Genomic DNA, 112,846 nt, shown 5'->3' on the forward strand with positions numbered 1-112,846 from the left:
TCCAAACACAGCCCGTGCGGACTACAATTGATCAACCCGATCAATTGCTTAACGATCAAACCTCGTCAGGCTCATAACATGAAGGTCGTAGGTTCAATTCCTACTCCCGCAAATAAAAATACACCGTGCAACATCAGATGTTTACGCACCGCCCTAGGGCGGTGTTTCTATTTGCACCAATACTTCTAGAAGCACTGTGGAAGCAACGATAGGAAACTTCTTTTCGTAACTAGCCACTTACCCCCTCAGCTCTTTTTTGCCAACTTCTGTGCTTCGCCCACGGTGACCTTGCCGTGACGACCGATGGAAATCCTCTCCTTAGAGCGTGTTGAAGCATTCAGGGAACGAACAACTGGTTCGGCGAACTGCTGTCTTTGGTATCAACTATTTTGGTAATAAAACGATAGCCTGCGGCTTGACCCGCTTGGTGGGCGGGGAAATGGAGCGGCGCGCATGACTTGATCTCTGGCGGCGCGTTCGATTTCAGGTGAGCCAGAGCTATCGACGATATCAACCCAAGCCAGTGATCCATCAGGGTTAATTTCGAAGAATACCTGCGCAAACCCGCGGACCGGGACATAGACGACGGGCGTTTGATTGAGGTGGACCAGGACTTGTCCGGCATAGTTAGTGGTATCGGAGTTTCCAACGCCGCGACCCGAGGATTGATTTCGGCCACTGCTGGCTCGGAACGGGTCAGCCCCTTCCTTTTGATAAAGGCTAAGCGGCGACTCCAATGTCTGCGTAGGGTTGCGCAAATTGTCGAAGTTACTGAACCCATCAAGTGATTTTGGCGTATCCGTTGCGGGCCTTCTGTCCGGGAGGCGGGGGCGTTTGGAAACAGATACGGCCTGATCGGAAGGCGCGGCTTGTTCTTCTGGTGGCTCGTTTGTTGGCTCATCGACCGAACTTGGGATTTCTGGTTCGACTGCCGTGCTCTCGAGTGGGGGGACCGGCGCTGTTGAGCCGTCTGTGGGCGGTAAAGCTGCCAAGCGCTCGGGTTCCGGGTCGACCGCTGGCGTTACGGCGGTATCTGCGTCTGTGGCTGGTTCTGGATTGGACGGGGCGACCGGTTCGGTCGGCACCTCTTCCTGTAGCTCTGATCGTGGGGCGACGGGCGCTCCGACATCGGGTGAAGATACCTGCTGAGGATTGGGGGAAGCGACGAGTGTATCGCTGATCGGGATGTCGGCAGTATCGAGCTTAACAGTGTCTTCAACCGGAGGCTCGGGGGCTTCAGCAGAGTCCGGCTGCACCGGGTCCGTCGTGTCGTCGGTGAATTCCTCGAATGTGTTGCCAAGCTCGATCAAACTGACCGATTCCTCATTGGCCCGCAGTTCTGGCAGACTGGAACCGTAGAAACTGATCCCAAAGATATGCAGGACAAGCGAAAGCACACCCGCCAACGCAGCGATGGCTGCTGACTTCCGGATCATTTTAAAGCCTGCTGGGTCACGAGGTACACAGATGGCGCCCCATGCCGTCGAAGGGCACCGGTTACCTCCATCAATCGTTGGCCTGAAACATTGCGGTCGGGGACAATCCTAACGGGTCCGTCATCATGGCTGGCCATAAAAGCCTCAGGGTCGGTTTGCACCCCACGAAAACTGAGGATGCCATCAGCGTTCAAGACAAGCGCATCGGGAGGGTCGCGGCCTTCGAGTTCCGATGTGTCGACAAGCTGAAGCTCGGGATCAAGCGGTGGTGCCAGGGTGCCTGCAATCAGAAAGAAGATCAGCATCAGAAAGACGACGTTGATCAGAGGGATGGTCGAGTCTCGTTTGCGGCTTGGGCGACCAAAGCGGATCATCGGTCTACTCCAACACCGTGACGGTCAAGCCATCGCGGCCACGCAAAACAACCAGCAAATCCACAAGTCGTTGGGCGGATGTATCCGCATCAAGGCTTACCAGTGCCTGACCGGCCCCGATCCGCGTAGACAGTTCATCCAGCGCCAGTGTTTCGCCATTCAAAGTCACGCGCTCGGTACCGATCTGGATGAATATTCGCTCGACGGGTTCAGCCGATTCTGATGCGCCTGAGGTTGCGCTGCTGATTTCGATCTCCGCGAACTTTGAGAAAGTTGAAGACAACATGAAAAACAGCAACAGCAAAAAGATGACATCGATGAGCGGGGTCATCGACATCGGTCGTCTGACAAAGGGCGCCGTGTTACGCATGTTCAGCGTTCAGAATCTCGGTCCTGCCTGAGGCGGGCTGGTTCGAGCTGTTCGGGACCAGAACCGTGCGCAGTGCTTTGTCCGCAAACACCCGTTCCCGGGCAGTTCGGCTTTCAAACCAAGACAAGACCATTGAAGTCGGCATTGCCACCGCAAGGCCAACGGCTGTTGTTACCAGAGCAACCCAGATGCCACCTGCCAACAATGAGGGATCGACAGAAGACCCGGCAGACTGAAGGCTTTGGAATGCATTGATCATTCCCAAAACTGTTCCGAACAATCCAAGCAGGGGTGCAAGCTGGGCGACCGTATCCAAAAGCCGAAATCCGCGCTCCAGCCCGGCCAGTGCCAATCCAGCTTCGGCATCCAGTCGAGCGTCCAGATCAGGAGTGTCCGGCGCGTCCATCGCGGCTTCGACAAGCGGTGCAAGATAGCTGCTGCTCCGAGCGAGGCGCGCGCGTGCAGTGGCTCGATCTCCAGCATCCCAGGCTTGCAGCGCTTGTGACAGAACCTTGTGCCGCCCTACGCCACAGGCAGCGAACTGCCAAAGCTTGTAAAGAGTAACTGCTAAGGTCAGGACCGACATGACAATAAGGATAGCCACAACGGGCCCGCCAAGGGTCAGGATCTCTCGAAGAGAAGAGAGAATATTCATCCAAGCAACTCCACTTCAATCCGGCTGCTGAGCGTTAGGGTCGATTGACAGATGTCGCTCTGAGAGCCTTTTACCACGCATGAACTCGCGCCATTGATCAATGCGCGCCCAACAGTCGTGCAAGACATCTCTGGCAGATCGAACTGACGGACACGTGGGCGATCCAAAGGTAAGTCGCGAAAATCAAAAAGCGAGAGGGTAACGACACTGCCTTCGGTGTCAAATATCACCGTCTCGAATACGGCTTCATCGATAGTGGCTCCGGATTGGTTGGTCACCAGAAAGGTCAATCTGCAGGCACTACCAACGTCTTCCAACGCATTGAGCTCTAACGAAATCTCAGCGACAGGCGCCTCAGCGGATTGGGCCAGAGCTGCAAAAGGAAGCAGGCATGCGAAACAGGTAAGCAGGACACGGAGAGATCTCATTGAAGGCACCTATATGCTTGGGCGAACCGCGATTGCCCGCGTTGTATAGCCGACAATGGTCCTCTCATACCTGATAGTACAATCACTTCAAAGGAGCGCTGAAACGATTGTGAATTCGACCATGTTCGAAGTCATATTCGAGTAAGTTATTTAGCAAAGTGACGTATAATATGGCAAAATGACGGAATATTACCTCATTTCGTCAAGATACGATCTGCAATCCGAACAAGTCGCCCTTCATAATCAAAAGAAACACAGAATGGAGGCGCGTTTTGAGCTGGAATATTTGCGTAGTCGGGGCGGGGAAGATCGGTCAGATGATCGCGACTTTGCTGAAAACCTCGGCACATTACACGGTGACTGTTGCCGATCACGATCTTGCGGCCCTGTCAGCATTCAAGAAACGGGGCATTTCTACGCGGCAGATTGATGCCAGCGATAGCGCGGGCTTGGAGAAAGGCCTTAAAGGGTTTGATGCGGTGATCTCTGCTGCGCCGTTCTTTCTGACACCGGCGATTGCGAGCGCGGCCAAAACTGTTGGGGCGCATTACTTTGACCTGACCGAAGATGTCGCCGCCACCAACGCGGTGCGCGAGCTGGCGCAGAACAGCGAGACGGCATTTATGCCGCAATGCGGGTTGGCCCCCGGGTTTGTCGGGATTGCAGGCGCTGCGCTGGCGGCGGAGTTCGATGAAATCGACAGCCTGCATATGCGGGTCGGGGCGTTACCGCTCTATCCGACCAACGCGTTGAAATATAACCTGACTTGGTCAACCGATGGGCTAATCAACGAATACTGCAACCTCTGCGATGCCATTGTGAATGGCGAGAGGGTTAAGACAGCCCCCCTCGAAGATTATGAGCTGATCGGCCATGACGGAGTCGAGTACGAGTGCTTCAATACATCGGGCGGGCTGGGCACCTTGCCCGAGACGCTAGACGGTAAGGCGAAGGCGGTATCCTATCGCTCGATCCGCTATCCGGGCCATCGGGATATCTTGCGCTTGTTGCTCAGTGACCTGGGACTAGAGCGTCGCCGCGATCTGCTGAAAGAGATTTTTGAAACGGCCTTGCCGCGTACGGATCAAGACGTCGTGTTGGTCTATTGCACTGCAAAGGGCATCGTTGACGGCACGTTGCGTGAGAAATCCCTGATCAACAAGTCCTTTGCGCGCACCATCGATGGACAAGTCTGGAGTGCGATCCAAGTAACCACTGCGGCAGGCGTATTGGGTGTCGTCGATCTGATGCGGACAGGGGTTCTGCCCTCGAAAGGCTTTGTTCGGCAAGAGCAGGTAAAGCTTGCCGATTTCCTGAACACCGAATTTGGCCGGCTTTATCGCGCCGGTGACGTTACCGAACAAAACAAGGCGGCTTGAGATATGAAAGACATTATAATGACTGCTGAAACCACGCTTGCGAATTTGGACCTGACTGCAGCTGAGCTTAGCGGCGGGTCGCTGCGGGTGACCTCTCCGATAGATGGCAGCCTGTTGGCCGAGGTTCACGAAACTCCGGTTTCCGAGATGGGGGCCATCTTTGCCCGCTCGAAAGCGGCGTTCAAGGAATGGCGCGTTGTGCCGGCTCCGCGCCGGGGTGAGTTGATCCGACTGCTGGGCGAAGAGCTGCGGGCCGCCAAGGACGACCTTGGCGCGCTTGTCAGTTGGGAGGCAGGCAAGATCACCTCGGAAGGTCTGGGCGAAGTGCAGGAGATGATCGACATCTGTGATTTTGCTGTTGGTCTGTCGCGGCAGCTTTATGGTCTGACCATTGCTTCGGAACGCCCGGGTCATCGGATGATGGAAACGTGGCATCCGGCGGGACCGGTCGGAGTGATCTCGGCCTTTAATTTCCCGGTGGCGGTATGGTCGTGGAATGCTGCGCTGGCCCTGGTCTGTGGTGATCCGGTAGTTTGGAAACCGTCCGAGAAAACGCCTCTGACCGCGTTGGCTTGCCAGAAAATCTTTGAGCGGGCGTTGGCCCGGTTTGGTGACGCCCCCGAGGGGCTTTTGCAGACCCTGATCGGTGGTGCCGATCTGGGTGAGGCGCTGGTTGCAAGCGAGGATGTGCCGATCATTTCAGCCACCGGCTCGACCCGGATGGGCCGCGCGGTTGCGCCGATCGTGGCGCAGCGCTTTGGCAAGTGTATTCTTGAGCTCGGCGGAAATAACGCGATGATCGTTGGGCCGTCGGCTGATCTGGAAATGGCGGTGCGCGCGATCGTATTCTCGGCTGTCGGGACAGCGGGGCAGCGCTGTACGACACTGCGGCGGTTGATTGTACACAACTCGATCCGCGAGGAACTGGTTGGGCGTCTGAAGAAAGCCTATGCAGGTCTGCCCATCGGTAATCCGTTGACCGAGGGTACGTTGATTGGGCCGTTGGTGGATGAAGCTTCGGGCAATGCGATGACCGCAGCGCTTGAATCAGCAAAGGCCGAGGGTGGTGCCGTGTTCGGAGGTCAGCGCGTGACCGAAGGTGTGCCGGGCGGTGTTTATATGCAACCGGCCATCGTTGAGATGCCGGGCCAGACCGCGACTGTGAAGGCCGAGACCTTTGCTCCGATCCTTTACGTCATGGGCTATGACGATTTTGCCGAGGCGATCGAGATTCAGAACGACGTGCCACAGGGCTTGTCGTCCTGCGTTTTTACACTGAACATGCGCGAAGCCGAGCAATTCCTGACAGCGGCCGGGTCGGATTGCGGGATTGCCAATGTGAACATCGGCCCGTCCGGGGCCGAGATCGGTGGCGCATTTGGTGGCGAGAAGGAGACCGGAGGCGGGCGCGAAAGCGGATCAGATGCCTGGAAAGCCTACATGCGCCGTCAGACCAACACGGTAAACTATTCGGCCGAGTTGCCATTGGCGCAAGGTGTCAAATTCGACATCTGAACTCGAATGTCCGGCGGCACCTGATCGTGCCGCCGGATTCAATCAGCGAACAGGTAATCCAGTTGCATGATCGCTTTGGCCTGATCGGCACTGATCCCCAGAAATTCCGCGATAATCACCTCATTCTCCGAACGATCCGCCGCCTCACGCAAATGGAACAGCCCATCATTCTGGGTGCTGCGGATCAATTCGGATTCGTAAGACAGCGCGTTGCGAAGGGTCGGTAGCAGACGTGCAAGAGAATCCTGTGAGCTGTTCTGGCCCGCAAGACCGACACGATGGGCATGGCCCGTCAGATATTCATCTGAATAGGCACATTCGATTTCCAGAACTCGTGTTTGGGCCTGATCTGCACAGAAATCCTGAATGACGTCCAGATTGGCCGGATCTATGCAGAGTACCAGCCTGTCGCTTTGGAAATAATCGAACAACATACGTGCAACGGCCCGCCGATGGCGCGACCGCTTAATCAGGGTCGTCTCGATTCCACCCAAATCGGGCAATGGCGTATCCTGCTCATCATAGATGTATTCGATGCAGGGAATGGGGGTTTCCGACGCGATCTGGTCAACAAGCCGTTTGGCGACATGCCACTTCTTGCAAACAATCAGAAACGCCTGACGCTCGGGGCCTAACGTATTGCCGACCTCCCAAAAGCGCTGAGCGAAACGTCGTCCTACCCGACCGCGACCGGCAAGGAAGTGATACAGATTACGCCCTTCGTCCGAGATGTGGAACGTGACCCCTTCGCTGGCATAAAGCTGACCCAACCGTTCCTTCAACTCATGAGCCTCGGGGCTGATCTTGCGAGCGAATAGGTAGTTCTGCCCCAACAGCATGTCATAGTGATCATTGTAGAAGGTGACAGGCATGCCATAGTCGGAAAACATCAAAAATGTCAGTGTACGGTTTTCGATTTCCTGCTTCGGGACGAGGTGGCGAACAAGCGTCTGAAAGAACGTCTCGTCCGGAATCCAGGTGGTCGAGAAAAACCGGACCACATCGCGGCGTTGGCGCAGGAAGTCCAGAATCATCTCGACTGTGCGACGGCGCAGGCACCACCACTGGCTGCCGATCTTGACCTGCAGGTCTGCAGGTATGCCGCGGGTCAGACCGAAACGCTTTTGCATTTCGTATGCGGCATAGAACAGGCGCGGCTGATTGCGTTCGTTGAAATAGTGACGATAGATCAGCCGGTCTTCTTTCATTCCGGTCTTAATCCAATTGCTTTCGAAGAAGTCATGGCTTTCGATGAAATCCATGTCGCGTTCATCAAGGAAGCTGTGCACATACTCGGCGGTTTTAATTGCCATGCAATCGCCGGACAGCATGTAAAAATGGGTGACCCTCGGGAACTGATCCACCGCCGCCTGTAATGCATGGAGCGTGGCCTGAACCAGTGACCATTCGCCCCATCCGCATTTGATCCGCTTCGTCGCAAATGCGACGCTGCGGTTATCTTTCAGGGCGTCGCGTATCTGCGCATAATCCGTATCGTTGGCGCGAGCGTCAAAATGGATCGCCATACAATCGCCGGCAGCCGTTAGCTGACTGGCCTGCGCAATGATCGCGTCAGGATCTTTGTGGCACAGCAAGATATAGGCAATCTTTGCCATTTGCGTCTCGTAATTCCCCGTTTCTGCCCAATTGCAACCGTGATACTGAGGATGAGCGATTGAATAAACAGAATATTTTTGGTTCTTTGGGTCAAAATGCCGGAGTATCAATGCGATAACTGGCTAAGGAGGCGCAGTAGATGGGTTTTCCAGGAACATGGATGACCGAAAGTCAAAGCATGGTCTACCGTGTTGTGCCGAAATGCGCCTGCTCGACGATCGGGCAAATCATGTATTTCTCGGATCATGGCAGCTTCTTTGATGGTGACATTCACGACGCCAAGGACGGAATGCACAAGTGGGCCTTTGGTGCCAGTCAGGATCCGATTGCCAGAAATGTTCAATCGCACCAGTCCTATACGTTTACCTGCGTGCGTAATCCCTACACACGCATTCTCAGTTCCTTTTTTGACAAGATCTGTGGCATTCAGCGCAACGGCAAACGCTATCGCGGCAATCTGGTGCCAACGCTGATCTACAATTATGGGATCGAGGTTGGCGGTGACGATGGCAAAGGCGAGTTCGATCAGATCGCCAGTTTCCGCCGGTTTCTGTTATTTGCACGTGACACGATCCGTTGGCGGCGGCCGATGGACCCCGACATTCACTGGTCGGCGATGTCTGGCCATGTCTCGACGCTGATCGCTAATGGCGGGCGATATGATCGGATTTTTTGGACCGAGAAGTTCAACGATGGGATGCAGGGTGTGTTGGACAATCTTGAAACCTCGCATCCCGTGACTCTGTCCGAAATCCCGCGCTTCAACGAATCCGAAGGCCATGGGCCAAAACGCGTGCATCCGGTCGAGGATTACTTTGACGATTTGTCGATGCATCTGGTCTACGAGATCTACAAACAGGATTTTGAACTGTTCAAGTATGATTTCGAAAATCCCGCCAACAAAATGCCGACGGGTGAGATCGATCTGGATGAGATTCACGCCAAGCTGGGTGATTAAGACGCTCGAAGTGTGACGCTCCCGCCCATCGTCAATGTCTCTTGTGAGACATCTCCTCTGGTTGGGCCCGGCGCCGCGCAAAGCGCGGCGCCGGGCCCAAATTCCGAAAGTGGAATCGGCGCAGCCGATTCCATGTATCGGGTGCGGGAGTGTTCGCTCACCCGCAGTGCTTAGACCTGACGGACGGCACCTTTTGCGGCACTGGTCGTCAATTTGGCATAGGCTTTTAGCGCGGTGGACACTTTACGCTTACGTGGTGCAACGGGCTGCCAGCCCTTCTCGTCCTGCTCTTCGCGCCGCGCGGCCAGGTCTTCGTCGGAGACCACCAGATGGATGCTGCGGTTGGGAATGTCGATTTCGATCGTGTCGCCGGTTTTCACCAAACCGATCTCACCACCTTCCGCTGCTTCGGGCGAGACGTGGCCGATTGATAAGCCCGAGGTGCCACCCGAGAAACGACCGTCAGTCAGCAGCGCGCAGGCTTTGCCCAGTCCCTTGGATTTCAGATACGAAGTCGGATACAGCATTTCCTGCATTCCCGGCCCACCACGCGGGCCTTCGTAGCGGATCACCACCACGTCACCTTCCTTGACCTTGCCGGTCAGGATGTCATTGACAGCCTGGTCCTGGCTTTCGCAGACATAAGCTGAGCCCGTGAATTTCAGGATGTTCTCATCCACACCCGCAGTTTTCACGATACAGCCGTCGCGCGCGATATTGCCGAACAATACTGCCAGACCGCCATCCTGGCTGAATGCGTGCTCTTTCGAGCGGATCACGCCGCCTTCGCGGTCAGTGTCCAGCTCCTTGTAGCGGTTCGACTGGCTGAAGGCTTGTGTAGTACGCACGCCGCCGGGCGCCGCTTTGAACAGGTCCTGAGCCTTCGGGTTGTTGGCGACTTTGATGTCCCAGTTGGCAATTGCTTCGCCCATGGTGCCCGAATGCACTGTATGGCAATCCTCATGCAGCAAGCCTGCGCGGCTGAGTTCACCGAGGATCGAGAAGATGCCACCAGCGCGGTGGACGTCTTCCATGTGCACGTTTTCGATGTTGGGCGCGACTTTGCACAAACAGGGCACTTGGCGGCTCAGGCGGTCCATGTCGGACATGGTGAAATGCACTTCACCTTCGTGCGCGATGGCCAGCAAATGAAGCACCGTATTGGTCGATCCACCCATTGCGATATCCAAGCTCATGGCATTTTCGAACGCGTCGAACGTGGCGATTTCACGCGGCAGGAAGCCTTTCTCGTCCAGATCATAGTGGCGCTTGGTGATCTCGACGATGCGGCGACCAGCTTCCAAGAACAACTCTTTACGGTCGGCATGTGTGGCCAGGGTCGAGCCATTGCCCGGCAGCGCCAGACCCAGTGCCTCGGCCAGACAATTCATCGAGTTCGCGGTGAACATGCCCGAGCATGAACCACAGGTTGGACAGGCGTTTTCTTCAATGTGTTGCACCTGCTCATCGGTAAATCGATCATCCGCTGCGGCAACCATGGCGTCGACAAGGTCGATCTTCTTGGCGTCCAGATCGGCGATGTCGATCTTGCCCGCCTCCATAGGTCCACCCGAGACAAAGATCGCAGGGATGTTCAGACGCATGGCCGCCATCAACATGCCGGGCGTGATCTTGTCGCAGTTCGAGATACAGACCATAGCGTCCGCGCAGTGGGCGTTAACCATGTATTCAACAGAATCCGCAATCACCTCACGCGAGGGCAGCGAATACAGCATCCCGTCATGGCCCATGGCGATGCCGTCATCGACCGCAATGGTGTTGAACTCTTTGGCGACACCGCCAGCGGCCTCAACCTCACGCGCAACCATCTGTCCCAGGTCCTTCAGGTGGACGTGACCGGGTACAAACTGGGTGAACGAGTTGACGATGGCGATGATCGGTTTGCCGAAATCGTCGTCTCCCATACCGGTGGCGCGCCACAGGCCGCGAGCACCGGCCATGTTGCGGCCATGGGTGGAGGTTCTGGATCGGTACATTGGCATGATGCTGTATCCCTATTGCCCAAACTGCGATATTGGGTGTGTACGTTATAGCGCACGTATCATATGTACGTTATAACGCACAAGACAAATCGCAGGGCGCGGCTATGGAATCGGACGAACTAACGCTGAAACTAAGGGATGTGCGGGCGGCATCCGGGCTGAGCCTGTCAAAAGTCGCGGAACTCACCGGGGTCAGCAAAGCTATGCTGGGCCAGATCGAGCGTGGCGAATCAAGCCCGACCATCGCGACCCTGTGGAAGATCGCGAAGGGTTTCCAGCTCCCGCTGAGTGCTTTGATTGGTACTGCTGCAATGCGTGACACGACAGATGCCGATGTGTTCAGTACCGTGAGATTTCCAGGAAGCATCGAAGTCAAGATTGTCTTTCCCTTTGATCCCGCATTGGGGGCCGAAACATTTCATGTCGAGTTGTCACCCAATCAAAGCCACGAATCTCCGGCCCATGCAGCAGGCGTAACCGAAGAGGTTTTTGTTCTGAGCGGAGCTTTGGACGTGCTGCGAAATGGAAACTGGGTTCCGCTGCAATCCGGTCAAGGATTGCGATTTTCTGCGGATGTGCCGCATGGATACCGCGCTGGTGATCAGGGAGCTGCTTTTCTAAATATGCACCACTATTCGCAACCAGCGGAAGTTTCAGAATAGGAAAGCCCCATACAATGACCGCACTACTGGACAGTTTGACCGTCGTCGATGCCATCGGCTCATTCGGGGCTTTGATCGTTGTTGCGGCATATTTTGCGACCCAGATGCGAGTGATGAACTCGGAGGATCTGGCCTTTCCGCTGGTGAATCTTATCGGTTCGGTGCTGATCGTGTTCTCACTGCTGCAGAACTTCAATCTTGCGTCCATGCTGATCGAAGGCTTCTGGATCATCATCAGCGTTATTGGGATCATCCAGTATTATCGCCTGCGTCGTTTGCGATAAATCCAGTGTGGTCGGGACGCTAGCGCTATCCAGCCTTGAACCTGCATCCTGCCAAGTATAGGGAAAACCCAAGCTCGCTTAGGGGAGGCATAGATGCAGGACGATCCAAAAACCCTCGTTTCTACCGAATGGCTTGCCGCACATCTCAAGGATCCGGATCTAAGGATTCTGGATGGGTCGTGGTACCTGCCGCAGCAAGCGCGAGACGCCAAGGCAGAGTATGACGCTGCCCACATCCCTGGTGCGCGGTTCTTTGATATTGATGAGATATCCGACCATCGTTCCGACTTGCCGCATATGGCACCTCCGGTCGAGAAGTTCATGTCGCGCCTGCGCGCGATGGGCGTTGGCGATGGCCATCAGGTCGTGGTCTATGACGGTGCGGGGCTGATGTCGGCGGCGCGGGTCTGGTGGTTGTTCCGTCTGATGGGACAGGACAATATTGCCGTTCTGGATGGTGGACTGCCAAAATGGCAGTCCGAAGGGCGCGAGATCGAAGACCTGCCCCCCATTATTCGCGACCGTCACATGACGGTGCGGGTTCAGAACCACCTTGTCCGCGATGTGACGCAAGTTTCATCAGCCGCGAAGCTTGCGGATCACGAGATCATCGATGCCCGCTCGGCGGCCCGTTTCGTCGGGACCGAAGCTGAACCGCGCGAGGGGTTGCGCTCGGGTCATATCCCAGGCTCGCGCAACGTGCCTTTTGGAATGCTGTTGAACAAGAATGGCACGATGAAGTCGCCCGAGGACTGCCGCGCGGTTTTCGAAGATGCCAGCGTCGACTTATCGAAACCCGCGATCACATCCTGTGGCTCTGGTGTGACTGCCGCAATTCTCAGCCTTGCCTTGGAACGCATGGGCAAGAAAGACCACGCGCTATATGACGGCTCCTGGGCTGAATGGGGTGCCTTCCCAACCCTGCCCGTCGCAACCGGAGAGAACTGATGTTCGAGAACCTTAAACCGCAGCCAGCAGACAAGATTCTGGCGTTGATGCAGATGTACCGCGACGACCCACGTGATCAGAAGATCGATCTGGGCGTTGGTGTCTACAAGAACGCCGAGGGGGTCACTCCGGTGATGCGCGCGGTGAAAGCAGCTGAAAAGCGTATTCTCGAAGAGCAGGAGAGCAAGGCTTATACCGGTCTGGCTGGTGATCCAGCCTTTGCGGACGCGATGATCGACTTGATCCTCGGAACTTCTGTCCCGCGTGGCAACATTGCAGCCGTAGCCACCCCCGGTGGTACCGGAGCCTGTCGTCAGGCGTTTGAGATGATCCGTATGGCCAACCCCACCGCGCGTGTTTTCGTGTCGAACCCCACATGGCCAAACCATTTGTCGATCCTGAACTATCTAGGGATCGAGACAGTCCAATACCGTTATTTCGACGGAGAATCGCGTGGCGTCGATTTCGACGGTATGATCGAGGACCTGAAAACTGCCAATGCAGGCGACGTGGTTCTTCTGCACGGCTGTTGCCACAACCCAACGGGTGCCAACTTAAATATGGTGCAATGGCAAGAGGTCGTGAACCTGATCAACACGCGTGGCCTCGTCGCAATGATCGACATCGCCTATCAGGGCTTTGGCGACGGTCTGGAAGAAGATGCGCAGGCAACCCGTCTGGTAGCATCGTCAGTGAAGCGCTGCCTGATCGCGGCGTCTTGTTCGAAGAACTTCGGCGTCTACCGTGAACGCACCGGCCTGCTGATGGCGATCAGTGACGATCCGGCACAGACTGCACTGAACCAGTCTACGCTGGCATTTCTGAACCGCCAGAACTACTCATTCCCGCCTGATCACGGCGCGCGGGTGGTGACGACGATCCTGAATGACGATGCTCTGCGGGCAGATTGGGCGACCGAATTGGAAGATGTCCGCCTTTCCATGCTGGGCCTGCGTCAGCAACTGGCTGATGAGTTGCAGAGCCTTAGTGGATCGGATCGATTTGGATTTATCGCCCAGCATCGCGGCATGTTTTCGCGACTGGGTGCCGCGCCAGAACTGGTTGAAAAGCTGCGTGCCGATCACGGCATTTACATGGTCGGTGACAGCCGCCTGAACATCGCTGGTTTGAACGCCAATACTGTGCCCATTCTGGCGCAGGCGATTGTAGATGTCGGCGTCTGAGCGATATCTTTGAATGAAGGAAAACCCGGGCGCGAACGCCCGGGTTTTTTTTTGTTTTTACTTGGTTGGCTATTAGCCCTTGGAGAATTCCGGATACGCTTCCATACCCAGTTCAGCCATGTCGAGGCCGTTGATCTCGTCCTCTTCGCTAACACGGATACCTACGGTGGCCTTCAGGATCGACCATAGGATAAGAGCAGCACCAAAGGTGAAGACACCATAAGCAATGATCCCGGTCAGCTGAGTGATCAGGCTGGCTTCGCCATAGAAGATCACGGCGATGGTGCCCCAGATGCCAGCGAACAGGTGGACCGGGATGGCGCCGACTACGTCGTCGATCTTGAACTTGTCCAGCATCGGAACCGCGAAGACCACGATGATACCGCCCACAGCACCGATCCACAGAGCGCCGAACAGGGTTGGGGCCAGCGGCTCAGCAGTGATCGACACCAATCCCGCCAGCGCGCCGTTCAGCACCATGGTCAGGTCGGGCTTTTTGTACAGCAGCTGTGTCATGATAAGGGCGGCAACGGCACCGGATGCAGCAGCCATGTTGGTGTTGGCAAAGATGCGCGATACGTCCGAGACATCTCCTACAGTGCCCATCGCCAGCTGCGAACCACCGTTGAAGCCGAACCAACCCAGCCACAGGATAAAGGTACCCAGAGTGGCCAGAGCCAGGTTTGAACCAGGCATCGGGTGCACTTTACCGTCCTTGTACTTACCGATGCGCGGCCCAAGGATGAGGGCACCTGCCAGAGCCGCCCAGCCACCGACCGAGTGCACGATGGTCGAACCAGCGAAGTCCGAGAAGCCTGCTTCGGACAGCCAACCACCACCCCACTGCCACGAGCCCGAGATCGGGTACATGATGCCGGTTAGGACAACAACGAAGGCAAGGAAGGGCCACAATTTGATCCGTTCAGCCACCGCACCGGACACGATCGAGGCGGTCGCTGCGACAAAGACCAGTTGGAAGAAGAAATCCGAACCGATTGAGGCGTAGTCAAGCGCCGCAGCATCTGCACCGACACCCACTGGGTCAAGCACGGTAGTCGAGAAGAACGGGCCCAGCCAGCCAGAAATGGTCCAACCATCACCGGGGTACATCAGGTTGAAGCCGATCAGCCAGTACATGATCGCGGCGATTGAAAACAGCGCGATGTTTTTGGTCATCTGCATCGCGACGTTCTTTGAGCGCACCAGCCCGCCTTCGAGCATGGCAAAGCCTGCAGCCATGAAGAACACCAGGAAACCGCCCATCAGGAACAGCAGCGTGGTGAATATATATTGGGTGTGTTGCGCGGGCTCTCCGGTAGCGGCCTCTTGCGCAAGACCCATCTGCGGCAGTGCGACGATCGCAGCGGCAGGGATGAGAGATTTCATCAGGTTCATTGTTAGTCCTCGAGTGATTGTGAGTAAGCGCGCTTAAAGCGCCTCTTCGTTGGTTTCCCCGGTCCGCACGCGCAGGGCTTGCTCGACATCGAGGACGAAAATCTTGCCGTCACCGATCTTGCCGGTCTTGGCGGTTGTGGTGATGGTTTCGACGATCTGGTCGGCCATGGTGGCGGGCACCACGATCTCAAGCTTGATCTTGGGAACGAAATTCACGGCGTATTCGGCACCGCGATAAATCTCGGTGTGACCCGATTGCGAGCCAAACCCTTTGATCTCAGTCACCATCATGCCGCGCACGCCTGCATTGGTCAGTGCTTCGCGCACCTCCTCAAGCTTGAACGGTTTGATTGTCGCAATGATCAGTTTCACGTCTTTCCCCTCTACTACTCCGGGCGGCCCGGCATTTTGCACCTGCAGAAAAATGCGCGACAGAGGTTCAGATGGAACGTTTTCGGAGGGTAAATGAGGGTAAAAAATCAGCAATTATGCACAATTTTTGCACAAAACACGCTACTTGGTGAAAATATAGGCAAACTTGTGAGGGGAAATACGGGTATTTCACACCTCTACATGGCCGTTCCGGCGGGGTATGGTGCCCCAAAAGCATAACCGGGCAGAGTTTGAGCATGACTGAGTCCAACCGTCGCAAATCGCGCCTTGTCGCGGATAAAAGGTACCCGACCAAAGGCCGAAAGCCTGCGGCGACCAAGCGGGCTGCAAAACCCGCTGGTAAGAAGTCGACGGCCCGAAAAGCCGCTCCGCGCAAAACGGCGCGGAAGAAAACGCGGCGCAGTTCTGGTGGGAAGGGCGGTGGCATTTTCCGCCGGCTGTTCCGCTGGCTCTGGCGCATAATTTGGGGGATCACTTGGAGGGTCGGCGCAGTGGCGGGGTTGCTGTTGGCGCTGGCGGTGGGTGTTGTTTACACCTCATTGCCGGATGTCGATGCCCTGCTTGATGGGCGGGCACGTGGTTCGGTGACCTTACTGGATCGCGACGGCAAGGTCTTTGCCTGGCGCGGCGATCAGTTTGGCGGCGTGATTACGGCGGATACAGTTTCGCCGCATCTCAAGAACGCCGTGATTGCAACCGAGGATAAACGGTTCTACCGCCATTTCGGCGTCAGCCCGCGCGGTGTCGCCAGCGCGGTACGCATCAACCTGAGCGAAGGACGTGGACCGCTGTCTGGTCACGGTGGTTCAACGATCACCCAGCAAACCGCGAAACTTCTATGCCTGGGTGTGCCTTATGAGCCCAGCGAATGGGAGTCTGAGGCTGCATATGAAGCCGATTGCCGTCAGGGTTCGCTATGGCGCAAGGCGAAAGAGGCAGTTTATGCCATTGCGATGGAGGTCAAATACTCCAAGGATGAAATTCTGACGATCTATCTGAACCGCGCCTTCCTCGGTGCGGGAGCCCGCGGCTTCGAGGCCGCCAGCCAGCGGTATTTCGGTATTTCAGCAGCCGAAGTGTCTCCGGCCGAGGCGGCAATGCTGGCAGGTCTATTGGTGGCCCCGACACGCTATGCGCCAACGAACAACCTGCAACGTTCACAAGATCGGGCACGTTTGGTGGTTGGGCTAATGGAGACTCAGGGCTATCTGAGCAGCGCGCAGGCCAGCGAGGCCCGCAGCCGTCCGGCGCAGTTGTCCGAGGCCGCTGCCGCGCGTGCTGGTGGTTACTTTGCCGATTGGGTCATGGCCAGCGGGCCAGAGTTTTTCACACGTAACACAACCGAGGACGTGGTGATCCGAACCACACTGGATCAGCGCATTCAAACGTCGGCGGAAGAGGCGCTTAAATTCATCTTCCAGGAGAAAGTGCGCGAAGGGTCCAAAGCGCAGGCCGCTATTGTGGTGATGTCAGCGGATGGCGCGGTTCGAGGTATGGTCGGTGGGCGCAAGACCCGTGTTTCGGGGGCGTTCAACCGGGCTACGCAGGCTCTGCGTCAAACGGGTTCGTCGTTCAAACCGTTTGTCTATGCGACGGCCTTGGAGTTGGGATATTCACCGCTGGACACGGTGATGGATGAACCAACGTGCTGGAACATCGCAGGTTCAGGACAGTGGTGTCCGAAGAACTACACCAATAAGTTCTATGGCCGGGTGACATTAGCAGATGCGTTGAAGAATTCGTTGAATATTCCCGCAGTCAAAGTGGCGGATATCTCGGGGCTGGATAACGTGCGCACGGTTGCCAGTGGTTTCGGCCTTTCAAGTGATCTGGCCGAGGGACTCGCGCTGGCGCTCGGCGCATCGGAAAGCACGCTGATAGAGATGACGGGCGCTTACGCCGGTATCCTGAACGGCGGTTCAGCGGTGGAACCCTATGGTCTGACCGAGTTGAAGCTGCTTGGTGAGACCGATCCAGTTATGATCACGACAACCGGTATCGGTGAACGCGTCATCAACGACAAGGCCGCCAAACAACTGACCTGGATGATGGAGCGTGTGGTCTCTGAAGGTACGGGTGGGCGCGCGAAGCTGCCGGGCTGGCAGGTGGCGGGCAAGACCGGCACGACCCAGGCCGCGCGGGATGCCTGGTTTATCGGATTTACCGCGGACTACGTTACGGGCGTTTGGATGGGGTATGATGATAATACGCCGTTGTCAGGTGTCACGGGTGGAGGCTTGCCGGCGGAGATATGGAAAGAGACCATGCTGCGCGTGACAGAAGGGATGACGCCCACGCCGTTGCCCATGCTGGCGCCGGACCCACCGGTCAGAACCGCGCAGCCGCAGCAACAGCGCCGTAAGAATCAAACTGGTTTGGACCGTGCGATCAACAACCTGCTGAACAACATCTTCGGAAACTGACCAACAAAAAAAGGCGGTGCGCTGAGCACCGCCTTTGATGTCTGAATGATCGTAAGATCAGACGCTTTCGTCTAGCGCTGCCAGAATTGCATCACCCATTTCGCTGGTTGAAACCGGCTCAACACCATCTTCGGCCAGCAGATCAGCCGTGCGAACGCCGTCGGCCAGAACCTTCTCGATCGCGGTTTCCAGACGATCCGCTTCGTCGCCCTGGTCAAAGCTGTAGCGCAGTGCCATGGCGAAGCTGAGGATACACGCAATTGGGTTGGCCTTGCCTTGACCTGTAATGTCCGGGGCCGAGCCATGAACGGGTTCATACATGGCCTTAGGGCGGCCATTCGCCATCGGTGCGCCCAGCGAGGCAGACGGCAGCATGCCCAAAGACCCGGTCAGCATCGCTGCGCAATCGGATAGTACATCGCCAAACAGGTTGTCGGTGACGATCACGTCAAACTGTTTGGGCGCGCGCACAAGCTGCATCGCGCCGTTGTCTGCATACATGTGTGACAGCTCGACCTCGGGGTATTCCTGACCGACACGTGTCACGACCTCGCGCCACAGGATGCCCGATTCCATCACATTGGCTTTTTCCATCGAGCACAGTTTCTTATTCCGGCGCATCGCCAACTCAAACGCGGAACGTGCGGCGCGTTCGATCTCGGATTCGGTGTAGCGCTGGGTGTTGATGCCCACGCGCTCATTGCCTTCTTCAAAGATGCCGCGCGGTTCACCGAAGTACACGCCAGATGTCAGCTCGCGCACAATCATGATGTCGAGGCCAGCGACCACATCCTTCTTCAGCGACGAGAAATCCGCCAGCGCGTCGAAGCACTGAGCTGGGCGCAGGTTGGAATACAGGTCCATTTCCTTGCGCAAACGCAGCAGTCCGCGTTCGGGTTTCAGGCTGAAATCCAGATCGTCATACTTAGGGCCGCCAACAGCCCCCAGCAGCACAGCGTCGACCTCTTGTGCCCTGGCCATGGTCTCATCCGATAGGGGCTTCCCGTGCGCATCATAGGCAGCGCCGCCGACCAGATCCTCGCTCACGTCAAATTGAAGACCGCGATTGGCGCCGAACCAATCGATGATTTTGCGCACTTCGGCCATAACTTCCGGGCCAATTCCGTCTCCGGGCAGGATGAGGAGCGAGGGGTTGGACATCGACAGTCTCCTTGCGTTTTGTCGCACAGGCCCTAGCGTTTGCGGCGCATCGGGTCAATGAGACGAACCCATCAAATCACGAGGAAACCACATGCTGACACCCGGAAATCGGGCCCCATCGCTAAAAATCGAAACAGTAAGCCATGGCACCTTTGATCTTGAGCGCGACACGGGCGAAAACGGAACGCTGGTGATTCAGTATCGCGGCCTGCATTGCCCGATCTGCGTTCGCCAAATGGGTGAGGTCGAGGCTGCGCTGGATGAATTCGCCGAGCTGGGGATTGAGGTGATCATGATCACCACGGATACCGGCGAACGTGCGGCCGAGACGGTTGAGAAGGCCGGAGTGTCGAAGCTGCGCGTAGGATACGGCCTGTCCATGGCTGACGCGCGGGATGTCTGGGGCCTGAACATCTCGGTGGCTCGTGAAGGTAGTGCCGAGCCAGCGTTGTTCGCTGAGCCAGGACATTTCTATATCAAACCTGATCAGACCCTCTATTACGTCTGGCAGCAGACATCGCCTTTTGCGCGGCCGCCGATGTCGGACATCGTCGGCGGTTTGAAATTCACCTTGGCCAATAACTATCCTGCGCGCGGCACCTATACTGGTGCGCTGTAGGCGGTTTTAAAGCCGGGCCTTCAACCCGTCGGCCAGCAGATCCCAGACTCTGCGAATGCGCGGGGTCTGTCGCATCGCCTGAGGGGCAGCCAGCCAGACCGGTAGCACCGGTATCTCGACATCAATATCTAGCACTTCGACCAGAGGATCGGACTGCGCGATGCTGAGTTGGCTGAAGCCCACCCCACACCCTGCGCGGATCAATTCCCAATAGGCGGTCTGGTTGTCGCATCGCGTGGCAAAGCTGTCCCGGCTGGCAGGCCAGCCCTTGTTCCGCATAGCGGTGATAATGTTTTCATTGGTGTCAAATCCCACAAGGTCGTGCTGCATCAACTCTGTCGGCGTTGTTGGTCGCCCTGCACGATCCAGATAGCTTTGGGCGGCGCAGAAACATAACGGAACCTCACCGATATGCTTTGCCACGATGTCGACCTGTTCGGGCCGATACATGCGCACGGCAATATCGGCCTCGCGGAACAGCAAGTTTTCGCTGGCATCCGAGGCGACCAGATCAAGCTGAATCGCCGGTTCTGCCTCACGGATTGCGGCAAGTATCGGCGGCAACAGGTGATGCGATACAAATACCGAAGCGGTGATCCTGACCGACCCTTCCAGCTGTTGCGCCTGACCCGCTGCCGTCAGCCCCAGGGCATTGACTGCGCTGTACATCTGCTGCGCCATTGGCAGCACTTGCTGCCCCACCTCGCTGAGCGTCAGTCCACGCGCGTGACGATCAAACAGCGAAACCCCCAATTCTTCTTCCAGCGCATGCACCTGACGTCCAAGCGTCGGCTGGCTGCGACCCAGTTGCTTTGCGGCTGCGGATAGTGAGCCGGTTTCGGCGACCGCCAGAAAGCTTTGAACTAAGGACCAGTCGGATAGTTGGAGTGTTTTAGCCATTCAAAAACGAATACATAATCTGCGATTTTTCGCAATTTCCAAAACATCGTGAATGAATAGATTGATCCGGAACGGAGGGATCAATGCCACAAACGGTACTTATTCTCGGGGCCACCGGTCGATTTGGGCGCAACGCTGCAAGAGCCTTTTCGGATGCGGGATGGATTGTGCAAAGGTTTGATCGACGCAGGGAGAAATTGCGCACGGCGGTACATGGAGTAGACGTCATCGTGAACGCCTGGAACCCGCTTTACCCCGACTGGGCGGAGCAGGTGCCAGAGTTGCATCGTCAGGTAATCGCCGCTGCATCAGAGCGTGACTTGACGGTCATTGTCCCGGGGAACGTTTATGTTTTCGGTGCGGATACGCCCGGCGCCTGGTCGAGCAGGACACCGCATCTTGCGCGAAATCCGTTGGGACGCATTCGGATCGAGATGGAAGAGGCTTATCGTGCCTCGTCGGTTCGGACCATCATGTTGCGGGCAGGTGATTTCATAGATACCACGGCCTCTGGCAATTGGTTCGATCAGATTCTCATCAAACACTTGCGGCGCGGGCGCTTTGTGTATCCCGGCAATCCGGATATCGAGCATGCTTGGGCCTATCTGCCCGATTTAACTCGCGCTGCTGTGGAATTGGCAGAAATGCGCAACCTGCTACCGCGTTTCTGCGATGTCCCCTATGCTGGATACACCTTGACCGGCAATGAAATGGCATTGGCGCTTTCGCAGGTTGTGGGGCGTGAGCTTACCCTTAAACAGATGGCGTGGTGGCCCCTGCAACTGGCCCGCCCGTTCTGGCGGATGGCACCGCATTTGCTTGAGATGAGGTATCTATGGAATACTTCTCACCGGCTGGACGGACGCCTCTTTGATGCTCTGCTACCGGAATTTGCGCAGACTGACCTAAATGATGCGTTGACGAACGCCGTGTCTGAACCTGTGCAATATGAACCCCGCCAGCGACTCGGCACAGTCATACGGTCATGATCGAAGCCTATTCGTCGAACAGATCGACCCAGACAAGCCGGTGACGGCTTGCGGCGACGGCCGCGTCACGGGATGTGGGCTCCGGCCAGTAAATGCCCGCATCGTGCACACGCCAATCCGCCGAAGGTAGGACATAATCAACTCTCATCTCGCCAACGCCCTTCCACAAAACTGTTGAAGTTGACCCCGCAGGGTCAACAGGCATCGGATCCTGCAGATGCGGATTGGCCAGAAGATCACGGATTGCCGATTTGCGACCCTCGCCTTTGTAAGGATCCTGGTTCGCATCACCTGTGATGACAAAACGGCCTGTAGGTTTCTCACCCAGATCACCGTTCAGCAAAAGCGACCAGAGCCGAATTTCATCCCGGTTGCGCAGTCCGTTCCGATCTTCAGGTCCATCAAAGACAGGCGGGCTGGCGTGAAACGTCATCAGGTTTAGGCGACCACTCGGGGTGTCGACCGGAACGACCCAATGCGATGTAGAAGACAGCCGCTGAACAGCCTGCGCTTGTGGTGATGGGAAGGGCTCTCCATCCTCGGCTGGCAGCTGGGCATCCGGCAAGTCGCGCCACCGCATCTGGGTGAATGACCGCACTTGATCGGTAGCGATAGGATAGCGGGACAGCACTGCCAGCCCATTCTGGCCGGTGAACCGCCCCCAGCCTTGTGCATCGCCCGGGCCGCCCGTCTCGCTGTCCCCATCCAGATCCAACGCGGTTTCGATCCCGGAATTGGGTTGCTCGGCGTAACTGTATCGATAATCCAAGCCGTTGCTTTTCAGCGCCTCGACCAGCGCAGCAAGGGCAAGCCCGTCTAAATCCCAATCGATGCCTTGCAGCGCGACGATATCGGGACGGGTTGTCATCAGCACCTCGATCACCGCAGCGACCTGAGGGTCGTTCCGCCGAATATCACGCAGCAACAGGCCGGGACCTTCGCGACTGAGTTCTGTATTGAAACTTGCGATGCGCAATGTCTCTGCCTGTGCCGTAAACGGCAACAGCAACAGAACCAGCAGTCGGATCATGCGATCTGAGTTGACTCGGAAGTTGAGTATGCGCGGCGCTTCTCAACGATCAGGCCGGCAATGCGCAGTGTCGCCATGCCTCGCATGATCATGCTGGCAGGCAGGAATGCCCATGCGCAAAGCGTCCAGATCAATGTCTGCGGATTGCTGAGCGCGATCGGCGTGATGAAAGCAGCCATCAGCTTGATCAGGGCGGGAATCAGGAAAGGCAGCAAAGCCCCAATTGCGATGTTGAGCCGCCCGTCACGCTGCAGACGGGTGACCACATCACCACCCTTGGTTGGGTCAAACAGCGGTAGATTGGTCCAGACGTTGAACGCGCCGTTGCCTGTTGGCCATCCCCGAAGCTTCACTGCATAGGCAAAGCTGGCGATGGTAACCAAGGCCGCGACATAAGCGACGCTGGCGGAGATACGCACCAAATCTACAAGGGGCTGGCTGGCATCGGCGGGCAGCATCAGAACCACAAGACGAACGGGGGAGTAGGGGAAATCCACCACATTCGCGACCATCAGGCCAACTGAATAAAACAGGCCAGTAAGTTCCGAGGGGGCATAGGCGTTTTTGCAGATTAGCGTCAGGAAGGTAACCATCGACATCAAACCGACAAAGCGCAGCCTGTTCACAGGTGGTGCGTCACGAAATTCGATAAAGCTTGGAAAGGCCGAGTTGTATTCCGAGAAAGTCAGGATAAACGCAAGGATCGCCAGAAAGACGACAATCTCAGTCCCATTCGACGTCGATGTAGGCAGGTACAACGCAGGGGTAAGCACCATAAGTGCTACCAATAATCCACGTATCGCCGCCCCCGTTGTGCGTGCAATCACAATCCGAACCCTTTTCCAAACCGGCGTAGTCGATTCTGTGCCGACTTATCGTCCAACTTGTGCTCACCGCTCGTTCGTTGGCGGCTACCTCATGGGTGCCAACTTTGCCGATAAGCGGTATTTCGCTCAAGCCAATGAGCAAATAACACGCAATTTCGGGCAAAATGATGGCGCAACTGGTGCGGGATTGCATCAATTTCGACGCAAATCCGACGTGTATCTCAAATTGATACCTATATGTTGTGGTGCACTGGGTTTTTGCCCCAAGAATGCGAACAGGGCCGCGCTTGCGACCCTGTTAGGTTGAGTATCAACAGATTCGTCCCCAGAATCATACCCAGGGGCGGGCCTGACTCGCATGATCTTCGAACTTGTCGATGTGATGGTCTTTTTCCATCGTCAGGCCAATATCGTCCAGACCGTTCAGCAGGCAGTGCTTGCGGTGTGGGTCAATGTCGAACTCGATGACCATGCCATCCGAAGTGGTAATCTGCTGATCTTCCAGATGCACCGTCATGCGGGCGTTTTCACCCTTGTGCGCGTCATCCATAAGAATCGCGTGATGCTCTTCTTCGACTACGATGGGCAGGATGCCGTTCTTGAAGCAGTTGTTGAAAAAGATGTCGGCGAAGCTGGTCGAGATCACCACCTTGATACCGAAATCCTTGATCGCCCATGGCGCATGTTCCCGCGACGAGCCGCAACCGAAATTGTCGCCGGCCACCAGAATCTCGGTGTTGCGATAAGCGGGTTTGTTCAGAACGAAATCTTCGTTCTCGCCACCATGATCGTGATAGCGCATCTCATCAAACAGCACGACACCCAGGCCAGAGCGTTTGATGGTTTTCAGGTGCACTTTGGGAATGATCATATCGGTGTCGATATTGATCAGTGGCATTGGGGCGGCCACCCCGTGGACTTTTTCGAACTTTTCCATTTCTACACTCCTGCGGGGTAGGGCCGCGCCCGTGCTCCGCGTTTAAGCTTCTTTCGCTTCTGTTGTTTCGTCCTTGGGTGCGTTCTTGACGAAGAACGCCATGAAGACCAATCCGAACCCGTTGAACAGCATCTCAATGCCCAGGAAGATCCCCAGTATACTCAGCAGAGCAGCCGGTTCCTTGCCCACATAGGTCCAGATGATGCCGGCGAGGATGATCGACAAGATGCCCGAGATCATCGTGGGCCAGAAAAACTGCGTTCCTTTCATCTGGAACGACAGAATGACCCGTGCGATGCCGCCTGCCATGAACAGGATGAGCATCACAGTTGCCAGCGTCAGCGTGCCCTGCAGCGGGTGATCCAGAAAGGACCAGCCCAGAAACAGCATGACCGCACCCATGATGAGTGACAGGATCTTGTTGCCAGTGCCTTCAACCGTGAAGCCACCAACGATCTGCATTCCGCCCGCAATCAATAGCAACACACCAGTTACTACTGTTACGGCAACGGACGCCACGACCGGTGCGCCCAATACGAACACCCCGAATGCTATGGACAAAAGTCCAAGCAGTAGCCATTTGACCCAATCACTCATGTTAGTCTCTCCATCAAATATCTAGATATGAGAGACTCTTACATCAATTCACGGACGTCTGTCAGCCGTCCTGTGATTGCCGCAGCGGCAGCCATTGCGGGGCTCAGCAGATGGGTACGCCCACCGCGACCCTGACGGCCTTCGAAGTTTCGGTTCGAAGTCGCGGCACAGCGCTCGCCCGGTTGCAGCTGGTCGGGGTTCATCGCCAGACACATTGAACAGCCCGCAAGACGCCACTCGAAACCGGCATCTTTGAAGATCTCGGCCAAACCTTCTTCTTCGGCCTGTGCACGCACCAAGCCCGAGCCTGGTACGACCATGGCGCGCATGCCGTCCTTGATCTTCTTGCCCTTCAGGATTTCCGCCGCAGCGCGCAGGTCTTCGATCCGACCGTTGGTGCAAGAACCGATGAAAACAGTGTCGATTTCAACATCGCTCAGCTTTTGACCGGCTTCCAAGCCCATATACTCGATCGAACGGCGGGCCGCGTCGACTTTACCGCCTTCGAAATCTTCGGGATGCGGTACGGATGCGGTGATCGGCAGCACATCTTCGGGACTGGTGCCCCAAGTGACGACCGGCGCGATATCTTCACCACGCAGCGTGATGACTTTATCGAAATGCGCATCTTCGTCGGTGTAAAGCGTCTTCCACCAGTCCATCGCGGCTTCCCACTGCGCGCCTTTGGGGGCATGCGGGCGGCCTTTGACATATTCAAAGGTGGTCTCATCCGGCGCGATCAGGCCAGCGCGGGCACCGCCTTCGATGGCCATGTTACAGACGGTCATGCGCCCTTCCATCGAAAGATCGCGGATCGCTTCGCCGCAATACTCGATGACATAACCTGTACCGCCAGCAGTACCGGTCTCGCCGATCACAGCCAGAGTGATATCTTTGGCGGTCACACCCGGCTGCAGTTTGCCGGTGATTTCGACCTTCATATTCTTGGACTTCTTCTGGATCAGAGTCTGGGTGGCCAGAACGTGTTCAACCTCGGATGTGCCGATGCCGTGCGCCAGAGCGCCGAATGCACCATGAGTCGCCGTGTGGCTGTCGCCGCAAACAACGGTCATGCCGGGCAGGGTCCAGCCCTGTTCGGGGCCGACGATATGCACAATGCCCTGACGGACGTCGTGCACAGGGTAATAGTGAATGCCGAAATCTTTGGCGTTCTTGTCCAGTGCCTCGACCTGAATGCGTGATTCCGGGTTTTCGATACCATTCACACGGTCCGGCGTGGTCGGAACGTTGTGATCCGGCACGGCGATGGTTTTTTCTGGCGCGCGCACCTTGCGGCCCGCCATGCGCAGGCCTTCGAATGCCTGTGGGCTGGTCACTTCGTGCACCAGATGGCGGTCGATATACAGCAGGCAGGTGCCATCATCGGCCTCGTGGGCGACATGGGCATCCCAGATCTTGTCATAGAGTGTTTTGGGGGACATCGGTCCTCTCCCGTATGTAATGAGAAATAGCTGGCGAGTTGGCTTAGGCCGCCGATAGGCGGGCCAAGACCGTGCGGGCAGCCCCAAAGAACCGTTCACGCAGACGCGCGCGATCTTCCAGATTCTGTTCTTGGGCCACATTGAGTCTCATACGCACCAGATATAACGGGCATTCGTGTCAATCAAGGTTCAATCCCAACCGTCTCACTGCGGGCTTGCATCATCCAGCATCGCTGTCCAAGCTGACCTGCAGGAGAGGTGAATGAACCAGGATTTACTACCGGAGACGCTCTCGGAGCTTTACGCCAACATGACGGCGGCGTTTTCCTCGCAAATTGAAGGTCTGGTCGAGTTGATCGTCACCCCGGGATGGCGGCAGTATCAACTCATCATCATCCTATTCCTCTGGGCAATTTCATTTTTACTGAAACTGCTGACGCAGGGCCGATGGGAAACCTGGGCGAGGGCCCGGGTGGGATGGCCGAAATGGCGCTTGCGGATATTGATACAACTGATGCGCCGTCTGACGCTGGTGTATTTTGTGTTGCTGTCTGGTGGGCTTTATCTGGTGATGCAACAGGTCACATGGCCGTCGCGGAGCTATATACTTGGTGTCTTCGCAACACTGGCTGTTGCATGGCTGGCCATCGCGTTGGTTTCGCGATTGGTGAGAAACCGAACGCTGCGACAAATATTTAAATGGTCTATGTGGGTCTATGCCACGTTGATTGCGTTGAACCTGACGGATGATGTAGCCGGTTTCCTTGATGGCGTCGCCATTTCTATCGGTGATCTTCATATCTCGGCGCTGGGCATCATCAAGGCTGTACTGCTGATTGGCGTCCTGCTGACTTTGGCGCGTGTCGGCACACGCGCGGCTGAGCGCGGCCTTACGAACAATCAAGACATAACACCATCGATGCAGGTTCTTCTGGCCAAGGGTATTCAGGTGCTGCTCTACGGGGCGGTGTTCATGGCGGCGATCCGCACCCTCGGGTTTGATCTGACTGGCATAGCGTTGCTGTCCGGGGCCATTGGCGTCGGGATCGGGTTTGGCCTGCAAAAAGTGGTTTCGAACCTGATCTCAGGCATTATCATCCTGATGGACCGGTCGATCAAACCGGGCGACGTGATTTCACTCGGGGACACATTTGGTTGGATTAACGCGCTGGGCGCGCGCTATGTCTCGGTGGTTACGCGGGATGGTCGGGAATATCTGATTCCGAACGAAGATCTGATTACCAATCAGGTGGTGAACTGGTCGCATTCCGACCGTTTCGTGCGGTTGGATCTTGATTTCGGCACCAGCTACGACGACGACCCGCACAAAGTCCGCGCGACAGCGATCCGTGCCGTCAAGACGGTTGGTCGAGTGCTGAGTGGAGGCAAACATGAACCTGTCTGCCATATCACTGGTTTCGGTGACAGCAGCGTGGACTATGTGTTGCGCTTCTGGATCAGTGATCCGAACAAGGGTCTGACAAACATTCGGGGCAATGTCTTCCTGGCGCTGTGGGATGCGTTCAAGGTCGAAGACATCTCGCTTCCGTTCCCGCAGCGTGAAATCCGCGTATTGGGCGGCCCGGAGGCCGACGCCGAGGTGCAACATCTCGCCAAAGAGTGACTGGATGTGGGGCGCAGCGTCGGCCCTTTCATTGAAATGTTGCAATCCCCTTGTTACCCTATTAGTACCCCGGCGCCGGGGTTTGGCGGCGCGCAGCAAAGGAGGACTATGTCCTGTCTCTACATACACAGGCGGGTTTGCCCGCCGATGATGGGGCCGGTGTAATGGCCCACTCTCAGTCAATCAGCGACAAGCTGCTTGAACGTATCCTTTCCTCACTTTCCGATGACAAGGCCGAAGACGTCGTGCAGATCAACCTGCAAGGTAAGTCTTCTGTTGCGGATCACATGGTGATTGCCTCGGGTCGGTCGACCCGTCAGGTCTCGGCCATGGCGGAAAAGCTGACGGATCGCATCAAGCAGGAATTCGGTTTCACCTCGAAGGTCGAAGGCAAGGATGCCGGTGACTGGGTGCTGATCGATACGGGCGACGTGGTCGTTCATATCTTCCGCCCCGAAGTGCGTGAATTCTATCAGCTGGAAAAGATGTGGCTGCCTCAGGGCGGCAGCGCCTCGGCGAATTGAGGCGCTATCCCGGCCTGTATTGAGGGGTCGGAGGCGAGAGAGACATGCGTATCAGCATCGTTGCGGTCGGGCGATTGCGCGCCGGACCGGAGAAATCCCTGCTTGACGACTACCTGACCCGATTTGACAGGACCGGCCGCGCGCTGGGCCTTGGTCCTGCGAAGGTGATCGAGGTCGAAGACAAGAAAAACGCAGGCATGGGGGCCGAGGCGGCCCTGCTGCGCAAGGCGCTGCCTAAAGGTGTGGTGATCTGTACGCTAGATGAGCGCGGACGGGTGTTGTCCTCGCCTGATTTTGCAAAAAAGCTGGGTGGATGGCGCGACGCGGGCCGACAGGATCTGGCGCTGATCATCGGCGGAGCGGACGGAATAGACCCAAATCTGCGGGCGGAGGCTGATTTTTCCCTATCCTTTGGGTCAATGGTCTGGCCCCATATGTTGGTCCGTGTGATGCTGGCCGAGCAACTTTACCGGGCCGCGACCATCCTTTCAGGCGGCCCTTATCACCGGGTCTGACATGGCGCAGCTATTGATCGTCTACCACTCGCGCACCGGCGGCACCCGGCAAATGGCTGAAGCCGCAGCCGAAGCAGCGCGGGATGAAGCGAACACCATCCTGAAAACCGCCGATCAGGCCGGTCCGAACGACTTGCTGGCCTCCGATGGCTATATCTTCTGCGCGCCCGAGAACCTGGCCGCGATCTCTGGGCTGATGAAAGAGTTCTTTGACCGCTGCTATTATCCGGTGCTGGGTCAGATCGAAGGTCGACCCTATGCGCAGATGGTCTGCGCCGGATCAGATGGTGAGAATGCCGCGCGACAGATGGCACGGATCGCAACGGGGTGGCGGTTGAAAGAGGTGCAACCGCCCCTGATCATCTGCACTCATGCGCAAACACCCAAAGCGATCTTGGCCGAAAAGATCATTCCCGAAGAACAACTTGAAAACTGTCGTGAGGTTGGAGCGGCCTTGGCCGCAGGTCTCAGCCTCGGGGTGTTCTGAGGGTCAGTTCAGATCGACCACGGTCGTGTCTTCGCTCCAACCACCGACATTGTCGCGCGCCTGAATTTGCACCTGCGTGGTCCCGTCCGGAATCACCACCCCGCCAAGTGACCGTGTAAAGGGCTGCTCATCGACATGAGGGTGATGCAGCACACGCATCCCCAGCTCGTTCCCCTGCATATCCAGAACACGCCAGCCGTCGGCATAGTCATCCCATCCGGTGTCGGAGTGGCGGATCGTGACGTCGAACCGCCAGGTATCCCCATTTGATTGGGCTGAAACCTGTTCGACCGTCGGAGGGTCGGCGAATGCGGGGCTGGCCAGTAAGGCGCTGAGAATCAGATATCGCATGGGGTCAAACTATGCGCTCGCGCATCGCATTGCGATCACGACTCTGTGTTTGGTGGCGCAGTCATGATTACGGTGCGTGAATGCGAGGCGAATTCGCGACGATAGAGCACACCGAATGTGACGATTGAGCTTAGGATCAGGGCTACCGGTCCAAGTATCCATGCGATTGAAGCCAACGCAAAATATGTCGCCCGCAACGCGCGATTGAAACTACGAGCCGCCGTGATGCAGATATCAGCGGATTGTGTGGCGCGTGGATAGGCCTGTGGATCATCGGGATCATTTGGAACAGCGGCCATCAGGATTGCGCAATACCCAAACAGGCGATGCGACCAGACAAATTTCAGAAAAGCGTTCGACAGAAAAAGAAGAATAATCAGTATCTTGATTTCCCAAACCATGGCAGGCGCACGGCCGATGGCAAGATCTTCAGCAACCCCAGCAAGGCGTTCGGTATTGCCAAGCAATGCCAAGCCGCCGCCTATTGCAATCATGATTGTCGAAGCGAAGAACGTGCTGCCCTGACGCATGGCCGAGATCACTTGTGCATCGAACACACGCGGCTGGCGCGTCACCATTTCACGCATCCAGACCTTGCGGAAATCATCCATCATCAATGAAACCGATGGTTTCTGAGAGGACGGATTTTCGATCCTCCACCCAATCCCCAGCCATGTCGCGAACAATAGCAAAACGGCTGCATAGTCCAGCGAGGAAAACAGTAATGTGCGGTCGATCCAGGTCATGCCGCGACACTATTGTTGGATTCGGCAACTTGCCAGTCGATAAAATTGGTAATATAATTTTACCAAATGGAGGATCAGCGATGGAAATGCCCGAGCCAAATCCGGATGTCTTAGCACGCAAGCAGGCATTGGTTGCGCGACTACAGCAAGTGCTGCCGAAGGATGCTGTTATCCATGAAGAGGCCGAGACCAGGGCTTATGAATGTGATGCGCTGACCGCCTATAAATGCCCGCCAATGCTGGCTGTACTGCCTTCGACCACGCAGCAGGTTTCCGATGTCTTGCGCATTTGCCATGAACTGGGTGTGCCGGTTGTACCGCGCGGCGCGGGCACGTCATTGGCCGGTGGCGCCCTGCCGACGGCAGATTGTGTGATTCTAGGCGTTGCACGGATGAACGAAGTTCTGGAAATCGATTACGACAACAGGTTTATCAAGGTGCAATCCGGCCGAACCAACCTGAGTGTAACCGGTGCCGTTGAAGAAGAAGATTTCTTTTACGCTCCCGATCCCTCATCCCAGCTTGCCTGCGCCATTGCCGGGAATATCGCGATGAATTCGGGCGGGGCGCATTGCCTGAAATACGGGGTGACGACCAACAATCTGATGGGTGTGACTATGGTCATGATGGATGGCAGCGTGGTCGAAATTGGAGGTGCCTATCTGGACGCTGGCGGGTTGGACCTGTTGGGTGTTATCTGCGGATCCGAAGGGCAATTGGGTGTCGTAACTGAAGCAACGTTGCGCATCCTGCGCAAACCTGAGGGCGCGCGTCCCGTTCTGATGGGCTTTGACGATAATGAAGTAGCCGGTCAATGCGTCTCTGACATAATCAAATCGGGCATATTGCCTGTCGCGATCGAGTTCATGGACCGCCTTTGTATTCGAGCCTGCGAGAATTTCGCCCAAGCGGGTTATCCTGATTGCGAGGCGTTGCTGATTGTCGAAGTTGAAGGATCAGAGGCAGAGATCGATAGCCAGTTGTCGAAGATTATCGAGATCGCCAAGCGGCATAATCCGGTTGAGCTGCGAGAAAGCCAATCGGCTGATGAAAGCGCCCGTATCTGGCTGGGGCGGAAATCGGCCTTCGGCGCGATGGGGCAAATCAACGATTATATGTGTCTGGATGGGACGATCCCGGTCTCTTCGCTACCCTTCGTCCTGCGCCGGATCGGGGAGCTGAGCAAAGATTATGGCCTGCCAGTCGGCAATGTGTTCCATGCCGGTGACGGCAACATGCACCCCTTGATCCTGTTTGACGCCAACAAACCCGGCGATCTTGAGAAATGTGAAGCGTTCGGGGCGGACATCCTGAAGCTTTGCGTTGATGCGGGGGGCTGCCTGACTGGTGAGCATGGGGTCGGCATCGAAAAGCGTGATCTGATGACACACCAATATGAACCACAGGATCTTGAGGCGCAGATGGCGGTGAAAGATGTGTTTGACCCGAATTGGCTGTTGAACCCAGCCAAGGTGTTTCCGCTAAAGGCGTCTGCCACGCGCAGGATGGCCGCGGAATAGATGAGCCTTCCCCATCAATACCCAGAGTATTTGCGAAAAGATGAAGTGCCATGACACCTGAAACCGAGGCTGAACTTGCGGACATCGTTGCCGGCCTGGATGGCCCAGTGCGTATTGCCGGAGGCGGCACGCGCGGCCTTGATGGGCCCGAGCCTGTGCTGAACCTGTCGGGACTGCACGGAATTACACAGTATGAGCCGGGCGCATTGACTCTGGTCGCGCATGCCGGGACTCCAGTGACTGAGATCGAAGCGGCTTTGGAGGCCGAGGGTCAGCAACTGGCGTTCGAGCCGATGGATCATCGCGGTTTGCTGGGCACCACGGGGGAACCGACAATCGGCGGTGTTGTCGCGGCCAACATCTCGGGGCCGCGTCGAATTCAGGCGGGCGCGTGCCGGGATTTCCTGTTGGGCGTACGTTATGTCGACGGGTTGGGGCAGGTGATCAAGAATGGCGGGCGGGTAATGAAGAACGTCACCGGTTACGATCTGGTCAAGCTCATGGCGGGTTCCTGGGGCACGCTAGGGGTGCTGTCCGAGGTCTCACTGAAAGTGCTGCCTAGACCTGAGGTCGAGACCACTCTGGCAGTCGGGGCCGCTGATGTAGGAACCGCAGTTGATCTCATGTCCACTGCCCTGAAATCCCCCTTCGAGGTGAGCAGCGCAGCCTATGATCCACTGGATGGTCAGGCCTTGTTGCGGATCGAAGGATTTGCCGACTCGGTTGCCTATCGGGTAGGTCGATTGCGCGAAATCCTTGGGGGCGAATGCACCGAGTTAGAGAATTCGAGCAACCACTGGGTCGATCTGCGCGATCTGCGTGCGTTTCAGGATCTGGAAGGTGATGTCTGGCGCTTATCGGTGAAACCCGGCGATGCAGCCAGCCTTGCAGAACGGATCGACGCGGATCGAACCTTATTTGACTGGGGCGGGGGCTTGATCTGGGTATTGGTGCCAAAGGGCACCGATCTGCGTGCACGACTGGGTCACTTTGAAGGACATGCAACGCTGGTACGCGCAGAGGCTGACACCATCGTTGAATTTGGGCGATTCCAACCAGAGAGCACGCAGATTCAGGCTCTAACAAAGGCAATTCGGAAGAGATTTGACCCTCGGAACGTGTTCAATCCGGGTCTGATGGGGTAGGCGATGCAGACGAAATTTACCGAAAAGCAGTTGCAAGACCCAGCGATTCAGCGATCCAACGAGATACTCCGAAATTGTGTTCACTGTGGTTTCTGTACAGCAACCTGCCCGACTTATCAGGTGCTAGGCGATGAGTTGGACAGCCCTCGCGGGCGCATCTATCTGATCAAGGACATGTTGGAGAATGAGCGTGTTCCGGACGAAAAGACTGTCAAGCATATCGATCGCTGCCTATCCTGCCTCGCCTGCATGACCACGTGCCCCTCGGGCGTGCATTACATGCACCTCGTGGACCACGCACGGGAATATATCGAAGACAACTACAAGCGCCCGTTCTCGGATCGGGCTCTGCGCTGGATATTGGCCAGAATCCTGCCTTATCCGACACGCTTTCGCTGGGCTCTAATCGGGGCAAAGCTGGGTCGTCCGTTCCGGTTTCTGATGCCGGATGCCCGGCTAAAGGCGATGCTGGACATGGCGCCGAGATATATTCCACCAGTCAGTCGCAATGATGACCCTCAGAGCTTTGCAGCAAAAGGCGCTAAGAAGAAACGCGTCGCCCTGATGACGGGGTGTGCGCAAAAGGCTTTGAACACCGATATCAACGACGCCACGATTCGTCTGCTGACCCGGTTGGGCTGCGAGGTCGTTGTCGCCGAAGGTGCCAGCTGTTGTGGCGCATTAACCCATCACATGGGTAAAACCGGTGAAAGCCATGCGTCTGCTGCAGCCAATATCCGGGCCTGGACACGCGAAATGGATGGTGATGGTCTGGATGCGATCGTGATCAACACCTCGGGGTGTGGGACCACGGTTAAAGATTATGGGCACATGTTCCGCAGTGATCCGCTGGCGGTGGATGCGGGGCGTGTATCCGCCATGGCGATGGATATCAGTGAGCTTTTGGTGCAGCTAGAGATGCCGGACAGCGACAAGAAAGAACTGGTTGTTGCCTACCACGCGGCGTGTTCATTGCAACATGGGCAAAAGGTTACCTCTTATCCCAAGAACCTGCTGAAATCGGCTGGATTCACAGTGTTAGAGCCTAAAGATAGTCATTTGTGCTGTGGCAGTGCAGGAACCTACAACCTGATGCAGCCTGAGATTTCGGGTCAGTTGAAACAACGAAAAGTGCGCACGCTTGAGGCTAGGAACCCTGATGTTATCGCGGCAGGTAACATCGGATGCATGATGCAGATCGGCTCTGGGACTGACACGCCCGTTGTCCACACAGTCGAGCTGCTGGACTGGGCCACCGGAGGGCCGGAACCGCGCGCATTGCGCGACGGCATGGCTGGGGTACCCCAACTGCGCTGATCGATTGCTGCACCCGCGCATCAGGTCCGGTTGAATTTAATCCAAGGGGCAATTGCCCTATTTTCGCCGCACCAACGGCATACGAATCTTGGTCGGACCTCATGACCGGAGACCCGCGTGCGCAACTGGATCACGGCTATTGTCTTCAGCTTGCTGCCCTTGGCAGGACAGGCGCAGGATACTGGGCTTAGGAGCCTGGAAACCACCGATGCTGGGCGCGAGTGGATGGCAGTTGGTCGACTGGATATCGACGGCACCGGGTTTTGTACCGGATCGCTGATATCTCCGACTCTGGTACTGACGGCTGCGCATTGTCTGTACGATAAAACCACGAAACAGCGAATTAATCCGGCCCGGATCGAGTTTCTGGCCGGTTGGCGCCTTGGTTCCGCCTCGGCTTATCGTCCGGCGCGTCGAACAGTGGTTCACCCCGACTATGTTTATGAAGGCAATGTTTCTGCAACGCGGGTGCGTCATGATATTGCGCTGATCGAGCTGTGGCAGCCGATCCGCAACACCTCGGTCATTCCTTTCGAAACCGGACGCCGTCCTGCCCGCGGTCAAGAGGTGGGGGTTGTCTCGTACGCGCATGACCGCGCCGAAGCGCCAGCACTGCAGGAAGTCTGTTCCGTCATTGGGCGACAGGCTGGAATTCTGGTTATGTCCTGCAACGTGGATTTCGGGGCATCCGGCGCGCCGATCTTTTCGTTTGACGGCGAGCGGCCACGCATTGTGTCGGTCGTTGCAGCGAAGGCCGAATTGCAGGGTCAACGCGTTGCGCTGGGCACCGCCTTGGATGAATCGCTGGAATTGTTGCGGGCCGAGCTTTCGCAGGGGCGGGGTATGAACGCCACATTGGACAACAACACCAAAAACCTCGGAGCAAAGTTCCTTAAGCCATGATGCGTGTTTTATTAAGTATCACCTTGCTTGTTTCTATTCTCGCAACTGCCGCGCAGGCCCAGACCAGCGGCAAGCGCCGACTGACGGATCGCGATGATCTGTATGGGTGGGAGGCGGTCGGACGTCTGGATATTGGCGAACAGGGCTTTTGCACCGGTACTTTGATCGCAAAGGACATCGTGCTGACAGCGGCGCATTGCGCTGTGAGCAAGGCCACCGGAAAACCCTATGCCCCCGGTGAATTGACCTTTCGCGCCGGTTTGAGCGACGGTCAGGCGCTTGCGGATCGCAAGGTCATCCAGATTGCGACCCATCCCGAGTTTGTTGCCAATGCGCCGGTATCGGCGTCACGTGTTCGAATTGATGTGGCTCTAATGCGGCTGGAAGAGCCGATTCCCTATTCGATTGCTGATCCGTTCGCCCTGCACAGCGGCCGCGTCAGCGACAGCGAAATCAGCGTCGCCTCGTATGGTCGCGGTCGGGCCGAGGCGATCACGCGCCAACGCTCTTGCCGCATCCTGCAACGCGGGCAGGGGCTGATCAGCTTTGATTGCGATATTACATTCGGTTCGTCGGGCTCCGCTATTTTAGCAAAAAAAGGCTCGCGTTGGCAGATCCTGTCGGTTGTTTCGGCGGGCGCATCGGATGGTCAACGCAAGATCGGCTACGGGATGGAGCTGTCGGGGATTGTCTCGGAACTCAAGGCGATATTGCGTCGTGACGCGCCCCGACCCACGGCAACAATCCGCAGATTGCAGCCGGGTTCAGCCAAGTCCAGTTCGGGTGCTAAATTCCTCAGCGCGGGCGGGTCTTGAACCCGGTCCTTTTACTTCCCATCTGAGTTTTACCGGATCGCCAAAGCTGGGGTCCGGCATAAATCACCGCCCGTCCATTTCGGAGGGCAATTTTGTGAATCGCTCAAAGATGAGGATACGACATGCGTACATTTGACTTCGCACCACTTCACCGCGCAACCATCGGTTTCGACCAGATTGCAGACATGATGGACCGGGTTTTGACCAATGACGTGGCTCAGCCCAGCTATCCCCCTTACAACATCGAAAAGACCGATGCTGATACCTACCGCATTTCGGTCGCTGTTGCCGGGTTTTCCGAGGCCGATCTGTCGGTTGAGGTAAAGGAAAATTCTCTGGTGGTTTCCGGCAAGAAAGCTTCGGACGAAAAAGAGCGCAGCTACCTGCACCGTGGCATCGCCACCCGCGCGTTCGAGCGCCGCTTTGCTCTGGCCGACCACGTTCGTGTCACCGGCGCGAGCCATGAAAACGGCATGCTGAACATCGATCTGAAGCGCGAAGTGCCAGAAGCGCTGAAACCGCGCCGGATCGAAATTTCGTCTGGCAAGGCCATTGAAAAGGACGTGGTTGACGCCAAAGCCGTGAACTGAGGCTGTTGATCACTTAGCGACAGTCCCGCCTCTCTGGGTTGTCGCACCACACGCCCCGCGTTCCTCCAGGCGCGGGGCGAAGTTGTATCCATCGCAACACGGACATGGTGGGCAACACGTTTTCACGAAAATCTGGCAATAGTTTAGGTCGTCAGGCTAGTCTCTTCTGGAACACTTCAATGAACTGAATTTCGTTCAGTGCCTTCAGAGGGAGACGAAATAGATGCGAATGAAATCCGTTTTTGCCGCTATGGTCTGTGCCGTTGTTGCATCGACCACACTGACCGCGACACCAACCCGTGCCAACGATACAGGAGCGCTTATCGCTGGGGTCGCGTTGGGTGTGCTGGGAGCGTCGATCGCCAAACACCATCACAAGCACGGATCAAAATACCAGAAGCATCCGCACGTTTCGCCCGAGGAGAATGCGATCGGGCTTTGTATGCATCGGACCCACACCGCCATGAGCAATCAGGGCTACTATGCCGTCGATTTTGAGCGGACGCTTTCCTATACGACGAATTCTGATGGCATCGATCTGATTGATTTGGAGGTCGCGCGCTCAAAGGACAGCAATGATGCGCGGAGCCACATAAAAGCCCATTGCGCTATTCAAGATGATTCTGTGGTTAATTTCCGGTATTCGAACTACTGAGCTTGCCATCGGCAGCTTCAACTTAAGAAATCCAAGAGCTTCTATTTTCCCTTCTGAAAACCAGCGGGCAATGTGTCTCGGCCTTGTCTCTGCGTCTATCTTTTTAGCGTCGAGTTTGTCACAGTCTTGGTGATTTGGAGACCTAAGGGGATGTAAATTTCCATAACATTCCCTATGTCATTGGATGATAAGAAGAATAGGGATAGCAGATGTCGAACCAGCAATTCGAAGCATTGATTCAAGAGACGCAACAGAAAGTCCGCGAAAGCCAGTCGCAGATTGAAGGCTTGACCTCACGGATCGAAGCGGCGCGTGCCAAGATCGGAACCGCAGAGGCAGATATCGACATTGAAAATGCCACTTTGGAAGATGTGCACGCCCATACCGAGGTGATGAACGCCAACATCGCTGAGCTGATCATGGGGCTCGACGACGTGACCAACGCGTTTTCCAAGGATTTCGACGAAATGCGTTCGAAAACCGGGTGGGAGTCGTTCGTCGGCATCTTCGCCAAGGCCAAATCCGAGTCCATGCGGCAGGAACGCATGCGCACCGCCAATATCGACGACAAGCTACAGGACCTGATCGCTAAATCGGATGTGATCGTCAAACTGCTTGAAGGACAGTTGGCCGTGCTGGAAGAACAGCGCGTCAAGGTCGAGGACAACCTGACCGTCACGCTGGACGACCGCGAGGCGACCGTGGCCGAACTGGAGGCTTTGCGGGCAGAGATTCAGGGCATGGACCCGGCGATCATCACGCTGGAAAACAAGATCAGCGTCGAACAGGATGCCGCCGCGCGGACTCAGTTGGAAACCGAACTGGCTGACCTGAATAAGCAATACAACGCCAAGGTTCAGGAAGAGCAGGTCAAGCTGGCCAAATCCCAGACGCTGGAACGCTATATCGAAAAGGGTAAAACCTGGGTCGATTCACTCCAGAACCAGGCGGCGACGCAGATGGTGCTGATCAACAAGCTGCAGACAGATACGCAACAGCGCGTGGTGCTGTATGATGCCCTGACCAAATCGCTGAAAACCGCGCAGCAGCAGGACGTGGCCCACCGCATCAACGAGATCGGCGTGCAAACTGACCAAGAGGCGCAGACGGCGATGGCCGCCATCGGCACCGCGACCAACCAGAAAATGGCCGACATGCTTGAGGCGCATGAGGACCACATGGTCTTTGCCCGCGACGTGCTGGAGAAAAAGGCCAAGGCGGATGAGCGGTTCGCGCGGCGCTTTGCCTCGATTGTCGAGAAGCATGATAAGAATTTGTATGGTGGTTAAGTGCGTTTCGCTCACCAACAATTTCTATTACTAGCAGTTAGTCTTGGTCCCTTGGAGGTGCCGAGATTCTTGGAAAAAATTGGTTTTATAGATCAGAAGCCGACTTATCCTAAAGTGCTACAGGCATTGCTTATTGCAGTAATTGCGGCTTGCTTAATGCGACTTCTGTGTTGGTTGAGTTGGGGCAGCGAAAGGGGGCGGCGTTTTCAGTACTCGGTTGGGATCAACCCTCAAGTAGTACTGCATAGTGTCGGTTCGCCTCTCTTTAGATGGTGGTTTCATATCGACAAAAACGGGAAGGACTTGGACGCCCCAAGATGACCGATACCAACCCCACCCAAGACCATGTCGGCCTGACCGACACCTTCGCCTCACGCCGCTATTTCCGCAAATTCGAAGTCATCACCCTCCACCTCCTGCGCGTGGCCGCGACGATGGAGGCGGAGGGCGCAATCAGCAAGCAAGAGGTGCGGATCGTGTCGCGCTACCTCTCGGGGCTGCTCTACACCTTCCGCGCGCTTTCCATGAAGTATCTGCTGGTCGGTCGCGATACGGGACGGTTTTTTGGCAGCCTTGCGATGGACAAGCGTGACAGCGGGTTTCCGGTGGCGGCTGAGCTGCTGACCATGGCCAATGACGCGCAGCAGGCGCAGGTGCATCTGGCGAATATGCCGTCCGAGGATGACCTAAAAACTGACATGGTGCGGACGATCATTGGGGATCAGGAAATCCCCACCAAGCTGCAATTCGCGCTGTCACAAAGGCTCTACTATGAGGAATTGCTGAAAGGTCAGCTGTTCTGGGCCCGCAACGATCCCGAATGCCACTGGATCGGGAATGAGGGCGAACGGCGCAAGTTCATGATCCAGTGGGCGGTCTATGACAGCCAGATCAACCTGCCGGTGATCTATCTGATGCAGCTGGAGGATAGCGGCAAAACCGCCCTTCCCAAAGACCAACGCCGCTGGCCCGAAGTGCAGGCGCATCTGATGGCGCAGTCTCTGGGCGGGTTGAAACTGGTGACCATAGCCAAAGGGTTCGATCAGGATTTCGACGACCTGCACCCCAAACACCTGCGCCGCATCCATGTGGGGCCGATGTATTCTTCGGCCTATACCGAGCAATCTGGTCCTTTGAGGCAGGTGCTGGAGGATGCGCAATCTCCGCAAGGTCAAGATTGGGCGCTGGCCTGGACCACAGAAGAGTTGGAAAGCGAAGAGGTGATCGAAGAACGCGCCGGCTGGTTTTCTACTGTTGAGCGCGAGGTCTTTGCGCTCGACCCATTCGGCGCGCAAGGGGCCGAAACCGGGGCCACCCGCACACAACGGTCGATCATCTTGCCCCAGCGTCCGTTTCAGGTGCTGGCCGAACGCAACCCGCCGGGATTCGCCGATGTGCGCAAGTTTGTTGTTAGCAAAGCCGGACAGGTGCTGAGATATTGAGACCAGTGGCGGGCTGAAGCCCGCCCTACGTGATTAGAGTAGGCCGGGCTTCAGCCCGGCATTGCGAGGAAGAAGATGAGTTTGACGTCAGATCAGATGGAATTGCGCGAAGACGACATTCGTAAGCACTATCCGGCAGCGACTGCCTTGCTGAATGGTTTCGAGCATGCTCCACGGATTGCCAAAGCGGTTGAAACGACTGTCGAACGGTCTCCTGGTGTCTCTACCGGGCGGCGCTTTCGGTCGACGACGCCGGGGTTGGTGACGCGTCGTACTGCTCGCAAGGACGGGGTGCATCTGGTTGAACGAATCGAGGCATCGGACGATGGCGATGCGCTGGTCTCACCACCACAGGCGACCACGCAACAGGCGATACGACGTGCCATCGCCATCGCTCTGGCCATGGCTGAGGCTTATGCGGACCAGACCCCGCTTGCCGATCTTAAACGCGCCAATCTGGCCGGAGATCTGCCTGCCGCGCGCAAGACCGAATTCTCTGAACTGCTGACGGCCGAGGCTCTGATCACCTCGCACACCTTCGGCAATGCGCTGGCGTACTTGATGTCCTCGCATCTGGGAGAGACCACTGTCGATATCGGTGAGATCGAAGAGGTTCTGACCGACAACGGCCAACTCGCCTTGCACGGCGCGCTGTGGGAGTTGGACCAGACCCTTGCCAAACACGCCCCCGATGATGCCCACCTGATCGCGGCCACCAGCGCCTATGCCGAGCAACTGTTGGAAAAGGTCGCTCTACGCGCCCAGTCCGCAGGCCATCTGGCACCGTTCCAGAGTGCCGCCTGGCATATCGAGGCCGATGATCTGACAATCCGGGGGTTCGAGCCCGCCTCAAAAGCCAAATCCACCACTCTGACCATGACGTTCAAGAAGCCGAACGAGGTGGTCGGCAACCATATCGCCAAGTATCAGGCGATGAAGCTGGCCAAGATGGTGATGGCCTATGATTTCGACCGCCGCCTGAACCCGTTCGCGGAACTTGGCGGGTTCATCTTTACCTTCATGGGCGACGGCAAACCGGGCACCGGCAAGACCACCCTGATCCAGATGATGGCCGGGCTGATCAATGACTATTGTCAGAACGCGGGCTATCCGTTTCGCTATCAAAACCTGAGCACCGACAATATCGACAGCTATCAGGGCAAATCCGGCCAGAACGCCAAGGCGTTTATCAATACGATCATCGACCCCACGGTTATCGGCTTCGGCACCATCGACGATATCGACCAACTGGCGGGCAAACGCGGCGACCGGCAGTCCTCAGCCGGGCAGCTGGAAATCACCGCCGTGCTGATGGAGAGCTTTGCAGGCGCCAACACCGTCGTGCGCGGCAACTGCACCTTTGGCATGTTCTCGAACTACCCCGAGAATGTGGACGACGCCTTGCGTCAGCGGGCGGGCGCGCGGTTCCTGGTGGACGGCCCGCAAACGCGGGAGGATTATATCGACATCCTGCACCTGCTGATGGGACGCAACCACGACATTCCGCTGGGCGAGCACGAAGCCTATGCCGCGCAGGAGATCAAGAAGGCCGTCGCCGCCAGTTTCGAAAGCCACTCCCGCCCGCATGAGGACGCTTTGCTGCAGGTCTATGACCGGGTCTCCGGCGAGATCGGCCAGATGGACACCATCGCCAAGCTGGGCACCTACCTCAAGGCGATCCAGCAGGCGGATGAGCGCTTTACAGGCCGCGCGATCAAGAACATCACCGACGCGGTCAAGGTCCGCGCGATGGATTTCGAACTGCCCGATGAGTGGATGGAAAACCCCGACCTGTTCCTATTCCGCGACTACGACACCAAGAAGGCGATGATCGAAGACCTGCGCCAGCCGATCACGGTGGAAATGGTGATGCAAGAGATCAACCGCTACGCCGACAGCGAGTTCCGCTATGCTGACAAGAGCGACGAGGTCGCCATCGAAAACGCCGTGCGCGAGATGGGCCGGATGGAGGAGGCCAAGCGGCGGTATCTGGAGGGGAAGGGGTGAGTATTTTCCGACTAGCCATCGTCGTCGCGATATTTTCTTTCGTTCCAGCGATTTTCATGACCGTAACGATTTGCGGTTGGAAGGGTTTATCACCTGAGAACTTTCGTATTGTTCGCACATGCTCAGTGACGGACCCACCAAGCGAAGTGTTTTTTGGCTTTCTGACAATTGCAGGCATTTTGTGCGTGGCCGCCACAGTATTGTACTATTTTTGGCGGTGAGTTTCGAAATGACAAGTTTAGCTTTGACACATTCAATAATCGCGGCGCAGCCGCGACGCGCCCGACCCGCCCCCCAGGGCGGGCGCGTTCCGCACCCACCCTCGTGCCGGGTGCATCGCTACCGTTGCGCGGGAAGGCATATGTCATGATCCGCCTCATCGAAAAAGGCCTGATGTTCGGCAACCTCGTCCACATCTCCAGCCCGGCTCTGGTCGAGCGGTATAACCGCGCACTGCAACATCTGGCGGGCAAGACCACGGCGCTGACGGATTTCCATGTGGATATCTCGGGTTTTTCTCCGGAAGTGGGGATTGAGCTTGAGGATGAGCTCTACCTCAACCCCAACGGGGTCAACCGGCAGTTCATCCTGCTGACGACCGAGCAGAAGCACGCGCCTTTGCTGAACGTCAAATTCTCGACCTCGCGCGATATTCTGCGCGAATTCATCGAGATGAACGAGGCACAGTTGTTTGCCCTGACCGCCACCGATGCGGTGGCCGGAGAGCTGGTGAACTCGGTCATCAAACTCACCACGCCCCGCGATCTGCTGAACCTGCGCAAGATCGAGATCGAGGCAGACACCGCAGGCGGCACTCTGCGCAAAGCGCAACAACTGGCGGGCATGGTCGAACGCTTCAAAACCGAAGAGGACGCTTGGTTCGACGATGTGCTAATCGCCAAGATGATCGAAACCGCCAAAGAAACTGGCGACGTAACGCGCAATCCGGTGCGCCTGCGCCATACCGCTTTCGAGCAGCGTAATTTCTGGACGGCACACTTTGGCGGGCTCTACCTGTTCCCGGATATGGATCACCCGGCGGCGATTTGCATAGGCGAAAAGCCCGACGATATGCCGATCAAATACATTTTTGACCCGTCGCAGCGGAACCAGATTGCCAAGTTTCTCGACTACAACGATCTGGTTGAACCTATCGTTAAGGCGCGCGGCGTGGATGCTGCCGCGATCCTGCAACAGAAAATGGATTTTCTGACCATTGCTGCGGCTGCTGACGCAGACGTTGATCTGAGCGGGCTGGATCGCAGCGACATGCGCCGACTGGCACGCAACCACGCGGATCGCCTGCCCGAGGCGTACCACGGCCTCGCACAACTGTTGCGCTGGGCGACAGATGGTGGGCGCTGGCCACGCATCACCTCGGATCATCCCGCCTATTTCTACACATTGCGCGCAGCCGATACGCCGAACCGCGATCTGGTGAATATGCTGTTGACCGAATTGGCTCCGCTGGATCCGCGGCAGATGTTCATCTGCCACAAGGAATTGTTTTATAGTACTTACAGGACCTGGCCCGAGACCAAGAAAGCCTATGTTGCCGACTTCCTTGCCCGCGAGTATCAGGTGGACAAGGCTGGTGCGCGGGCGGCTCTATTTGGTCATGAACCGGATATGACCGGCAATGACCGGGTCAGCGAAACAGTGATCGCACGGGTCGGCCCTTGGGGCGCGGTCAGGAGAGATTAAGATGTTCGGAGCGATGCGCCTGTTTCTGATCCTGCTGGTGATCCAGACGATTGCCTATTTCGCGCTGTCCTTTTATTCGCGAGGAGTTAGGCGGCGAAAGTTGGAGACGTGGTGGGACGAAAAGGGCAAAACCGGTAACAAAGAAGCGTTTGTTGCGCGTGGTTTGCACGTCTACGACAACTCATTCCGGCGCAAACTGATTTTGGGTGTCTATATTGTACCTTGGGTGGCGATTGGCGCGCTGATCTACATCGTGAATTACATGTGAGGGTTAAGGCATGGCCTATGTGAAATGGGCGTTCATTATCATCTTCTGGGGCACGATCGCCGTGATCTTGCAGTATTCCCTACCGCAGCACGATGTGGTGCGGATCGTCAACACCTATGAGGAACGTCAGGACCTGACGGACTGGACGCGAATTTTCTGGTCCGAGCCTGAAGATCAATCCACCAGCCTGTCAAACCGCGATGTACAGTTCATTCAGGCCGTACGCGCCAACGGGAAGCCCATTGTCTATCGCAACGAAGACACCGGTTGGGGCTGGCCGCCTTATTTCAAGTTCGACACTGCGAATCTTTACACCGAGGCCAACGATGCCAAGTCGACCAAAGATAACCCCGATTGGGTGGTCGTAACGCATTACGGCTGGCGCAATGAGTTCATGTCGATTTTTCCCAACGCAATTTTCATCCGGCATGTCGAGGGGCCGGATGTCCGCATCATCCCGTGGTTCAATATCGTCTTCCTGACTGTGTTTGCTGCGCTGGTTTGGGCCATCTGGGTTCGATGGCGGCGGTTTCGGCAAAAGAAGATCGATCCTGTTTTGGAGAACATGGAAGATGGTCTTTACGCCGCTGGTGATGCAATAGATGAAAAGCGCAAGGGCTTTCGCCGCTGGCTGGACAGTTGGAAATCCAAGTAAAGTGGTACACCAAAAGGCGTGCGCTGTGGTCTGACTGCTCATCTCACGATGAACTCTGCATGAAGTGCCCCGGCAGCTTTGATGGTTTTCAGGATGTCGATCATATCGCGTGGCGACACGCCCAAGGCGTTCAACCCGGCGACCACTTCGGACAAGGTGGTTGCCTCGGGGATTTCTGCAAGCCCCGTTCCTTCTTCCTCTTCGATCCCAGCGTAGGTGCGCGGAACAACGACTGTTTCGCCTCGCGCAAACGGATTTGGCTGAACAGCAATCGGGGCTTCCTCGACTGTGAGGGTCAAGTTGCCCTGCGATACCGCGACGCGTGAAATCCTGACGTTCCGACCCATAACAATTGTGCCGGATCTCTGATCCACCACGACGCGGGCCTTGCTTTCGGGTTCGACCAGTATGTTTTCAATACGTCCAATCGCATGCGCGGTTGATACGGCCCGCGTCGCCTCAATGCTCAACTCCACAGTGCCGGAATCGCGCATGAGTGCGACGGCGCGGTTGAATTCTCTGTTGATGGCGGCCTCAATGCGGCTTGCGGTCGTGAAATCCGGTTCTCTCAGCGCCAGTCTGAATTGAGTCAAATCAGCAAGCTGAAAATCGATCTCGCGCTCCACACGCGCGCCCGAGGGTATGACGCCCGATGTCGGCACCCCGCTTACAACCGACGCTGCTTCGCCTTCAACCGCAGCGCCTCCGGCTAGCACTGTCCCTTGCGCCACGGCATAAATCTGACCATCTGCTGCATTCAGGGGTGTCATGATCAATGTCCCCCCAAGAAGTCCTTTGGAATCTCCAATGGCAGAGACGGTGACGTCAATCTGACCGCCGACGCGCGCGAAGGGTGGTAGGGTGGCGGTGACCAAAACGGCGGCGACGTTTTTGGGGCGAAAATCTTCGCCATTCACGTTTACACCCAGCCGTTCGAGAATGTTGGACATAATCTCTTCGGTGAACGGAGAATTGCGCAAGCCGTCGCCGGTGCCATTCAGGCCAACCACAAGGCCGTAGCCAACCAGATCATTGCCGCGGACACCGTCGAAATCCACCAGATCTTTCAGGCGTATTGCCCCGGCATTGGCAATGCACGGTAAGACTATCAAAAGGAATGCGAGTATCTTCATCTTAAGAAATTCACCAGTGACAGGTTGGCATTGCGAACGGTCACGGAATACAGACTCTCCAGTTGGAACTGCACGGTTTGCAACTGTGCCGCAGTCTCATAGGGATCTGCAGCGATCAACGCATTGCGCGCATGCTCAGCGCTGGTCTTTGCGGCGGCGTTGCGCGTTGCGGCTTGCTCCACACGCGCCTCAGCCGCGCCGACCTGGGCGCGCAAATTGACCGTCGCATCCTGTGTATTGGCCAGCTCAACACCAAGCTGCGTGAACATTGCGGTTCGTAGATCAGGCGTCCATCCAAGCGCATCATTTGTGGCCAGAGCCGCAACCGCAACATCGCGCAAAGCGTCCTTGAGCGCGGGGTCTGTCGCAGTGATCGGAAGCGTGATCCGCTCGTTCTCGGAAATCTGCATCGGAGCCAAGGTGCCCGTACCACCTTGATATATCACCGCATCAAATCCGGCGGGGTCGTTGAACCAATCCTCAGCGGCCTGTTGGATATCTGTTAGGGAGGTCAGTCCGGTCAATTCGGCCTGCAGCGCTGTCAATAATGTTTCAGCGGAGGGCAGAGGTGAGACGTCAGTCGACGTTCCGGAATACAGGCTGCGCCCTCCCGCCCGCGTATTCAGGGCTGAGATCATTGTGTCGAGCTCATTTCGTGCCTGAACCGATGCTTGTTCATGTGTCACGGTCTGGTTCGCCGTGCCGAATGATAGCAGCGACGCTGACATCTCGGCGACCGAGCCGCTTAGCGTTGTCAGGCTCAATTGCATTGCGTCCGTGAATAGCCGCGCCTCGGCGGTGGCGATGGAAAGCGCGTCCAACCGTTCCAGGCTGCGATCTAGATCCAGTAGGTGCGAGTAATCACCACCCAGACGGCCCGAGATATCCTGCACCTTGCCGGTGGACATCTCATACGACAGTGTTTCGATTTGTGATTTGATCTCGGCGCTGCGAGTTCTGAGGGTAAGACCGCGGGCCAGATCCCCGATCGAATTCAGTGTCATGTTCATAACCTCAACAGGGTATCCATCAGTTCATCCACGACGGCGACGATGCGTGCGTTTGCGGCATAGGCCTGCTCGATCTGCATCAAGCGCTGCAGTTCCGCGTCACTGTCAACACCTTGCTCCGCGACGATTTTTTGCATCTCCAGCTGCGCGTTTGCTGCAAAACTGCTGCGCTGGTCAGCTGTGTGTGCGTTTGCCCCGGCTTTGGAAAGCAACGCCTCGGCGATCTCGGCCGCGCGCATCGTGCCTGTCCCAAACCCCACGCTGGGGGCCGGGCGCGAGTCGGTCAGAACGGCCCCAAAAGCTTGCAACTGGCTGGCATCACCCGGCGCACCGAGGGTCAATGCCCCCAGACCCGCGCGTAATCTCCAGCTGTCACCCCCTGCATCCGGGTCGACCACAACATTTAGTGAGATGCGCGACGCAAGACCGGTTTCAGAAACCGGATCAAAGCGGCTGCCGTTATCCGTGAAGACGCCCGGATCGGTCGCGGCAGCGGTCGGGTCCAACCCGGTGGTTTCAAAGCGCTCGATCAGGTCGCGGGCGACGGCGTCCAGATCGGCTTGCGTTTCGACGGTCAGTTCGTCGCGGACCGAGAACTGGGCCATCAATGCGCCGCCTCGGATTTGGGCGAACTCTCCGCTCACGCGAACGGGTCGGCCGTTGATCTCGAGCCCGGACAACAACCCGTTGCCAATGGTCATATGCGGCATGGTATCGCCTGTGGTCGAGAACGAAAACTCGGCCGCGGTTCCTTCCAGCAGGATCAACCCGCCATCGGAATAGAGGGAAATCTGATCATTATCGCGCGCGATCGCGTTGACAGGCACCAACTCGTTGACTTGATCGACCAGAATCTGACGATGATCCAACAGCGCGCCAATATCACCGCCCGAATTGCGGACAGCGGGGATACGAGCATTCAGTTTCTCGATGTCTTTCAGAGTCTGATTCAGCGTATCGACCTGTTTGCCTATCGTGCGATCCGCATCGGATCGCATTTGCCGCACCCCTTCGGACGCTGTATTGAGCGCTGTGCTCAATGTACCGCCTGCACGGGCGGCCTGATCCAGCCGTTGGGCTGAGCCGGGCAGGCTTGCAGCTGTAATCAGGCTGCTTTCGAATTGGGCCAGTCTGGACGAGATCGAAGTGGCATCGTCGGCTGCCCCCAACAGTTTCTCGTAACTTGAATGAAATTGCGCCACGGTTTTGGCTGCCATCAGGTCTGCATCGGTCGCACGGCGGTTTGCGATCAGTACCGGATCCTGGTGCCGAGTGATACCAACGACACGAACGCCATTACCGGAAACTGTGCTGGTCGCCAGTTCAAGCGATCTGCGGGCATATCCCGGGGTCAACGCGTTGGCGATGTTTCCTGAAACCACCGCCGCACCACGGCTGGCTGCGCTCAGCCCGCCCAGAGCGTTGTTCAGTGCTGTCGACATATTCATCGGACGCATCCCTTTCGTTGATCAATCATCATGTCAGCGTTTGATATTGGTGGTTTCCTGCAGCATCTCATCCACAGTCTGAATGACCTTGGCGCTTGAGGAATAGGCCCGCTGGGTCTGGATCATTGAAGTCAACTCGGTGGCGACATCGGTGGTCGATTCCTCGCGTGCAAAAGACACAAGATCGCCCGTCGGCCCCTCGCCTGCGTTCCACAAGAAGAAGGTACCGCTGTCACGCGAGGGGGCATAGGTCTGACTGTCCAGTGCCGTCAGGCCGTTTGGATTCGGCACATCGGCCAGTGGAATCTGGAACATCCGGCGACTGACCCCAGTATCATAGAAAGCATAGACATAGCCGTTCTCATCAACCTGTACGCTTGTCATCGTGCCAACGGCCGAACCATCGCGTGTGATCGAAACCGGAGCAAAGGTATCGGAAAGCTGTGTAATGCCGTCCGCATCGCCGATCTGGCCGATGTTGATCTCCATTGGTCCGCCGGCGACGTTGACGACAACGCTGCCGTTTGCCGGGTCATAGGCACCGCCGGTCACGGCGGTGACGCTGGCTAGTGTACCACCGGCTGTACGGCTATCGGTGAAGGTCAGGGTATATTCTCCGATGACAGCGCCGCCCGAGGCTGAATCGCGCAATGTCATGGTCCATTCATTGCTGCTGCCGGTTGCAGGAACGGTGGGGACCAATTCGATATCGACGCTTTCAGACTTGCCCAAATTGTCAAAATACTCGACCGACAAGGGCTGCGTGTCACCCGGAGCACCGGCGTCGGTCGCTGTTGCAGGCAGGTTCATCCGCAGGTTCATGGATGTTGTGGGGGCGCCCGAAAGTTGATTAACGCTTAGCTGAATGGGTTCCAGAGCGGCAGGCGTATCCCTCGGGACGCTGGGGATCGAGCCATCTGGGTTGGCACGCCAGCCAAGAAGTACAAGGCCGGATTGTGTGACCAGATACCCCTCCTCATTGGTGCGGAATGAGCCTGTCGTGGTCAGCAGCATCTCATTTGAACCTGACGCGATCTGCGAACTGGGACGGACAGGCAGCATGCCTCTACCGCGCACGGCCAGATCGGTTGAATTGTTGGTGGTTACCAGCGATCCGCGCTGATCTATCAGGCGTTGGCTGGTGGTTCTGACCCCGCCTGCCGAATAGCTGCCGCCCTGACCAGACGTGACCATGGAGTGAAAGTCGGTCTCGACCCTTTTATAGCCAAATGTCGATGAATTGGCGATGTTGTCAGAGATCGTGGCCAGCCTGTTGGCGTTGGCCTTCAACGCTGCCACACCGGCATTCAGCGAAGAGGATATGGTCATCGGTACGCCCTTTTGTTGCGTCATTCGTTGATGCAACACGTACCGCACTGGCCCTTAACAGCCGGCTAACAGCTAAAATGCTGTCTATCCTTTACCCGCTAAGGGTTGCGTAAAAAGATGATCTCAATCCGATTATTGCGTACCGCCATGGGGTTTTTATCCGAAAGCTCTCGGTCCGCGTGCCCAGTCACGCGGTCCAACCGCTGTGGCTGGATGCCTTTGTTCTGCAGCAGTTGGCGGGTGCTTTGCGCCCGCGCGGTCGACAGATCCCAGACCGGGTTATTCGCCAACACGACGGGCGCAGACCGCACATGCCCTTCAACCGCGATTGCGTTTGTCACCAGATCAGAAGACCGCGCTACCAAAAGTGTCAGCGCGCGCATCATTTGGGTTGGCGTGTCTGTCCCCGATTCGAACAACGGTTGTCCCTCAGTGGCGAACAGCTCGACCACCAGCCCTTCGTCGGTGACGCGGGTCACGATGTGCTTGCGCATCTTATCGGAAACAAGGCTTTCCCCAGCGCGCCCCAGCAACTGCGCCTCGAGCGACGAGAAATCTTCGAACGCACCCTTACCGCCGCCTTTCGCATCCACGCCGGTTGATCCGCGCGCCTGTTTTGCCTCGGTGGGGTTCCGATTGCTGGCACCTGATCCATCCATAACCATGGTTTTTTCCGAAAACATGTTGTCACCGCCGAAGGCACCATCACCACCGCCCGAGACCGGATTGACCGGAATCGTAGGCGAAAAATAATCCGCCAGACCCTTGCGTTGCGTCTCGGTCGTTGCATTCAGCAGCCACATCAACATGAAGAACGCCATCATGGCAGTGACAAAGTCCGCATAAGCGACCTTCCACGCACCACCGTGGTGAGCATCGCCACCCGATACACGTTTCTTCTTGATGATGATTGGCGCCGCATTGGATTGCGCACCCATCTCCACCACCTTCTATTCACCCGCTTACTGGCCTAGCAGGGCAGGTGTTAAGGTGGTCTTAACACTTAAAACTGTTCTGAATTCTAAGACTGCGACACCGGGTTTACACCAGCGCGCCTCAAAATCAGAGATAATCGATTGAAGCTGTTTTCGATACCATCGGGATCGGCCTTCGCAAAAAAGCTATCTAGCTCTTCGTGGACCCGGACGGCGCGATCCAACAAAGGATCTGTTCCTTCGGCATAGAGGCCGGCTTTGATCATCACCTCAGATTGCTCATAACTGCCGACCAGCTTGCGGGTTTCTGTAATCAACTGGTTCTCATCCGCGGTCGCCGCACCTGGTAGGCTGCGTGATACGGATCGGCTGAGGTCAATGGCCGGGAAGCGCCCGCGTTCGGCGATGTCTCGGCTCAGCACGACATGTCCGTCCAAGACGCCGCGCAGAATGTCCGCAATGGGCTCGTCCATGTCAGAACCCGCGACAAGAACACTGAAGACTGCGGTGATGTCACCTTGATCGGGAGTTCCGGGACCCGCCCGTTCGCACAGGTTTGCAATCAGCGGCGTGACCGATGGCGGGTAGCCACGTAGCGATGGGGCTTCACCCATTGCGGCGGCAATCTCGCGGTGCGCTTCGGCAAAGCGGGTAACTGAATCGGTCAGAAACAAAACGTTTAACCCTTGATCCCGCAGGTATTCCGCCACCGACATGGCCGACCATGCGCACCGTCTGCGTATCAGGGCCGATTGATCCGAGGTTGCGGCCACGACGACGGATCGTTTCAGACCTTCGGCACCCAGGGCGTTCTCGACAAACTCATTCACTTCGCGCCCGCGTTCGCCCACCAATGCAACGACCACAGCATCCGCCTGGACTGAGCGGGCAAGCGTCGCCAGAAGTGTTGATTTGCCAACGCCTGAACCAGCGAACAGGCCGATTCGCTGACCTTGGACAATGGGCAGCATCGTGTTGAGGATGGCCAACCCGGTTTCCATACGACCGCCCAGCGGCTTGCGCGATACCGCAGTTGGCGGGGCCTGCATAAGGTCACGTTCAAGCGTGCCAGGCAGCAGGGGCTTGCCGTCCAGAGGTTTGCCAAACGGATCGATCACCCGCCCAAGCCAATGCATTCCGGGCGCAAAGGTAGGCATCTGGTTGAGAGAGACCTGATCCCCCAGGCTTACGCCATCGGGTGCGGAGGCTGGCAGCATATGGATCGCGCCTGATTCGACATGCAGGACCTCGCCCGGCAGGTCCGGGCCTTTTTGTCGGCGCAGCGTCAGATGATCCCCGATCCGGGCTTGGGCGGTCAGACCATCGATTTCAACCACGCCGCGCGCAACACCGGTCACACGCCCGATATGGTGTACCGCCGACATCCTATCGAATTCGCATTTCAGACGCATCGGATCGAGATCGGCCATCGCAGGTCCTCCAAATAGATTTGTTGAAAACGGTTTCTAAAGGAATCGGGGTTAAGCCTTGATTGAAATTGATCGAGGGAGAAGCCCCGATGTTCAATGACCTGAACGTCTTTAAGACTGCGTACGCAATGGCAACCCATGCCGGACAACGGCAAGCGGTTGTTGCGCGCAACATGGCCAACGCGGATACGCCGGGATACAAGCCCCGCGATATTGAAGCCTTCCAGACAGCGATTGAAAACACGAGCCGAGAGGTCGCGATGACCGCGACTCGGACGGGTCATCTGAATGGTGATGTGCGCGCTCAGCCTTGGGCTGAATTCACGGTCGCGGCTTCGAGCGATCCGAATGGCAATGGTGTTTCATTGGAAGAAGAGATGCTGAAAGCTGTCGAGGTAAAGCGACAACATGACCGGGCATTAGCGATCTACAAGTCTTCAATCGGTGTGCTGCGCACGAGTCTGGGCCGGGCATAGGGGGTTTCACGATGAGCGATTTTTCCTACTCGTTGGACGCGTCGGCTAGCGCACTGCGTGCGCAAGCAGCGCGGTTGCGTCATGTGTCCGAGAACATCTCGAACGCCGATACGCCGGGATACCGGCGTAAGATAGTCCCGTTTGAGACAGTCGAACGGGACGGAAAAGAGATGGTTCAGGCGGGGCGCGTCAAACTCGATCGTCGCGACCTGAGCCGAATTTATGATCCTGGCCACCCTATGGCTGATGAGACTGGCCATTACAGAGGATCAAACGTCGATCTGATGATCGAAATAGCAGACGCCCGAGAGGCACAGCGCAGCTATGAAGCCAACCTCAAGATGTTCGACCAGACCCGGCAGATGTCATCAAGTCTGATGGATCTACTCCGAAAATAAAGGAATACCAGAATGGATGTTCGCTCACTTACCGCCGCACAGAACTATACGGGTGCGCGCCCTGCAACGCAGGCCGACCCCGGACATCAGGGGACAGCGCAAGGGCTGCGATCCTCGTTTCAGGATTTCGTGGCGACGCTGGAACAAAGCGAGCAAGTCACGCAATCTTCGATGGTTGGGCAGGCCGACCCGCACGCTTTGGTTCAGGCGCTGGCGCAGACAGAGTTGGCAGTGGAAACGGCTGTGATTGTTCGGAACAAAGTCGTTGAAGCCTATCAGGAAATCTTGCGGATGCCGGTCTGAACGATGCTGAGCGAAGGTCTGTTCTACGACATCGTGCGCCAGGCGCTTTGGGTTGCAGTCATCACGTCGGTTCCGATCCTGGCGGTGGCGCTGATCTCGGGCCTTACAGTTGGTTTGTTTCAGGCGCTGACCTCGGTTCAGGAGATGACCCTGACCTTCGTGCCTAAGCTGATTGCAATCGTGGTCGTGTTCTGGATGTCGATGGGCTTCATGACCCAGACCCTTGTTACGTTTTTTACCGGGACATTGGTCCCGCTTATTGCCGGAGGTCGCTGATGGACACCACTTATGTCACCTTGTCCCGCCAATCCGGTCTCATGGATGAGATGCGAATGGTGGCCAACAATATCGCCAATGCCAACACGACCGGGTATCGTCAGCAGGGGCTGGTGTTCTCCGAATTCGTCCGGGATATGCCGGGCAACCCTTCACTATCGCTCAGCCGTGCGCAGGTTCGAAACACTTCTCTGCAACAAGGTGTGCTGACCGAGACAGGCGGGTCCTTCGACTTTGCCATCGAAGGGGACGGGTTCTTTATGATCGAAACGCCCGCTGGGAACCGCCTGACGCGTTCCGGCAGTTTCTCACTCAATGCTGAGGGCGATCTGGTGACGATGGACGGGCACCGGGTTCTGGACAGCAATGGCGCGTCGGTCTTTGTCCCGCCCGACGCCGCAACGATCGATGTTGGCAGCGACGGCACGATGAGCGTCGATGGACAACTTCTGAGCCAGATCGGTGTCTACAACGTCGCCGATCCCGAAAACCTGGTGCGCGAAGGAAGCACACATTTCCGTGCAGGCGGGCAGGTGGACCCGGTGGACGAGCCGGTCGTGCTGCATCGGTTTCTCGAAGGATCGAATGTCAATGCCATTGGTCAGGTGACCCGGATGATTGAAATTCAGCGGGCCTACGAGCTCGGGCAGAGTTTTCTTGAGGCCGAAGACGAACGGGTTCGCGGGGCGCTTAAGGCATTGATGCGCTGATTACCGGAAGGAGAATACGACATGCGAGCATTGAAGATCGCGGCTACGGGCATGACCGCACAGCAGATGCGGGTTGAGACAATTTCAAACAACCTCGCGAATATGAATACAACCGGCTACAACACCCGCCGGGCCGAGTTTGCCGATCTGCACTATCAACAGATGGCGCGCGCCGGGGCGGTCAATGCCTCGGATGGAACGGTCCTTCCGACAGGTATTCAGCTTGGGTTGGGCGTGCGCCCTGCCGCCGTCACCGTACAGCTGCAACAGGGTGGGCTCTCGGCAACAGGCAGTGATCTGGATATCGCCATCGAAGGGCGAGGTTACCTTGAAGTCACCATGCCGAATGGCCAATCCGCCTTTACCCGAGACGGAAGCCTGAAACGTTCGGCCGAAGGTCTGATCGTAACTTCTGATGGCTTTGCCGTTGCCCCTGAAATTACCATTCCAGACGATGCCAGATCGATCTCGATCAATGCGGCGGGTGAGGTCTATGCCTATTTCGATGATACGGCCGAGGGGCAGTTGCTGGGCGAGTTTACGCTGGCCAGCTTCTCGAACGCCAAGGGTCTTGAGGCCATTGGTAGCAACCTCTTCAAGGAAACCGAAGCCTCGGGTGCACCGGTGGTCGGCACCCCGGGCGAAGATGGGCTGGGCACATTGCGGCAGGGCTATCTTGAGGACAGCTCTGTCGATGCGGTGCGCGAGGTCACGGAACTGATCGAAGCGCAGCGTGGCTACGAAATGAACGCCAAAGTTATTTCCGCCGTCGACCAGATGATGGGCGCGACCACGCAGGTGCGGTGATGCGCCTGTTAACCCTCATACTATGCATGATGCCGATGCCAAGCTTGGCCGAGATCGTTGTGCCGACCCGCACGATCCGCGCCAAAGAGGTCATTGTCTCATCCGACCTCGAAATCAAAACCACTGAGGTCAATGGGGCGGTTCGTAGGCCAGAGGATCTTATCGGTCAGGAGGCACGTGTTGCGCTTTATCCAGGTCGGCCAATCCGCCCTGCCGATGTCGGTCCGCCTGCGATCGTGGACCGAAACGATCTGGTGACGCTGGTGTTCGATCACGTCGCGCTATCGATCACTGCCGAAGGCCGCGCGTTGGGCCGGGGCGCAGCAGGCGAGCGTATCCGTGTCATGAATCTGGCGTCTCGCACAACAGTAACGGGCGTAATCCGTCCCGATGGACAAATTGAGGTTAAATGATGCCGAGCCTTTCGAAACCCCTGCTACTTGTCGTTCTGAGTGTTGCGGCGTGTGGACGATTGGACCACCTTGGCAAGCCGCCCAGCCTGACACCAAACACGGAATCGCCTGAGCATGTTGCGATGCTGTGGCCCGGACTACCTTTGCACAGCCAGCCTCAGCGAACCGTTGATCAGTCATCATTGTGGAGTGGCGGTCAGCATTCCTTGCTTGGTGATCAACGGGCGATGAAAAAAGGGGATATTCTGACAGTCGTGATCGAGCTGGATGAAAAGGCCGAAATATCCAACGACACCAACCGGTCGCGGGCCGGGTCAGAAAGTCTTGCGGTGCCGGAACTCTTCGGCCTTCCTCAGCGCGCAGGTGAACGACTACCTGAAGGGGCCTCACTTGATGATGCCGTTTCAATTGACTCGGCTTCGGTCAGCAAAGGCAAGGGATCGGTCAAACGCAAAGAAAAATTGACCTTGCGCGTGGCGGCAACGGTCGTCGACGTGTTGCCAAACGGTGTGCTTTCGATTTCTGGATCGCAAGAACTGCGGGTGAATTTCGAACTTCGGGAACTGCTGGTCTCGGGCTATGTCCGCCCCGAAGATATCTCGCGCCAGAATGAAATCACCTATGACAAGATCGCGTCAGCGCGGGTGTCTTATGGTGGCCGCGGGCAGATCACGGATGTGCAGCAACCACGCTATGGACAACAGATACTTGATACCTTGCTACCGTTCTGAGGGCCGCTCTGATGGGAAAACTACTACCGATCGTTTTTCTGGTTTTCGGCCTGGCTGCCGGTGCGGGCGCCCGGATCCTATTGTCCCCGTCCGGGGAAGCTGAAGATCTTGCGGAGGCTGGGCAAAAACCCAATGAAGACAAGAAAAACAAAACTAAACCCGGCAAAGATGATCAATCAGAAACACATGAGTATTTGAAACTCACCAAACAGTTCGTGGTCCCCGTGGTTTCCGAGGACGAGATATCGGCGCTCGTCACCATGTCCCTCAGCCTTGAGGTGAGGCCGGGGATTGCCGAAGCGTTTTATGAGATCGAGCCAAAATTAAGGGACCGGTTTCTGCAAGTTCTGTTTGATCACGCCAATATCGGCGGGTTTGACGGCGCATTCACGCGGTCAGACAACCTGACGGCTTTGCGCAATGCGTTGCTGGAGGTTGCGAGAAAGGATCTGGGCGAAGATGTCTCGCAAGTTCTGATCATGAGTGTCAGCCGACAGGATACCTGAACGGGTTGGGGTTACGATTCCTGAGCTTTAGATTGTCGCACGCGTCGCTTGTGTTCCTGCAGGCGGCGCGACAGATCGGCAACGGCCAGTTTGCGCCCAAATGCCCCACGCAATTCTTCCATTGCCGCAAGCTTTTGTGATCGCAGGCGCGCCAACTCGGTGTTCAGGTTGCGCCGTGTCAAAGATTCCCAGCCGTGCCACAACAGGTCTGCGCCGGTGACCTGATAGCCATCCGACTGTGAACTCGTCGATTTTACTTCGGCTAATTGAGAATCCAGACGCGTCAATTGCTGAAGCAACTGGGCTTCGCGCTGCAACAAAGGGTGCAATTTTTGGTGTTCCCGTTGATAAACAGCTTCGGCGACGGTCAAAAGGTTGCCCATGCGATCTTGCGTCATCCGACCTGACCCTTCGCTCGTTTGCGCATGGCTTCGGCAAACCGAATAGCAGCTGCAACGGGTCGGTAGTATTCTTCGGTAATTTCCTGTCCGATCCCGACGGTCGCGTGCAATGCGCGTGCTGTTGGTGGATCGGAATGAATAGGAATGCCTGCGTCTCCGGCCGTGGCCCTGATTGTTGCCGCGATTTCATCTACTCCTTTGGCGACGCAAACCGGAGCGCTGCCACTTGCACGCGACCATTTCAGCGCCACCGCATAATGCGTCGGGTTGACGATCACCACATCGGCCTTGGGCACATCCGCCATCATCTGATTGGTTGCTATGTCCTGCGCGCGTTGGCGACGCTGCTGTTTGACGTGCGGATCACCCTCGGAATCCTTGGTTTCATCCTGAATTTCTTTGCGTGACATTCTGTTTTTGCGAAGGTGTTCGGCATGTTGCCACAGATAGTCGATCACGCCGATCGCCAGCGCGATCATTATGGCGATAAACAGAAATTGGCTTAGTAAGTTCATCATCAACAGAATTGAGGATCTCGGAGCGGCTGCACTAGCTGTCAGAATCTCTGGCAGGTGGACGTGTAAAAATAGGGTCAGGCATGTTCCATAGATCAACAATTTAACAAAGCTCTTGGCGAATTCGAACAACCCGCCCCTGCCAAACTTGTTCTTTGCGTTTGAGACGATCGAGATGCGTGAACCGCGTGGTTTCAGCTTTTCCGGCGCGAAGATCAGTGCGCGCTGGGCGATCAGGCTGAGCAACACCGCGACTGCCGGTACGATAAACAACGCGGCGATTGGTGCCATAGTTGATCTCAGAATCCCAGCGACGGTGGATGTCGCGGGTCCGACGGTCAGCAAGCTTGCGAATTGATCTGATTGGTCGATCAAGACCACGAACACAGTCCCCAGATGCTCTGCCGTGAATTGCCCCGTGAGCAAAAGTGCGACGAGCAGTCCCATGTATGCAGCCACAACCGACAGATCATTGGACTTCGCCACCTCGCCTTTTTTGCGGGCTTTTTCCAGCTTTTGCGGGGTCGCCTCAAATGACTTATCACTGTCGTCGTCTGATGCGCTCATCGCAGCCCTCCAAGCGGGTTCTGGAGAAAGGTGAACAAAGCGTCAGACCAGGTTGCCAAGATCAATGGTGCCCCGGCGAAAAGCAGGAAAAGGCCTGCGAAAGTGATTGCTGGGGCACCGACAAAAGCGACCATGAGCCGCGGCATGGCGCGGTTAATTACGCCCAGTGCGAGGTTGTAGATCAGCGATGCGATGACAAAGGGCGTCGCCAGCGCAAAGGCCAGTCCAAAGCTGCGGGCGACTTGCGCAACGCCCCATTGCGACAGATCAGGCGCAGTTGGAAGCGCGCCCATCGGAAACAGCATATAGCTGTGGATCATGAACTGCGCTGCACGGATATGAAGGCCAAGCAATACCGCCAGCGCCAAGCCGGCCAGCGTCAGCAGATACCCCATCGCCGGGACAGGTTCTGCGGCCGCTCCGCCCAGGATCTGAGACAAGGATGTCGCTTGCGCCGCGATTGAACCTGCAGTTTGTAATGCAAGGACAAAAAGGCGCAACCCGATGCCGAGCATAAGACCGATCAAGACTTCGATGGTGATTAATCCAATCATTTTGTGAAAGCCCGGCATAACACCCGATGCGGGTATGGCGGGAATGACAATCATTGTGAAAGCAACTGCCACGCCCAGTTTGACCCGCACGGGGACGCTGCGTTCACCAAAGGCCGGTAGCAGCGAAACCAATGCGGACACACGAAGAAATACGGCGAACAGATGCCACAGGTTTTGCCCCAGATGTGGCAAAAGCTCTGACGGGACTGAGATCACGCGGGCACCGTTCCGACCAAGGCGGGGCGCGCCTCAAGCCCGATCTCTTCAAAAGACAGGACGGGGTTGGCGACGCCGCGCGCGTGCATAATGGTCCTGAGCAATCTGCGTCGGCGGGTCGTGGTTACGACCGCCGGGAACAACCCGTGATCTGCTGATTTTGCGACGCTATCGACAACTCCATCGGCCAGCTTATTGAACAGGTTGGGCGGTAGTGCCACGTCGATACCTGCGTTCGCGGCGTCGATCTGGTAGGTGGCAAATGTGTCCTCCCATTCCGGCGCGAGTTGGATCAGAGGGATCGAGCCGTCCTCGCGCTTCATGTCGGCAACCAGTTGAAAGCCCAGCCGCTGGCGGACCAGTTCGCAGATCCCTTCGGGCTGGGTGGTGGTCAATCGTGCTTCGGCCATGCTTTCAAGGATCAGCGCCATGTTTCGGATCGAGACCCGTTCGTCTAGCAACAGCCGCAGAACAGCATGCAGTGTGTCGATCGGCACCTTGTCTGGGATCAATTCGTCCAGCATTTTGCGGTTGGCTTCGGCTCGGGTCGGATCGCTGAGCCGCGTCATCTCGGACAGCAGGCGGCGAAGGGATTTCAGGGTCAAAAGGCGCGAGAAATTCTGTTTGATGATCTCCAGCAGATGGGTTGCCAGAATTTCAGGAGGGGTGACGATGGTGGCCCCATTCAGTGCGGCGACCTCCTGGTCCTTGGGCAATATCCAGCGCGCCGGGGCACCGTAGACGGGTTCGGTCACATCGGTGCCATCAGGTAGAAAGTCGTGCCCGTCCTGTACCAGTGCGAGCACGAGTTCAGAATTCAGAACACCACGCGCCTGTTCGACCCCTTGTACTTTGATCACATAAGTTCCGGTCGGAAGATCGGCGCGGTCAGTCAATCGAATTTCGGGCAGGATAAGCCCAAAGCTTGAGGCGACATAGGTCCGCATGTTGGCGATCCGCGCGTCAAGGCCGGTACCGGGGTTCAGCACCATGCTGACCAGATCAGGGGCGAATTCCAAGTGAACGTCGTCGAGGTCCAGGATATCACCGATAGCCTGCGAGACCGGAGTATCAGACTCGGCCTCGGGGGTCTGAGCCTCTGCCTCGCTGGCGTTGCGTTGTCTGAGGCCTGAATAAGCCGCATAGCCCAGCACCCCCGCCCCAAGAATGAACGGTAAGAACGGCAAACCGGGCACCAGGGCGAACAGCACCATCAGAACCGCTACGGTGCCCAACGCCGCCGGGTGGCGTCCAAGCTGCGAGAAGATCGCATTGTCGGTTGCACCCTGCGTACCGCCACGCGCCAACAGCAAGGCGGACGCAATCGAGATGATCACTGCTGGTATCTGCGATACCAACCCGTCCCCAACGGTCAGGATTGCATAGGTTTCGAAGGCGGACGATACCGGCATCCCATGCACGATGACCCCCATGACCAATCCCATCACGAGGTTGAGAAGTGTGATCAGCAACCCGGCAATCGCATCGCCTTTGACGAATTTCGACGCGCCGTCGAGCGAACCAAAAAAGGTGGTTTCCTGCTGCTCGCGCTCGCGCCGTTCTTTGGCTTGCTGGTGATCGATGGCTCCAGCCGACATGTCACTGTCGATGGCCAACTGTTTGCCTGGCATCCCGTCCAGCGCGAACCGGGCACCCACTTCGGCCATGCGGGCCGCACCCTTTGTGATGACCATGAAGTTCACGATCAGCAGAACGCCAAACACCACAAGGCCCAGAAAGATGCTGCCGCCCATGACAAACTGGGCGAAACCTTCGATCACGTCACCAGCGGCGTTGGTGCCGGTGTGCCCCTGACCGATGATCAGCTTGGTTGAGGACACGTTAAGCGACAAGCGCAACATCAGTGAGGCCAGCAGGATCGTCGGGAAGGATGAGAAATCCAGTGGCCGTTCGATGAACAGCGTCAATGTGAAGATCAGAATCGCCAGCGCAAAGGATGCCGCCAGCCCCACGTCCAGTACCCAGGCTGGCATGGGCAGGATCATCATCACGATGACCGCCATCAGCGCCAGCGCCAGCAGTATGGTCGGAGAGAACAAGGTGCGGGGATCGATACGGGGCACTATCTGCTCCTAATTGAAAGCGATAAAGGCGGTGGCTGTAGAGGTTTCGGGAACCAGTGACCCCAGCGCGTTCTGGCCGACCGGATGAGCGTTCAGCGGGATGAGTGGGCTGGCAGATGCGGTGAATGGATCGCGTTCGTGGGCTGTGCCCGAGCCATCCAGTTGCGCCAGGACGGTCTGAAAACGGTCAGAATATGAGGCCGCAAGGTGCTGCGTGCGCGAGTGGTAGGCCCCGACAGCGGCAGGCCATGATCCAAGTTCCGCATAAAGCTGGGCCAGAAACCGTGCTGCATAGGTTGCGTTTTCATCCGGATCGAACATCGCGTCGATCGAGCGAAAAGCCTTACCGTGCCAGCGATAGTTGATCTGAAAGCAACCGACGTCAAAGCTGCGTACACCGGATTTGAAGATGTCGAACACGTAAGACTTTGCCTCAACCTCGGAGGCAAACCAATATCCCTGTCCTTCACGATTGACGGTCCATGGCCAGGGTTCCAGAACCCCGTCCAGCGTGCGGCCTGTTTCAACGCGGGCAATTGCCTTTAGAACATCGAGCGGAACGTCTTCGGCCAGCGCAGCCCGTTGCGCTGCGCGGTCACAAAGAGCTGCCGTTGTCGCCGCGTCTGCGGCCTGCGCCAAAAACATAAGCGCCGCAATCAGGAGGTTTTGAATTGGCATTCTGCCGGTCCGGGATTCTGATCAGTCCGGGCCAAGCTATCCAGTTACCTGTTTACAGGGAGTTAGCGTGCCTTAGTTTCGATCAATCTTTCGACCGAAGACCACGCTGGTGTTGGTGCGCGACACGCCAGGGATGCGCGCAAGTTCATCGACCAGAATGTCGAGGTCTTCGATCCGTGGCGCTTCGGCGGAAAGCAGCAGGTCAAATTCGCCATTGATTGACAAACACAATTTGACCTCGGGATAAGCTTCAAGCCGCTTGATGATACGTGTGGTTTCTTTCTGCTGCACTTCAAGCAGAACGATGATCTGAACGCGTGGCGTATCTTCGGTTTCGTGCAGGACGACCGAGTAACCAGCGATGACGCCCCGCTCTTCCATTCGATTGATGCGTTCATGCACCGTTGTCCGTGCGACGCCAAGTGTTGTTGCAATGCGGGTCGTCGAGTCGCGCGCATTGTGCTGTAAGGCGGCGATGATGCGTCGATCAAGCTGGTCCATTACGGCTCCGGATTCAGGCGGTATAGTCCCGGTTTAGGGCAGTTTGGTGCCCGGGCTCAAGGCTGGTGCGGATAACGGGGATGCAGTTCATCAATGACAATCGGATGCGCATGAGGTTTTGGCCCAGACAGGTGGGGGTGATCCTGCGGGAGGTCAGGATGGCCGTGAACCACCGCATTGTCTTCGCGCCGTGGCCAGGCAATGAGCACAAGAACCAGACCCAGAATCGCGGCAGTTACCATTCCGGCCATCGCCACAGTTGCGCCAAATCGGGTCATCAGCCACCCGGCCAGGGGATAAAGCACCAGCCAGCAAGCATGAGACAGAGTGAACTGTGCGGCAAACACGGCGGGTCGATCTTCGGGGTGGGCGGATCGGGTCAGCAGGCGGCCCGAAGGCGTCAGCATGCTGGAATACCCAAAACCAATCAATAGCCATGTCGTTGTCAGCAAACCTAATGTCATCGGCAGAGTGACAGATAGCAGCGCTGCCACCGCCATGGTGCCCGTCGCCAATGATGCGCCACCCAGCATGACGCGACGCTCTGGAATGTGATCAAGAAGGCGTGGCAGTGCAAATGCCGCGAGCATCGAACCGCCGCCGAACCCGGCCAGCGCGACGGCAACGGCGCTTTCAGAAAGACCAAGATCGCCGCGCACGATCACGACCGTGTTGACGATGACCATCGAACTGAGCGCGGCCGCGCTCCAACTCAGCGCCAGCAGGCCGCGCAGGCGCGGGGTCTTAAGGTAAATCCGTATGCCGCGCGTGGTGCGGTCGTAGATGCCGCGCGGCTGGGTTGGTTTGGGTGAGGGTAGGGTTGCAGACACTACAAGCAGGGCCGAGGCGACAAAACCGATACAGGTGCCCAGAAACAGGCTGTCGAAACTGACGAACAGCAGCAAGGTGGCAGCCAGCATTGGGCTCAACAGGCTTTCCAGATCGTAAGCCAGCCGCGACAGGGACAGGGCTTTGGTATAGTCCTGTTCGTTGGTCAGCACATCCGGGATGGTGGCCTGAAACGCGGGTGTAAATCCGGCTGAGGCGGATTGCAGCACAAAGATCAGCACGTAGACCTGCCAGATTTCGGACACGAAAGGCAGGCAGAGCGCAACCACAGCGCGCACCAGATCCAGTGCGACCAGCATCCGGCGACGATCCAGCTGCTCGGCAAAGGCAGCAGCAAGCGGGGCAACGGTGACATAGGCGATCATTTTGATCGTAAGAGCGGTACCAAGGACCATCCCGGCGGCCTCTCCGGCCAGATCAAAGGCTAACAGCCCCAAGGCAACCGTCGCCAGCCCGGTTCCGGTCAGCGCCACGATCTGCGCGGCCAGCAGATGTCTGTAAGTGCGGTTTCTCAGGATGCTGAGCATTGTCGGAATTTCTCAATCGCGGTGTCGCATCCATAGTTCTCGTGTTGGCCATAAGGTCAAGGGTGCCGCTTTTCCAAGGACGGCGTTGAGTTTGCGGGCCAAACCGCCTATCTCGGGGCCGAAAGCGCACAAAGGACAATTCCGTGGCGAACCATCTGTATAAAAATGACCTGCCGGACGGGTTGGATTTGGGCCCCATCGTGGCCATTGACTGTGAAACCATGGGGTTGAACCCGCATCGAGATCGCCTGTGCGTAATCCAGATGTCAGGAGGGGACGGCAACAGCCATATCGTTCAGGTCGAGATTGGGCAGACGCAGGCGCCGAACCTCTGTGCGATGCTGGAAAACCCGAATGTTTTGAAGCTGTTCCACTTTGGCCGCTTCGATATTGCTGCGATGTATCACACCTTCGGCGCTTTGGCCGCCCCGGTCTATTGCACCAAGATCGCCAGCCGGTTGGTGCGCACCTATACTGATCGTCATGGTCTTAAGAACCTGTGTCAGGAACTGATTGGCGTCGATATCTCGAAGCAGCAGCAGATGAGCGATTGGGGCGCTGAAACGCTGACTGATGCCCAGTTGGACTATGCGGCATCGGATGTTTTGTACCTGCACCAACTGCGGGATGCACTGGACGGACGTCTGGCCCGCGAAGGCCGCACCGAAATGGCGCAGGCGTGTTTTGACTTCTTGCCAATGCGTGCGAAGCTTGACCTCGCAGGCTGGCCCGAAACTGATATTTTTGCGCACTCATGACTGACACCGAAGCATTCCTCAGAACCGCCCGGCAGGTCGTTACCGACGAAGCCCGCGCATTGGAGGTCCTTGCCGAAAGCTTGGACGAGCATTTCGCCGAAGCCGTGCAACTGATCCTGCAGGCCACTGGCCGCATCATTATCAGTGGTATCGGCAAATCCGGCCATATTGGCCACAAGATCGCGGCGACTCTGGCCAGCACTGGTACGCCCGCCTATTTTGTCCATCCCGCCGAAGCCAGCCATGGTGATTTGGGCATGGTCTCGAAAGGCGATGTGGTCCTTGCGATCTCGAACTCAGGTGAAGCGCCGGAACTGGCGAACTTGCTGGCCTTTACGCGTCGCTTTGGAATTCCGCTGATCGGGTTGTCGAGCAAGCCGGAAAGCACCTTGATGAAACAGGCGGATGTGCATCTGCTGATCCCGTCGCTGGGAGAGGCCTGTGGTTTTGGGATGGTGCCTTCAATCTCGACGACGCTGACACTGGCGATGGGCGACGCGCTGGCGATTGCGCTGATGAAGTACCGGGATTTCAAACCCGAAGATTTCCGCGCTTACCACCCCGGTGGAAAGTTGGGGGCGCAACTGTCTACTGTGCGTGATCTGATGCATGAAGATTTGCCCTTGGTGACCGCTGGCACCCCGATGAGCGAGGCGCTGCTGGTCATGAGTCAGAAGAGCTTTGGTGTTGTGGGAGTCACTGATCAGGCAGGTCGTTTGCTGGGTATTGTGACCGATGGCGACCTGCGCAGGAACATGGACGGGCTATTGAGCAAAAACACCGAAGAGGTGATGACCGAAAATCCAATGACCATTGCGCCAAGTGCTATGGCGGAGGAGGCGGTTGCAATCATGAACGATCGCAAGATCACGTCACTCTTTGTGGTTGATCCTGACACAAATGGCCCAGCCTTGGGTCTGCTGCACATACATGACTGTCTGCGTGTAGGATTGGGTTAGGAAGATGGCTGAAGTTGATCGCCATTCCCGATGGGTGCAGTTCCTGAAGGTACTGCTACCGCTTGTGGCGATTTTGTTGCTGTCTTCTGTCTTTCTTCTTTCTCGCAGCGTCGACACCAATGTCTCGGTGCCGTTCAGTGATCAGGATATTGACGACCGGCTGACAGACCAGGTGGTCACGCGGCCCGACTATAAAGGTGTCACCCGCAAGGGCGAGGAAATCCGCGTCGAAGCCCGAAGGGCCAGTCAGGGTGGCGATGGCGACACACCGACGGCAGCCGAAGTGCAGGGCCGCTTTGGACTAAGCAATGGGGGCGAGATCACACTCGAATCCAACACAGGCATCATCAGGCCAGACAAGGGTACTGCAACGTTTGCAGGGGATGTGGTCATCACCACCAGAGACGGCATCCAGGTCACCACCGACCTGTTGAATACGTCACTGGATGAAATACGTGGTGATAGCCCTGGCCAGATTGACGGAACCGGTCCGATTGGCGACTTTACTGCCGGAAGAATGGTGTTTGGGACCGAAAAAAAGGACGGTCCGGTTCATATTCTTTTTACAGGCGGCGTGAAGTTGATATATGAGCCGCAAAAAGCAGAAAGATAACTTGTGTTCGATTTACGTGTCGCCTTTTTGTGTCTAGCCGTGGCTGTCGGAGCCACACCTGTTTCTGCACAAGAGGCTCAGGTGGCGTTCGGCTCTGTCAATGCCGACCCGACGCTGCCGGTCGAGGTGACGTCCGAGACATTGAACGTGAATCAGGAAGATGGATCGGCCGAGTTTATCGGCAACGTCATTGTCATCCAGGGTGAGATGCGCCTGACGGCAGACCGGGTTCTTGTCATCTATAACGAAGAACGCTCGGCCATCGAACGGATGGAGGCCACCGAAAACGTGGTTCTGGTCAGTCCGCCCGACGCAGCCGAGGGCGATTGGGCAGAATACACCATCGACTCCGGCGTGATTGAGATGAAGGGCAACGTGTTGCTGACGCAGGGCCCAAGTATCATCAGCGGCGACGAGATGATTGCAAATCTGACGACGGGAACTGCGACGATGTCAGGGCGTGTCAAAACCATTCTGCAACAAGGTGGCAACTGATGAACCGGCCCGAACTCTCCATCGCTGAAGGTTCTTCTGGTCTGAAGATCGAAAAGCTACGAAAGTCTTATCGCAAGAAGACCGTCATTCGCGATGTGTCCATGGAATTGAACCGCTCCGAGGTCGTGGCGTTGCTAGGCCCGAACGGATCGGGCAAGACCACCACTTTTTATTCTGTCGCCGGTCTGGTTTTCCCCGAAGCGGGCACGGTCACGATTGATGGGCAGAGCGTCACGACCCTGCCGATGTATCGTCGTGCACGGATGGGGATCGGATATCTGCCGCAGGAGATGTCGATTTTCCGCGGGATGAGCGTTGAAGACAACATCGCTTCGGTTCTAGATATCACGGTTAAACATGCCCATCGCCGCAAGGAGCGGCTGGAAGAGCTGCTATCGGACTTTTCCATCGAACACCTGCGCCGAGCGCCTGCATTGGCATTGTCCGGCGGGGAACGCCGCCGGGTCGAAATTGCGCGCTGTCTGGCCGCCGATCCGAAATATCTGCTGTTGGACGAACCATTTGCGGGTGTCGACCCGATCAGTGTCGGTGATATCCGGCATCTGGTGGCCGATCTGAAAAAGCGTGGCATCGGAGTGCTGATCACGGATCATAACGTCCGGGAAACGCTGGAGATTGTGGATCGGGCTTATATCTTGCATGACGGCCAGGTTTTGATGTCAGGCACGCCCGATGAAGTTGTCGAAAACGAAAATGTTCGCCGGGTCTATCTGGGTGAAAACTTCCGTATTTCATAAGGTTGTGCGGAGATGCGCCTGATGCATGACGGAAATCACGTATATACACACCTGTTTTGATTGACTCTTCCCTCACCTCTTGGCTCAATTGGCATATGGCATTTCTTCGGTTCCAAACTGGATCTCGATCTCCCTTCGTTGAAGGGCCGGGCCAACGGCAACCGCAGAACATGCCGATACCCCCCACCCGATAAAAACAAGTCAGTCGCGTTACGCGACGTCAGAATGGGTGTGAATTGTGAAGGAGATCACATGCGTTACCAAATCAGCGGAAAACAGATCGACATCGGTGCGGCCCTGCAGACCCATGTGCAGACCGAACTGGGCGAGGTCGTGGGCAAATATGCCCAGCGGCCTACAGACGCCAACGTCGTCTTTTCCCGTTCGGCGCATGAATATGTATGCGAAACCACCGTGCATCTGTCGACCGGCCTGACCGCACAGGCCAAGGCGCACGCGACCGAGATTTACGCGGCATTCGAAGGCTGCTGCGACAAGATGGAGACACAACTGCGACGCTATAAGCGCCGCCTGAAAGACCACCACAAGGATCGGTCCGAGCCGGTTGAACTCTTTGGCGCGTCCTCTTATATCCTCGCCTCTGACGAATCGGAGACGGCAGACGAACCCGAATCGCTGCAGCCTATGATCGTGGCTGAGATGGAAACCAAGATCCCATCGCTCAGTGTTGGTGAAGCCGTCATGCAGATGGAACTCGCTGGTGCTCCGGTACTGGTGTTCCGAAATGAGAACAAGGACGGATTGAATGTCGTTTATCGCCGCGAGGACGGCAATATCGGTTGGATCGATCCGTAACAGGCAAGACTAATCGGCCTGCCCCCGAATAGCTGGGGGCACGGCTTAGGAGCAAAATGATGGAGCTTTCGAGCATTCTAAAGCCAGAAGCGGTGCGTGTACTGTCCGCTGCTTCCAGCAAGAAGCGTTTGTTTCAGGAAATTGGCGATGTGGGCGCCGCGACGCTTGGGCTGGATGCTCAGACGATCGTAGACAGCCTGCTTGAGAGGGAGAGCCTTGGCCCAACTGGTGTTGGACATGGTGTTGCACTTCCGCACGCACGGCTTTCCGAACTAGAATCGGTTTCGGGTGTGTTTGTCATGCTGGAAAAGCCCATCGACTTCGGCTCGGTCGATCGTCAGCCGGTCGATTTGGCGTTTTCCCTGTTTGCGCCAGAAGAGGCGGGGGTTGAACACCTTAAGGCGCTGGCGTTGGTCTCGCGCACGCTGCGCGAGCAATCGGTCTGCGCCAAGCTGCGGGCCAACCCTGACCCGGTAAAGCTGTATGCCATTCTGACTGAAGCGCAATCGATGCAAGCTGCCTGATTGGCCCACTTATCAACAAAAAAGCCCCCGATTTGTCGGGGGCTTTTTTTGTTTCTTTATCTGGCGTGATCAGCCGCCGGATCCCATCTCCAGCGTCCACCAGATCTTGCCACCGCCTTCTTGGTGCCAGGCGAATCCCATCTGGGTGGCGCGCGGGTCCATGATCACGGCACGAGGACCGGGTTCCTGCATCCATGCGGCCAGCGTTTCGGTCTCGGTCTCAAAGGTTTCCGAGATCGCTTCACCCAGGAATGTACCGAAGTAACCGGCGCGCGCCGCGCGATCCAACGGAGACGAACCGTCCGAACCAAAATGCCAGGGCCGATTCTGTCGCGCCATGTCTTTCGCATGAGTGGCGGCAGCTGCATTCAGTTGCGAGTTCAATTGGACCTGTTGCAGGCCAGATGCTTGCCGCAAGGCATTCACCGAATCCAGCATTCTGAACTGCAGCTTTTCAGGGTTGCCACGAATTTTGTACACAGATGGCAGCGGCCTGCCATCGGCGCCAATAGCGGATGTGCCCGAATCGGTACATGCCGCAAGTGCGACAAAACAAATCGCTAGTAGAGAAAGAATACGTGTCATGATCGGCCTAAATATTGTGTCGAGAAGGGAAATAGCCTGCTTGACCGCCCGGAGCAAACCTACAATGCCCCAACCTTGCGTGATTCTGCCGGTTTGATTTGCGACTGAAGCATTCTGGCCATAAAATGCCTTAGATTTTGCATTTGCTGTTAGCAGAGGACCGATCTCCATGGTCAAGAAACATATTCTTACATCGACGCGCCGGGGATTCCTGGCCGGTGCAACCGCCAGCTTGGCCTCGCCTGCGTTGGCTCAGTATATTCCGGGCGACCCGCTACGCCCCGCCCCGGAACCGGAAGCTCCGGTACGCCGCAATGTGTCGGGATTCCGTGCGCTGGACTGGCAGCCCTATTTTTCGAACACTCGAAACGGTGCTATTCTGGTGGATACCGTATCCAGAGCGCTGCATTATTGGTCAGATGATCAATCCGTATACAAACTGTACCCCTCTTCGGTGCCTCTGACCGAGGAATTGACCCGTCGCGGACGCACCAGTGTCATTCGCAAGGTGGAAGGCCCAAGCTGGTCACCGACGCCATCGATGAAGAAGCGCAACCCTGAATGGCCGGATTATATTCCGCCGGGTCCTGATAACCCGCTGGGAACACACGCTTTATATCTGAGCTGGAAGTATTATCGCATCCATGGCACCCACGATACGCGTAAAATTGGACGCCGGTCGTCGAACGGGTGCATTGGCTTGTTCAACGATGACATCGCCGAACTGTTTTCTATGGCTAAGGTCGGCACGCAAGTGTTGCTAATTTGACGACATTTTCGCGCACGAACCCGCTTGCGGGACAAGTTGCAATTGCAATCCGCCTGCATTGCTGATTAGAAAAACTCACGAGGTAAGTCTTAGATGCGTGGTTTCGCTATTGGGAATCGCGCAAATTCTGGAGGTTAATATGAAGAAACTCGTTCTCGCTGCTGCTCTGACCGCTGCTGCTTCGACCGCATATGCTGGCAACCTGGAAGAGCCGGTTGTTGAAGCACCTGTTGTTGTCGAAGAGACCCAAGGTTCGTCGCAGGGCATCATCCTGCCGCTGATCCTGCTGGTTGTTGTTGCCGCAGCTGTTGCAGCAAGCTAAGTCGACGAGACTTTATGCACTTAAAAGGCGGTGGTGCAAACCACCGCCTTTTTTCGTGTCTGGTGAAAGCGCGCGATTAGTCTAACCAACCACGCAGATTGTCTTCGATCACTTTACTCAGCGCGGCGATATGCGAATCATCGTCGTTAAGGCAAGGGATATAGGTGAACGATTCACCACCCGCCTCTTCGAAGCTCTCTTTGATCTCTTCGTTGATCTCTTCCAGTGTCTCAATGCAATCGGCAGAGAAGGCAGGTGCGATGACGGCGATGTTCTTCTTGCCCTGACGCGCCAGATCAGCCACGTGATCGACGGTGTAGGGCTTCAGCCATTCTTCCGGTCCAAAGCGCGATTGAAAGGTCGAGATCAGCTGATCATCCGTCCATCCCAGACGCTCTTTCAGTAGCCTTGATGTTTTCACGCATTGGCAGTGATAGGGGTCCCCTTGCTGCAAATAGCGCTGGGGCATCCCGTGATACGAGCAGACCAGGACATCCGGTTTTGTCTCCATATCTGCATAGGCGCGCTCGACAGAGCTCGCCAACGCATCGATATAGGCAGGTTCGTCGAAATAGGCCGGAACAGTTCGGCTGGCAGGCTGCCATGTCTCCTTCATCAACGCGCGGAAGAACTGATCATTTGCTGTAGCAGTCGTGGCACCGGCATATTGCGGGTAGAGCGGGAAGAACAGGATGCGATCACAGCCTTCTTCTACCATCTCCCGGACCTTCGACGGAGTTGAAGGATTGCCGTAGCGCATGCAAAAATCCAGCATCACCCGATCGCCATACCGCTGCTGCATCGCTGCGCGCAGCTTGGCAGTCTGATCTTTGGTGATCGTCATCAACGGGCTTTCGCCCTTATCGTGATTCCAGATTGACTTGTACGCCCCACCCGAACTGAAAGGCCGCTTGGTCAGAATGATGCTTTGCAGAATCGGCTGCCACTTCCACGCCGGGTAGTCGATCACGCGCTTGTCCGACAGGAACTCGTTCAGATACCGCCGCATAGGCCAATAACTGTAGTCATCTGGAGTTCCCAGATTAGCCAGCAGGATGCCGACGCGGCCCATCTTGACCTTGGGATGGTCTGCAGGGGCATGGGTTGGACGAGTGGCATCAAACATTGAAAGCTTCCTGATTTGTGGTGTCTGGCCTGAGATATAGGGAAAAGGCCGGTCGTCAATCGGGCAGTTTGCCCTCATCCGTACCTAGCGCATCAGCCAGCCGCATCTTGGCGGATCCCGGACGCAAAGGTTTGGGTTGGCTGTCATCGGGGGTCCAGCCCGTCAGACAGATCAGTTCAAAGGTTGCCGTCAGGCGGCCCTGTGGCGATTTATAATGTCCGGCGTAGATGTCCTGCGCTTTGTCAAAAACAGCGCGTCGGGTCGGGTGTTTCAGGCGATCCGCCAAAGCGTTGGTTTCCCCCATCGCTCGCAGATCACGCATCAGATGCACCAGATCGCGATATTCTGCGGACAGCGTCGCCTTGTCGGCGACCGGCAAAGCCAGCCCGGCCCGTTGTAGCAGCCCCCCCAGATCACGAAGCTCGGCCATGGGGGCGATGCGGGGGCTGAGACCGCCGGTCTCCTCTATCTCGGCCTGACCCAAGGCCGCGCGTAATTCCTTTAGGGTGTCGCCTCCTAAACATACCGCTAACAGCAATCCGTCGGATTTTAGGGCGCGATGGCATTGGATCAGTTGGCCGACCGGGTCGTTTGCCCAATGCAGTGCCATCGCATGTATCAAGAGATCATGCTCTCCTGGAGTTAGGTCGAGAACATCTTCATCCCTGATCACCCGGGCCTCGGGCCACAACCCCTCCCAGATATGAGGAAAGGGCGTCACGACGGCGGGTGCCTGAAAGGTTTTGTTAACCATGGACAGACGATCCTGCACTTCGTCGACAGCGGCATGGTGCAGGAAAAGCGCGTCGTCCCGCGCGCGGCTGCGGTGAAGCGCAAGGACGGCGCGGTCAAACAGAGAGGGTGTAGTGTCGGACGGAAGCTTCATAAGCCGCAAGTATCGCATTCGTCAGGGGATGCAAACCGCTGTCGAGATGATCTACCCACCGCGTTGCCTGTCCTGCGGAGCACTGACCGAATCCGATTTCGGCCTCTGCGGCGCATGCTGGCGCGACACGCCGTTCATCGGTGGCACCGTCTGCGAAAGCTGCGGCATGCCACTTCCCGGCGCGCAGGACGGACACCGGATTGAATGTGATGACTGCCTCAGGGCACCACGCGCGTGGCAGCATGGTCGGGCAGCGTTGCTGTATCAGGGGCGCGCGAAGGCACTCATACTTGCCTTTAAGCACGGGGATCGGCCTGAGTTGGCCCGCCCTGCCGCACGCTGGATGGCTCAAGCCGGGCACGAGCTGTTGCGCCCGAACATATTGATCGCGCCGGTACCGCTGCACTGGACCCGGCTGATCAAGCGTCGCTACAACCAATCGGCGCTTCTGGCGCAGCATCTGGGCCGGCAAACGGGGTTGAGTGTCTGCCCCGATCTTCTGGTTCGCACGGTCCGCACCCCTGTTCTGGACGGAAAAACTGCGGTTGAGCGATCCCTTGCGTTGTCCAACGCCATATCCCTGCACCGAAAACGTGCTCCCATGATCAGAGGCCGGGATATTCTTCTGGTCGATGATGTTATGACCTCGGGTGCGACGTTGGACGCCTGCGCGCGTGTCTGTCGCGCGTCAGGGGCAAATCATATTTTCGTGTTGGTACTGGCGCGCGTTGCCAAGGATGCCTAATTCGCCCAAGAATGTGCGAAACCCAAAGGGACGGAATATGAAGCCGGTAGAAATCTACACCTCGCCGCTGTGCGGCTTTTGTCATGCGGCCAAGCGGTTGTTGAAACAGAAAGGCGTCGAATTCAAGGAAATCGACGTGCTGATGCATCCGAAACGCAAACCTGAAATGATCCAGCGCGCGGCAGGAAAACGCACTGTGCCGCAGATTTTTGTGGGCACCACCCATGTTGGTGGGTGCGACGATCTTTACGAGCTTGAACGTCAGGGCAAGCTGGACCGCCTGCTGGCGGCTTGATGAAAACCGCTTTGCTGCAGATCACCGCGTCGGATGATCCGACCGAGAATCTGGACATGGTGCGAACCATGATGGCCGATGCAGCTGCGCAAGGTGCGCAGTTCATTCTGACGCCTGAAGTCACGAATTGCGTCTCAACCAGCACCACTCGGCAGCGCGAGGTTTTGCAGCATGAAGAAGACGATATCACTCTGGCGGGCCTTGGCGAACAGGCCGCCAATTTGGGTGTGTGGCTGCTCATCGGTTCACTAGCGATCAAAACGCATGATGCCGATGGCCGCTTTGCCAACCGTAGCTTCATGATCGACCCGCAGGGGCAGATCGTGGCGCGGTATGATAAGATTCACATGTTCGACGTGCAGGTCACGGAATCCGAGACCTTCCGCGAATCGAAGAACTACCGCCCCGGTCAGAAAGCGGTGATTGCCGACACCGATTTCGATAAAGTCGGACTGACCATCTGCTATGATATTCGATTTCCCTACCTGTATGCCGCTTTGGCGCAGGCAGGCGCGCGGATTCTCACTGTCCCGGCGGCGTTTTCGCCGGTCACTGGTGCGGCCCATTGGGAAGCGCTGCTACGCGCGCGGGCCATTGAGACCGGCTGCTGGGTGCTGGCTCCGGCACAAACGGGTGAGCACCCTAAAACTCGTGGCAAGACGCGATATACACACGGCCACAGTATGGTTGTCGCCCCGTGGGGAGAGGTGCTGATCGACGCAGGCACCGATCCGGGCATTCACTTTTTTGATTTGGATGATAGGTCTGTTACAGAGGCGCGACGACGCGTGCCTTCACTAACACATGTCCGCCCCTTTGACGGACCCTGATCCAGAACCGGACCATGACTGACGAAAAAAATGCCCTTGCGGTCACGCTGTTCAGCGAGATCCTGACCGCCGATCAGCTATTGCGCAACCGGCTGAGCCGGGTGCTGCCCAAGGGCATGGAAATCTCGCATTTCTCGGTGCTGAACCATCTGGTGTTTGTCGGCGACGAGCGCACCCCGGCGCAACTTGCCAACACGTTCCATGTGACGCGCGGGGCGATGACCAACACTTTGGCCAAGCTGGAATGGGCCGGTTATATCCACATCCGCCCCGACTGGGACGACGCCCGCCGCAAGATGGTCGCCATCAGCCCCGCAGGCCGACGCGCACGCGATCAGGCGATTTCCTCGATTGCCCCGCTGATCAACCGCGTGGTCGGAGAGCTGGGGCTGGAGCGGGTGCGCAGCACGCTGCCCGTGCTACGGGATTTGCGGTTGCAGTTGGAGGGGGAGTAGGGGCTTTACGCCAACTGCGCCAAAGGATCGTAAAAGATGACGGATGAAATTTGGGTTTCAGACATTACCGTCGGGATGGACCTGCAGAGGCCATTCCGGGCGCTTGTCCCCGATGATTTTCCTGAAGAACCAAGTGAACGCTTCAAGGCCTTCAGGTGGCAACCCGGATCAGGTTATCATGCGAATCTGTATCGTTGGCAGCGCCACGGGGAGCCGCTGGAGCAGCAGGATATCTTGCCGGATTTCTTTCAAGAGGTTGCTCCTGAAGATCATGATTTTGAGCCTCACTACGGGAAGTATTCTCCTGTAATCACTTTGTTTGGAATTCTGGCGATCCGATCAGATGTGGCTGATATCCTCAAAAATCTCGAATTAGGGCAAGGGGGGCTTTATCCCGTCAACCTGTTCGAAAGAGACAAGATCACACCGATTGAGCAGGACTACTCGATCCTGTGGATCGCAAACAAATCCGGCACGCTGAACATTGCTGAGTCAAAAAGTCTTCGACGAGCCCGACCCGACCGGGATGACCTTTTTCGACTTCCTGAATGGAAGGATGCCAAGCCCGGGGACGTTGTCTGCAATGCAGATGCGGCGTCCGGGATCGACATTTGGCGCGACCCGGGCGTACCACATCGCGTTTTTCTAAATGGGCGTCTCAAACGCTCGTTGGACGAAGCTGGTTTTGCCTCAGCGTTTTACCTTCACCGTTTAGCCGTAAAATAATCAAGCGTAGGATGGGTTTTAACCCATCGCTTAAGATCGAAAACGCTTGCAAGATGGGTTGAAAACCCATCCTACCTAGGCTTCACACTCGCCGTCACGTAATTCACGCTCAAATCCCGGTCCGAGATCGACCAGCTCCACAGGATCGGGTTGAAAACGAACCCCTTACGGTCCACCGGGTCCAGCCCGGCCTGGCGCAGCAGGTCGAACAGTTCATCGGGTGTGATGAACTTGTTCCACTCATGCGTGCCGCGGGGCAGCCAACGCATGACGACCTCGGCCCCGAAAATGGCCATGGCATAGGATTTCGGATTGCGGTTGATGGTGGAGCAGATCAGCAACCCGCCGGGTTTCAGAAGTTGTTGCGATGCAGTCAGGAAACCCAACGGGTCGGCCACATGCTCGACCACCTCCATGTTCAGCACGACGTCGAACTGTTCACCTGCGGCGGCCATATCCTCGGCGGTCGTGTGGCGGTAGTCGATCTGCAGGCCCGATTGTTCGGCATGGATGCGCGCGACGGGCAGGTTGCCCTCAGCAGCGTCGGCGCCGACGACTTCGGCCCCAAGGCGGGACATGGGTTCGCTCAGCAACCCTCCGCCGCAGCCGATATCGAGAAGGCGTAGGCCCTCGAATGGCTTCGCGACTTTGAGATCACGGTCAAACTCACCTGCGATCTGCTGTGTGATATAATCCAGACGACACGGATTCAGCATGTGCAGAGGTTTGAATTTCCCATGCGGGTCCCACCATTCTGCGGCCATCGCTTCGAATTTTGCGATCTCTGACGGGTCCACTGTGTTCGGATGCGCTTGCATTCCTGTCTCCGTGTGCTCTTTTACGCTTAAGGACTATATAGGGCCATAATGGACAAGTACCCGGACCAAAAGCGCGCAGTTCAATATCTGTACCCGCCGATCGATCCATTCGATCAGCGCGTGGTCGATATGGGCGATGGGCACCGTATATATGTGGAACAATGCGGTAATCCCAACGGGATTCCGGTGGTGATCCTGCATGGTGGGCCGGGCGGCGGCTGCAGCCCGGCGATGCGACGTTATTTCAATCCGGATGCCTATCGGGTGATTCTCTTTGATCAGCGCGGATGTGGCCGGTCGCGGCCAACCGCGTCGGTCGAAAACAACACGACATGGCATCTGGTGGCGGATATCGAGCGTCTGCGCAAATTGTTCGACATCGAAGATTGGATCGTCTTTGGCGGCAGCTGGGGCGCGACACTGGCATTGATCTATGCCCAAACACATCCAGATCGGGTAAATCGGCTGGTATTGCGCGGCGTGTTTCTGGCCACACAGGCCGAGCTGGACTGGTTTTATGGCGGTGGTGCGGGCAAATTCTGGCCTGAACAATGGGCCAAGTTCACCTCTCTCTTGCCCGAACATGAAGTAAATGACGCAATTGCGGCCTACAACAAGCGCCTGTTTTCGGGCGACCGCGCGACCGAGATCCTGTATGCTCGCGCTTGGTCACATTGGGAAAACGCTTTGGCCTCGATCCACACCAACGGGTCGGTCGGGGAAAGCCCCGGCGAATACGCGCGAACTTTTGCGCGGCTTGAGAATCACTATTTCACGAACAAGGCGTTTCTTGAGTATGACGGGCAAATTCTGGATCAGATGGACCGGATTGCCCATATTCCCGGTCATATCGTTCAGGGACGCTATGACATGATCTGCCCACCGCAGGCTGCATGGAACCTGTCCGAGCGCTGGCCCAATGTCGAACTGAAGATGGTGCGGCAGGCCGGTCACGCCCTGTCAGAACCGGGCATCAGCGCGGAACTGGTTCGGATCATGGATCGCGTGTCGGAGGAAACGGTATGACTCGCATCGACCGTCGCGCATTATTTGCCTCGGGCGCCGCCGCCGCTTTGCTGGCGGCGACAGGAGCGTCTCTGGCCGATACGCCGAAACAGGGTGGCACCTTGCGGCTGGCGGTGCCACGCGACAACAGTCTGGAACAGGTGGCTCGGGGCGCAGTCTTTGACAGCCTGACCGAGATCGCGCCCGATGGTACCCTGCGCGGAGAGCTGGCTACAAATTGGCAGACAGATGCTGATGCGCGGGTCTGGAACTTTGATCTGCGCGATGATGCTGTGTTCCACGATGGCACCAAGCTGGACGTGAACGATGTTCTAGCTGTTCTGGAAGATATTGGTCAGGCCGAGGCCATTGCACCTGATCGTGTGCAGTTGCAATTGGCTGAGGGCAACCCGGGACTACCATTCTTGCTGGCTGGGTCACGGTTTGTCATTGCGCGAGGGGGCGTGACGCCACTGGCTCTGGCCAACGGCACAGGATGCTACCGGGTTGAGCGGGCCGAGGATGAACGTCATTTCCGCGCACGCAGGGTGTCCAATCACTACAAAAGCGGAACGGCAGGATGGGTCGATACGCTTGAGATTATCGTGATCCCGGACGCCGGGGTGCGGGCCGAAGCATTGCGCGATGGATATGTAGATATCGCAGCGCTCCCGGCTGGTGAGGAGCTAACCGCGCAACGCGGGCTGCGATTTCATCCGTCTGAGGCCGAGATGGCGTTGGCAATGGCCTCTCATGTCGGTATGCCGCGCCAGATCAGCCGGGCTGCGCTGGATGATGGGCGCATCGCCGAACGGTGGTGGCTGGCGTAAATTTGATCACGATTTGCGCCGGGGGTTGCAGACTCAGGAACTCCTGCGTATATGCAGTTGCAACAGCGGCGCGTCGGACTTCTGGTCCGGGGCTCCACCGGAAAATTCGACGGGCCGCGCGCCCGTTTTTTTGTGCCCGATAACAGGGTAGAGAACCTGAATGACAAACGACCTGATAGCCAAAGCTGCCATCGACCGGCGACTGGCCGAGATCATCACCCCTGTGATCGAGGATCTGGGGTATGAGCTTGTTCGCATTCGGCTGATGAGCGGCAAGACCACCACGATGCAGATAATGGCAGACAAGCCCGATGGCGGAATCGAAGTGGATGACTGCGCCGAGATTTCCAATGCGGTCAGCGCCACGCTGGATGTCGAAGACCCCATTTTGGACGCCTACACGCTTGAAGTTTCCAGCCCTGGAATTGACCGTCCTCTGACCCGTCTCAAAGATTTTGAGACGTTCGAAGGGTATGAGGCCAAGATCGAAACCGCAGAACTGATCGACGGTCGCCGCCGCTTCAAGGGCGAATTGGCCGGGATCGAAGGGGATGAGGTTCTGATCAACATCCCCGAGGGAGACGAGACCATTACCATCGGTCTGCAATTTGACTGGCTGAGCGACGCCAAGCTGGTTCTGACCGATGACCTGATCAAGGAAATGCTGCGCCAGCGCAAAGACGCTGGTGCCCTGAACGAAAACGCTTTCGACGAGATTGAGACCGAAGGGTCCGAAGAGGAGACGAACTGATGGCAATCACCTCAGCCAACCAGCTGGAGCTGCTGCAGACCGCCGAGGCCGTGGCCCGCGAAAAGATGATCGACCCCGGTCTGGTTGTCGAAGCGATGGAAGAATCGCTCGCCCGTGCCGCCAAGAGCCGTTACGGCGCCGAGATGGACATCCGCGTCAGCATCGACCGCAAGACCGGCAAGGCGACCTTTACCCGTGTCCGCACCGTGGTCGAGGATGAAGAGCTTGAGAACTATCAGGCCGAGATGACCGTCGAGCAGGCCAAGCAGTACATGGAGGCGCCAGAGGTTGGTGACGTCTTCGTTGAAGAAGTCCCGCCCGTGGAAATGGGCCGTATCGCTGCTCAGTCCGCCAAGCAGGTCATCTTGCAAAAGGTTCGCGAAGCCGAGCGTGATCGTCAGTACGAAGAATTCAAGGATCGTGCAGGCACCATCATCAACGGTGCGGTCAAGCGTGAAGAGTTCGGCAATGTGATCGTCGATCTGGGCGGTGCCGAGGCTGTTCTGCGCCGCAATGACAAGATCGGTCGCGAAAGCTATCGCCCGAACGACCGTGTGCGTGCCTACATCAAGGAAGTCCGCCGCGAGGTTCGTGGCCACCAGATATTCCTGTCGCGCACTGCGCCGGAATTCATGGCTGAGCTGTTCAAGATGGAAGTACCGGAAATCTATGACGGCATCATCGAGGTCAAGGCCGTGGCCCGTGACCCCGGCTCGCGCGCCAAGATTGCCGTGATTTCTTATGACGGCTCGATTGACCCAGTCGGTGCCTGCGTCGGTATGCGCGGTAGCCGCGTGCAGGCCGTTGTGAACGAGCTGCAGGGCGAAAAGATCGACATCATTCCGTGGAACGAAGATCAGCCGACCTTCCTGGTGAATGCACTGCAGCCCGCCGAAGTTTCAAAGGTGGTTCTGGACGAAGAAGCCGGCAAGATCGAAGTTGTGGTTCCCGAGGAGCAACTGAGCCTCGCCATTGGCCGTCGTGGTCAGAACGTGCGTCTGGCCAGCCAGCTGACCAATCTGGACATCGACATCATGACCGAAGCCGAAGAATCGGCGCGCCGTCAGAAAGAATTCGAGGCCCGTACCCAGTTGTTCATGGAAACGCTGGATCTGGACGAATTCTTTGCTCAGCTGCTGGTTTCTGAAGGCTTCACCAACCTCGAAGAAGTGGCATACGTTGAAATCGACGAACTGCTGGTCATCGACGGTGTGGATGAAGGTACCGCGCAAGAACTTCAGACACGTGCACGCGAATTCCTGGAAGCTCAGGCCAAGGCGGCGCTGGATGCAGCCCGTGCGCTGGGTGCCGAGGACAGTCTTATTGAATTCGAGGGCCTGACACCCCAGATGGTAGAGGCGCTGGCCAAGGATGATGTGAAGACTCTGGAAGACTTCGCAACCTGCGCCGACTGGGAACTGGCCGGTGGCTGGACCACGGTCGATGGCGAACGCATCAAAGATGATGGTGTACTGGAGCCCTTCGGCGTGACGCTGGAAGAAGCGCAGGATCTGGTCATGACCGCGCGCATCATGCTGGGCTGGGTTGATCCGGCCGAGCTGGAGCAGGCCGAAGAAGACGGCGAAGCAACCGATGAGGAGGTCGAGGCCTGATCTCAGGCCTCGGGTGGCTGACATGGGTCGCGGTGGCGTCCATAAGGATCGGTCGGAAGGCCCTGAACGCAAGTGCATCGCCACGGGCGAGGTTCAGCCCAAATATGGCTTGATCCGCTTTGTGACGGGGCCGGATGGTCAGGTCTTTCCCGATGTCGCGGCGAAATTGCCGGGGCGTGGGGTTTACGTGGCGGCGGATCGTGCGGCGCTGGACAAGGCGGTGAACAAGAAACTGTTCTCGCGCGGGTTTAAGGCACAGGTGAGTGCCGCCAAGGACCTGACCGATGAGGTCGAGAAACAGGTGGCGCGTCGTGTGATCGAACTGATCAGTCTGGCGCGCAAATCCGGAGATGCGGTCGCCGGGTATGAAAAGGTCAAGTCTTGGCTGGACCGGGAAGAGGCCCAGGTTCTGATTCAGGCCTCAGACGGATCGGGGCGCGGCAAGTCGAAACTCAGCACGCCGCACTTCGGGAAATACATCGGCTGGCTGACCGCAGACGAGCTTGGGGCGGCATTTGGGCGCCAAACCGTGATTCATGCGGCCTTGGCCTCTGGCGGACTCGCCAAACGTGTTGTAGAGGAAGCGCAGCGCCTGCGTGGCTTGCGCGAAAAGGATGACGGCGGCAAGGGCCGCTCGGAAGGGTAAGAAGCTTTATGAGCGATAGTGACGGCAAAAAGACATTGGGTCTTCGTGGCGGGGCACGCCCCGGAAATGTGAAACAGAGTTTCAGCCACGGACGCACCAAGAATGTCGTGGTGGAGACCAAACGCAAACGCGTGGTCGTTCCCAAGCCGGGCGCGACCAAACCAAGTGGTGGTGCGACACCTTCGGGTGATCCTTCGCGTCGCCCAGCGGGTATTTCCGATGCGGAAATGGCGCGTCGTATGAAGGCGTTGCAAGCCGCCAAGGCACGTGAGGCTGAAGAGGCCGCTGCCCGTGAGGCGCAGGAAAAGGCGCGCGAAGAAGAACGCGCACGCCGCCGGGCCGAACAAGAGGCCAAGGAACGCGAGCAGCGTGAAGCTGAAGAGCGTGCCCGTGCCAAGGCCGAAGAGGAAGAACGCAAGCGTAAAGAGGCCGAGGAAGCAGCCCAGCGTGCTGCCGCAGCCCCGGCACTCGCCGCCGAGCCCAAGGCCGCACGCAGCCCATCCAGCAAGCCTGCACCTGCTGCGGCACCGCGCAAGCAGGATCGCGAGCGTGAGCAGCGTGGCCGTGGCAAGGGCCGTGACGACAATCGCCGCTCGGGCAAGCTGACACTGGGTCAGGCCACCGGTGGCGAAGGCAACCGCCAACGCTCGATGGCTGCGATGAAGCGCAAGCAAGAGCGGGCGCGCCAGAAGGCCATGGGCGGCACGGTCGAGCGGGAAAAGGTGATCCGCGACGTTCAGCTGCCCGAGGCGATCATGGTCTCGGAATTGGCCAACCGTATGGCCGAGCGTGTCGCTGACGTTGTCAAATCGCTGATGCAGATGGGCATGATGGTCACGCAGAATCAGACCATCGACGCTGACACCGCTGAACTGATCATCGAAGAATTTGGCCACAAGGTCACGCGTGTCTCTGATTCGGATGTTGAAGACGTCATCAAAGAGGTCGAAGACAGCGATGATGATTTGCAACCGCGTCCGCCGGTTATCACCATCATGGGTCACGTTGACCACGGTAAGACCTCGCTGCTGGATGCCATCCGCGACGCGCGTGTTGTGGCTGGCGAAGCCGGGGGTATTACTCAGCATATCGGTGCCTATCAGGTGAAAACCGATGGCGGCACCACGCTGACCTTCCTGGATACGCCGGGCCACGCAGCCTTTACTTCAATGCGGTCGCGGGGTGCTCAAGTCACGGATATCGTGGTTCTTGTTGTTGCCGCCGACGACGCGGTGATGCCGCAGACGATCGAGGCGATCAACCACGCCAAAGCAGCCGAAGTGCCGATGATCGTAGCGATCAACAAGATCGACAAGCCCGACGCGAACCCCGACAAAGTCCGCACTGACTTGTTGCAACACGAAGTGATCGTCGAGAAGATGTCGGGTGAGGTTCAGGACGTTGAGGTCTCGGCCATGACTGGTCAGGGTCTGGACGAATTGCTGGAAGCCATTGCACTGCAGGCCGAGATTCTGGAACTGAAAGCCAACCCAGATCGCGCCGCCCAAGGTGCCGTGATCGAGGCGCAGCTGGATGTGGGCCGTGGCCCCGTCGCTACCGTTCTGGTTCAGAACGGCACGCTGCGTCAGGGCGATATCTTTGTCGTGGGTGAGCAGTACGGTAAGGTGCGTGCGCTGATCAACGACAAGGGCGACCGCGTCAAAGAAGCTGGCCCCTCGGTTCCGGTCGAGGTTCTGGGGCTCAACGGCACGCCCGAAGCAGGTGACGTTCTGAACGTGACCGAGACCGAAGCGCAGGCCCGTGAGATCGCTGCTTATCGTGAGCAAGCCGCCAAGGACAAACGCGCCGCCGCCGGTGCCGCGACCACCCTTGAGCAGCTGATGCAGAAGGCCAAGGAAGACGAAAACGTCACCGAGCTGCCTATTCTGATGAAAGCGGATGTGCAGGGCTCTGCCGAAGCCATCGTTCAGGCGATGGAGAAGATCGGCAATGACGAAGTGCGCGTACGTGTTCTACACTCGGGCGTTGGTGCGATCACCGAGACGGATGTCGGCCTGGCCGAAGCCTCCGGCGCTCCGATCTTTGGTTTCAATGTCCGTGCCAACGCATCGGCGCGGAATACCGCGAACCAGAAGGGCGTCGAGATCCGGTATTACTCGGTGATCTACGATCTGGTTGATGACGTGAAAGCAGCCGCATCGGGCCTGCTGAGCGCCGAGATTCGCGAAAAGTTCATCGGTTACGCCGAGATCAAAGAGGTCTTCAAGGTTACCGGTGTTGGCAAAGTTGCCGGCTGTCTGGTCACCGAAGGTGTTGCCCGCCGCTCGGCTGGCGTACGCCTGCTGCGCGACAACGTGGTGATCCACGAAGGCACGCTGAAGACCCTCAAGCGCTTCAAGGATGAAGTGGCCGAGGTTCAGTCGGGTCAGGAATGCGGTATGGCGTTCGAGAATTACGACGATATTCGCGCCGGCGACGTGATCGAGATTTTCGAACGCGAAGAGGTCACGCGTACGCTGGACTGATCCGGATCTAGAAAGAAACTTGAAACAGCGGCCCCACTAGGCCGCTGTTTTCATTTAGGTTAGTCCGTGCGCGACGACAGAAACGTGCCCGATGGCATGATGATGTCGAAGTGATGCTTGCCCTTCTGCAGATCGAAACTTACCGAATGTCCGGCCTTACGCAGCAATTCCGCATAGTCACGGCTTTGGCGGATGAACTCGGGCGTATCCCGCTCGGCGACGGTTACCCTGTAACGCGGTCCCGGTGCGGGCAGGTTGAGGCAGGGTGAGAGATCGTGAACCTCGACCTTGGTCAGCTGCAGTGGATCATTCACCGATGTCAGGCTTATCGGGACAAGGTCATATACCCCGCTGATCAGGATCACATTACGTACCCGCAGACCGGTCTGCGCAAACGCCTTTGAAGACGTCGCCATGACCATCGCGACCAGATGGGCGCCTGCACTATGGCCTGAAAGTGTGATGTTTGATGGATCAAAACCCAGTGTTTCGGCCTGTGACGCGAGCCACAACAAGGCGGTACGGCATTCGTCGACCATCTGCCCCAATCTGGCATCGGGGGCGAGCGTATAATTCAGCGTGGCAAAGGCTTGCCCGTTCTCATGCAATACCGGTGCCATAGGGGCCGACTCACGCTGGCTAAGCGCCTGCCAATAGCCACCATGAATAAAGACATGCAAAGGCGCGTTGGCGCCAGGTGCGGGGAAGAAATCTAGAAGTTGCGTCGGGCTGTCGCCATAGGAACGGTTTTCGTGCATCCTAATTTCAGACCGTGCCTGTGCGCTGAGGGCAGAATAGCTGGCTAGATATGGCGTCAGATCACCGCCAATCATTGAGCTAGGGGAATACTCCTGCTCAAGCTCTTCTTGGGTGAATCCGCGATACAGCATGGCCTATTCCCCAGTATACATCAGTTCGGTTCGCACGTCGTAGAGGTCGTGGAAAAACCGCAACTCCAGCGCTTTGCGCAGGAAGGCCACGCCGCTAGATCCACCCGTTCCGGGCTGCATTCCGATCACGCGCTCAACCGCGGTTGCATGATCGAATCGCCACCTCTGGAACAGAGATTCCACATCCATCAGTTTTTCGGCCAGCGCGTAAAGATCCCAGTATTGCTCCGTGTTGCGGAACACTTCGACCCAGATTTTGACGATACGCGGATCGCCGGAGTAGGGCTTTGCGTAATCCCGCTCGATCAGATCATGCGGCACGTCAAACCCTTGCCGGGCCAGCATCCGCAGCACTTCGTCATAGAGCGAGGGTTTGGTAAGAGCCGCGTTCAGCATCTCCATCACTTCTGGGTCATGCGCATGCACTTTCAGGGTCGCGGGATCTTTGTTGCCCAGAATGAACTCGATTTGGCGATAGCCATAGCTTTGAAAGCCTGACGAACTGCCTAATGCGTCTCGAAACGTCATGTAGTCCGCGGGAGTCATAGTCAGTAGCGTCTCCCACGCGGCGATCAATTGCCGTTGGATCGCCTTGATCCGGTCGAGGTTCTTCATCGCCGGACCGAAATCGTCCTGCTGCAAGAACCGGCGGACTTCGACAAGTTGATGGTGCATCAGTTTCAGCCACAGTTCGCTGACCTGATGAATGATGATGAACAACATCTCATCAGGTTGGGCCGGGTCCTGAAAGGTCTTTTGCAGGTTCAGCAGAGTCTTAAGTTGCAGAAAATCCCCATAGCTTTTGCGGTGAGTTTCTGTGAAATCGGTGACCAGAGACTCTTCGATTCCCCGTTCTGTATACCTGTCTTTGTCGCCCATGTGCTCCTCCAGACGCGCGGGTTTATCCCTGTTTAGGGACAAAACCCGCACGGTTCCAGAGCGTTAGGTCCAGTCCAGAACCACCTTGCCTGATTGACCGGATTTCATGGCCTTGAATCCCTGGGCAAAGTCATCGACCGCGAACTGGTGGGTGATTACGCGGCTGACATCCAGCCCGTTCTGCAACATGGCGATCATCTTGTACCAGGTCTCGAACATCTCGCGCCCATAGACACCCTTGATGGTGATAGCTTTGAACACGATGCGCGACCAGTCCACCGGAGATTTTCCGGGCGGAATCCCCAACAGTGCGATCTTGCCACCCATAACCAGCGCTTCAACCATCTGGTCCAGCGCGGCTTGCGAGCCCGACATTTCAAGCCCGACATCAAAGCCCTGAGTCATGGCCAGTTCCGCGATGACATCCTGCAGGTCCTCTTTGGACACATCAACTGTGCGTACCGTTGGTACCACGTGTTCGGCCAGTTTCAGGCGGTCGGGGTTGATATCGGTGATCACTACATGCCGGGCACCGGCATGACGGGCAACGGCGGCGGCCATGATGCCGATAGGGCCTGCGCCAGTAATCAATACGTCCTCGCCCAGCAGATCGAAGCTGAGTGCAGTGTGCACGGCATTGCCCAGCGGGTCGAGGATCGCCCCGATCTCATCCGGTACGTCGTTAGGCAGGGGCACCACGTTAAAGGCAGGCAGTTTCAGGTATTGCGCAAAGGCACCCTGTTCATTCACACCGATACCGCGCGTGCCGGGATCAAGGTGGAACTTGCCCGCACGGCTCTGGCGGCTGTCAGGGGTGATCAGATGCCCCTCGCCTGAACAGCGCTGGCCGACCGTCATCCCTGTCACGTTGCGACCCAATTCAACAATTTCACCCGCGAACTCGTGGCCGGTGATCATCGGGATCGGCACGGTGGCCGCAGCCCATTCATCCCAGTTCCAGATATGAATATCCGTGCCGCAAATCCCGGTCTTGTTGATGCGGATCAGAACCTCGTCTGGGCCGATCTCGGGTACCGGGGCCTGCACCATCCACAGACCTTCCTCGGGCTTGGATTTCTCAAGGGCTTTCATCGTGTTGGGCCGCATCAGATTATCCCCAATTCTTTGCCGACCCTGCCAAATGCCGCGAGCGCCCGGTCTAGTTCGTCGCGTGTTAGAGCCGCATTCATCTGCGTTCTGATTCGGGCCTGACCACGCGGCACGACAGGGAAGAAAAAGCCCGAAACATAGACGCCTTCGTCAAACAATCGCGATGCCATATCCTGCGCCATGGTCGCTTCACCCAGCATGACCGGGATGATCGGGTGTTCGCCCGGAAGTAGGTCGAAGCCCAGATTCTCTAACCCGGCGCGCCAGTACTTGGCATTGCCGAACAATTGGGCGCGCAGCATGTCACCTTCTTCAACCAGACGGATTGCCTCAAGCCCTGCGGCAACGATGGACGGCGGCAGCGAGTTTGAGAACAGATAGGGCCGCGCCCGCTGCCGCAGCAGGTCGATCACTGGCTGCGGCCCGGCGATATAACCGCCGATTGCCCCCCCAAGTGCCTTGCCCAAAGTTCCCGTCAGAATATCCACGTCGACGCCGAAGTGGTCCGGCGTGCCCGCTCCGTTTGGCCCCATAAAGCCGGTGGCGTGGCAGTCATCGACCATCACGATGGCGTCGTATTTGTCGGCCAGCTCGCGAATCTGCGGCAGATTGGCCAGATAGCCATCCATTGAGAACACGCCATCGGTTGCGATCATGATATGCCGCGCCCCGTCCTCACGCGCTTGTTTCAGCCACGCTTCGAGGTCATTCATGTCGTTGTTCATGTAGCGATAGCGTTTTGCCTTGCACAGCCGTACCCCGTCGATGATCGAGGCATGATTTAGACTGTCAGAGATGATGGCGTCTTCGGGCCCTAACAATGGCTCAAACAACCCGCCATTGGCGTCGAAGCAGGCAGCGAACAGAATTGAATCGTCCTTGTTCAGGAACTTTGCCAGCTTCTGCTCAAGTTCGCGATGAATGTCCTGCGTACCGCAGATGAACCGGACCGAGGCCATGCCGAACCCCTTGGGCTCCATGACGCCTTTGGCGGCGTTGATCAGCGCGGGGTGATCGGCCAAACCCAGATAGTTGTTGGCGCACAAGTTGATCACCTGCTTGTCGCCCACCGTAATCTCACCGCCCTGAGGCGAGGTGATCATCCGTTCGCGCTTGTACAGACCCTCTGCCTCAATCTGCGCGAGTGTATCCGAAATATGGGACAGGAATGCTTCAGCCATGGCGACCTCCGTTAATCTGAGTCGCACGTCTAACATAGCGGATGAAATTCCCAAATAGGAGAATTACAGTATTTGGGAAAAATATCCGTGAAGGCGGAAACTTGCCCGTTCAGGCGTTTTTTACGATCAGGAAAACGCGGGCCGGGTTTTCAGCGCTTATCGAATGCGTAATATCGGCGGCATACCGGGCGGTATCCCCTTGTTTCAGATCGCTGGATGCCGTTCCCGAAGTGACACGGACGGCGCCTTCCAGCACAGTCAGTTGCTCTCGTGCGCCGCGCGCATGAGGCTGGCTGTTCAGGCTCCCATTGGCCTGAAACTGAATATCATAGACCTCGTGTCCTCCGGCCTCTTCGGGGGGAGAGAGGATGCGAATCCGGCATTTCTCGCCCATATTGTCGATACTGGGCACTTCTGCTTGACGCAGCACTTCGATCTGGTCGGTCGTTTTGGCGTCTTCCAACAGTCCGGCGAAATCCACCTGCAGAGCGCGCGTCAGGTTCCACAGGGTAGAAATTGTGGGGCTGCTTTCACCACGCTCGATCTGGCTGACCATGGAACGCGAGACGCCGCTGAGGTTGGCGACCGCCTCTAGCGACAGGCCTTTGGCGCGGCGCGCCTCTTTCAATCGGGCGGGCAGGCGCGTCAGAATATCGTCTGTGTTTTCCGTCATGACGGAATCCATGGGTGTTGCGCAACGTAATGTCAATTCCGGCGTGACAGTGAGTCTAATATGAAGATCATGCTGCAGGTGCATAATGGGCGCGAGACTTGGAGGAGAAAACATGACGGACATAGTAATACTGGACGGTGCGCGCACAGCCATCGGGACCTTTGGCGGTGCGTTGGCCTCGACCGCTCCGATCGATCTGGCGACCGTGGCGACCGAGGCGGCAATGGAGCGTTCGGGCGTTGAAGGCGCGCAGATTGATCATGTTGTCTTTGGTCATGTGATCAACACCGAACCGCGCGACATGTATCTGTCGCGAGTCGCCGCAATGCAGGCGGGTATGCCGAACGGGACTCCGGCGATGAACGTGAACCGGCTGTGCGGTTCGGGGGCGCAGGCAGTAGTGTCGGCGGTGCAGGCGCTGATGCTAGGCGATGCCGAGTTTGCAGTGGCGGGCGGTGCCGAAAGCATGTCGCGCAGCCCTTATGTCGTACCGCAGGCCCGTTGGGGGGCGAAGATGGGCGATGTCAAATCGCTCGACATGATGCTGGGCGCGTTGAACTGTCCATTCGGCACCGGGCATATGGGGGTGACCGCCGAGAATGTGGCGGATGAACACCAAATCAGCCGCGAACAGATGGACGCGTTTGCGCTGACCAGCCAGACCCGTGCGGCTGCGGCGATTGAGGCCGGGTATTTCGACAGCCAGATCGCGCCGGTGCAGGTCAAGGTCAAGCGCGACATGGTCGACTTCAAGGTCGATGAACATCCCAAGGCCACCACTGCCGAGGCGCTGGCCGGATTGCGACCGGTATTCCAGAAAGATGGGCGGGTGACGGCGGGCAACGCCTCGGGCATCAATGACGGCGCGGCGGCGATGGTGTTGGCGACAGCGGATGCTGCAGAAAAGGCGGGCTTGAAACCCAAAGCGCGCGTGATTGGCTATGCCCATGCCGGCGTGCGACCCGAGGTGATGGGCATCGGCCCGGTTCCCGCAGTGCAGAACCTGTTCGCAAAGACGGGTTTGTCTGCGGATGATTTCGACGTGATCGAAAGCAACGAGGCGTTTGCGGCGCAAGCTCTGGCCGTCAATCAGGAATTGGGTCTGGACGCTGCAAAGGTGAATCCGAACGGTGGGGCTATTGCACTGGGCCATCCGGTGGGCGCCACAGGGGCGATTATCACGCTTAAGGCGTTGTATGAGTTGGAGCGTATTGGCGGATCGAAAGGTCTGATCACCATGTGCATCGGCGGAGGGCAGGGGATTGCCCTCGCCATCGAGCGGCTCTGAGTTGGGTCGGGGCAAGGGGGGCTGTCTGCCCCCCATCGCGCCGGGGCGCGATTCCCCCCCGAAGGTATTTTTGGCCAGATGAAGCGGTCGGGTTGGTTTAGCTGAGTGCGAAGATCACCAGCGTCGCGGCTATGCCTGCGGCCGCGCCGATCGCTGCTGGCAGAAGGTTCGCGATGAAACCCGGGGTCTTTGGGTCGTCTTTTTGAGTCTGGGCAATCAGGGCATTTTCCACCAGACCGGGCAAGCGGGGGCCGAAACGGGCAAGCACCAGGGCGGTTTTGCCGAAATCGCGCAGGGCGGCGCGGGGGCCGATGGATTGTTTGATGTAATCCTCGACCACCGGTCGGGCGACCTCCCAGATGTTCATGTGATCATCAAGCGAGCGGGCGACGCCTTCGACCACCACCATGGTGCGTTGCAGCAGGATCAGCTCGGTGCGGGTTTCCATGCCAAAGCGTTCAGTGACTTCGAACAGGTAGCTTAGCAGCCGACCCATCGAGATATGGGTGGCGTCCATGCCGAAGATCGGTTCACCTACCGCGCGCAAGGCGCGGGCGAATTCGTCGACGTCCTGGTTGGCAGGCACATAGCCTGCTTCGAAATGGACTTCAGCCACGCGTTTATAGTCGCGGCGGATGAAACCAAAGAGAATCTCGGCATAGACCCGGCGAGTGTATTCATCGATATGGCCCATGATGCCGTAGTCATAGGCGATAATGTCCCCGTTCGCAGCGACCTTGAGGTTGCCTTGGTGCATGTCGGCGTGAAAATAGCCGTCGCGAAGCGCGTGCAAAAGGAACAGGCGGAGCACGCGCTCAGCCAGATCGCGGCGATTATGTCCGGCAGCGTCCAGCGCGTTGTTATCTCCCAAGGGAATGCCATCAGCCCAGCTGAGCGTCATGACGCGGCGGGCGGATAGCGACCAGACCACCGGGGGCAGCCAGAATCCAGCATCATCCTTGGTATTGGCAGCGTATTCCGAGGCGGCGGCGCTTTCCAGACGCAGGTCCAACTCGCCGCGTACTACGCCGTCGAAATGCTCGATCACTTCCATCGGGCGTAGTCGGCGCGCTCCGGGGGCGCAAAGTTGTACCATACGCGCGGCGAAATAGAACGCGTCTACATCCTTGCGGAAGGCGCGCTCGATACCCGGTCTCAGGACTTTGACAGCAACGTCTTCGCCTGTGCTGGTCAGCTTGGCCTTGTGAACCTGAGCAATCGAGGCAGCGGCGATGGGTTCACTGAACTCACTGAATATCTCTGACGTCGGTTGGCCTAACTCTTTCTCGACCTCTGCCATTGCTTCAGCTTTGGAAAAGGGCGGCAGCTTGTCTTGCAGAACACGCAGTTGCTCGGCCAGTTCATTTCCCACCACATCGGGGCGGGTCGAAAGTACCTGCCCGAATTTGATGTAAGCCGGACCCAATGCGGTCAGGGCACGGGTGGCGGGCGGCATCTCGGGGTCGCCCTTGTAGCCCAGCCATTGGAACGGTTTGCCCAGCGTATGCGCCAGAATACGTACGGCGCGCGGCGCTTCAAACGCGTCCAGCACCACATTCATGGCACCGGTGCGTTCCAGCGTGGCGCCCGTCCGGACCAGGCGAATGATGTTGTGGGGGCCGCGCATCTAGATCTTCCAGCCCGAATGCAGTGCGGCAATGCCCATGCTCAGGTTGCGGTATTTGGCGTTTTCGAACCCGGCGGTGCGGACCATGTTCAGGAATGTCTCCTGATCTGGGAACTTGCGGATCGATTCCACAAGGTATTGATAGCTGTCGTAGTCGTTGGCGATCAGCTTGCCCATACGCGGGATGACATTGAAACTGTAGAGGTCGTAAAGCTTCTGCAGCCCGTCATTGGGTAACTGGCTGAACTCAAGCACCATCAGACGACCACCGGGCTTCATAACGCGATAGGCCTCGTTCAGCGCCTCTTGCGGGCGGGTGACGTTCCGGATGCCGAAGGAGATGGTGTAGACGTCGAAGGTGTTATCCTCGAAGGGCAGCGCCATCGCATCGCCCACCACCCAATTCAGGCTGTCGGACATCTGGTCGGCCTCGGCGCGCTGGCGGCCCTCGACCAGCATCGGCTCGGTCAGGTCCAGCACGGTAGCATGGCCGTGGCCTGCGCGCTTCAGAAAGCGGAACGAGATATCGCCGGTGCCGCCAGCCACATCCAGAAGCCGCTGACCGGCGCGCGGGGCAAGCCAATCCATCATCGCGTCTTTCCAGACCCGGTGGATGCCCATCGACATCACGTCGTTCATCACGTCGTATTTCGAGGCGACCGAATTGAACACGCCCTGTACGCGGCCGGCTTTTTCAGCCTCGCGCACTGTTTCGAACCCGAAATGGGTGGTCTTGTCGTTGGTGTCGGACATTTGCCTTGCCGTTTGTCGAATTTCGCCTCTGTTATAGGGCGATAAGAGGCGGGCACAATGCGGCCCTTTGGAATAGGAGCCCTGTAATGCCCGAATTGCCCGAGGTCGAGACAGTAAGACGCGGTCTGAGCCCCGCAATGGAGGGCGCAGTGATCGAAAGGGCGGACGTGAATCGCCCCGATTTGCGTTGGCCTTTCCCGGCTCGGATGGCCGAGCGGCTGACGGGGCAACGGGTGGATCGGCTGCGGCGACGGTCGAAGTACATTCTGGCGGATCTCAGCAGTGCCGAGACGTTGTTGATCCATCTGGGCATGTCGGGGCGGATGACGGTCTCTGGCGATCCGCTCGGACAGTATGCGCATGAGCATCCGATGGCGCAGAAACATGATCACGTGGTGTTTCATATGGCTAATGGCGCACGCATCACCTTCAACGATCCGCGCCGGTTCGGGGCAATGGATCTGCTGCCGACGGCAACGGCAGAGCAGCACAAGCTGCTATCGGTTCTGGGACCTGAACCGTTGGGTAACGATTTTCACGAACAGCACCTGATAGACGCCTTCAAAGGCAAGAACAGCCCGGTCAAATCGGCGTTGTTGGATCAGGGAATCGTTGCCGGTTTGGGTAATATTTACGTCTGCGAAGCGCTTTATCGCGGCAAGGTGTCGCCACGTCGCAAAGCGGGACAGATTTCTGCGCCACGCGTTGCGGCCCTTGTGCCGATCATCAGAAAAGTGTTGCAGGACGCGATCGAAGCGGGGGGGTCATCGCTGCGCGATTTCCGCCAAGCCGATGGAGAACTTGGATATTTTCAGCACAGCTTTGACGTCTACGGCCGCGAAGGAGAGCCTTGTCGAACCGAGGGTTGTGGCGCTGAAATCAAGAGAATCACCCAGTCCGGTCGCTCATCCTTCTATTGCGCGCAATGCCAAAGATAACTTGATCCAGCGAAATCGCGTGATAAGGAATCGTACCTGAACGGAACAACCGGAAGCTTACACCTCATGGCTTTTGAGACGATCATCGTCGAAATCGAAGACCACGTCGCCCTTATCAAGCTCAACCGCCCCGATGCGATGAACGCGCTGAACACCCAGTTGCTGGGTGAGCTGTGCGAGGCGCTGGAAGATGCGGATAGCAATGACAAGGTGCGCTGCATCGTCATCACCGGCTCGGACAAGGCCTTTGCCGCCGGTGCGGACATTAAGGAAATGTCCGAGATGAGTTTTGTCGATGTATTCGACGTCAATCTGTTTGCAGACGCCAACGATAGGGTTTCCGCGATCCGCAAACCTATCATCGCCGCCGTTGCCGGTTACGCGCTGGGCGGTGGGTGTGAACTGGCGATGCTGTGCGATTTCATCATCGCTGCCGACACCGCCAAGTTCGGCCAGCCCGAGATCAATCTGGGAGTCATCGCGGGGCTTGGTGGCAGTCAGCGTCTGACCCGCTTCGTTGGTAAGTCCAAATCGATGGACATGAACCTGACAGGCCGCTTCATGGACGCTGAAGAGGCCGAGCGCGCGGGATTGGTCAGTCGTGTCGTGCCCGCCAAAAAGCTGATCGAAGAGGCAACCGGGGCGGCGCAGAAGATTGCAGAGAAATCGCAGATCACGGCCATCGCGGCCAAAGAGGCTGTGAACCGCAGCTATGAGCTGCCGCTGAGCGAAGGCATGCTGTTTGAGCGTCGGGTATTCCATTCGATGTTCGCGACAGAGGACCAGAAAGAAGGCATGGCCGCGTTTCTGGAAAAACGTGCGGCTCAGTTCCGCGACAAGTGATCATAATCGTCGCTTAGTGATATTAGGCGGGCAGACCCCGCCTTTTTCCCTCATCACATACTGGAAGAATCAGCTTGGCAAACCTGCCAAACTTGGTTAGAGACCGCCGTCATACATGCGCGTGCGGCCCGCTTGGCCCGACTCACACTCGTGATTTCTGATCCGGTGCGGATATGTCCGTGGCGCGCAACCCAAGATAAACGTACCGAACAAAAGGTCAGAGACACATGGCAAATTCGCCCCAGGCAAAGAAACGCGCCCGTCAGAACGAAAAGCGCTTCGCCGTCAACAAAGCGCGTCGTTCGCGCATCCGTACCCACCTGCGCAAAGTTGAGGAAGCGATCGCATCCGGCGACAAGGACGCAGCTACCGCAGCCCTGCGCGCCGCTCAACCCGAGTTGATGCGTGGCGTCACCAAAGGCGTCTTCCACAAGAACACCGCAGCCCGCAAAATGTCGCGCCTGTCGGCGCGCGTCAAAGCGCTGGGCTGATTCTTTGGGAAAACGCGTCAAGCGTTGATTTACGAAAAAGGCGTCGCTGATTGCGACGCCTTTTTCATTGTTGCCGGAAAGCCGCGTCTTCACGAAGCCGAGAGATTCTTTCGCCCAGAACCCCGAGTCAATATCAGAGTTTCGTTGCCCGGACCCTTGGGCTCTTGCTACGACTTAGTCAGCGATTCACTCGCTTGGGGGGACAGGCTGTTCCAAGGATCTGACCGACGGGCATCGGAAAGATTTAGGAACGAATGTTCGAAAGCTGGCTTCGGTCAGTTGGACGATCTGCTCTGGGTCTCGGGTTAGCCGAAGATCCTGGCCCTGTCGATAAATTGGAATATCATGCGCATCCCGGATTCCGGGTGTGCCCCCATTTTGGGGCCGTGCTGTATTGGACTGCGATGATATTCGAGCGTACCCGCCAGACCATCAGGTTTGGCGAAACGTTCCCTTGTGTGTGAGCGCCATAAAGGCCCGTAATTCGGGACACATTAAAAAAGGCCTTAAGGCCAATAATGAATGGGATGCGTGAGGCGCCGAATGACACAAGAGAAATGGGGACAACTGCGTAGCAAATTGATGAAGGCGGTTGGGAAGAACAATTTTACCACCTGGATTGAACCCTTGGAGTTTCAGGAGTTGCAGGATGGTGTAGCGGTGTTCTCGGTGCCGACCAACTTCATGGGCAACTATGTCAGTCAGAATTTTGCGGACCTTATTCTCTATGAGCTGAACACATCGGGCGAAAAGGTTCAGCGCTTGGCGTTTCGCACAGCGGCCAATTCGTCAGCCCGTCCCACATTGGTGGAAGAGTCCAAGCCATCTCCCGCGCCAGAAACCCGGCCCGCTGTTACAGATACAGCCAATGATGCACTTGAAGCACTACAGGCTGCGCCACTGGATGCACGGTTTACCTTTGATAGCTTTGTTGTTGGCAAACCCAACGAACTTGCACATGCCGCAGCTCGCCGCGTATCCGAGGGCGGCCCGGTAACTTTCAATCCGCTCGTGCTCTACGGCGGTGTTGGACTGGGTAAAACCCACCTGATGCACGCGATTGCGTGGGAGTTGAAAACCAAGCACCCCGAGTTGAATGTGCTTTACCTGTCAGCAGAACAGTTCATGTATCGCTTTGTGCAGGCCTTGCGTGAACGCCGCATGATGGATTTCAAGCACTTGTTCCGTTCGGTCGATGTGCTGATGGTCGATGACGTGCAGTTCATCGCTGGCAAGGATTCGACGCAGGAAGAATTTTTCCACACGTTCAACGCGCTGGTGGATCAGAACAAGCAGATCATCATCTCGGCCGACCGCGCGCCGGGCGAGATCAAGGACCTTGAAGACCGCGTAAAGTCACGCCTGCAATGTGGCCTTGTCGTCGATCTTCATCCCACAGACTACGAATTGCGTCTGGGAATCCTGCAGAACAAAGTGCAGCAGTACAGCAGCACTTATCCCGATCTGACCATTGCTGATGGTGTATTGGAGTTCCTTGCACACCGCATCTCGACCAATGTGCGCGTGCTGGAAGGGGCGCTGACCCGCCTGTTTGCCTTTGCCTCGCTGGTCGGGCGCGAGATCGATATGGAGCTGACGCAGGATTGTCTGGCCGATGTACTGCGCGCCTCCGAGCGCAAGATCACCGTCGAAGAGATCCAGCGAAAGGTCTCGGATTATTACAACATCCGCCTCAGCGATATCATCGGCCCTAAACGCCTGCGGTCCTATGCGCGTCCGCGTCAGGTGGCGATGTATCTGTGCAAGCAACTGACCAGTCGGTCGCTACCTGAGATTGGCCGTCGATTTGGCGGGCGCGACCACACCACGGTCATGCATGGCGTGAAGCGCATCGAAGAGCTGAAGTTGACCGATGGCCAGATTGCCGAAGATGTTGAGATGCTGCGCCGGGCCTTGGAAGCCTAAACCGCACTGAATCCTTGAAAAACACCCCGGGCTATTGCGTTCGGGGTGTTTTCTTGTGCGCTATTGTCCACGGTTGAGAATGATCTGGTGTGTTTCACGCGCGCTGCTCTTGACCACCGAGGCAATCCGACCCAGAAATCCGTAAAAAATCCTTGTGCCTCAGGGCTGAGACGCTAACGTGCCAGTCCCGCCTATTTCGGCACGCAAGTCAAAGGAACAGAGGGTATGAAGATCAGCATCGAACGCGGCACCCTTCTCAAGGCCGTTTCGCAGGCCCAGTCGGTTGTCGAACGTCGCAACACCATTCCCATACTTGCCAACGTGCTGATCGAGGCCGAAGGCGATCAGGCGCTGTTTCGTGCCACCGATCTGGACATCGAAGTGGTCGACAAGGCCCCTGCGCAGGTCGAGAAAGCGGGCGCCACGACTGTTGCGGCCACAACGCTACATGAGATCGTACGCAAACTGCCCGATGGGGCGCTGGTGACCCTGACCGCAGATAGTGCAGCTGGGCGGTTGACCGTGGAAGCGGGGCGCTCGAATTTTTCTCTGGCCACGCTGCCGAAAGAAGATTTCCCGGTTATGGCGTCTTCAGAATACCAATCGAACTTTACGGCGTCGGCGGCATTGTTGCGCCGGCTGTTCGATAAATCGAAGTTTGCCATTTCCACGGAAGAGACGAGATATTATTTGAACGGCGTTTACATGCATGTTGCGGATGGTTCCGAGGGCGGCAAGGTACTGCGTTGCGTGGCGACTGATGGTCACCGCTTGGCACGGATCGATGCGGATCTGCCGGATGGTGCAGCGGATATGCCGGGCGTGATCGTGCCCCGCAAAACCGTGGGCGAACTGCGCAAGCTGCTGGATGATGACGAGATGGACATCGCCGTCTCGGTCAGTGAAACCAAGGTGCGGTTTGCAACGCCTGACATCACGCTCACCTCGAAAGTGATCGACGGAACGTTCCCAGATTACACACGTGTCATCCCGCAAGGTAACACGCGCAAGTTAGAAGTCGACGCGGCTGAATTCGCGCAGGCCGTGGATCGTGTGGCGACAGTTTCGTCCGAGCGGTCGCGGGCCGTCAAACTGCAATTGGATGCGGATAAGCTGGTTCTGTCAGTGAATGCACCCGACAGTGGTGCGGCTGAGGAAGAGCTTGCAGTTGCTTACGGGGATGAGCGCCTGGAGATCGGGTTCAACGCTAAATACCTGCTCGAAATCGCGTCTCAGGTGGATCGTGAAAATGCGGTGTTTATGTTCAACTCGGCGGGTGATCCGACACTGATGCGCGAAGGCAACGACCAAAGCGCAGTATACGTCGTAATGCCGATGCGCGTCTGATTGCCTCGACGGGGTGATCTCTAACGAAAGAGAGGGGTCATGGGACTGGCCCTGACCGAGCTTACGGTCTCGCATTTTCGGTCTCATAAGCTGGCGCGCCTGTCGTTGGACGGGCGGCCGGTGGCGATCCATGGGCCAAACGGGGCCGGTAAGACCAACATACTGGAAGCGGTTTCTCTGTTCTCACCCGGGCGCGGGATGCGGCGGGCAAGCGCCGCTGAGATGACACGGCGCCCCGAGGCGCTGGGGTGGAAGCTGATTGGGCTATTGAATGCGCAAGGACAGAATTTCGAGATTGAAACTTGGTCCGAAGGTGGTGCGGCGCGGCAGGTGCGGATTGATGAGAAGACCTCAAGCCAGATTGAATTGGGAAAGCTGGCGCGGGTAGTTTGGTTAATCCCATCGATGGACCGTCTCTGGATCGAAGGGGCCGAAGGGCGGCGGCGGTTCCTCGACCGGATCGCGCTGAGTTTTGATCCGGCACATGCCGAGGCATCTCTGACCTATGAAAAAGCGATGCGCGAGCGGAACCGGTTGCTGAAAGAACAAGTTCGCGATGCCCATTGGTACGCGGCGCTGGAAGGGCAGATGGCCGAGATGGGGCATCGCATCCACGCCGCGCGGTTGAGTGCGTTGGAGTATCTGCGCTCAGCACAGGATAAAGCTGAGACGGCCTTTCCGTCAGCGGATCTTGAATTGGTTCAAACCGAAGGTGCAATGCCTGAGACGGCGGAAGACTTGCGAGAAGCTTTGGATGAAAGCCGGTTTCGCGATCTGGCCGCCGGGCGGACTTTGGTCGGCCCGCATCGATCAGACCTGTATGGTGTATATTCCGCCAAGGGCGTTCCTGCCAAAGATTGCTCGACCGGTGAGCAGAAAGCACTGCTGGTATCGCTGATCCTATCAAACGCGCGAGCGTTGGCGGAGATGGTTGGAGCACCTCCTATTGTATTGCTGGATGAGGTGGCCGCGCATCTGGATGCGGGTCGGCGCGCTGCGTTGTATGATGAGATTTGTGCGCTGGGCGCACAGGCCTGGATGACGGGCACCGGGCCTGAGCTATTTGCGGAATTGGGGGATCGAGCCCAAACGCTGGTCGTTACCGAAGGCGACGAGGGCTCGGTCGTCAGCGTTTAGGCAGGCTCGCCGACTTTGCGTTCCCAAAGGAAGCCGCGCATCACTTCGTCGACCGGGGTTTTGGCCATGTGGTTGACGTAGTTCGACATGGTTTTTTGTGCCAGACCCAGTACGACATCCAGGACCGCACGGTGGGAATAGCCAGCGTCAAAGAAGGCCTGCAGCTGTTCTTCAGTCGGGTTTCCACGGGTTTCCATCACTTGCAGGGTAAAGGTGCGTAGCGCTTCCAGCTTGGCCGTGGGCAGCGGAGTTTCGTTGCGCAGCGCCTCGGTGATCTCGTCAGAGACTTTCATCATCTTTGCGATGCCGGTATGCGCAGGCACGCAGTAATGGCATTCGTTTTCGACATTGATGGTTTGCCAGACAACGGTTTTTTCGTCGTTGTTGAAATCGGTCTGCAGAAACAGGCCGTGCAGAACCTGATAGCCTTCCAGATGCTGGGGGCTTTCAGCCATTACTTTATGAAGACCGGGCAGGCGGCCGAATGCAGCCTGAGATTTCTCAAGCAGCGGCTTGGACCCTTCCGGGGCGGTTTCTAGGTCGTGAGACGGGAAATTGGCCATGTCAAAACTCCTGTTTCTGGCGCGATGAGTCGTATTTAGGGTTTCTTGAGCGATCACTCAAGTATATATTTGAGCGAACGTTCAAAAATTGGTGAAACGATGCCCCGCAAACCCTCATATGACCGAGACGCGCTTATCGCGCAGGCGCGAGATATTTTCTGGCGTCACGGCTGGGCGGGGACGTCGCTTAAGGATCTCGAGCGAGAGCTGAAGCTCAAACCGGGTAGCTTCTACGCGGCGTTCGGGTCGAAAGATGCGCTCTACGCCCTGGCGTTAGAGCGGTATACTCAGGAAGGGGTTGCCAATATGAACGCTTTGGCGCAGGAATTGGGCCCGCTTGGTGCTCTTAAGGTGCAACCTCGTCGTGTGATCGAGGCGTCGGAGCTGCCAACAAAAGCCTGCATGTTGGCGAAGACTTATGCGGAATTGCAAGCCAAAGACCATGATTTGGCTGATCAGGCGCAGAGCCATATGGCTGACATGAAAGCTTGTTTTGCGAACCTCTTTCGCCGCGCGCAGAAGGCCGGAGAAATCGCGCCAAGTCATGACCCGGATCGCTTGGCGGCGCGCTATCAATCCGACCTTCTGGGGTTGCGATTGTCAGCCGAACGGGACGATGTGAACGCGGCAGAAATCGCCGAGGATATTGCAGCAGACCTTGATCGGCTTTGATCCGCAAATTAAGCGGATCAGAACCACAAAATATAGGGGGAGCACGTGACAATCCCCACCAGAAAACGTATAAGTTACCAAAATAATATAGGTACTAACGGCATGTCCGAAGACGCACAGGCACCCCAAGAATACGGCGCTGATTCCATCAAAGTTCTCAAAGGCTTAGAGGCAGTTCGCAAACGTCCCGGTATGTATATCGGGGATACGGACGATGGTTCGGGTCTGCACCATATGGTGTACGAGGTTGTCGATAACGGAATTGACGAGGCACTGGCCGGTCATGCCGACCATGTGACTGTAAAAATTCACGCGGATTCCAGCGTTTCGGTCAGCGACAACGGACGTGGAATCCCGGTGGATATCCACCCCGAGGAAGGTGTTTCAGCGGCTGAAGTCATCATGACCCAACTGCACGCTGGCGGTAAGTTCGACAGCAACTCGTACAAGGTGTCAGGCGGTCTACATGGGGTGGGCGTCTCGGTGGTGAATGCGCTATCCGATTGGCTGGAACTGCGCATTTGGCGGGCCGGCAAGGAACATGTGGCGCGTTTTGAAGGTGGAGAGACGGCGGAACATCTGAAAGTCGTTGGCGAGTGTGGCGATCGCACGGGAACCGAGGTACGATTTCTGGCCTCGACCAACACGTTTTCGAACCTCGAATACTCGTTTGAGACGCTGGAAAAGCGCTTGCGCGAGCTGGCTTTCCTGAACTCGGGCGTGCGGATCATCCTGATCGACGAGCGCCCTGCTGAGCGGCTGGAAACCGAGCTGTTCTACGAGGGCGGCGTCAAAGAGTTTGTCAAATATCTCGACCGGTCCAAGACCCCGGCGATGCCCGAACCGATTTATATCAAGGGCGAGCGTGACGATATCGGCGTGGAAATCGCGATGTGGTGGAATGACAGTTATCATGAGACCGTGCTGCCCTTCACCAACAACATCCCGCAGCGCGATGGCGGCACCCATGTGGCTGGCTTCCGTGGTGCACTGACCCGGACGATCAACAACTATGCTCAGTCCAGCGGGATCGCGAAGAAGGAAAAGGTCAGCTTTACCGGTGACGATGCACGCGAAGGCCTGACCTGCGTGTTGTCTGTGAAAGTGCCCGATCCGAAATTCTCGTCCCAGACCAAGGACAAGCTGGTCAGCTCTGAGGTTCGCCCGGCGGTCGAAGGTCTGATGAACGAGAAGCTGGCTGAATGGTTCGAAGAGAACCCGAATGAGGCTAAGGGGATTGTCGGTAAGATCATCGAGGCGGCTTTAGCGCGCGAGGCCGCCCGTAAAGCTCGCGAATTGACCCGCCGCAAGACTGCGATGGATGTGAACTATCTGGCTGGTAAGCTGAAGGATTGCTCTGAAAAAGATCCGTCCAAGACTGAAGTTTTCCTGGTCGAGGGGGACTCGGCTGGTGGTTCTGCCCAGACCGGTCGGGATCGGCTGACTCAGGCTGTTCTGCCTTTGCGTGGCAAAATCTTGAACGTGGAACGGGCGCGGTTTGACCGGATGTTGTCGAGCCAAGAGATCGGTAACCTCGTGATGGCGTTGGGCACCGGCATTGGCCGCGACGAATTCAACATCGAAAAACTGCGTTACCACAAAATCGTCATTATGACGGACGCAGATGTTGACGGCGCGCATATCCGCACCCTCTTGTTGACCTTCTTCTACCGGCAAATGCCAGAGTTGATCGAGGGCGGGTATCTCTACATCGCTCAACCACCGCTATACAAGGTTTCTAGAGGTAAATCAGAGGTTTACCTGAAGGACCAGGCTGCGCTGGATGATTATTTGATCAATCAGGGCGTCGAAGGCGCAGTACTTAAATTAGGCTCGGGCGAGGAAATCATCGGCCAGGACCTGACCCGCGTAGTGGATGAAGCGCGCCAGCTGAAGCGTGTGCTGGACGCCTTCCCAACGCATTATCCACGCCATATTCTGGAGCAGGCTGCTGTAGCCGGTGCTTTCGTGCCCGGCGCTGTTGATGCCGATTTGCAGGGCGTGGCCGACAAGGTCGCGGCGCGCCTTGACTTGATCGCACTGGAATACGAACGCGGCTGGCAAGGCCGCATCACACAGGATCACGGCATCCGCCTCGCGCGCATCCTGCGCGGTGTGGAAGAAGTACGCACACTGGACGGCCCCATGTTGCGTTCGGGTGAGGCCCGCAAAACCGGCAGTTTCACCCAAAGCCTGCAAGAGGTCTACAACACCCCCGCAACGTTGGTGCGTCGCGATCGGGGTCAAGTCATACACGGCCCGCTCGACCTGCTGCGCGCGATTCTGGAAGAAGGCGAAAAGGGCTTGTCGCTGCAACGCTACAAAGGTTTGGGAGAGATGAACCCCGATCAACTCTGGGAAACAACGCTGGACCCGGACGCGCGGACCCTGTTGCAGGTACGCGTGGATGATATGGTCGAGGCCGATGATCTGTTCACCAAACTCATGGGTGATGTGGTAGAGCCACGCCGTGAATTCATTCAAAAGAATGCTCTGAGTGTGGAGAATTTGGATTTTTGAGCGGTTGTAGGTTTGCGCATAGCACTTCGCGCACCCTATAAGTTTGCGTAGTTCGCCCATAGTTTTGCGTAGCGCGATTGTCTGCCTTGGCGATGAATTCAATCAGTTTTTGGCGTAGCCGTCACAGTTATGGCCCTTCGCGTTGCCCAATGCCGCAAAGCGTCTCCCTAAGGAATATTGGGTTCCATGCGACCTTTTTGCTTGGATTCTCGCGATGGTCTGCAATGCGCAGAAAGCGGACTTTGCAAATTTGTTCGGACGGCCGTAATCGTACAATGACTTTGTAGGTCGTTTACGACGCATTTTTGTTATTGTTCTCCTAAATGCTCCATCACCCAGCTGCGTTCTGCTCTAAGGCATCACAATATGTCTGTTTGCAAGATTGCACGCTAGATGAAAGCTCTAACAACCTTGTTTCAATTGCCCTGAGAGGCGATGGTCTTCCAACATTCAGGCAACCAAAGGATTGAAGCAATGCTCTGCAAGATTGGCGATGTAGAGGTTTGGCGAATTCTTGAGATTCATGCCCCATTCATGAAGCCAGAAGAGTTGTTTCCAACCGCCGGACCAGATGTCAAAACAGTTATCGAAAGCCTTGCTCCCGGCAGCATCGACCACAGCACTGGACGACTAATTTTGCCCATACAAGGTTTCCTTCTGAAAACGCCCTCACATAACATTCTGGTGGACAGCTGTGTCGGCAATAACAAAACCAACCAAAATCATCCAGCATGGCATCAACGCTCCGACGGTCGGTTTATGGCAGCCCTGAAAGCCGCTGACGTGAGCACTCATGAAATCGACTATGTGCTGTGCACGCATCTTCACGTAGACCACATAGGCTGGAACACGCAGCTAGAAGATGGCCGTTGGGTGCCTACCTTTCCAAACGCGCGCTATTTGATGCCAAAGGATGATGAAGAAACTCAGCGTTTGCAGAGTGGCAACACCTACGTCGAAAGCGTTTTGCCTGTAGTGGAAGCTGGTCAGGTGGAACTGGTGGAGGCTGGGCACAAGTTGGGCGATCACGTGACCTTGTTCCCAACGCCAGGGCATACGCCGGGCCATATTTCAGTGCTCGTAAAGTGCGGGGGCGACGAGGCGGTAATCACTGGTGATGCGCTTCATACCACCGCGCAATGCCGAAATCCCGACTGGCATTTCAAGTTCGATTCCGATGCCGAAATGGCAGTGACGTCGCGTAGATTGCTGCTTGAGCATTGCTCGGAAACCAGTTGCTTGGTTTTGGGGTCTCACTTCGCGTTGCCTTCAATAGGGCATGTGAAAGTCGATAACGACGGTTTTCGTTGGAACGAATGAGATTTGGCGTCCCGTAATCGCTGATACCAAATGCAGAGAGATCCATTAACGAGCCCCGAGCGAACCTCGTATACTGCCAGTTGGAGTAAAGAGCCGCATCATCTATCGTCGAACTTATGTCGAAGAAAAGGCAACAGTTGCAACGAAGGTTGGCTGCAATACTAGCCGCAGATGTTGTTGGGTATTCGGCGCTCATGCACAAAGATGAGCAAGCCACGCTGCAAATGCTTGATTACCTGGAAAGCGACATCGTAATCCCAACGATAGCAGGTCAATCCGGTCGGATCGTCAAGAGCATGGGCGATGGTTGGTTGGTGCAATTTAACAGCGCGGCACAAGCTGTGACCGCGGCAATTCAGATACAGGAGCAATTGGCTGAGCACTCGCTATTGAACATGCGAATTGGTGTTCATGTGGGCGATATCACAGAAAAAGGGGACGACATCCTGGGCGACGGCGTCAACATTGCCGCAAGACTTGAGAGCATTGCGCCATCCGGCGGCATAGCTATTTCCGAACCCGTACACTTGAACCTTGATCGCACTCTGGCGGAAGCTTTCCAAGCTGTGGGAAAGAAGAGGCTCAAGAACATCCAGCGCAGCCTGGATGTGTGGATTTACGGTGGACCACACCTGGCTGCATCGCAAAGTTCACAATCTTTCGCAGAGACGAGCTTGCCAAAGCTCTTCATTCATCCTGTGACATGCAACGACCAGCGCACTGATTTGAAGGAAATGGCTGCATCTCTCACGTCGGATTTCGGTTCTTATTTTCGAACGATCAACTGGTTAAACGCGGCGATATCCTCAACGGAACCATCGGAGGGATATGCACTTCGCGGCGTGCTGCGTGGTCACGGTGACCGTTTGCGCTTGGAAGCCCGTTTACATGACTCTTCAGGTTCAGAAATCTGGACTCAGAAGTTCGACGGTGTGCTTGAAGCTATCTTTGATTGGCAAGACGAGGTCGTAGAAAAGCTGTTGGACGCCGTAAGCGGAATATTGATCCAGTTCGAGACCGCAAAGCTCTCCGCTTTGCCTGAAAACGAACTGACCGCCGAGCAATGTGTAGTAATGGGTATGATTGCTTGGACGGGCTCGGAAATCGATAGCTATGAGGGCGCAATTTCGTACCATGCGCGAGCGATTGCGGCCAAACCGGACCTTGCAGCTGCATATGCGGAAGCAATCTCAATGATGAATGGCGCCCGAACTTATGGCCTTCGTTCCGAGCTGGCTCCCTACTACGAATTGCTCCCTGGGTGGGTCGAAGCGGGGCGGCATATGGCCGGGCAAAACTCGACGCTTGATCTCAGCGTAGCCGTTGCTGACTACAATGTGGACGGGAATGCGGATCGCTTGTCTGTAGCACTTGAGCAAATTCAGCAAAGGGCACCGCTAGACGCTCGCCTCCACTCGTTCATGGGATGGGGTTACAATTGGTCAGGAGACCCTGAAAGGGCGCTTAGTTGTTTTCAAACGGCACTCCGACTGGGTCGCTACAGTGCGGTTTTCGTTAGTGCGTCCGGAGGTGCCGCAACTGCCTGTGTAATGTTGGGCCGAGACCGGGACGCGATATCCTATGCCGAAGCTGGACTACGCTATTCACAGGACTACCCCGCGCTTCACAGTGCAAGAGCCGCGGCACATGCAATGCTAGGTGAATCGGAAGCAGCGTCCAAGGCTCTAGCGCAAATGCAACGACTGGAACCAAGCGATACGATCTCGAAATGGCGTAGCAATGTGGATTACGGCGGCTCTGAAGGCGGAGAACGTTACTTCAACGCACTGCGTTTGGCAGGTATGCCAGATTAACCGGCCATGGCGATCAGACCGATTATCAGGATCCCCAAACTTCGCTGTGTTACCTTTTACATAACGAGCAATTAGTGATCACATTGGATTGCCAATGGTCCTTTCGGTGGCCATTGAGTAGTTCCATCGTTGCGTCGGGAAGAGAACTGGTTGACGGTGGTGATCTGACCCAAGCATTCGGGAATTGGCCGTGCCGCAGCTCATTTCGCGTATAAACGCATGTTTGAGAGGTGCCTTTAAGTGGTACGCAATTTCAGGCACGGAAAAAAACACCAGGAATGAACGCCAGGCTATCTACATCTTTGCTGTCGTAGCCTTGGCTGCCAACGCTACGATACTTGGGGCAGCCCTATTTTATTTTTTCTATGATGCACAAGCGACGTGGCTTGGAAACCTAGTCTGCATACTCTTTTCTGTGAGCTTATCCTTGCCCATAATCGCGCGAAGAAACCGTTTTATAGCGGAAATCCTCGCATCGTTTTTGGTTTGTATCTTCGGTACAGCATTAAGTTATATTTACGGTGCAGACGCTGGGTTCAACATGCATCTCCTGATTGGTGTGCTGTTTCTCACTTTGGAATGCAGTACGAAGAGACTTGGCAAACTGGTCTTAGTTACCGCGCCGCCGTTTGCCCTCTTTGTTCTCATTCCAGTTTTGTTTCCACATCCTGTGACCTACCTGCCGATCAGCACTGAACTGGTAGACTTTATGTTCCGTGGAAACGTTGCGTTGGTCATTTGCATGACATTGTTTACTTTCATCCTCATCATGAGGCGCACCGAACAAGCCGAAGATGCGCTGGAGCTGGAACACAAACGCTCGGAGTTGCTGCTTGAAAACCTGCTTCCCGCTGAAATTGCGAAGCGATTGAAACAAAGCCCAAACAAGATCATCGCTGATGAACATCCTAGTGTAACGATTCTGTTCGCCGACATTGTGAACTTCACGCCGCGTGCAAGCGCCATGGAACCAAAGGCGCTTGTGGCTTTGTTGAACACCATCTTTTCCGAATTCGACAAATTAGCGGCTCTACACAGTCTGGAAAAAATCAAGACGATTGGCGACGCATACATGGTTGCGGGCGGATTGGAGCAAGCGAATCCATATCACTTAAAATCGGTGGCCAACATGGCGCTGGACATGATGGAAGCTGTAGCGCGCATATCAGTTGGGACAAAAGAGCCAATCGAAATCAGGATTGGCCTACATTCAGGCAAGGCGGTTGCTGGAGTCATCGGAACCAAGAAAGTATTTTATGACGTATGGGGTGAAACTGTGAACATCGCTTCAAGGCTGGAAGGCCAAGGGGAAGCGGCTCGAATTCTGGTCACTGCATCGACGCAGTCATTGCTGCAAGATGACTATCTCTTTGAGCGCCGGGGTGTAACTGAAATCAAAGGCTTGAATCCTACTGAGCTGTTTTGGCTTGTTGGCAAGCGAGAATAGGTATTCTTCAAAAAAAATTGCAGGCTTCGGTTAGTCATGCTCATCGCGGAAAATGTCGGCTATGAGCCCATATCTACCAAATGCCATAGTTTGGATGAATGGACGATCAGAGGGGGACTTGAGACATCCCCGGCTCGTGGTAAACACAAGCATCAGCCGGGAAAGTTGTCATGAATTTAGCTCGTAGCCTTTCGAAGTTGTTTCTCGACAAGGGGCTGGAGGGACTGTCTGACAGCGAAAAATCGAAACGTTACGCATTCAATGTCATCCTTCTTATTGGTATTGCCACGGCACTCGGCTACGCAGTTTTTTATGCGATTTATGACGCCGAAGGGTTGCGTGCAGGTTGGCTTGGATCGCTCATTTGTGCTGCGATATTGCTTGTCACCCCCACTATCGCGGCGCGCAGACTAAGGTTGGCGATTTGGGTTTCGGTGACGATGGGCATTTCGGTGTTCATGTTCATGACATACCACATGGGAACTGCAACAGGCCTGTATCTCTTTCTGAATGCGTTCATGATTGGCGTTCTTATTGTCAACGGACGTGACAATTTGACGGACACTGTCGTGACATGGGGGGCCGCTACCGTTGCTATGGTTATTTCTGTTCTGTATTTTCAGGAGCCATCCGGTGTAGCGCGCGTTGACGCGCAATTTCAACTGATCGTTTTGGTCGGCGTCGTGATAGGTTTGTCTGTGATTCAGGCGGCTGGTGTTTTGGTGCTGTCGTCACGGGTTGCGCGCGCAGAGGCAGCGCTTGCTGCCGAGCACGAACGGTCAGAGGCATTGCTCAAAAATCTATTGCCCGATGCGGTCGCAATGCGACTGAAGGCATCACCGGGAGAAGTGATTGCCGACGATCTTGGTGATGTGACTATCCTGTTTGCAGATATCGTAGGCTTCACGAAGCGCGCATCATCGACGGCCCCCAAGGACCTTATCAAATTCCTGAATGACGTTTTCACGCGTTTTGATGATTTGACGGAAAAGTATGGCATGGAAAAAATCAAGACGATTGGTGACGCCTATATGGTCGGCGCAGGCATTCTGACGCCGCGAAGAGACCATGCGCAAGTCGCGGCCAACATGGCTTTGGACATGTTGGAATTGATGGAACGTCGCAGCGAGCAAACCGGAGAACGTGTAGGTCTTCGGATTGGGTTGCATTCGGGGCCAGCCGTCTCGGGTGTTGTCGGAACGAAAAAGGTTTTCTTTGATATATGGGGAGACACCGTGAACACAGCCAGTCGCATGGAAAGCGGGGGCGCAGAAGGTCGGATTCAAGTTTCGCAGGCGACGAAAGAACGCTTGGGCACCGACTTCGTTTTTCAGGAGATACCGATTTACGACGTGAAAGGGAAAGGACCAATGCAAACTTACTGGCTGGTCTCCAGAGCGGGCTGATCTGCCGGATCACAGCTTCCGCGCTGTTTCCAATCTACAAAGCAGTCTTTCGTAGAATCTCTGAAGACGAAGATGTAAATGCGTGATAGCTCCAGATTATGGCAACGACATCTGCGCGAAATCGACCATCCATCCCTTACGCATTTGCCGTTTTTGGTGTTCTTTTTGCTTCAATCTGTTTCGGCCTGGTTCCCTACTTCAGCCGCAGCCTAACCGAACAGGGCGTTGCACCCTATGCGGTCGCATTCTACCGCTACATTGTTGCGGCCCTTCTTCTGCTTCCTGTTCTCATTGTGCACCGAAAAGAATGGCGAGAGATCACTTGGGGTCTTTCAGCCGGAGCCGTAATGGGGCTTGGTTGGATCGGATATGTAACGGCGCTGGAGAAGCTGCCCGCATCGACAGTGGGTGTGCTTTACATGACCTATCCGGTGTTCACCTTAGTTGTCGCTTGGGCTGTGTTTGGCGATGCACCCACGCGACGCGCCATGTTGGCCGCTAGTCTGATTGTGGTGGCAGCTGTCTTTGCTGGCTCGCCTGCGTCAGTGGCTGGGGAACATCTACCAACGCTGCTGCTATCCCTTGCTGCCCCTTTTGGGTTTGGCTTCGGAATCTGCGTCCTGGTACACAGGTTGTCACGGATTGCGCCGTTGGCACGTATCGCGTCAGTTTCTCTGGGGTCTGTTCTTGGCCTCGCCCCGCTCATCCTTGGTGCTGAGGTTGGAGAGCTTCTCCCAAGCGAACAATCCGATTGGCTATTCATTGTTGGTATTGGTCTGGTGACCGCTTTCGTGCCTCAGCTCATCTACACGATTTGCTCGCCTGTTATTGGAGCTTCCCAAACTGCGGTCGTCGGAAGTATCGAATTACCCACGATGTTTGCCGTTGGATATCTTGCTTTTGGCGAAGCCATCTCTTTTCCTCAAGCTTTTGCATGTGCCTTAGTGCTGGGCGCAATTGCGATCACAAGAAGTAAAAAGACGCGCACCGTATCGACCGTGCTTACAAAATTACCGAGGCGGTAGCATTGGGCTCGGCGCTGCTGTTCTCTGAGGTAAGCATCACTGGTTACTTGCTGCCCGAAGCGGGTAGCGAACGTTATGTGTTAAAGGACCGACGTTGACCGGCGGAAGATGTCGGTCCATTTTTGTTGTAGTGTACTCTCGTTTAGCAAAGGACCTCCGGATTATGAGGTACTTTATGATCGTTGCAAGCATGGGCATTTCTTCGGTTGCAACGATATCTGTGGCCGATGAGTTTTCGAACCTTGGCAAAGACCTCTTTGTTGAGCATTGCGCCAGATGTCACGGAATCGATGCATCTGGAAAAGGACCTGACGCAGCTGATTTGAAAACAGTGCCTGCTGATTTAACAAAGATTTCCGAACGCAGAGGGGGTGTGTGGCCCATGTTGGAGGTCATGTCGATCTTGGACGGTTATTTGAAAGTTCAAGAACCTCGCGATGACATGCCTATTATCACCGAATTGAATGACGGCCCTACTGTCGAATTCGATACGGGGAATGGTTTGGTTACGCGTATTCCTTCCAGACTTATCGATATTGCTGAGTATTTGGAGAGTATTCAGTCTCCGAAGCCGGAACGATATGTTCCGTGAAGGTCTGCTCCGCATTTGTGTACGCTAAAGAGTGCTGCGTTGGGCGGTTTCCGTAGTCGCCAAGAAGCAACGAATATGAGGATCGCGTTGTGGACGATGCCGTCGCGGTTTTGCCTAGCTTGCTTCAATATCAGGACTCGCGCTTCACAGCGGTCTAATCCAAGACTTCTTGTAACACTTCACCGCTCGCACCATTAGGACGTGCCGTGCTCAATAATGCAGACAGAGTGGATGCGAGAGCAGTCGTGCAAACACGGCGTGCGACCCGTTGCGGTTTTAAGTTCGTTCCAGCAAAGATAATCGGCACATGTGTGTCACCGCGCCACGGTGACCCGTGGGTGGATGTGACGGACAGACCATCGAAGTCTGCGATGAACCAGCCGGGTTTGAAGACTACGTATATGTTCCCGGATCGGGTGGGGAGGTAGTTGTTGCGGACCAAGCGCATGATGTCGGTATCGGGTAGGAGGTTTGCTTCGATAGCCGTACTGGGGACGGCGAATGCCACATCGGGAAAGGATAGAAGCTCTTCTGCAATAGCTGACTCCAGCGTGTGTAAATCAATATCACTGCGAGCCAATACTTCGGGGGCGATATTGAGATAGGGGTGATTATAACCTTCAAGCAATTTCCCGGTGATCCCAAACCGCTCCTTAAGCTTGGCTATCTGTTCCGTCGGGTCCCATGTGTCCGGAGCAACAAGGCCAGTTCGGATGCCAACACTCTCCAAATAGCCCGGCGCATCGGTGGTGCCGTGGTCCGCCGATAGAACGATCAAAACGTTTTCCAGCCCAATCCGTTCGTCGATAAACGCGAAGAGATTCATGAGAGTCTGATCGAGGCGGTATATCGTATCCTCGGCTTCAAGACTGGAAGGGCCAAACACATGGTTGACGTAATCCACGGACGAGAAGCTAACCGCCAGATAATCCGTTACCGCGTCTTGCCCGATACCCTCGGCATCAATCAATCGTTTGGCAAATTGCGCCGTCAGATCGTCGCCAGCGGGACTAAGTGTCAAAAAGGTCGTAAAGTAGGGATTTTCCAGCGGGTCAAACCCATTTTGCGTCGAAGAGTAGCGATGAGGAAAGGTTGTGCCGAACCCGGCGACATCCGTCTCCCATGGTTGGTTGTCGCGGTCGCCAAAGAGATAGGTTTCCTTTGGGTGCATCAACTCCCAAGAGGTTCCTTCAAAGGAGGCGCTCGGCGATGCGTCATTCCATGCGGAAACCCAATCCGGGTATTTGTCGTAGTAATAGGAGCTTGTGACAAAACGATTTGCGGCTTTTGAGAACCAGAAGGCTTTGCCGCTTTGTCCCGCCATTGTAATAGCCCCACGATCTTTGATTGAAACTCCAAAGACTTTGGCCGCACCAGCAGTGGAGGCGCTTAATTCGTCCGAAAGCGTCGTAACAAGCATAGCGCGTGGTGACCGCCCATCTGTGCCAGCTGCCGCCTGTGTCGGGTCAATTTCAATATCGTCATTGACGCCAGCGCCATCTCCAAGAAGCGGAGCGGTGCTGTCTTCAACGTTGTAGACAACGCGGTCCAAGGTTCTGTCGAACCATATGTTTCCGATCATCCCATGCACTGCCGGTGTTGCCCCGGTCGCCAAAGTGGCGTGCCCGACAACGGTCTCTGTATTGGCATGGCAATGATGGGCGTCCACATAGTGTACACCGTTTTCTAGTAAGTACTTAAGGCCACCCTCTCCAAGATTCTCAAAGTAGCGTGTCGGCAGATCGCCCCGAAACGCGTCAACGGTCAGCTGCAAAACGAGGCGAGGAGGTTCTTGCGCATACGCAGGAGCGACTGCAACCAACCACAAAGACAAACAAGCTCTCAGTGTTTTGGTCATAATGCTTCCTTTCGCTGTAGTGCGCAGCAGGTCAGTCGCGACTGCAATTGCGTGCTAGAAAAACCCTCTTCAATACCAAACTGATAGCAAAAACGCTTCACGTCTACTTCTTCCGACCTACCGCGAAAGAGCCTGCAACACCCAAACCAGTGTTCATACAAACAATTGCTTGGAATTGAGATGCCCGGATCGGTTTTGATCCAAAACAAGGCTTTGAGTCTCTTAAGATACTAAACTCTGCGCCAGAAACCCTGTTTCAGGTGAAACGCTATGACCAAAAACCTATCGGTTTTTCTTATTTTGGCTGGTTTAGTAATTGCTGGTGCGTTGCTGTATGTCGTTGTTGCCGAGGATGGCGATGAATTGCCGGTCGGATTTGTGCAAGGAAACGGGCGGGTTGAAGCGGAACAAGTCGAAATAGCACCAACTAATGCAGGTCGGGTTGCGAAGGTAACGGCAACAGAGGGCAGTATGGTTGCAGCCGGTCAAATCCTGGCCGAAATGGACATAGATGAGCTATCTGCCGCCCTGGACCGGGCTAGAGCCGAAGTAGCCTTGGCAAATCAGACAAGGGCCGAAGCAGAAGCGCTCGTAGTGCAACGCGAAAGCGAACAGCGTAGGGCCGAGCAAGAGCTTGATCGTGCCACGGCGTTGCTGGCAGGACAAAACATCTCCAAAACTATTTTTGAAGATCGCGATACCACTCATAAGGTTGCAACAGCAGTATTGGGCGCCGCCAAAGCCCGAGTTGCAACCGCAGAAAGCCGTATTGCTGCCGCTGAGGCGGAAGTGCGCAGAATTGAGGCACAGATTGAAGACAGCGCTCTAGTGGCACCTTTGCCCGGACGCGTGCTT

The 112,846-nt window shown here is 56.7% G+C and carries 117 protein-coding genes (1 of these 117 cut by a window edge); 72 read left to right on the top strand and 45 right to left on the bottom strand.

The features are described 5' to 3' along the window. Positions 1-380: 380 nt before the first annotated feature. The 5 genes from ACR0I1_RS18960 to ACR0I1_RS18980 are packed head-to-tail and all read right to left on the bottom strand — an operon-like array spanning position 381 to position 3,263. Positions 381-1,436: an energy transducer TonB family protein gene (locus ACR0I1_RS18960; RefSeq protein ID WP_480707544.1), complete on the bottom strand. Its 1,056-nt coding sequence runs from the start codon at positions 1,434-1,436 to the stop codon at positions 381-383. After that, the gene (locus tag ACR0I1_RS18965) at positions 1,433-1,810 is read right to left on the bottom strand and encodes an ExbD/TolR family protein (protein ID WP_170597127.1); all 378 of its coding nucleotides are present in this window, start codon (positions 1,808-1,810) and stop codon (positions 1,433-1,435) included. The genes ACR0I1_RS18960 and ACR0I1_RS18965 overlap by 4 nt, the downstream gene beginning before the upstream one ends. Before the next feature lie 4 nt (positions 1,811-1,814). Beyond that, positions 1,815-2,141, bottom strand: coding sequence for a biopolymer transporter ExbD (locus tag ACR0I1_RS18970; RefSeq protein ID WP_170395115.1), 327 nt, complete (start codon positions 2,139-2,141; stop codon positions 1,815-1,817). 31 nt (positions 2,142-2,172) lie between these two features. Beyond that, positions 2,173-2,835: a MotA/TolQ/ExbB proton channel family protein gene (locus tag ACR0I1_RS18975; RefSeq protein WP_480707545.1), complete on the bottom strand. Its 663-nt coding sequence runs from the start codon at positions 2,833-2,835 to the stop codon at positions 2,173-2,175. Then, positions 2,832-3,263 carry a hypothetical protein gene (locus ACR0I1_RS18980; protein ID WP_480707546.1) on the bottom strand — a complete coding sequence of 144 codons (432 nt, stop codon included), beginning with the start codon at positions 3,261-3,263 and terminating at the stop codon, positions 2,832-2,834. Before ACR0I1_RS18980 ends, ACR0I1_RS18975 begins: the two co-directional genes overlap by 4 nt. Positions 3,264-3,535: 272 nt before the next feature. Between ACR0I1_RS18980 and ACR0I1_RS18985 the strand changes: the two genes are divergently transcribed. Then, positions 3,536-4,642 carry a saccharopine dehydrogenase NADP-binding domain-containing protein gene (locus ACR0I1_RS18985; protein ID WP_170626354.1) on the top strand — a complete coding sequence of 369 codons (1,107 nt, stop codon included), beginning with the start codon at positions 3,536-3,538 and terminating at the stop codon, positions 4,640-4,642. Positions 4,643-4,645: 3 nt separating this feature from the next. Next, positions 4,646-6,157, top strand: coding sequence for an L-piperidine-6-carboxylate dehydrogenase (amaB, locus tag ACR0I1_RS18990; RefSeq protein WP_480707547.1), 1,512 nt, complete (start codon positions 4,646-4,648; stop codon positions 6,155-6,157). Positions 6,158-6,195: 38 nt separating this feature from the next. Here the strand turns inward: amaB and ACR0I1_RS18995 are convergent, their stop codons facing one another. Next, positions 6,196-7,773 carry a DUF5928 domain-containing protein gene (locus ACR0I1_RS18995; protein ID WP_480563164.1) on the bottom strand — a complete coding sequence of 526 codons (1,578 nt, stop codon included), beginning with the start codon at positions 7,771-7,773 and terminating at the stop codon, positions 6,196-6,198. Positions 7,774-7,913: 140 nt separating this feature from the next. Between ACR0I1_RS18995 and ACR0I1_RS19000 the strand changes: the two genes are divergently transcribed. Beyond that, positions 7,914-8,732, top strand: coding sequence for a sulfotransferase family protein (locus ACR0I1_RS19000; protein ID WP_170423261.1), 819 nt, complete (start codon positions 7,914-7,916; stop codon positions 8,730-8,732). A 170-nt stretch (positions 8,733-8,902) separates the two neighbouring features. Here ACR0I1_RS19000 and ilvD read toward each other — a convergent pair whose 3' ends face one another. Further along, positions 8,903-10,735: a dihydroxy-acid dehydratase gene (ilvD, locus tag ACR0I1_RS19005; protein WP_480707548.1), complete on the bottom strand. Its 1,833-nt coding sequence runs from the start codon at positions 10,733-10,735 to the stop codon at positions 8,903-8,905. Between the two features lie 104 nt (positions 10,736-10,839). Between ilvD and ACR0I1_RS19010 the strand changes: the two genes are divergently transcribed. The 4 genes from ACR0I1_RS19010 (at position 10,840) to ACR0I1_RS19025 (ending at position 13,813) form a co-directional block, all read left to right on the top strand. Next, a complete protein-coding gene (locus ACR0I1_RS19010) occupies positions 10,840-11,397 on the top strand; it encodes an XRE family transcriptional regulator (protein ID WP_170395136.1) in 558 nt (185 codons plus the stop codon). Between the two features lie 14 nt (positions 11,398-11,411). Continuing rightward, the gene (locus tag ACR0I1_RS19015) at positions 11,412-11,681 is read left to right on the top strand and encodes a CBU_0592 family membrane protein (protein WP_170395139.1); all 270 of its coding nucleotides are present in this window, start codon (positions 11,412-11,414) and stop codon (positions 11,679-11,681) included. Between the two features lie 93 nt (positions 11,682-11,774). Continuing rightward, entirely contained in the window at positions 11,775-12,629 is an 855-nt protein-coding gene (gene sseA / locus ACR0I1_RS19020; RefSeq protein ID WP_480562686.1) for a 3-mercaptopyruvate sulfurtransferase, read from the top strand. Then, a complete protein-coding gene (locus ACR0I1_RS19025; RefSeq protein ID WP_480562687.1) occupies positions 12,629-13,813 on the top strand; it encodes an amino acid aminotransferase in 1,185 nt (394 codons plus the stop codon). Before sseA ends, ACR0I1_RS19025 begins: the two co-directional genes overlap by 1 nt. Before the next feature lie 72 nt (positions 13,814-13,885). On the opposite strand, the gene ACR0I1_RS19030 is transcribed toward ACR0I1_RS19025, so the two are convergent. Both ACR0I1_RS19030 and ACR0I1_RS19035 read right to left on the bottom strand, forming a co-directional pair. Next, a complete protein-coding gene (locus ACR0I1_RS19030; protein ID WP_170395150.1) occupies positions 13,886-15,208 on the bottom strand; it encodes an ammonium transporter in 1,323 nt (440 codons plus the stop codon). Between the two features lie 33 nt (positions 15,209-15,241). Beyond that, on the bottom strand, positions 15,242-15,580 hold the full coding sequence (locus tag ACR0I1_RS19035; protein WP_039541190.1) for a P-II family nitrogen regulator: 339 nt from the start codon (positions 15,578-15,580) through the stop codon (positions 15,242-15,244). 257 nt (positions 15,581-15,837) lie between these two features. Here ACR0I1_RS19035 and ACR0I1_RS19040 point away from each other — a divergent pair, with 257 nt between their 5' ends. Further along, positions 15,838-18,024 (top strand): transglycosylase domain-containing protein, encoded by a 2,187-nt coding sequence (locus tag ACR0I1_RS19040; protein WP_480707549.1) that lies wholly within the window; start codon positions 15,838-15,840, stop codon positions 18,022-18,024. Positions 18,025-18,081: 57 nt separating this feature from the next. On the opposite strand, the gene leuB is transcribed toward ACR0I1_RS19040, so the two are convergent. After that, entirely contained in the window at positions 18,082-19,185 is a 1,104-nt protein-coding gene (gene leuB / locus ACR0I1_RS19045) for a 3-isopropylmalate dehydrogenase (RefSeq protein WP_480707550.1), read from the bottom strand. Between the two features lie 91 nt (positions 19,186-19,276). On the opposite strand from leuB, the gene ACR0I1_RS19050 reads away from it, so the two are divergent. Beyond that, a complete protein-coding gene (locus ACR0I1_RS19050) occupies positions 19,277-19,804 on the top strand; it encodes a redoxin domain-containing protein (protein WP_480707551.1) in 528 nt (175 codons plus the stop codon). Positions 19,805-19,810: 6 nt separating this feature from the next. Here the strand turns inward: ACR0I1_RS19050 and ACR0I1_RS19055 are convergent, their stop codons facing one another. Beyond that, positions 19,811-20,704: a LysR family transcriptional regulator gene (locus tag ACR0I1_RS19055; protein WP_480707552.1), complete on the bottom strand. Its 894-nt coding sequence runs from the start codon at positions 20,702-20,704 to the stop codon at positions 19,811-19,813. Between the two features lie 83 nt (positions 20,705-20,787). On the opposite strand from ACR0I1_RS19055, the gene ACR0I1_RS19060 reads away from it, so the two are divergent. Continuing rightward, positions 20,788-21,693 carry a sugar nucleotide-binding protein gene (locus ACR0I1_RS19060; RefSeq protein ID WP_480707553.1) on the top strand — a complete coding sequence of 302 codons (906 nt, stop codon included), beginning with the start codon at positions 20,788-20,790 and terminating at the stop codon, positions 21,691-21,693. A 7-nt stretch (positions 21,694-21,700) separates the two neighbouring features. Here ACR0I1_RS19060 and ACR0I1_RS19065 read toward each other — a convergent pair whose 3' ends face one another. The 6 genes from ACR0I1_RS19065 to ACR0I1_RS19090 form a co-directional block, all read right to left on the bottom strand. Continuing rightward, complete coding sequence (locus tag ACR0I1_RS19065; RefSeq protein ID WP_480707554.1) at positions 21,701-22,723, bottom strand: endonuclease/exonuclease/phosphatase family protein; 1,023 nt, start codon at positions 22,721-22,723, stop codon at positions 21,701-21,703. Beyond that, positions 22,720-23,550 carry a hypothetical protein gene (locus tag ACR0I1_RS19070; protein ID WP_170395166.1) on the bottom strand — a complete coding sequence of 277 codons (831 nt, stop codon included), beginning with the start codon at positions 23,548-23,550 and terminating at the stop codon, positions 22,720-22,722. The genes ACR0I1_RS19065 and ACR0I1_RS19070 overlap by 4 nt, the downstream gene beginning before the upstream one ends. 331 nt (positions 23,551-23,881) lie before the next feature. Beyond that, positions 23,882-24,487: a 3-isopropylmalate dehydratase small subunit gene (leuD, locus tag ACR0I1_RS19075; protein ID WP_170395169.1), complete on the bottom strand. Its 606-nt coding sequence runs from the start codon at positions 24,485-24,487 to the stop codon at positions 23,882-23,884. Positions 24,488-24,529: 42 nt separating this feature from the next. Continuing rightward, on the bottom strand, positions 24,530-25,084 hold the full coding sequence (locus ACR0I1_RS19080) for an HdeD family acid-resistance protein (protein WP_170395171.1): 555 nt from the start codon (positions 25,082-25,084) through the stop codon (positions 24,530-24,532). A 38-nt stretch (positions 25,085-25,122) separates the two neighbouring features. Next, positions 25,123-26,526 (bottom strand): 3-isopropylmalate dehydratase large subunit, encoded by a 1,404-nt coding sequence (gene leuC, locus ACR0I1_RS19085; protein ID WP_170395174.1) that lies wholly within the window; start codon positions 26,524-26,526, stop codon positions 25,123-25,125. 43 nt (positions 26,527-26,569) lie between these two features. Next, complete coding sequence (locus ACR0I1_RS19090) at positions 26,570-26,665, bottom strand: isopropylmalate isomerase (RefSeq protein ID WP_260023663.1); 96 nt, start codon at positions 26,663-26,665, stop codon at positions 26,570-26,572. Positions 26,666-26,788: 123 nt separating this feature from the next. On the opposite strand from ACR0I1_RS19090, the gene ACR0I1_RS19095 reads away from it, so the two are divergent. The 4 genes from ACR0I1_RS19095 to ACR0I1_RS19110 all read left to right on the top strand — a co-directional run bounded on the left by ACR0I1_RS19095 (position 26,789) and on the right by ACR0I1_RS19110 (position 29,676). Then, the gene (locus tag ACR0I1_RS19095; protein ID WP_170408707.1) at positions 26,789-28,150 is read left to right on the top strand and encodes a mechanosensitive ion channel domain-containing protein; all 1,362 of its coding nucleotides are present in this window, start codon (positions 26,789-26,791) and stop codon (positions 28,148-28,150) included. A gap of 164 nt (positions 28,151-28,314) precedes the next feature. Next, positions 28,315-28,674 carry a ribosome silencing factor gene (rsfS, locus tag ACR0I1_RS19100; protein WP_039541351.1) on the top strand — a complete coding sequence of 120 codons (360 nt, stop codon included), beginning with the start codon at positions 28,315-28,317 and terminating at the stop codon, positions 28,672-28,674. A 44-nt stretch (positions 28,675-28,718) separates the two neighbouring features. Then, positions 28,719-29,189 carry a 23S rRNA (pseudouridine(1915)-N(3))-methyltransferase RlmH gene (gene rlmH / locus ACR0I1_RS19105; protein ID WP_170515483.1) on the top strand — a complete coding sequence of 157 codons (471 nt, stop codon included), beginning with the start codon at positions 28,719-28,721 and terminating at the stop codon, positions 29,187-29,189. 1 nt (position 29,190) lies between these two features. Next, entirely contained in the window at positions 29,191-29,676 is a 486-nt protein-coding gene (locus ACR0I1_RS19110) for an NAD(P)H-dependent oxidoreductase (protein ID WP_170664335.1), read from the top strand. Between the two features lie 3 nt (positions 29,677-29,679). Here the strand turns inward: ACR0I1_RS19110 and ACR0I1_RS19115 are convergent, their stop codons facing one another. Next, entirely contained in the window at positions 29,680-30,027 is a 348-nt protein-coding gene (locus ACR0I1_RS19115) for a hypothetical protein (protein WP_170395187.1), read from the bottom strand. Between the two features lie 35 nt (positions 30,028-30,062). Then, positions 30,063-30,773 (bottom strand): DUF599 domain-containing protein, encoded by a 711-nt coding sequence (locus ACR0I1_RS19120; protein WP_170395190.1) that lies wholly within the window; start codon positions 30,771-30,773, stop codon positions 30,063-30,065. Positions 30,774-30,853: 80 nt separating this feature from the next. Here ACR0I1_RS19120 and ACR0I1_RS19125 point away from each other — a divergent pair, with 80 nt between their 5' ends. The 13 genes from ACR0I1_RS19125 to ACR0I1_RS19185 all read left to right on the top strand — a co-directional run bounded on the left by ACR0I1_RS19125 (position 30,854) and on the right by ACR0I1_RS19185 (position 45,083). Beyond that, on the top strand, positions 30,854-32,293 hold the full coding sequence (locus ACR0I1_RS19125) for an FAD-linked oxidase C-terminal domain-containing protein (RefSeq protein ID WP_480707555.1): 1,440 nt from the start codon (positions 30,854-30,856) through the stop codon (positions 32,291-32,293). A gap of 50 nt (positions 32,294-32,343) precedes the next feature. Continuing rightward, positions 32,344-33,438: an FAD-binding protein gene (locus tag ACR0I1_RS19130; RefSeq protein WP_480707556.1), complete on the top strand. Its 1,095-nt coding sequence runs from the start codon at positions 32,344-32,346 to the stop codon at positions 33,436-33,438. Between the two features lie 3 nt (positions 33,439-33,441). Next, positions 33,442-34,755: a glycolate oxidase subunit GlcF gene (glcF, locus tag ACR0I1_RS19135; protein ID WP_170408701.1), complete on the top strand. Its 1,314-nt coding sequence runs from the start codon at positions 33,442-33,444 to the stop codon at positions 34,753-34,755. Between the two features lie 117 nt (positions 34,756-34,872). Next, positions 34,873-35,658, top strand: a complete 786-nt coding sequence (locus ACR0I1_RS19140) for a trypsin-like serine peptidase (protein ID WP_170423291.1) — start codon at positions 34,873-34,875, stop codon at positions 35,656-35,658. After that, on the top strand, positions 35,658-36,473 hold the full coding sequence (locus ACR0I1_RS19145) for a trypsin-like serine peptidase (RefSeq protein ID WP_480707557.1): 816 nt from the start codon (positions 35,658-35,660) through the stop codon (positions 36,471-36,473). The genes ACR0I1_RS19140 and ACR0I1_RS19145 overlap by 1 nt, the downstream gene beginning before the upstream one ends. A gap of 122 nt (positions 36,474-36,595) precedes the next feature. After that, on the top strand, positions 36,596-37,063 hold the full coding sequence (locus ACR0I1_RS19150) for an Hsp20 family protein (protein WP_170395206.1): 468 nt from the start codon (positions 36,596-36,598) through the stop codon (positions 37,061-37,063). Between the two features lie 223 nt (positions 37,064-37,286). Continuing rightward, complete coding sequence (locus ACR0I1_RS19155) at positions 37,287-37,718, top strand: hypothetical protein (RefSeq protein ID WP_170515464.1); 432 nt, start codon at positions 37,287-37,289, stop codon at positions 37,716-37,718. Between the two features lie 209 nt (positions 37,719-37,927). Further along, positions 37,928-39,007: a hypothetical protein gene (locus ACR0I1_RS19160; protein WP_480707558.1), complete on the top strand. Its 1,080-nt coding sequence runs from the start codon at positions 37,928-37,930 to the stop codon at positions 39,005-39,007. Between the two features lie 317 nt (positions 39,008-39,324). Then, positions 39,325-40,449, top strand: a complete 1,125-nt coding sequence (locus ACR0I1_RS19165; RefSeq protein ID WP_480707559.1) for a hypothetical protein — start codon at positions 39,325-39,327, stop codon at positions 40,447-40,449. 75 nt (positions 40,450-40,524) lie between these two features. Next, a complete protein-coding gene (locus tag ACR0I1_RS19170; RefSeq protein ID WP_480707560.1) occupies positions 40,525-42,456 on the top strand; it encodes an AAA family ATPase in 1,932 nt (643 codons plus the stop codon). A 366-nt stretch (positions 42,457-42,822) separates the two neighbouring features. Beyond that, on the top strand, positions 42,823-44,160 hold the full coding sequence (locus tag ACR0I1_RS19175; RefSeq protein WP_480707561.1) for a DUF6638 family protein: 1,338 nt from the start codon (positions 42,823-42,825) through the stop codon (positions 44,158-44,160). 1 nt (position 44,161) lies between these two features. Beyond that, a complete protein-coding gene (locus ACR0I1_RS19180) occupies positions 44,162-44,428 on the top strand; it encodes a hypothetical protein (RefSeq protein ID WP_170395242.1) in 267 nt (88 codons plus the stop codon). Between the two features lie 10 nt (positions 44,429-44,438). Beyond that, entirely contained in the window at positions 44,439-45,083 is a 645-nt protein-coding gene (locus ACR0I1_RS19185; protein ID WP_170395244.1) for a DUF1523 family protein, read from the top strand. A gap of 38 nt (positions 45,084-45,121) precedes the next feature. Here the strand turns inward: ACR0I1_RS19185 and ACR0I1_RS19190 are convergent, their stop codons facing one another. From ACR0I1_RS19190 to ACR0I1_RS19215, 6 genes are all read right to left on the bottom strand, one after another. After that, entirely contained in the window at positions 45,122-46,216 is a 1,095-nt protein-coding gene (locus tag ACR0I1_RS19190) for a flagellar basal body P-ring protein FlgI (protein WP_480707562.1), read from the bottom strand. Continuing rightward, the gene (locus ACR0I1_RS19195; RefSeq protein ID WP_480707563.1) at positions 46,213-47,220 is read right to left on the bottom strand and encodes a flagellin; all 1,008 of its coding nucleotides are present in this window, start codon (positions 47,218-47,220) and stop codon (positions 46,213-46,215) included. The genes ACR0I1_RS19190 and ACR0I1_RS19195 overlap by 4 nt, the downstream gene beginning before the upstream one ends. 2 nt (positions 47,221-47,222) lie before the next feature. Then, complete coding sequence (gene flgK / locus ACR0I1_RS19200; RefSeq protein ID WP_480707564.1) at positions 47,223-48,674, bottom strand: flagellar hook-associated protein FlgK; 1,452 nt, start codon at positions 48,672-48,674, stop codon at positions 47,223-47,225. Positions 48,675-48,707: 33 nt separating this feature from the next. Beyond that, a complete protein-coding gene (locus ACR0I1_RS19205; protein ID WP_255611994.1) occupies positions 48,708-50,003 on the bottom strand; it encodes a flagellar hook protein FlgE in 1,296 nt (431 codons plus the stop codon). 98 nt (positions 50,004-50,101) lie between these two features. After that, positions 50,102-50,941 (bottom strand): flagellar motor protein MotB, encoded by an 840-nt coding sequence (locus tag ACR0I1_RS19210; RefSeq protein ID WP_480707565.1) that lies wholly within the window; start codon positions 50,939-50,941, stop codon positions 50,102-50,104. Positions 50,942-51,024: 83 nt separating this feature from the next. Continuing rightward, complete coding sequence (locus ACR0I1_RS19215) at positions 51,025-52,350, bottom strand: FliI/YscN family ATPase (RefSeq protein WP_480707596.1); 1,326 nt, start codon at positions 52,348-52,350, stop codon at positions 51,025-51,027. 107 nt (positions 52,351-52,457) lie between these two features. Between ACR0I1_RS19215 and ACR0I1_RS19220 the strand changes: the two genes are divergently transcribed. The 9 genes from ACR0I1_RS19220 to ACR0I1_RS19260 are packed head-to-tail and all read left to right on the top strand — an operon-like array spanning position 52,458 to position 56,988. Then, a complete protein-coding gene (locus ACR0I1_RS19220; RefSeq protein WP_480707566.1) occupies positions 52,458-52,844 on the top strand; it encodes a FlgB family protein in 387 nt (128 codons plus the stop codon). Positions 52,845-52,855: 11 nt separating this feature from the next. Further along, positions 52,856-53,242 carry a flagellar basal body rod protein FlgC gene (gene flgC, locus ACR0I1_RS19225; RefSeq protein ID WP_480707567.1) on the top strand — a complete coding sequence of 129 codons (387 nt, stop codon included), beginning with the start codon at positions 52,856-52,858 and terminating at the stop codon, positions 53,240-53,242. 12 nt (positions 53,243-53,254) lie between these two features. Further along, positions 53,255-53,545 (top strand): flagellar hook-basal body complex protein FliE, encoded by a 291-nt coding sequence (gene fliE / locus ACR0I1_RS19230; protein WP_480707568.1) that lies wholly within the window; start codon positions 53,255-53,257, stop codon positions 53,543-53,545. Between the two features lie 3 nt (positions 53,546-53,548). Then, positions 53,549-53,821, top strand: a complete 273-nt coding sequence (locus ACR0I1_RS19235; RefSeq protein ID WP_170395271.1) for a flagellar biosynthetic protein FliQ — start codon at positions 53,549-53,551, stop codon at positions 53,819-53,821. Continuing rightward, entirely contained in the window at positions 53,821-54,531 is a 711-nt protein-coding gene (locus ACR0I1_RS19240; RefSeq protein WP_480707569.1) for a flagellar hook-basal body complex protein, read from the top strand. Before ACR0I1_RS19235 ends, ACR0I1_RS19240 begins: the two co-directional genes overlap by 1 nt. A 21-nt stretch (positions 54,532-54,552) precedes the next feature. Continuing rightward, a complete protein-coding gene (gene flgG / locus ACR0I1_RS19245) occupies positions 54,553-55,338 on the top strand; it encodes a flagellar basal-body rod protein FlgG (protein ID WP_170408683.1) in 786 nt (261 codons plus the stop codon). Beyond that, entirely contained in the window at positions 55,338-55,751 is a 414-nt protein-coding gene (flgA, locus tag ACR0I1_RS19250; RefSeq protein WP_480571223.1) for a flagellar basal body P-ring formation chaperone FlgA, read from the top strand. The genes flgG and flgA overlap by 1 nt, the downstream gene beginning before the upstream one ends. After that, positions 55,751-56,482 carry a flagellar basal body L-ring protein FlgH gene (gene flgH / locus ACR0I1_RS19255; protein ID WP_480707597.1) on the top strand — a complete coding sequence of 244 codons (732 nt, stop codon included), beginning with the start codon at positions 55,751-55,753 and terminating at the stop codon, positions 56,480-56,482. Before flgA ends, flgH begins: the two co-directional genes overlap by 1 nt. A gap of 11 nt (positions 56,483-56,493) precedes the next feature. Next, positions 56,494-56,988, top strand: a complete 495-nt coding sequence (locus ACR0I1_RS19260; RefSeq protein ID WP_170408681.1) for a flagellar basal body-associated FliL family protein — start codon at positions 56,494-56,496, stop codon at positions 56,986-56,988. An 11-nt stretch (positions 56,989-56,999) separates the two neighbouring features. Here the strand turns inward: ACR0I1_RS19260 and ACR0I1_RS19265 are convergent, their stop codons facing one another. The 7 genes from ACR0I1_RS19265 to ACR0I1_RS19295 form a co-directional block, all read right to left on the bottom strand. Continuing rightward, the gene (locus ACR0I1_RS19265; protein ID WP_480437394.1) at positions 57,000-57,359 is read right to left on the bottom strand and encodes a hypothetical protein; all 360 of its coding nucleotides are present in this window, start codon (positions 57,357-57,359) and stop codon (positions 57,000-57,002) included. A gap of 23 nt (positions 57,360-57,382) precedes the next feature. After that, on the bottom strand, positions 57,383-58,471 hold the full coding sequence (gene flhB / locus ACR0I1_RS19270) for a flagellar type III secretion system protein FlhB (protein WP_480587506.1): 1,089 nt from the start codon (positions 58,469-58,471) through the stop codon (positions 57,383-57,385). Beyond that, complete coding sequence (locus ACR0I1_RS19275; protein ID WP_480707570.1) at positions 58,468-59,241, bottom strand: flagellar biosynthetic protein FliR; 774 nt, start codon at positions 59,239-59,241, stop codon at positions 58,468-58,470. The genes flhB and ACR0I1_RS19275 overlap by 4 nt, the downstream gene beginning before the upstream one ends. Next, entirely contained in the window at positions 59,238-61,325 is a 2,088-nt protein-coding gene (flhA, locus tag ACR0I1_RS19280; protein WP_480707571.1) for a flagellar biosynthesis protein FlhA, read from the bottom strand. The genes ACR0I1_RS19275 and flhA overlap by 4 nt, the downstream gene beginning before the upstream one ends. Positions 61,326-61,334: 9 nt before the next feature. Continuing rightward, positions 61,335-62,003, bottom strand: a complete 669-nt coding sequence (locus ACR0I1_RS19285; RefSeq protein WP_480707572.1) for a lytic transglycosylase domain-containing protein — start codon at positions 62,001-62,003, stop codon at positions 61,335-61,337. Between the two features lie 72 nt (positions 62,004-62,075). Then, a complete protein-coding gene (locus ACR0I1_RS19290) occupies positions 62,076-62,504 on the bottom strand; it encodes an Lrp/AsnC family transcriptional regulator (protein WP_480707573.1) in 429 nt (142 codons plus the stop codon). A 56-nt stretch (positions 62,505-62,560) separates the two neighbouring features. Continuing rightward, positions 62,561-63,880, bottom strand: coding sequence for an MFS transporter (locus tag ACR0I1_RS19295; protein ID WP_480707574.1), 1,320 nt, complete (start codon positions 63,878-63,880; stop codon positions 62,561-62,563). A gap of 143 nt (positions 63,881-64,023) precedes the next feature. On the opposite strand from ACR0I1_RS19295, the gene ACR0I1_RS19300 reads away from it, so the two are divergent. From ACR0I1_RS19300 to ACR0I1_RS19330, 7 genes are all read left to right on the top strand, one after another. After that, a complete protein-coding gene (locus ACR0I1_RS19300; protein WP_480707575.1) occupies positions 64,024-64,638 on the top strand; it encodes a ribonuclease D in 615 nt (204 codons plus the stop codon). Further along, complete coding sequence (locus tag ACR0I1_RS19305) at positions 64,635-65,597, top strand: KpsF/GutQ family sugar-phosphate isomerase (protein WP_170395309.1); 963 nt, start codon at positions 64,635-64,637, stop codon at positions 65,595-65,597. Before ACR0I1_RS19300 ends, ACR0I1_RS19305 begins: the two co-directional genes overlap by 4 nt. 4 nt (positions 65,598-65,601) lie before the next feature. After that, positions 65,602-66,210 carry an LPS export ABC transporter periplasmic protein LptC gene (locus ACR0I1_RS19310; RefSeq protein WP_170408672.1) on the top strand — a complete coding sequence of 203 codons (609 nt, stop codon included), beginning with the start codon at positions 65,602-65,604 and terminating at the stop codon, positions 66,208-66,210. Between the two features lie 3 nt (positions 66,211-66,213). Continuing rightward, positions 66,214-66,705, top strand: a complete 492-nt coding sequence (locus ACR0I1_RS19315; RefSeq protein ID WP_255611996.1) for an LptA/OstA family protein — start codon at positions 66,214-66,216, stop codon at positions 66,703-66,705. Continuing rightward, the gene (gene lptB, locus ACR0I1_RS19320; protein WP_170395315.1) at positions 66,705-67,463 is read left to right on the top strand and encodes an LPS export ABC transporter ATP-binding protein; all 759 of its coding nucleotides are present in this window, start codon (positions 66,705-66,707) and stop codon (positions 67,461-67,463) included. The genes ACR0I1_RS19315 and lptB overlap by 1 nt, the downstream gene beginning before the upstream one ends. A gap of 252 nt (positions 67,464-67,715) precedes the next feature. Continuing rightward, a complete protein-coding gene (gene hpf / locus ACR0I1_RS19325) occupies positions 67,716-68,279 on the top strand; it encodes a ribosome hibernation-promoting factor, HPF/YfiA family (protein WP_039541074.1) in 564 nt (187 codons plus the stop codon). Between the two features lie 59 nt (positions 68,280-68,338). Then, entirely contained in the window at positions 68,339-68,803 is a 465-nt protein-coding gene (locus ACR0I1_RS19330) for a PTS sugar transporter subunit IIA (RefSeq protein WP_170395318.1), read from the top strand. Between the two features lie 69 nt (positions 68,804-68,872). Here the strand turns inward: ACR0I1_RS19330 and dalA are convergent, their stop codons facing one another. After that, positions 68,873-69,388: a divisome-associated lipoprotein DalA gene (dalA, locus tag ACR0I1_RS19335; protein WP_255611997.1), complete on the bottom strand. Its 516-nt coding sequence runs from the start codon at positions 69,386-69,388 to the stop codon at positions 68,873-68,875. A 169-nt stretch (positions 69,389-69,557) separates the two neighbouring features. On the opposite strand from dalA, the gene ACR0I1_RS19340 reads away from it, so the two are divergent. Then, the gene (locus ACR0I1_RS19340) at positions 69,558-70,157 is read left to right on the top strand and encodes a L,D-transpeptidase (protein ID WP_170395325.1); all 600 of its coding nucleotides are present in this window, start codon (positions 69,558-69,560) and stop codon (positions 70,155-70,157) included. A 139-nt stretch (positions 70,158-70,296) separates the two neighbouring features. Then, a complete protein-coding gene (locus ACR0I1_RS19345) occupies positions 70,297-70,479 on the top strand; it encodes a hypothetical protein (RefSeq protein ID WP_010442520.1) in 183 nt (60 codons plus the stop codon). A gap of 76 nt (positions 70,480-70,555) precedes the next feature. Here the strand turns inward: ACR0I1_RS19345 and hemH are convergent, their stop codons facing one another. Both hemH and ACR0I1_RS19355 read right to left on the bottom strand, forming a co-directional pair. Beyond that, a complete protein-coding gene (gene hemH, locus ACR0I1_RS19350; protein ID WP_480707576.1) occupies positions 70,556-71,605 on the bottom strand; it encodes a ferrochelatase in 1,050 nt (349 codons plus the stop codon). Between the two features lie 55 nt (positions 71,606-71,660). Next, positions 71,661-72,491 carry a methyltransferase domain-containing protein gene (locus tag ACR0I1_RS19355; RefSeq protein ID WP_480707577.1) on the bottom strand — a complete coding sequence of 277 codons (831 nt, stop codon included), beginning with the start codon at positions 72,489-72,491 and terminating at the stop codon, positions 71,661-71,663. Positions 72,492-72,519: 28 nt separating this feature from the next. On the opposite strand from ACR0I1_RS19355, the gene ACR0I1_RS19360 reads away from it, so the two are divergent. Genes ACR0I1_RS19360 through ACR0I1_RS19380 form a run of 5 tightly spaced genes read left to right on the top strand, consistent with a single transcriptional unit; the run spans position 72,520 to position 75,542 of the window. Further along, complete coding sequence (locus ACR0I1_RS19360) at positions 72,520-73,236, top strand: double zinc ribbon domain-containing protein (RefSeq protein ID WP_480707598.1); 717 nt, start codon at positions 72,520-72,522, stop codon at positions 73,234-73,236. Between the two features lie 37 nt (positions 73,237-73,273). Continuing rightward, the gene (grxC, locus tag ACR0I1_RS19365) at positions 73,274-73,531 is read left to right on the top strand and encodes a glutaredoxin 3 (protein WP_170395334.1); all 258 of its coding nucleotides are present in this window, start codon (positions 73,274-73,276) and stop codon (positions 73,529-73,531) included. Then, positions 73,531-74,361: a carbon-nitrogen hydrolase family protein gene (locus ACR0I1_RS19370; RefSeq protein WP_170515687.1), complete on the top strand. Its 831-nt coding sequence runs from the start codon at positions 73,531-73,533 to the stop codon at positions 74,359-74,361. Before grxC ends, ACR0I1_RS19370 begins: the two co-directional genes overlap by 1 nt. Before the next feature lie 14 nt (positions 74,362-74,375). Further along, positions 74,376-74,816, top strand: a complete 441-nt coding sequence (locus ACR0I1_RS19375; protein ID WP_170395340.1) for a MarR family winged helix-turn-helix transcriptional regulator — start codon at positions 74,376-74,378, stop codon at positions 74,814-74,816. A 36-nt stretch (positions 74,817-74,852) separates the two neighbouring features. Beyond that, on the top strand, positions 74,853-75,542 hold the full coding sequence (locus tag ACR0I1_RS19380) for a hypothetical protein (RefSeq protein ID WP_480707578.1): 690 nt from the start codon (positions 74,853-74,855) through the stop codon (positions 75,540-75,542). Positions 75,543-75,613: 71 nt separating this feature from the next. Here ACR0I1_RS19380 and ubiG read toward each other — a convergent pair whose 3' ends face one another. Continuing rightward, a complete protein-coding gene (gene ubiG, locus ACR0I1_RS19385; protein WP_480707579.1) occupies positions 75,614-76,360 on the bottom strand; it encodes a bifunctional 2-polyprenyl-6-hydroxyphenol methylase/3-demethylubiquinol 3-O-methyltransferase UbiG in 747 nt (248 codons plus the stop codon). 48 nt (positions 76,361-76,408) lie between these two features. Between ubiG and pip the strand changes: the two genes are divergently transcribed. The 6 genes from pip to infB all read left to right on the top strand — a co-directional run bounded on the left by pip (position 76,409) and on the right by infB (position 83,691). Further along, positions 76,409-77,386, top strand: a complete 978-nt coding sequence (gene pip / locus ACR0I1_RS19390) for a prolyl aminopeptidase (RefSeq protein ID WP_170734143.1) — start codon at positions 76,409-76,411, stop codon at positions 77,384-77,386. Then, positions 77,383-78,195 carry an ABC transporter substrate-binding protein gene (locus tag ACR0I1_RS19395; RefSeq protein WP_170734142.1) on the top strand — a complete coding sequence of 271 codons (813 nt, stop codon included), beginning with the start codon at positions 77,383-77,385 and terminating at the stop codon, positions 78,193-78,195. The genes pip and ACR0I1_RS19395 overlap by 4 nt, the downstream gene beginning before the upstream one ends. A 160-nt stretch (positions 78,196-78,355) precedes the next feature. After that, a complete protein-coding gene (rimP, locus tag ACR0I1_RS19400; RefSeq protein WP_010442531.1) occupies positions 78,356-78,946 on the top strand; it encodes a ribosome maturation factor RimP in 591 nt (196 codons plus the stop codon). After that, the gene (nusA, locus tag ACR0I1_RS19405; protein WP_170423355.1) at positions 78,946-80,559 is read left to right on the top strand and encodes a transcription termination factor NusA; all 1,614 of its coding nucleotides are present in this window, start codon (positions 78,946-78,948) and stop codon (positions 80,557-80,559) included. The genes rimP and nusA overlap by 1 nt, the downstream gene beginning before the upstream one ends. A 22-nt stretch (positions 80,560-80,581) precedes the next feature. Further along, positions 80,582-81,205 (top strand): RNA-binding protein, encoded by a 624-nt coding sequence (locus tag ACR0I1_RS19410; RefSeq protein ID WP_170395356.1) that lies wholly within the window; start codon positions 80,582-80,584, stop codon positions 81,203-81,205. An 8-nt stretch (positions 81,206-81,213) separates the two neighbouring features. After that, positions 81,214-83,691 carry a translation initiation factor IF-2 gene (gene infB, locus ACR0I1_RS19415; protein WP_480707580.1) on the top strand — a complete coding sequence of 826 codons (2,478 nt, stop codon included), beginning with the start codon at positions 81,214-81,216 and terminating at the stop codon, positions 83,689-83,691. A 59-nt stretch (positions 83,692-83,750) separates the two neighbouring features. Here the strand turns inward: infB and ACR0I1_RS19420 are convergent, their stop codons facing one another. From ACR0I1_RS19420 to ACR0I1_RS19440, 5 genes are all read right to left on the bottom strand, one after another. Next, positions 83,751-84,581, bottom strand: coding sequence for an alpha/beta hydrolase (locus tag ACR0I1_RS19420; protein ID WP_480707581.1), 831 nt, complete (start codon positions 84,579-84,581; stop codon positions 83,751-83,753). A gap of 3 nt (positions 84,582-84,584) precedes the next feature. After that, the gene (locus ACR0I1_RS19425) at positions 84,585-85,460 is read right to left on the bottom strand and encodes a tryptophan 2,3-dioxygenase (RefSeq protein WP_170515673.1); all 876 of its coding nucleotides are present in this window, start codon (positions 85,458-85,460) and stop codon (positions 84,585-84,587) included. Positions 85,461-85,523: 63 nt separating this feature from the next. Beyond that, positions 85,524-86,552 (bottom strand): L-threonine 3-dehydrogenase, encoded by a 1,029-nt coding sequence (tdh, locus tag ACR0I1_RS19430; protein ID WP_480707599.1) that lies wholly within the window; start codon positions 86,550-86,552, stop codon positions 85,524-85,526. A gap of 14 nt (positions 86,553-86,566) precedes the next feature. Further along, entirely contained in the window at positions 86,567-87,751 is a 1,185-nt protein-coding gene (locus ACR0I1_RS19435; protein WP_480707582.1) for a glycine C-acetyltransferase, read from the bottom strand. A 109-nt stretch (positions 87,752-87,860) separates the two neighbouring features. Continuing rightward, positions 87,861-88,424, bottom strand: coding sequence for a helix-turn-helix domain-containing protein (locus ACR0I1_RS19440; protein WP_170395365.1), 564 nt, complete (start codon positions 88,422-88,424; stop codon positions 87,861-87,863). Between the two features lie 112 nt (positions 88,425-88,536). Between ACR0I1_RS19440 and ACR0I1_RS19445 the strand changes: the two genes are divergently transcribed. Next, complete coding sequence (locus ACR0I1_RS19445; RefSeq protein WP_480707583.1) at positions 88,537-89,712, top strand: acetyl-CoA C-acyltransferase family protein; 1,176 nt, start codon at positions 88,537-88,539, stop codon at positions 89,710-89,712. 97 nt (positions 89,713-89,809) lie between these two features. Here the strand turns inward: ACR0I1_RS19445 and ubiB are convergent, their stop codons facing one another. Both ubiB and ubiE read right to left on the bottom strand, forming a co-directional pair. Further along, positions 89,810-91,339, bottom strand: coding sequence for a 2-polyprenylphenol 6-hydroxylase (ubiB, locus tag ACR0I1_RS19450; RefSeq protein WP_170408659.1), 1,530 nt, complete (start codon positions 91,337-91,339; stop codon positions 89,810-89,812). Next, positions 91,340-92,092, bottom strand: coding sequence for a bifunctional demethylmenaquinone methyltransferase/2-methoxy-6-polyprenyl-1,4-benzoquinol methylase UbiE (gene ubiE / locus ACR0I1_RS19455; RefSeq protein WP_480707584.1), 753 nt, complete (start codon positions 92,090-92,092; stop codon positions 91,340-91,342). A gap of 86 nt (positions 92,093-92,178) precedes the next feature. Here ubiE and mutM point away from each other — a divergent pair, with 86 nt between their 5' ends. From mutM to recF, 6 genes are all read left to right on the top strand, one after another. Continuing rightward, positions 92,179-93,030, top strand: a complete 852-nt coding sequence (gene mutM, locus ACR0I1_RS19460; protein WP_170408657.1) for a bifunctional DNA-formamidopyrimidine glycosylase/DNA-(apurinic or apyrimidinic site) lyase — start codon at positions 92,179-92,181, stop codon at positions 93,028-93,030. A gap of 66 nt (positions 93,031-93,096) precedes the next feature. Then, positions 93,097-93,873 carry an enoyl-CoA hydratase gene (locus ACR0I1_RS19465; protein ID WP_170395375.1) on the top strand — a complete coding sequence of 259 codons (777 nt, stop codon included), beginning with the start codon at positions 93,097-93,099 and terminating at the stop codon, positions 93,871-93,873. Between the two features lie 227 nt (positions 93,874-94,100). Beyond that, positions 94,101-94,364, top strand: coding sequence for a 30S ribosomal protein S20 (gene rpsT, locus ACR0I1_RS19470; RefSeq protein ID WP_010442545.1), 264 nt, complete (start codon positions 94,101-94,103; stop codon positions 94,362-94,364). 543 nt (positions 94,365-94,907) lie between these two features. Beyond that, positions 94,908-96,290: a chromosomal replication initiator protein DnaA gene (gene dnaA, locus ACR0I1_RS19475; RefSeq protein WP_170395377.1), complete on the top strand. Its 1,383-nt coding sequence runs from the start codon at positions 94,908-94,910 to the stop codon at positions 96,288-96,290. Positions 96,291-96,515: 225 nt separating this feature from the next. Continuing rightward, positions 96,516-97,637 (top strand): DNA polymerase III subunit beta, encoded by a 1,122-nt coding sequence (dnaN, locus tag ACR0I1_RS19480; RefSeq protein WP_010442547.1) that lies wholly within the window; start codon positions 96,516-96,518, stop codon positions 97,635-97,637. A 39-nt stretch (positions 97,638-97,676) separates the two neighbouring features. Further along, positions 97,677-98,774, top strand: coding sequence for a DNA replication/repair protein RecF (gene recF, locus ACR0I1_RS19485; protein ID WP_170515653.1), 1,098 nt, complete (start codon positions 97,677-97,679; stop codon positions 98,772-98,774). Here recF and ACR0I1_RS19490 read toward each other — a convergent pair. Then, positions 98,771-99,337: a carboxymuconolactone decarboxylase family protein gene (locus ACR0I1_RS19490; protein WP_170423365.1), complete on the bottom strand. Its 567-nt coding sequence runs from the start codon at positions 99,335-99,337 to the stop codon at positions 98,771-98,773. The two genes, recF and ACR0I1_RS19490, sit on opposite strands and share 4 nt — an antisense overlap. 99 nt (positions 99,338-99,436) lie before the next feature. On the opposite strand from ACR0I1_RS19490, the gene ACR0I1_RS19495 reads away from it, so the two are divergent. The 8 genes from ACR0I1_RS19495 to ACR0I1_RS19530 all read left to right on the top strand — a co-directional run bounded on the left by ACR0I1_RS19495 (position 99,437) and on the right by ACR0I1_RS19530 (position 110,133). Then, positions 99,437-100,009 (top strand): TetR/AcrR family transcriptional regulator, encoded by a 573-nt coding sequence (locus tag ACR0I1_RS19495; RefSeq protein ID WP_480707585.1) that lies wholly within the window; start codon positions 99,437-99,439, stop codon positions 100,007-100,009. A gap of 102 nt (positions 100,010-100,111) precedes the next feature. Beyond that, positions 100,112-102,529, top strand: a complete 2,418-nt coding sequence (gyrB, locus tag ACR0I1_RS19500) for a DNA topoisomerase (ATP-hydrolyzing) subunit B (RefSeq protein ID WP_170395385.1) — start codon at positions 100,112-100,114, stop codon at positions 102,527-102,529. Between the two features lie 474 nt (positions 102,530-103,003). Continuing rightward, positions 103,004-103,849 (top strand): MBL fold metallo-hydrolase, encoded by an 846-nt coding sequence (locus ACR0I1_RS19505; protein ID WP_480707586.1) that lies wholly within the window; start codon positions 103,004-103,006, stop codon positions 103,847-103,849. Between the two features lie 116 nt (positions 103,850-103,965). Then, a complete protein-coding gene (locus ACR0I1_RS19510; protein ID WP_480707587.1) occupies positions 103,966-105,663 on the top strand; it encodes an adenylate/guanylate cyclase domain-containing protein in 1,698 nt (565 codons plus the stop codon). A gap of 190 nt (positions 105,664-105,853) precedes the next feature. Further along, the gene (locus tag ACR0I1_RS19515; protein WP_480707588.1) at positions 105,854-107,110 is read left to right on the top strand and encodes an adenylate/guanylate cyclase domain-containing protein; all 1,257 of its coding nucleotides are present in this window, start codon (positions 105,854-105,856) and stop codon (positions 107,108-107,110) included. Positions 107,111-107,280: 170 nt separating this feature from the next. Continuing rightward, on the top strand, positions 107,281-108,516 hold the full coding sequence (locus ACR0I1_RS19520) for an adenylate/guanylate cyclase domain-containing protein (RefSeq protein WP_480707589.1): 1,236 nt from the start codon (positions 107,281-107,283) through the stop codon (positions 108,514-108,516). Between the two features lie 98 nt (positions 108,517-108,614). Continuing rightward, positions 108,615-109,541 (top strand): DMT family transporter, encoded by a 927-nt coding sequence (locus ACR0I1_RS19525; RefSeq protein WP_480707590.1) that lies wholly within the window; start codon positions 108,615-108,617, stop codon positions 109,539-109,541. Between the two features lie 175 nt (positions 109,542-109,716). Then, positions 109,717-110,133, top strand: coding sequence for a c-type cytochrome (locus ACR0I1_RS19530; protein ID WP_170515595.1), 417 nt, complete (start codon positions 109,717-109,719; stop codon positions 110,131-110,133). Between the two features lie 154 nt (positions 110,134-110,287). On the opposite strand, the gene ACR0I1_RS19535 is transcribed toward ACR0I1_RS19530, so the two are convergent. Then, positions 110,288-111,991, bottom strand: coding sequence for an alkaline phosphatase family protein (locus ACR0I1_RS19535; RefSeq protein WP_480707591.1), 1,704 nt, complete (start codon positions 111,989-111,991; stop codon positions 110,288-110,290). Positions 111,992-112,261: 270 nt separating this feature from the next. Here ACR0I1_RS19535 and ACR0I1_RS19540 point away from each other — a divergent pair, with 270 nt between their 5' ends. Further along, on the top strand, positions 112,262-112,846 hold the 5' portion of the coding sequence (locus tag ACR0I1_RS19540) for an HlyD family secretion protein (protein WP_480707592.1). The gene runs 411 nt beyond the window's last position; the window shows 585 of its 996 coding nt (coding positions 1-585); its start codon is at positions 112,262-112,264; the stop codon falls past the right edge of the window.

Source organism: Ruegeria sp. B11, assembly GCF_056539785.1.

Bases quoted from the DNA above. Each gene is read 5' to 3' on its own strand.
- flgH (WP_480707597.1), top strand. From the start codon at position 55,751: ATGCCGAGCCTTTCGAAACCCCTGCTACTTGTCGTTCTGAGTGTTGCG.
- ACR0I1_RS19160 (WP_480707558.1), top strand. From the start codon at position 37,928: ATGTCGAACCAGCAATTCGAAGCATTGATTCAAGAGACGCAACAGAAA.
- pip (WP_170734143.1), top strand. From the start codon at position 76,409: ATGGACAAGTACCCGGACCAAAAGCGCGCAGTTCAATATCTGTACCCG.
- ACR0I1_RS19000 (WP_170423261.1), top strand. From the start codon at position 7,914: ATGGGTTTTCCAGGAACATGGATGACCGAAAGTCAAAGCATGGTCTAC.
- ACR0I1_RS19360 (WP_480707598.1), top strand. From the start codon at position 72,520: ATGCAAACCGCTGTCGAGATGATCTACCCACCGCGTTGCCTGTCCTGC.
- infB (WP_480707580.1), top strand. From the start codon at position 81,214: ATGAGCGATAGTGACGGCAAAAAGACATTGGGTCTTCGTGGCGGGGCA.
- ACR0I1_RS18965 (WP_170597127.1), bottom strand. From the start codon at position 1,810: ATGATCCGCTTTGGTCGCCCAAGCCGCAAACGAGACTCGACCATCCCT.
- ACR0I1_RS19030 (WP_170395150.1), bottom strand. From the start codon at position 15,208: ATGAACCTGATGAAATCTCTCATCCCTGCCGCTGCGATCGTCGCACTG.
- ACR0I1_RS19530 (WP_170515595.1), top strand. From the start codon at position 109,717: ATGATCGTTGCAAGCATGGGCATTTCTTCGGTTGCAACGATATCTGTG.
- ACR0I1_RS19170 (WP_480707560.1), top strand. From the start codon at position 40,525: ATGAGTTTGACGTCAGATCAGATGGAATTGCGCGAAGACGACATTCGT.
- ilvD (WP_480707548.1), bottom strand. From the start codon at position 10,735: ATGCCAATGTACCGATCCAGAACCTCCACCCATGGCCGCAACATGGCC.
- nusA (WP_170423355.1), top strand. From the start codon at position 78,946: ATGGCAATCACCTCAGCCAACCAGCTGGAGCTGCTGCAGACCGCCGAG.
- ACR0I1_RS19330 (WP_170395318.1), top strand. From the start codon at position 68,339: ATGGAGCTTTCGAGCATTCTAAAGCCAGAAGCGGTGCGTGTACTGTCC.
- ACR0I1_RS19155 (WP_170515464.1), top strand. From the start codon at position 37,287: ATGCGAATGAAATCCGTTTTTGCCGCTATGGTCTGTGCCGTTGTTGCA.
- dalA (WP_255611997.1), bottom strand. From the start codon at position 69,388: ATGACACGTATTCTTTCTCTACTAGCGATTTGTTTTGTCGCACTTGCG.
- glcF (WP_170408701.1), top strand. From the start codon at position 33,442: ATGCAGACGAAATTTACCGAAAAGCAGTTGCAAGACCCAGCGATTCAG.
- ACR0I1_RS19220 (WP_480707566.1), top strand. From the start codon at position 52,458: ATGTTCAATGACCTGAACGTCTTTAAGACTGCGTACGCAATGGCAACC.
- ubiE (WP_480707584.1), bottom strand. From the start codon at position 92,092: ATGTCCGACACCAACGACAAGACCACCCATTTCGGGTTCGAAACAGTG.
- rlmH (WP_170515483.1), top strand. From the start codon at position 28,719: ATGCGTATCAGCATCGTTGCGGTCGGGCGATTGCGCGCCGGACCGGAG.
- ACR0I1_RS19510 (WP_480707587.1), top strand. From the start codon at position 103,966: ATGTCGAAGAAAAGGCAACAGTTGCAACGAAGGTTGGCTGCAATACTA.
- ACR0I1_RS18975 (WP_480707545.1), bottom strand. From the start codon at position 2,835: ATGAATATTCTCTCTTCTCTTCGAGAGATCCTGACCCTTGGCGGGCCC.
- ubiG (WP_480707579.1), bottom strand. From the start codon at position 76,360: ATGCAAGCGCATCCGAACACAGTGGACCCGTCAGAGATCGCAAAATTC.
- ACR0I1_RS19015 (WP_170395139.1), top strand. From the start codon at position 11,412: ATGACCGCACTACTGGACAGTTTGACCGTCGTCGATGCCATCGGCTCA.
- ACR0I1_RS19445 (WP_480707583.1), top strand. From the start codon at position 88,537: ATGACGGACATAGTAATACTGGACGGTGCGCGCACAGCCATCGGGACC.
- flgA (WP_480571223.1), top strand. From the start codon at position 55,338: ATGCGCCTGTTAACCCTCATACTATGCATGATGCCGATGCCAAGCTTG.
- rimP (WP_010442531.1), top strand. From the start codon at position 78,356: ATGACAAACGACCTGATAGCCAAAGCTGCCATCGACCGGCGACTGGCC.
- ACR0I1_RS19095 (WP_170408707.1), top strand. From the start codon at position 26,789: ATGAACCAGGATTTACTACCGGAGACGCTCTCGGAGCTTTACGCCAAC.
- ACR0I1_RS18960 (WP_480707544.1), bottom strand. From the start codon at position 1,436: ATGATCCGGAAGTCAGCAGCCATCGCTGCGTTGGCGGGTGTGCTTTCG.
- ACR0I1_RS19290 (WP_480707573.1), bottom strand. From the start codon at position 62,504: ATGGACCAGCTTGATCGACGCATCATCGCCGCCTTACAGCACAATGCG.
- ACR0I1_RS19435 (WP_480707582.1), bottom strand. From the start codon at position 87,751: ATGGCTGAAGCATTCCTGTCCCATATTTCGGATACACTCGCGCAGATT.
- ACR0I1_RS19355 (WP_480707577.1), bottom strand. From the start codon at position 72,491: ATGAAGCTTCCGTCCGACACTACACCCTCTCTGTTTGACCGCGCCGTC.
- ACR0I1_RS19395 (WP_170734142.1), top strand. From the start codon at position 77,383: ATGACTCGCATCGACCGTCGCGCATTATTTGCCTCGGGCGCCGCCGCC.
- ACR0I1_RS19060 (WP_480707553.1), top strand. From the start codon at position 20,788: ATGCCACAAACGGTACTTATTCTCGGGGCCACCGGTCGATTTGGGCGC.
- ACR0I1_RS19150 (WP_170395206.1), top strand. From the start codon at position 36,596: ATGCGTACATTTGACTTCGCACCACTTCACCGCGCAACCATCGGTTTC.
- ACR0I1_RS19040 (WP_480707549.1), top strand. From the start codon at position 15,838: ATGACTGAGTCCAACCGTCGCAAATCGCGCCTTGTCGCGGATAAAAGG.
- ACR0I1_RS19025 (WP_480562687.1), top strand. From the start codon at position 12,629: ATGTTCGAGAACCTTAAACCGCAGCCAGCAGACAAGATTCTGGCGTTG.
- ACR0I1_RS19120 (WP_170395190.1), bottom strand. From the start codon at position 30,773: ATGACCTGGATCGACCGCACATTACTGTTTTCCTCGCTGGACTATGCA.
- flgG (WP_170408683.1), top strand. From the start codon at position 54,553: ATGCGAGCATTGAAGATCGCGGCTACGGGCATGACCGCACAGCAGATG.
- ACR0I1_RS19375 (WP_170395340.1), top strand. From the start codon at position 74,376: ATGACTGACGAAAAAAATGCCCTTGCGGTCACGCTGTTCAGCGAGATC.
- ACR0I1_RS19080 (WP_170395171.1), bottom strand. From the start codon at position 25,084: ATGAGTGATTGGGTCAAATGGCTACTGCTTGGACTTTTGTCCATAGCA.
- ACR0I1_RS19310 (WP_170408672.1), top strand. From the start codon at position 65,602: ATGGCTGAAGTTGATCGCCATTCCCGATGGGTGCAGTTCCTGAAGGTA.
- ACR0I1_RS18995 (WP_480563164.1), bottom strand. From the start codon at position 7,773: ATGGCAAAGATTGCCTATATCTTGCTGTGCCACAAAGATCCTGACGCG.
- rpsT (WP_010442545.1), top strand. From the start codon at position 94,101: ATGGCAAATTCGCCCCAGGCAAAGAAACGCGCCCGTCAGAACGAAAAG.
- ACR0I1_RS19010 (WP_170395136.1), top strand. From the start codon at position 10,840: ATGGAATCGGACGAACTAACGCTGAAACTAAGGGATGTGCGGGCGGCA.
- hpf (WP_039541074.1), top strand. From the start codon at position 67,716: ATGCGTTACCAAATCAGCGGAAAACAGATCGACATCGGTGCGGCCCTG.
- ubiB (WP_170408659.1), bottom strand. From the start codon at position 91,339: ATGCGCGGCCCCCACAACATCATTCGCCTGGTCCGGACGGGCGCCACG.
- ACR0I1_RS19370 (WP_170515687.1), top strand. From the start codon at position 73,531: ATGAAAACCGCTTTGCTGCAGATCACCGCGTCGGATGATCCGACCGAG.
- rsfS (WP_039541351.1), top strand. From the start codon at position 28,315: ATGGCCCACTCTCAGTCAATCAGCGACAAGCTGCTTGAACGTATCCTT.
- ACR0I1_RS19465 (WP_170395375.1), top strand. From the start codon at position 93,097: ATGGCTTTTGAGACGATCATCGTCGAAATCGAAGACCACGTCGCCCTT.
- leuB (WP_480707550.1), bottom strand. From the start codon at position 19,185: ATGTCCAACCCCTCGCTCCTCATCCTGCCCGGAGACGGAATTGGCCCG.
- dnaA (WP_170395377.1), top strand. From the start codon at position 94,908: ATGACACAAGAGAAATGGGGACAACTGCGTAGCAAATTGATGAAGGCG.
- ACR0I1_RS19185 (WP_170395244.1), top strand. From the start codon at position 44,439: ATGGCCTATGTGAAATGGGCGTTCATTATCATCTTCTGGGGCACGATC.
- ACR0I1_RS19065 (WP_480707554.1), bottom strand. From the start codon at position 22,723: ATGATCCGACTGCTGGTTCTGTTGCTGTTGCCGTTTACGGCACAGGCA.
- ACR0I1_RS19130 (WP_480707556.1), top strand. From the start codon at position 32,344: ATGACACCTGAAACCGAGGCTGAACTTGCGGACATCGTTGCCGGCCTG.
- ACR0I1_RS19145 (WP_480707557.1), top strand. From the start codon at position 35,658: ATGCGTGTTTTATTAAGTATCACCTTGCTTGTTTCTATTCTCGCAACT.
- ACR0I1_RS19190 (WP_480707562.1), bottom strand. From the start codon at position 46,216: ATGAAGATACTCGCATTCCTTTTGATAGTCTTACCGTGCATTGCCAAT.
- mutM (WP_170408657.1), top strand. From the start codon at position 92,179: ATGCCCGAATTGCCCGAGGTCGAGACAGTAAGACGCGGTCTGAGCCCC.
- dnaN (WP_010442547.1), top strand. From the start codon at position 96,516: ATGAAGATCAGCATCGAACGCGGCACCCTTCTCAAGGCCGTTTCGCAG.
- sseA (WP_480562686.1), top strand. From the start codon at position 11,775: ATGCAGGACGATCCAAAAACCCTCGTTTCTACCGAATGGCTTGCCGCA.
- ACR0I1_RS19110 (WP_170664335.1), top strand. From the start codon at position 29,191: ATGGCGCAGCTATTGATCGTCTACCACTCGCGCACCGGCGGCACCCGG.
- ACR0I1_RS19260 (WP_170408681.1), top strand. From the start codon at position 56,494: ATGGGAAAACTACTACCGATCGTTTTTCTGGTTTTCGGCCTGGCTGCC.
- leuD (WP_170395169.1), bottom strand. From the start codon at position 24,487: ATGGAAAAGTTCGAAAAAGTCCACGGGGTGGCCGCCCCAATGCCACTG.
- ACR0I1_RS19505 (WP_480707586.1), top strand. From the start codon at position 103,004: ATGCTCTGCAAGATTGGCGATGTAGAGGTTTGGCGAATTCTTGAGATT.
- ACR0I1_RS19235 (WP_170395271.1), top strand. From the start codon at position 53,549: ATGCTGAGCGAAGGTCTGTTCTACGACATCGTGCGCCAGGCGCTTTGG.
- ACR0I1_RS19125 (WP_480707555.1), top strand. From the start codon at position 30,854: ATGGAAATGCCCGAGCCAAATCCGGATGTCTTAGCACGCAAGCAGGCA.
- ACR0I1_RS19205 (WP_255611994.1), bottom strand. From the start codon at position 50,003: ATGACCATATCCTCTTCGCTGAATGCCGGTGTGGCAGCGTTGAAGGCC.
- ACR0I1_RS19520 (WP_480707589.1), top strand. From the start codon at position 107,281: ATGAATTTAGCTCGTAGCCTTTCGAAGTTGTTTCTCGACAAGGGGCTG.
- ACR0I1_RS19175 (WP_480707561.1), top strand. From the start codon at position 42,823: ATGATCCGCCTCATCGAAAAAGGCCTGATGTTCGGCAACCTCGTCCAC.
- ACR0I1_RS19215 (WP_480707596.1), bottom strand. From the start codon at position 52,350: ATGCGTCTGAAATGCGAATTCGATAGGATGTCGGCGGTACACCATATC.
- ACR0I1_RS19285 (WP_480707572.1), bottom strand. From the start codon at position 62,003: ATGCCAATTCAAAACCTCCTGATTGCGGCGCTTATGTTTTTGGCGCAG.
- ACR0I1_RS19195 (WP_480707563.1), bottom strand. From the start codon at position 47,220: ATGACACTGAATTCGATCGGGGATCTGGCCCGCGGTCTTACCCTCAGA.
- fliE (WP_480707568.1), top strand. From the start codon at position 53,255: ATGGATGTTCGCTCACTTACCGCCGCACAGAACTATACGGGTGCGCGC.
- flgC (WP_480707567.1), top strand. From the start codon at position 52,856: ATGAGCGATTTTTCCTACTCGTTGGACGCGTCGGCTAGCGCACTGCGT.
- hemH (WP_480707576.1), bottom strand. From the start codon at position 71,605: ATGTTTGATGCCACTCGTCCAACCCATGCCCCTGCAGACCATCCCAAG.
- ACR0I1_RS19295 (WP_480707574.1), bottom strand. From the start codon at position 63,880: ATGCTCAGCATCCTGAGAAACCGCACTTACAGACATCTGCTGGCCGCG.
- ACR0I1_RS19380 (WP_480707578.1), top strand. From the start codon at position 74,853: ATGACGGATGAAATTTGGGTTTCAGACATTACCGTCGGGATGGACCTG.
- ACR0I1_RS19490 (WP_170423365.1), bottom strand. From the start codon at position 99,337: ATGGCCAATTTCCCGTCTCACGACCTAGAAACCGCCCCGGAAGGGTCC.
- ACR0I1_RS19165 (WP_480707559.1), top strand. From the start codon at position 39,325: ATGACCGATACCAACCCCACCCAAGACCATGTCGGCCTGACCGACACC.
- ACR0I1_RS19115 (WP_170395187.1), bottom strand. From the start codon at position 30,027: ATGCGATATCTGATTCTCAGCGCCTTACTGGCCAGCCCCGCATTCGCC.
- ACR0I1_RS18980 (WP_480707546.1), bottom strand. From the start codon at position 3,263: ATGAGATCTCTCCGTGTCCTGCTTACCTGTTTCGCATGCCTGCTTCCT.
- amaB (WP_480707547.1), top strand. From the start codon at position 4,646: ATGAAAGACATTATAATGACTGCTGAAACCACGCTTGCGAATTTGGAC.
- ACR0I1_RS19420 (WP_480707581.1), bottom strand. From the start codon at position 84,581: ATGCTGTATCGCGGATTCACCCAAGAAGAGCTTGAGCAGGAGTATTCC.
- ACR0I1_RS19210 (WP_480707565.1), bottom strand. From the start codon at position 50,941: ATGGGTGCGCAATCCAATGCGGCGCCAATCATCATCAAGAAGAAACGT.
- ACR0I1_RS19495 (WP_480707585.1), top strand. From the start codon at position 99,437: ATGCCCCGCAAACCCTCATATGACCGAGACGCGCTTATCGCGCAGGCG.
- lptB (WP_170395315.1), top strand. From the start codon at position 66,705: ATGAACCGGCCCGAACTCTCCATCGCTGAAGGTTCTTCTGGTCTGAAG.
- ACR0I1_RS19180 (WP_170395242.1), top strand. From the start codon at position 44,162: ATGTTCGGAGCGATGCGCCTGTTTCTGATCCTGCTGGTGATCCAGACG.
- ACR0I1_RS19440 (WP_170395365.1), bottom strand. From the start codon at position 88,424: ATGACGGAAAACACAGACGATATTCTGACGCGCCTGCCCGCCCGATTG.
- ACR0I1_RS18970 (WP_170395115.1), bottom strand. From the start codon at position 2,141: ATGACCCCGCTCATCGATGTCATCTTTTTGCTGTTGCTGTTTTTCATG.
- flhB (WP_480587506.1), bottom strand. From the start codon at position 58,471: ATGAGCGCATCAGACGACGACAGTGATAAGTCATTTGAGGCGACCCCG.
- ACR0I1_RS19535 (WP_480707591.1), bottom strand. From the start codon at position 111,991: ATGACCAAAACACTGAGAGCTTGTTTGTCTTTGTGGTTGGTTGCAGTC.
- ACR0I1_RS19345 (WP_010442520.1), top strand. From the start codon at position 70,297: ATGAAGAAACTCGTTCTCGCTGCTGCTCTGACCGCTGCTGCTTCGACC.
- grxC (WP_170395334.1), top strand. From the start codon at position 73,274: ATGAAGCCGGTAGAAATCTACACCTCGCCGCTGTGCGGCTTTTGTCAT.
- flgK (WP_480707564.1), bottom strand. From the start codon at position 48,674: ATGAATATGTCGACAGCACTGAACAACGCTCTGGGCGGGCTGAGCGCA.
- ACR0I1_RS19410 (WP_170395356.1), top strand. From the start codon at position 80,582: ATGGGTCGCGGTGGCGTCCATAAGGATCGGTCGGAAGGCCCTGAACGC.
- ACR0I1_RS19425 (WP_170515673.1), bottom strand. From the start codon at position 85,460: ATGGGCGACAAAGACAGGTATACAGAACGGGGAATCGAAGAGTCTCTG.
- ACR0I1_RS19050 (WP_480707551.1), top strand. From the start codon at position 19,277: ATGCTGACACCCGGAAATCGGGCCCCATCGCTAAAAATCGAAACAGTA.
- ACR0I1_RS19340 (WP_170395325.1), top strand. From the start codon at position 69,558: ATGGTCAAGAAACATATTCTTACATCGACGCGCCGGGGATTCCTGGCC.
- ACR0I1_RS19525 (WP_480707590.1), top strand. From the start codon at position 108,615: ATGGCAACGACATCTGCGCGAAATCGACCATCCATCCCTTACGCATTT.
- ACR0I1_RS19240 (WP_480707569.1), top strand. From the start codon at position 53,821: ATGGACACCACTTATGTCACCTTGTCCCGCCAATCCGGTCTCATGGAT.
- leuC (WP_170395174.1), bottom strand. From the start codon at position 26,526: ATGTCCCCCAAAACACTCTATGACAAGATCTGGGATGCCCATGTCGCC.
- recF (WP_170515653.1), top strand. From the start codon at position 97,677: ATGGGACTGGCCCTGACCGAGCTTACGGTCTCGCATTTTCGGTCTCAT.
- ACR0I1_RS19305 (WP_170395309.1), top strand. From the start codon at position 64,635: ATGACTGACACCGAAGCATTCCTCAGAACCGCCCGGCAGGTCGTTACC.
- gyrB (WP_170395385.1), top strand. From the start codon at position 100,112: ATGTCCGAAGACGCACAGGCACCCCAAGAATACGGCGCTGATTCCATC.
- tdh (WP_480707599.1), bottom strand. From the start codon at position 86,552: ATGAAAGCCCTTGAGAAATCCAAGCCCGAGGAAGGTCTGTGGATGGTG.
- ACR0I1_RS19055 (WP_480707552.1), bottom strand. From the start codon at position 20,704: ATGGCTAAAACACTCCAACTATCCGACTGGTCCTTAGTTCAAAGCTTT.